The 111,307-nt window shown below is 71.8% G+C and carries 109 protein-coding genes (2 of these 109 cut by a window edge); 47 read left to right on the top strand and 62 right to left on the bottom strand.

The genetic code is table 11. From position 1 onward, the window contains the following. From AB0B39_RS23315 to AB0B39_RS23280, 8 genes are all read right to left on the bottom strand, one after another. On the bottom strand, nt 1–388 hold the 5' portion of the coding sequence (locus tag AB0B39_RS23315) for a DUF72 domain-containing protein (RefSeq protein WP_357575355.1). Its footprint begins 485 nt before the window's first position; only the first 388 of its 873 coding nucleotides appear in the window; the start codon lies at nt 386–388; its stop codon lies beyond the left edge, outside the window. Nucleotides 389–436: 48 nt separating this feature from the next. Further along, nucleotides 437–835, bottom strand: coding sequence for a TraR/DksA C4-type zinc finger protein (locus tag AB0B39_RS23310; protein ID WP_007459738.1), 399 nt, complete (start codon nt 833–835; stop codon nt 437–439). 155 nt (nt 836–990) lie between these two features. Further along, on the bottom strand, nt 991–1,635 hold the full coding sequence (locus AB0B39_RS23305; protein WP_234583601.1) for a uridine kinase: 645 nt from the start codon (nt 1,633–1,635) through the stop codon (nt 991–993). A 42-nt stretch (nt 1,636–1,677) separates the two neighbouring features. Then, nucleotides 1,678–2,283 carry a winged helix-turn-helix domain-containing protein gene (locus tag AB0B39_RS23300; RefSeq protein ID WP_234583602.1) on the bottom strand — a complete coding sequence of 202 codons (606 nt, stop codon included), beginning with the start codon at nt 2,281–2,283 and terminating at the stop codon, nt 1,678–1,680. A gap of 260 nt (nt 2,284–2,543) precedes the next feature. Further along, entirely contained in the window at nt 2,544–3,110 is a 567-nt protein-coding gene (locus AB0B39_RS23295) for a winged helix-turn-helix domain-containing protein (protein ID WP_357575354.1), read from the bottom strand. 51 nt (nt 3,111–3,161) lie between these two features. Then, nucleotides 3,162–3,650: a rhodanese-like domain-containing protein gene (locus tag AB0B39_RS23290; protein ID WP_234583604.1), complete on the bottom strand. Its 489-nt coding sequence runs from the start codon at nt 3,648–3,650 to the stop codon at nt 3,162–3,164. Between the two features lie 44 nt (nt 3,651–3,694). Beyond that, nucleotides 3,695–4,150 carry a cysteine dioxygenase family protein gene (locus tag AB0B39_RS23285; protein WP_234583605.1) on the bottom strand — a complete coding sequence of 152 codons (456 nt, stop codon included), beginning with the start codon at nt 4,148–4,150 and terminating at the stop codon, nt 3,695–3,697. A 116-nt stretch (nt 4,151–4,266) separates the two neighbouring features. Then, the gene (locus tag AB0B39_RS23280) at nt 4,267–4,644 is read right to left on the bottom strand and encodes a signal peptidase I (RefSeq protein WP_234583606.1); all 378 of its coding nucleotides are present in this window, start codon (nt 4,642–4,644) and stop codon (nt 4,267–4,269) included. A gap of 64 nt (nt 4,645–4,708) precedes the next feature. Between AB0B39_RS23280 and AB0B39_RS23275 the strand changes: the two genes are divergently transcribed. Beyond that, nucleotides 4,709–5,101 carry an ankyrin repeat domain-containing protein gene (locus AB0B39_RS23275; protein WP_357490164.1) on the top strand — a complete coding sequence of 131 codons (393 nt, stop codon included), beginning with the start codon at nt 4,709–4,711 and terminating at the stop codon, nt 5,099–5,101. A 32-nt stretch (nt 5,102–5,133) separates the two neighbouring features. Continuing rightward, nucleotides 5,134–6,084: a DUF3500 domain-containing protein gene (locus AB0B39_RS23270; RefSeq protein WP_357575353.1), complete on the top strand. Its 951-nt coding sequence runs from the start codon at nt 5,134–5,136 to the stop codon at nt 6,082–6,084. 41 nt (nt 6,085–6,125) lie between these two features. Here the strand turns inward: AB0B39_RS23270 and AB0B39_RS23265 are convergent, their stop codons facing one another. From AB0B39_RS23265 to AB0B39_RS23235, 7 genes are all read right to left on the bottom strand, one after another. Next, the gene (locus AB0B39_RS23265; RefSeq protein ID WP_357575352.1) at nt 6,126–6,896 is read right to left on the bottom strand and encodes a methyltransferase domain-containing protein; all 771 of its coding nucleotides are present in this window, start codon (nt 6,894–6,896) and stop codon (nt 6,126–6,128) included. A 66-nt stretch (nt 6,897–6,962) separates the two neighbouring features. Further along, nucleotides 6,963–7,454, bottom strand: a complete 492-nt coding sequence (locus tag AB0B39_RS23260; RefSeq protein ID WP_357490160.1) for a DUF2231 domain-containing protein — start codon at nt 7,452–7,454, stop codon at nt 6,963–6,965. Nucleotides 7,455–7,582: 128 nt separating this feature from the next. Beyond that, on the bottom strand, nt 7,583–8,323 hold the full coding sequence (locus tag AB0B39_RS23255; protein ID WP_357490159.1) for a GAF and ANTAR domain-containing protein: 741 nt from the start codon (nt 8,321–8,323) through the stop codon (nt 7,583–7,585). A gap of 179 nt (nt 8,324–8,502) precedes the next feature. Beyond that, nucleotides 8,503–10,794: an accessory Sec system translocase SecA2 gene (gene secA2 / locus AB0B39_RS23250; protein ID WP_234583616.1), complete on the bottom strand. Its 2,292-nt coding sequence runs from the start codon at nt 10,792–10,794 to the stop codon at nt 8,503–8,505. Nucleotides 10,795–10,882: 88 nt separating this feature from the next. Beyond that, nucleotides 10,883–12,664 carry an ABC transporter ATP-binding protein gene (locus AB0B39_RS23245; RefSeq protein WP_234583617.1) on the bottom strand — a complete coding sequence of 594 codons (1,782 nt, stop codon included), beginning with the start codon at nt 12,662–12,664 and terminating at the stop codon, nt 10,883–10,885. A gap of 41 nt (nt 12,665–12,705) precedes the next feature. Further along, nucleotides 12,706–13,794: a zinc-binding alcohol dehydrogenase gene (locus AB0B39_RS23240; protein ID WP_357575351.1), complete on the bottom strand. Its 1,089-nt coding sequence runs from the start codon at nt 13,792–13,794 to the stop codon at nt 12,706–12,708. Then, nucleotides 13,787–14,797, bottom strand: a complete 1,011-nt coding sequence (locus AB0B39_RS23235) for a Gfo/Idh/MocA family oxidoreductase (RefSeq protein ID WP_357575350.1) — start codon at nt 14,795–14,797, stop codon at nt 13,787–13,789. The genes AB0B39_RS23240 and AB0B39_RS23235 overlap by 8 nt, the downstream gene beginning before the upstream one ends. 223 nt (nt 14,798–15,020) lie before the next feature. Here AB0B39_RS23235 and AB0B39_RS23230 point away from each other — a divergent pair, with 223 nt between their 5' ends. The 5 genes from AB0B39_RS23230 (at nt 15,021) to ctaD (ending at nt 20,710) form a co-directional block, all read left to right on the top strand. Further along, complete coding sequence (locus AB0B39_RS23230; protein WP_357490607.1) at nt 15,021–16,004, top strand: glucosyl-3-phosphoglycerate synthase; 984 nt, start codon at nt 15,021–15,023, stop codon at nt 16,002–16,004. 46 nt (nt 16,005–16,050) lie between these two features. After that, on the top strand, nt 16,051–17,208 hold the full coding sequence (locus AB0B39_RS23225; RefSeq protein ID WP_357490153.1) for a glycosyltransferase: 1,158 nt from the start codon (nt 16,051–16,053) through the stop codon (nt 17,206–17,208). Nucleotides 17,209–17,306: 98 nt separating this feature from the next. After that, the gene (locus tag AB0B39_RS23220; protein ID WP_234583699.1) at nt 17,307–17,753 is read left to right on the top strand and encodes a DUF4383 domain-containing protein; all 447 of its coding nucleotides are present in this window, start codon (nt 17,307–17,309) and stop codon (nt 17,751–17,753) included. A 112-nt stretch (nt 17,754–17,865) separates the two neighbouring features. Continuing rightward, on the top strand, nt 17,866–18,594 hold the full coding sequence (locus AB0B39_RS23215; protein ID WP_357490151.1) for an STAS domain-containing protein: 729 nt from the start codon (nt 17,866–17,868) through the stop codon (nt 18,592–18,594). A gap of 124 nt (nt 18,595–18,718) precedes the next feature. Beyond that, the gene (gene ctaD, locus AB0B39_RS23210) at nt 18,719–20,710 is read left to right on the top strand and encodes a cytochrome c oxidase subunit I (protein ID WP_357575349.1); all 1,992 of its coding nucleotides are present in this window, start codon (nt 18,719–18,721) and stop codon (nt 20,708–20,710) included. A gap of 77 nt (nt 20,711–20,787) precedes the next feature. Here the strand turns inward: ctaD and AB0B39_RS23205 are convergent, their stop codons facing one another. Both AB0B39_RS23205 and AB0B39_RS23200 read right to left on the bottom strand, forming a co-directional pair. Continuing rightward, a complete protein-coding gene (locus tag AB0B39_RS23205; protein ID WP_234583626.1) occupies nt 20,788–21,930 on the bottom strand; it encodes a SigB/SigF/SigG family RNA polymerase sigma factor in 1,143 nt (380 codons plus the stop codon). 221 nt (nt 21,931–22,151) lie between these two features. Further along, nucleotides 22,152–23,543 carry a hypothetical protein gene (locus tag AB0B39_RS23200; RefSeq protein WP_357575360.1) on the bottom strand — a complete coding sequence of 464 codons (1,392 nt, stop codon included), beginning with the start codon at nt 23,541–23,543 and terminating at the stop codon, nt 22,152–22,154. A gap of 253 nt (nt 23,544–23,796) precedes the next feature. Here AB0B39_RS23200 and AB0B39_RS23195 point away from each other — a divergent pair, with 253 nt between their 5' ends. Continuing rightward, the gene (locus AB0B39_RS23195; RefSeq protein WP_234583627.1) at nt 23,797–24,024 is read left to right on the top strand and encodes a CDGSH iron-sulfur domain-containing protein; all 228 of its coding nucleotides are present in this window, start codon (nt 23,797–23,799) and stop codon (nt 24,022–24,024) included. A 180-nt stretch (nt 24,025–24,204) separates the two neighbouring features. Here AB0B39_RS23195 and AB0B39_RS23190 read toward each other — a convergent pair whose 3' ends face one another. From AB0B39_RS23190 to AB0B39_RS23180, 3 genes are read right to left on the bottom strand one after another with little or no spacing between them, the layout of a single operon-like run. Beyond that, nucleotides 24,205–25,311: an iron-containing redox enzyme family protein gene (locus AB0B39_RS23190; protein WP_357490148.1), complete on the bottom strand. Its 1,107-nt coding sequence runs from the start codon at nt 25,309–25,311 to the stop codon at nt 24,205–24,207. 49 nt (nt 25,312–25,360) lie between these two features. Continuing rightward, a complete protein-coding gene (locus AB0B39_RS23185; protein WP_357575348.1) occupies nt 25,361–27,115 on the bottom strand; it encodes a thiamine pyrophosphate-binding protein in 1,755 nt (584 codons plus the stop codon). Next, nucleotides 27,108–28,232: a Vms1/Ankzf1 family peptidyl-tRNA hydrolase gene (locus AB0B39_RS23180; protein WP_357575347.1), complete on the bottom strand. Its 1,125-nt coding sequence runs from the start codon at nt 28,230–28,232 to the stop codon at nt 27,108–27,110. Before AB0B39_RS23180 ends, AB0B39_RS23185 begins: the two co-directional genes overlap by 8 nt. A gap of 142 nt (nt 28,233–28,374) precedes the next feature. Between AB0B39_RS23180 and AB0B39_RS23175 the strand changes: the two genes are divergently transcribed. Together AB0B39_RS23175 and AB0B39_RS23170 are read left to right on the top strand one after the other, a co-directional pair. Continuing rightward, on the top strand, nt 28,375–28,923 hold the full coding sequence (locus tag AB0B39_RS23175) for a hypothetical protein (protein WP_357490603.1): 549 nt from the start codon (nt 28,375–28,377) through the stop codon (nt 28,921–28,923). A 67-nt stretch (nt 28,924–28,990) separates the two neighbouring features. Further along, nucleotides 28,991–29,851 carry an alpha/beta hydrolase gene (locus tag AB0B39_RS23170; protein WP_357490144.1) on the top strand — a complete coding sequence of 287 codons (861 nt, stop codon included), beginning with the start codon at nt 28,991–28,993 and terminating at the stop codon, nt 29,849–29,851. 55 nt (nt 29,852–29,906) lie between these two features. Here AB0B39_RS23170 and AB0B39_RS23165 read toward each other — a convergent pair whose 3' ends face one another. Then, nucleotides 29,907–30,245: a DUF3817 domain-containing protein gene (locus AB0B39_RS23165; RefSeq protein ID WP_357490143.1), complete on the bottom strand. Its 339-nt coding sequence runs from the start codon at nt 30,243–30,245 to the stop codon at nt 29,907–29,909. 163 nt (nt 30,246–30,408) lie between these two features. On the opposite strand from AB0B39_RS23165, the gene AB0B39_RS23160 reads away from it, so the two are divergent. After that, entirely contained in the window at nt 30,409–31,887 is a 1,479-nt protein-coding gene (locus AB0B39_RS23160; protein ID WP_234583634.1) for a glutamate--cysteine ligase, read from the top strand. Nucleotides 31,888–31,900: 13 nt separating this feature from the next. Here AB0B39_RS23160 and AB0B39_RS23155 read toward each other — a convergent pair whose 3' ends face one another. The 4 genes from AB0B39_RS23155 to AB0B39_RS23140 all read right to left on the bottom strand — a co-directional run bounded on the left by AB0B39_RS23155 (nt 31,901) and on the right by AB0B39_RS23140 (nt 35,220). After that, complete coding sequence (locus AB0B39_RS23155) at nt 31,901–32,287, bottom strand: DUF2267 domain-containing protein (protein WP_357490141.1); 387 nt, start codon at nt 32,285–32,287, stop codon at nt 31,901–31,903. A gap of 133 nt (nt 32,288–32,420) precedes the next feature. Continuing rightward, nucleotides 32,421–32,987 carry a GNAT family protein gene (locus AB0B39_RS23150; RefSeq protein WP_357490139.1) on the bottom strand — a complete coding sequence of 189 codons (567 nt, stop codon included), beginning with the start codon at nt 32,985–32,987 and terminating at the stop codon, nt 32,421–32,423. Nucleotides 32,988–33,066: 79 nt separating this feature from the next. After that, nucleotides 33,067–34,239, bottom strand: coding sequence for a zinc-dependent alcohol dehydrogenase (locus AB0B39_RS23145; RefSeq protein ID WP_357575346.1), 1,173 nt, complete (start codon nt 34,237–34,239; stop codon nt 33,067–33,069). A gap of 30 nt (nt 34,240–34,269) precedes the next feature. Further along, nucleotides 34,270–35,220 carry an SRPBCC family protein gene (locus AB0B39_RS23140; protein WP_357490136.1) on the bottom strand — a complete coding sequence of 317 codons (951 nt, stop codon included), beginning with the start codon at nt 35,218–35,220 and terminating at the stop codon, nt 34,270–34,272. 235 nt (nt 35,221–35,455) lie between these two features. Between AB0B39_RS23140 and AB0B39_RS23135 the strand changes: the two genes are divergently transcribed. Continuing rightward, the gene (locus tag AB0B39_RS23135; protein ID WP_357575345.1) at nt 35,456–36,469 is read left to right on the top strand and encodes a carboxypeptidase-like regulatory domain-containing protein; all 1,014 of its coding nucleotides are present in this window, start codon (nt 35,456–35,458) and stop codon (nt 36,467–36,469) included. 12 nt (nt 36,470–36,481) lie between these two features. Here the strand turns inward: AB0B39_RS23135 and AB0B39_RS23130 are convergent, their stop codons facing one another. Beyond that, nucleotides 36,482–36,988: a DUF6584 family protein gene (locus AB0B39_RS23130; protein ID WP_357575344.1), complete on the bottom strand. Its 507-nt coding sequence runs from the start codon at nt 36,986–36,988 to the stop codon at nt 36,482–36,484. A 127-nt stretch (nt 36,989–37,115) separates the two neighbouring features. Between AB0B39_RS23130 and AB0B39_RS23125 the strand changes: the two genes are divergently transcribed. The 4 genes from AB0B39_RS23125 (at nt 37,116) to AB0B39_RS23110 (ending at nt 41,387) form a co-directional block, all read left to right on the top strand. Continuing rightward, a complete protein-coding gene (locus AB0B39_RS23125) occupies nt 37,116–37,676 on the top strand; it encodes a sigma-70 family RNA polymerase sigma factor (protein ID WP_357575343.1) in 561 nt (186 codons plus the stop codon). Next, complete coding sequence (locus AB0B39_RS23120; protein WP_357575342.1) at nt 37,663–38,865, top strand: hypothetical protein; 1,203 nt, start codon at nt 37,663–37,665, stop codon at nt 38,863–38,865. The genes AB0B39_RS23125 and AB0B39_RS23120 overlap by 14 nt, the downstream gene beginning before the upstream one ends. A gap of 83 nt (nt 38,866–38,948) precedes the next feature. After that, the gene (locus AB0B39_RS23115; protein ID WP_357575341.1) at nt 38,949–39,311 is read left to right on the top strand and encodes an SCP2 sterol-binding domain-containing protein; all 363 of its coding nucleotides are present in this window, start codon (nt 38,949–38,951) and stop codon (nt 39,309–39,311) included. Nucleotides 39,312–39,323: 12 nt separating this feature from the next. Further along, nucleotides 39,324–41,387 (top strand): glycogen debranching N-terminal domain-containing protein, encoded by a 2,064-nt coding sequence (locus AB0B39_RS23110; RefSeq protein ID WP_357490601.1) that lies wholly within the window; start codon nt 39,324–39,326, stop codon nt 41,385–41,387. 3 nt (nt 41,388–41,390) lie between these two features. Here the strand turns inward: AB0B39_RS23110 and AB0B39_RS23105 are convergent, their stop codons facing one another. Beyond that, entirely contained in the window at nt 41,391–42,104 is a 714-nt protein-coding gene (locus AB0B39_RS23105) for a helix-turn-helix domain-containing protein (RefSeq protein ID WP_357575340.1), read from the bottom strand. Between the two features lie 244 nt (nt 42,105–42,348). Between AB0B39_RS23105 and AB0B39_RS23100 the strand changes: the two genes are divergently transcribed. From AB0B39_RS23100 to AB0B39_RS23075, 6 genes are all read left to right on the top strand, one after another. Then, nucleotides 42,349–43,014 carry a DUF4097 family beta strand repeat-containing protein gene (locus AB0B39_RS23100; protein ID WP_357575339.1) on the top strand — a complete coding sequence of 222 codons (666 nt, stop codon included), beginning with the start codon at nt 42,349–42,351 and terminating at the stop codon, nt 43,012–43,014. 29 nt (nt 43,015–43,043) lie between these two features. Then, nucleotides 43,044–43,862, top strand: coding sequence for an alpha/beta hydrolase (locus tag AB0B39_RS23095; protein WP_357575338.1), 819 nt, complete (start codon nt 43,044–43,046; stop codon nt 43,860–43,862). A 285-nt stretch (nt 43,863–44,147) separates the two neighbouring features. Next, on the top strand, nt 44,148–45,194 hold the full coding sequence (locus tag AB0B39_RS23090; RefSeq protein ID WP_357575337.1) for a radical SAM protein: 1,047 nt from the start codon (nt 44,148–44,150) through the stop codon (nt 45,192–45,194). Further along, nucleotides 45,191–46,303, top strand: coding sequence for a PEP-utilizing enzyme (locus AB0B39_RS23085; protein WP_357575336.1), 1,113 nt, complete (start codon nt 45,191–45,193; stop codon nt 46,301–46,303). Before AB0B39_RS23090 ends, AB0B39_RS23085 begins: the two co-directional genes overlap by 4 nt. Nucleotides 46,304–46,355: 52 nt before the next feature. Then, nucleotides 46,356–46,904 (top strand): hypothetical protein, encoded by a 549-nt coding sequence (locus tag AB0B39_RS23080; protein ID WP_357575335.1) that lies wholly within the window; start codon nt 46,356–46,358, stop codon nt 46,902–46,904. Continuing rightward, the gene (locus AB0B39_RS23075; RefSeq protein WP_357575334.1) at nt 46,901–47,986 is read left to right on the top strand and encodes a pentapeptide repeat-containing protein; all 1,086 of its coding nucleotides are present in this window, start codon (nt 46,901–46,903) and stop codon (nt 47,984–47,986) included. The genes AB0B39_RS23080 and AB0B39_RS23075 overlap by 4 nt, the downstream gene beginning before the upstream one ends. 16 nt (nt 47,987–48,002) lie before the next feature. On the opposite strand, the gene AB0B39_RS23070 is transcribed toward AB0B39_RS23075, so the two are convergent. Continuing rightward, nucleotides 48,003–48,743 (bottom strand): PEP/pyruvate-binding domain-containing protein, encoded by a 741-nt coding sequence (locus AB0B39_RS23070; RefSeq protein ID WP_357575333.1) that lies wholly within the window; start codon nt 48,741–48,743, stop codon nt 48,003–48,005. Between the two features lie 337 nt (nt 48,744–49,080). Here AB0B39_RS23070 and AB0B39_RS23065 point away from each other — a divergent pair, with 337 nt between their 5' ends. Then, nucleotides 49,081–50,148, top strand: a complete 1,068-nt coding sequence (locus AB0B39_RS23065; RefSeq protein WP_357575332.1) for a glycoside hydrolase family 43 protein — start codon at nt 49,081–49,083, stop codon at nt 50,146–50,148. A 37-nt stretch (nt 50,149–50,185) separates the two neighbouring features. Here AB0B39_RS23065 and AB0B39_RS23060 read toward each other — a convergent pair whose 3' ends face one another. The 3 genes from AB0B39_RS23060 to AB0B39_RS23050 all read right to left on the bottom strand — a co-directional run bounded on the left by AB0B39_RS23060 (nt 50,186) and on the right by AB0B39_RS23050 (nt 52,045). Then, nucleotides 50,186–50,770, bottom strand: a complete 585-nt coding sequence (locus AB0B39_RS23060) for a hypothetical protein (protein WP_357575331.1) — start codon at nt 50,768–50,770, stop codon at nt 50,186–50,188. A gap of 150 nt (nt 50,771–50,920) precedes the next feature. Continuing rightward, nucleotides 50,921–51,496, bottom strand: coding sequence for a dihydrofolate reductase family protein (locus tag AB0B39_RS23055; protein ID WP_357575330.1), 576 nt, complete (start codon nt 51,494–51,496; stop codon nt 50,921–50,923). Between the two features lie 30 nt (nt 51,497–51,526). Then, nucleotides 51,527–52,045 carry a pyridoxamine 5'-phosphate oxidase family protein gene (locus tag AB0B39_RS23050; RefSeq protein WP_357490112.1) on the bottom strand — a complete coding sequence of 173 codons (519 nt, stop codon included), beginning with the start codon at nt 52,043–52,045 and terminating at the stop codon, nt 51,527–51,529. Nucleotides 52,046–52,120: 75 nt separating this feature from the next. Here AB0B39_RS23050 and AB0B39_RS23045 point away from each other — a divergent pair, with 75 nt between their 5' ends. Then, nucleotides 52,121–52,798, top strand: a complete 678-nt coding sequence (locus AB0B39_RS23045; protein ID WP_357575329.1) for a winged helix-turn-helix transcriptional regulator — start codon at nt 52,121–52,123, stop codon at nt 52,796–52,798. Here AB0B39_RS23045 and AB0B39_RS23040 read toward each other — a convergent pair. From AB0B39_RS23040 to AB0B39_RS23030, 3 genes are all read right to left on the bottom strand, one after another. Then, nucleotides 52,795–54,318, bottom strand: a complete 1,524-nt coding sequence (locus tag AB0B39_RS23040; RefSeq protein WP_357575328.1) for a hypothetical protein — start codon at nt 54,316–54,318, stop codon at nt 52,795–52,797. The two genes, AB0B39_RS23045 and AB0B39_RS23040, sit on opposite strands and share 4 nt — an antisense overlap. 12 nt (nt 54,319–54,330) lie before the next feature. Further along, nucleotides 54,331–54,726 carry a hypothetical protein gene (locus tag AB0B39_RS23035; RefSeq protein ID WP_357490106.1) on the bottom strand — a complete coding sequence of 132 codons (396 nt, stop codon included), beginning with the start codon at nt 54,724–54,726 and terminating at the stop codon, nt 54,331–54,333. Nucleotides 54,727–55,080: 354 nt separating this feature from the next. Next, entirely contained in the window at nt 55,081–55,827 is a 747-nt protein-coding gene (locus tag AB0B39_RS23030; RefSeq protein ID WP_357490104.1) for a hypothetical protein, read from the bottom strand. Between the two features lie 219 nt (nt 55,828–56,046). Between AB0B39_RS23030 and AB0B39_RS23025 the strand changes: the two genes are divergently transcribed. Together AB0B39_RS23025 and AB0B39_RS23020 are read left to right on the top strand one after the other, a co-directional pair. Further along, entirely contained in the window at nt 56,047–57,138 is a 1,092-nt protein-coding gene (locus tag AB0B39_RS23025) for a winged helix DNA-binding domain-containing protein (protein ID WP_357575327.1), read from the top strand. Nucleotides 57,139–57,328: 190 nt separating this feature from the next. Beyond that, entirely contained in the window at nt 57,329–58,015 is a 687-nt protein-coding gene (locus AB0B39_RS23020) for a DUF4396 domain-containing protein (protein WP_357575326.1), read from the top strand. A gap of 59 nt (nt 58,016–58,074) precedes the next feature. Here AB0B39_RS23020 and AB0B39_RS23015 read toward each other — a convergent pair whose 3' ends face one another. Beyond that, nucleotides 58,075–58,989, bottom strand: a complete 915-nt coding sequence (locus AB0B39_RS23015; protein WP_357575325.1) for an SDR family NAD(P)-dependent oxidoreductase — start codon at nt 58,987–58,989, stop codon at nt 58,075–58,077. Nucleotides 58,990–59,089: 100 nt separating this feature from the next. On the opposite strand from AB0B39_RS23015, the gene AB0B39_RS23010 reads away from it, so the two are divergent. Beyond that, nucleotides 59,090–59,755: a TetR family transcriptional regulator gene (locus AB0B39_RS23010; RefSeq protein ID WP_357490097.1), complete on the top strand. Its 666-nt coding sequence runs from the start codon at nt 59,090–59,092 to the stop codon at nt 59,753–59,755. Between the two features lie 92 nt (nt 59,756–59,847). Further along, nucleotides 59,848–60,732, top strand: a complete 885-nt coding sequence (locus AB0B39_RS23005) for a S41 family peptidase (protein ID WP_357490095.1) — start codon at nt 59,848–59,850, stop codon at nt 60,730–60,732. Nucleotides 60,733–60,816: 84 nt separating this feature from the next. Here AB0B39_RS23005 and AB0B39_RS23000 read toward each other — a convergent pair whose 3' ends face one another. Beyond that, nucleotides 60,817–61,818: a hypothetical protein gene (locus AB0B39_RS23000; RefSeq protein ID WP_357490094.1), complete on the bottom strand. Its 1,002-nt coding sequence runs from the start codon at nt 61,816–61,818 to the stop codon at nt 60,817–60,819. A gap of 308 nt (nt 61,819–62,126) precedes the next feature. Between AB0B39_RS23000 and AB0B39_RS22995 the strand changes: the two genes are divergently transcribed. The 3 genes from AB0B39_RS22995 to AB0B39_RS22985 all read left to right on the top strand — a co-directional run bounded on the left by AB0B39_RS22995 (nt 62,127) and on the right by AB0B39_RS22985 (nt 63,196). Beyond that, a complete protein-coding gene (locus tag AB0B39_RS22995) occupies nt 62,127–62,504 on the top strand; it encodes a DUF2089 domain-containing protein (protein WP_357490092.1) in 378 nt (125 codons plus the stop codon). Between the two features lie 74 nt (nt 62,505–62,578). Continuing rightward, nucleotides 62,579–62,761: a hypothetical protein gene (locus AB0B39_RS22990; RefSeq protein WP_234583672.1), complete on the top strand. Its 183-nt coding sequence runs from the start codon at nt 62,579–62,581 to the stop codon at nt 62,759–62,761. Nucleotides 62,762–62,773: 12 nt separating this feature from the next. Further along, entirely contained in the window at nt 62,774–63,196 is a 423-nt protein-coding gene (locus AB0B39_RS22985) for a hypothetical protein (protein WP_357490091.1), read from the top strand. Nucleotides 63,197–63,560: 364 nt separating this feature from the next. Here AB0B39_RS22985 and AB0B39_RS22980 read toward each other — a convergent pair whose 3' ends face one another. The 4 genes from AB0B39_RS22980 to AB0B39_RS22965 all read right to left on the bottom strand — a co-directional run bounded on the left by AB0B39_RS22980 (nt 63,561) and on the right by AB0B39_RS22965 (nt 66,023). Beyond that, on the bottom strand, nt 63,561–63,908 hold the full coding sequence (locus AB0B39_RS22980) for a GlsB/YeaQ/YmgE family stress response membrane protein (RefSeq protein WP_357490089.1): 348 nt from the start codon (nt 63,906–63,908) through the stop codon (nt 63,561–63,563). Between the two features lie 124 nt (nt 63,909–64,032). Then, nucleotides 64,033–64,422, bottom strand: a complete 390-nt coding sequence (locus AB0B39_RS22975) for a hypothetical protein (protein WP_357575324.1) — start codon at nt 64,420–64,422, stop codon at nt 64,033–64,035. 300 nt (nt 64,423–64,722) lie between these two features. Then, nucleotides 64,723–65,625, bottom strand: coding sequence for a hypothetical protein (locus tag AB0B39_RS22970; protein WP_357490086.1), 903 nt, complete (start codon nt 65,623–65,625; stop codon nt 64,723–64,725). Then, nucleotides 65,622–66,023, bottom strand: a complete 402-nt coding sequence (locus AB0B39_RS22965; RefSeq protein WP_357490085.1) for a hypothetical protein — start codon at nt 66,021–66,023, stop codon at nt 65,622–65,624. The genes AB0B39_RS22970 and AB0B39_RS22965 overlap by 4 nt, the downstream gene beginning before the upstream one ends. Nucleotides 66,024–66,096: 73 nt before the next feature. Here AB0B39_RS22965 and AB0B39_RS22960 point away from each other — a divergent pair, with 73 nt between their 5' ends. Then, on the top strand, nt 66,097–68,895 hold the full coding sequence (locus AB0B39_RS22960; protein ID WP_357575323.1) for a CHAT domain-containing protein: 2,799 nt from the start codon (nt 66,097–66,099) through the stop codon (nt 68,893–68,895). Nucleotides 68,896–68,899: 4 nt separating this feature from the next. Here AB0B39_RS22960 and AB0B39_RS22955 read toward each other — a convergent pair whose 3' ends face one another. Continuing rightward, complete coding sequence (locus tag AB0B39_RS22955; RefSeq protein ID WP_357575322.1) at nt 68,900–70,015, bottom strand: tetratricopeptide repeat protein; 1,116 nt, start codon at nt 70,013–70,015, stop codon at nt 68,900–68,902. A 330-nt stretch (nt 70,016–70,345) separates the two neighbouring features. Here AB0B39_RS22955 and AB0B39_RS22950 point away from each other — a divergent pair, with 330 nt between their 5' ends. Both AB0B39_RS22950 and AB0B39_RS22945 read left to right on the top strand, forming a co-directional pair. Then, entirely contained in the window at nt 70,346–71,137 is a 792-nt protein-coding gene (locus tag AB0B39_RS22950; protein WP_357575321.1) for an SDR family oxidoreductase, read from the top strand. A 369-nt stretch (nt 71,138–71,506) separates the two neighbouring features. Further along, nucleotides 71,507–71,869: a nuclear transport factor 2 family protein gene (locus AB0B39_RS22945; RefSeq protein WP_357575320.1), complete on the top strand. Its 363-nt coding sequence runs from the start codon at nt 71,507–71,509 to the stop codon at nt 71,867–71,869. A gap of 75 nt (nt 71,870–71,944) precedes the next feature. Here AB0B39_RS22945 and AB0B39_RS22940 read toward each other — a convergent pair whose 3' ends face one another. Next, on the bottom strand, nt 71,945–73,171 hold the full coding sequence (locus AB0B39_RS22940; RefSeq protein WP_357575319.1) for a helix-turn-helix domain-containing protein: 1,227 nt from the start codon (nt 73,169–73,171) through the stop codon (nt 71,945–71,947). 274 nt (nt 73,172–73,445) lie between these two features. Then, nucleotides 73,446–74,636 (bottom strand): helix-turn-helix domain-containing protein, encoded by a 1,191-nt coding sequence (locus AB0B39_RS22935; RefSeq protein WP_357575318.1) that lies wholly within the window; start codon nt 74,634–74,636, stop codon nt 73,446–73,448. Nucleotides 74,637–74,932: 296 nt separating this feature from the next. Between AB0B39_RS22935 and AB0B39_RS22930 the strand changes: the two genes are divergently transcribed. Genes AB0B39_RS22930 through AB0B39_RS22920 form a run of 3 tightly spaced genes read left to right on the top strand, consistent with a single transcriptional unit; the run spans nt 74,933 to nt 78,139 of the window. Next, entirely contained in the window at nt 74,933–76,114 is a 1,182-nt protein-coding gene (locus tag AB0B39_RS22930) for a DUF262 domain-containing protein (protein WP_357575317.1), read from the top strand. Beyond that, nucleotides 76,111–77,232, top strand: a complete 1,122-nt coding sequence (locus AB0B39_RS22925) for a DUF3696 domain-containing protein (protein WP_357575316.1) — start codon at nt 76,111–76,113, stop codon at nt 77,230–77,232. The genes AB0B39_RS22930 and AB0B39_RS22925 overlap by 4 nt, the downstream gene beginning before the upstream one ends. Then, nucleotides 77,186–78,139 (top strand): hypothetical protein, encoded by a 954-nt coding sequence (locus tag AB0B39_RS22920; protein WP_357575315.1) that lies wholly within the window; start codon nt 77,186–77,188, stop codon nt 78,137–78,139. Before AB0B39_RS22925 ends, AB0B39_RS22920 begins: the two co-directional genes overlap by 47 nt. 145 nt (nt 78,140–78,284) lie before the next feature. Here the strand turns inward: AB0B39_RS22920 and treZ are convergent, their stop codons facing one another. Genes treZ through glgX form a run of 3 tightly spaced genes read right to left on the bottom strand, consistent with a single transcriptional unit; the run spans nt 78,285 to nt 84,437 of the window. Further along, a complete protein-coding gene (gene treZ, locus AB0B39_RS22915; protein WP_357575314.1) occupies nt 78,285–80,015 on the bottom strand; it encodes a malto-oligosyltrehalose trehalohydrolase in 1,731 nt (576 codons plus the stop codon). Further along, entirely contained in the window at nt 80,012–82,318 is a 2,307-nt protein-coding gene (gene treY / locus AB0B39_RS22910) for a malto-oligosyltrehalose synthase (protein WP_357575313.1), read from the bottom strand. The genes treZ and treY overlap by 4 nt, the downstream gene beginning before the upstream one ends. A gap of 1 nt (nt 82,319) precedes the next feature. Next, the gene (glgX, locus tag AB0B39_RS22905; RefSeq protein WP_357575312.1) at nt 82,320–84,437 is read right to left on the bottom strand and encodes a glycogen debranching protein GlgX; all 2,118 of its coding nucleotides are present in this window, start codon (nt 84,435–84,437) and stop codon (nt 82,320–82,322) included. Between the two features lie 333 nt (nt 84,438–84,770). Between glgX and AB0B39_RS22900 the strand changes: the two genes are divergently transcribed. Both AB0B39_RS22900 and AB0B39_RS22895 read left to right on the top strand, forming a co-directional pair. Then, complete coding sequence (locus AB0B39_RS22900; RefSeq protein ID WP_357575311.1) at nt 84,771–86,216, top strand: glycosyltransferase family 4 protein; 1,446 nt, start codon at nt 84,771–84,773, stop codon at nt 86,214–86,216. A 205-nt stretch (nt 86,217–86,421) separates the two neighbouring features. Continuing rightward, nucleotides 86,422–87,066 (top strand): maleylpyruvate isomerase N-terminal domain-containing protein, encoded by a 645-nt coding sequence (locus tag AB0B39_RS22895; protein WP_357575310.1) that lies wholly within the window; start codon nt 86,422–86,424, stop codon nt 87,064–87,066. Between the two features lie 929 nt (nt 87,067–87,995). Here the strand turns inward: AB0B39_RS22895 and AB0B39_RS22890 are convergent. The 4 genes from AB0B39_RS22890 to AB0B39_RS22875 form a co-directional block, all read right to left on the bottom strand. Further along, nucleotides 87,996–89,279: a citrate synthase gene (locus tag AB0B39_RS22890; protein WP_357575309.1), complete on the bottom strand. Its 1,284-nt coding sequence runs from the start codon at nt 89,277–89,279 to the stop codon at nt 87,996–87,998. Between the two features lie 189 nt (nt 89,280–89,468). Next, nucleotides 89,469–91,541 (bottom strand): sulfatase-like hydrolase/transferase, encoded by a 2,073-nt coding sequence (locus tag AB0B39_RS22885; protein WP_357575308.1) that lies wholly within the window; start codon nt 91,539–91,541, stop codon nt 89,469–89,471. After that, nucleotides 91,534–92,964, bottom strand: a complete 1,431-nt coding sequence (locus AB0B39_RS22880) for a class I SAM-dependent methyltransferase (RefSeq protein WP_357490061.1) — start codon at nt 92,962–92,964, stop codon at nt 91,534–91,536. Before AB0B39_RS22880 ends, AB0B39_RS22885 begins: the two co-directional genes overlap by 8 nt. A gap of 14 nt (nt 92,965–92,978) precedes the next feature. Further along, nucleotides 92,979–93,128: a hypothetical protein gene (locus AB0B39_RS22875; RefSeq protein ID WP_007459587.1), complete on the bottom strand. Its 150-nt coding sequence runs from the start codon at nt 93,126–93,128 to the stop codon at nt 92,979–92,981. A gap of 180 nt (nt 93,129–93,308) precedes the next feature. Here AB0B39_RS22875 and AB0B39_RS22870 point away from each other — a divergent pair, with 180 nt between their 5' ends. Continuing rightward, nucleotides 93,309–94,166, top strand: coding sequence for an arginase family protein (locus tag AB0B39_RS22870; RefSeq protein ID WP_357575307.1), 858 nt, complete (start codon nt 93,309–93,311; stop codon nt 94,164–94,166). 36 nt (nt 94,167–94,202) lie between these two features. On the opposite strand, the gene AB0B39_RS22865 is transcribed toward AB0B39_RS22870, so the two are convergent. From AB0B39_RS22865 to AB0B39_RS22845, 5 genes are all read right to left on the bottom strand, one after another. Then, a complete protein-coding gene (locus AB0B39_RS22865; protein ID WP_357575306.1) occupies nt 94,203–95,432 on the bottom strand; it encodes a glycosyltransferase in 1,230 nt (409 codons plus the stop codon). After that, nucleotides 95,429–97,654, bottom strand: coding sequence for a glycosyltransferase family 39 protein (locus AB0B39_RS22860; protein ID WP_357575305.1), 2,226 nt, complete (start codon nt 97,652–97,654; stop codon nt 95,429–95,431). Before AB0B39_RS22860 ends, AB0B39_RS22865 begins: the two co-directional genes overlap by 4 nt. 44 nt (nt 97,655–97,698) lie before the next feature. After that, complete coding sequence (locus AB0B39_RS22855; protein ID WP_357575304.1) at nt 97,699–99,234, bottom strand: HAMP domain-containing sensor histidine kinase; 1,536 nt, start codon at nt 99,232–99,234, stop codon at nt 97,699–97,701. Next, nucleotides 99,212–99,958: a response regulator transcription factor gene (locus AB0B39_RS22850; protein ID WP_357490053.1), complete on the bottom strand. Its 747-nt coding sequence runs from the start codon at nt 99,956–99,958 to the stop codon at nt 99,212–99,214. Before AB0B39_RS22850 ends, AB0B39_RS22855 begins: the two co-directional genes overlap by 23 nt. Before the next feature lie 101 nt (nt 99,959–100,059). After that, nucleotides 100,060–100,290, bottom strand: a complete 231-nt coding sequence (locus AB0B39_RS22845; protein WP_234588621.1) for a hypothetical protein — start codon at nt 100,288–100,290, stop codon at nt 100,060–100,062. Between the two features lie 199 nt (nt 100,291–100,489). On the opposite strand from AB0B39_RS22845, the gene AB0B39_RS22840 reads away from it, so the two are divergent. The 3 genes from AB0B39_RS22840 (at nt 100,490) to AB0B39_RS22830 (ending at nt 103,072) form a co-directional block, all read left to right on the top strand. Continuing rightward, nucleotides 100,490–101,419, top strand: coding sequence for a serine/threonine-protein kinase (locus tag AB0B39_RS22840; RefSeq protein ID WP_357490049.1), 930 nt, complete (start codon nt 100,490–100,492; stop codon nt 101,417–101,419). 70 nt (nt 101,420–101,489) lie between these two features. Further along, a complete protein-coding gene (locus AB0B39_RS22835; protein WP_266241740.1) occupies nt 101,490–101,915 on the top strand; it encodes an OsmC family protein in 426 nt (141 codons plus the stop codon). 305 nt (nt 101,916–102,220) lie between these two features. Beyond that, complete coding sequence (locus AB0B39_RS22830; protein ID WP_357575303.1) at nt 102,221–103,072, top strand: hypothetical protein; 852 nt, start codon at nt 102,221–102,223, stop codon at nt 103,070–103,072. A gap of 8 nt (nt 103,073–103,080) precedes the next feature. On the opposite strand, the gene AB0B39_RS22825 is transcribed toward AB0B39_RS22830, so the two are convergent. From AB0B39_RS22825 to AB0B39_RS22805, 5 genes are all read right to left on the bottom strand, one after another. Then, nucleotides 103,081–103,614, bottom strand: coding sequence for an ATPase (locus AB0B39_RS22825; RefSeq protein WP_234588612.1), 534 nt, complete (start codon nt 103,612–103,614; stop codon nt 103,081–103,083). Between the two features lie 178 nt (nt 103,615–103,792). Then, complete coding sequence (locus AB0B39_RS22820) at nt 103,793–104,236, bottom strand: response regulator (protein ID WP_007459564.1); 444 nt, start codon at nt 104,234–104,236, stop codon at nt 103,793–103,795. A 71-nt stretch (nt 104,237–104,307) separates the two neighbouring features. Next, entirely contained in the window at nt 104,308–104,655 is a 348-nt protein-coding gene (locus tag AB0B39_RS22815) for an STAS domain-containing protein (protein ID WP_357490044.1), read from the bottom strand. 106 nt (nt 104,656–104,761) lie between these two features. Then, nucleotides 104,762–105,808, bottom strand: a complete 1,047-nt coding sequence (locus AB0B39_RS22810; RefSeq protein ID WP_357490042.1) for a cobalamin-dependent protein — start codon at nt 105,806–105,808, stop codon at nt 104,762–104,764. Beyond that, nucleotides 105,805–107,571: a PP2C family protein-serine/threonine phosphatase gene (locus AB0B39_RS22805; RefSeq protein ID WP_357490040.1), complete on the bottom strand. Its 1,767-nt coding sequence runs from the start codon at nt 107,569–107,571 to the stop codon at nt 105,805–105,807. Before AB0B39_RS22805 ends, AB0B39_RS22810 begins: the two co-directional genes overlap by 4 nt. A 278-nt stretch (nt 107,572–107,849) precedes the next feature. On the opposite strand from AB0B39_RS22805, the gene AB0B39_RS22800 reads away from it, so the two are divergent. Together AB0B39_RS22800 and AB0B39_RS22795 are read left to right on the top strand one after the other, a co-directional pair. Next, a complete protein-coding gene (locus AB0B39_RS22800; protein ID WP_357490038.1) occupies nt 107,850–108,176 on the top strand; it encodes an STAS domain-containing protein in 327 nt (108 codons plus the stop codon). A 59-nt stretch (nt 108,177–108,235) separates the two neighbouring features. Then, a complete protein-coding gene (locus tag AB0B39_RS22795) occupies nt 108,236–108,583 on the top strand; it encodes an STAS domain-containing protein (RefSeq protein ID WP_357575302.1) in 348 nt (115 codons plus the stop codon). A 92-nt stretch (nt 108,584–108,675) separates the two neighbouring features. Here AB0B39_RS22795 and AB0B39_RS22790 read toward each other — a convergent pair whose 3' ends face one another. Beyond that, complete coding sequence (locus tag AB0B39_RS22790) at nt 108,676–108,990, bottom strand: hypothetical protein (protein ID WP_357490034.1); 315 nt, start codon at nt 108,988–108,990, stop codon at nt 108,676–108,678. A gap of 201 nt (nt 108,991–109,191) precedes the next feature. Here AB0B39_RS22790 and AB0B39_RS22785 point away from each other — a divergent pair, with 201 nt between their 5' ends. Together AB0B39_RS22785 and AB0B39_RS22780 are read left to right on the top strand one after the other, a co-directional pair. Next, on the top strand, nt 109,192–110,166 hold the full coding sequence (locus AB0B39_RS22785) for a DUF2267 domain-containing protein (protein ID WP_357575301.1): 975 nt from the start codon (nt 109,192–109,194) through the stop codon (nt 110,164–110,166). Between the two features lie 131 nt (nt 110,167–110,297). Next, entirely contained in the window at nt 110,298–111,074 is a 777-nt protein-coding gene (locus AB0B39_RS22780; RefSeq protein ID WP_357490030.1) for a fused MFS/spermidine synthase, read from the top strand. Between the two features lie 24 nt (nt 111,075–111,098). Here the strand turns inward: AB0B39_RS22780 and AB0B39_RS22775 are convergent, their stop codons facing one another. Continuing rightward, nucleotides 111,099–111,307, bottom strand: the final stretch of a protein-coding gene (locus tag AB0B39_RS22775) for an aldo/keto reductase (RefSeq protein ID WP_357575300.1). It continues 670 nt past the right edge of the window; only the last 209 of its 879 coding nucleotides appear in the window; its start codon lies off the right edge, out of view; it ends in the stop codon at nt 111,099–111,101.

Here is a 111,307-nt window from a genome sequence, read left to right as displayed (position 1 = left end):
CCGCCTCGACCAGCGGGTCCAGGGCGGACAGAAAACGCGTCCACACCTCCTCGTACGACTGCGCGGGCAGGTCGTCGGGGTAGACGTTCTTCTTGTCCGTCTCCGGTCGCAGGTCCTTGTAGAGCGCGCTGACCCGGGTGGGATGCCCGGTGAGCAGGCTGAACGCCTTGACGTTGAACGTGAAGCCGGCCGGGGTGCGATCGGCCCACAGCCGTGCGGTCGCCTCGGCGGGCGGTGAGTAGTAGGTCGCGTCGACCTCGACCAGGGGAAACTGCCGGGCGTAGTACGCCAGGCGCTTCTCCGGGTTGTCAGCGGTCTGGGGATACCAGCCCGAGTCGAGCAGTGTGCGGTCGGTCCAGGACGCGGTGCCCACCAGGATGTCACCCATGGCGCAAGTCCATCGTGCCGTGGACCGACCGGCAACCGCTGTCGTCGCTCAGGCCGCCCGCCGCTCGCGGGTCTGCTTGCAGGTCACGCAGGTGGTCGCGGCCGGGAAGATCTCCAGGCGTTCCACCGGGATCGCCGCCGAGCAGCCCTCGCACCAACCGTACGTGCCCTCGGCGAGGCGGCCCAGGGCGTGCTCGTACTGGGTGCGCCGGTCGAGGATGGTCCGCAGCAGGGACTGCGCGGTGTCACGCTCGGCCGTCTTGGTGCCGCTGTCGGCCTGGTCGTCGCCGGCGGTGTCGCCGACCTCCACCAGACGCAGCACCTGACTCTGCAGCACGGCCTGCTCGTACTCGGCGGTCAGCTCGTCGTAGCGCGCCTGCAGGGAGTGCCGGATCTGGTCGATCTCCGTCTGGGATCGGCCGGTACCGACCGTGTCGTGGACGAGCATCGCTGCCTGCCTTTCCTGGCCTGATGGCTCAAGGTGAACCGGGTGCCGGCGGCGTGGGCCCCGGTCAACGGTCGCATCCGGTACGCGGGCGGTCACCCGCGCTCTGTGAGCCGGGCGAGTACCCGCGGGGCGTGCCACGCAAACCGGCGAATTTCTCAGCTGTCGCCGGCCTGCACGAGCGCGGGGTGACGGGGATCGTCGGCGCGTACCACCACGTCGGCGAAGCTGGCGGGGACCACCTCGTCGGCGTAGCGGTCGAACGCCGGCAGGGTCCACTCGTCGGCCGGTTCGGTGCGGCGGCGCAGCGCCGCCGGGGACAGCTGAAGGTGGACTGTCACGTCGAAGGGCAGCGCCCCACCGAGCAGGAGCGCGCCGCTGACCAGGACCACGCCGCCGGGTGCCAGGTCGACGTACCGGGCGCGGCTGGCCCGGTCGGCGGTGGCGTCCCACAGCGACGGCAGCACCCGCCCGTCGCCGCCGGGGCCGGCCGGGTCGAGCACCTCGCGGCGCAGGCCGGCCTCGTCGTTCCAGCCCTCGTAGTAGGCGTCCGGGTTGGTGCGGCCAAGCTCGAAGCGCAGCGACGCGGGTCGGAGAAAGTCGGCGGCGCGGACGTGCAGGACCGGGCGGCCCCGGGCGCGCAGCGGGTCGACAAGCGCGGCGGCCAGCTCGTCCGGGCCGGCGGCGGGAGCGCCGTCGATCGCCACGCGCAGCCGGGCGGGCTCGACGGTGCGGGAGGCGTCGTCGAGCCGGTCGGTCAGTTCGGCGACGAGCCGGTCGGGCGAGATGGGACGGATACGCACCGAACCATCCTGCCCCGCGCCACAGGGGCGGTCGTCGGACGGTCAGCCGGTGCGGTCGACTGTGACGCGGGCGTCGTCGGCCAGCCGGTAGCCGACGCCGTAGACGGTGGTGACCAGGGGAACGTCCACGCCGACCTTGCCGCGCAGCCGGCGTACGTGCACGTCGACGGTGCGGACGCCGGCGTGCTCGTAGCCCCAGACGGCGTTGAGCAGTTGCAGCCGGGTGAACACCCGGCGGGGGTGGGCGACCAGATGCAGCAGGAGGTCGAACTCCAGCCGGGTCAGCGGCAGCGGCTCGTCGTCGCGCAGCACCGACCGGGACGACGCGAGGATGTGCAGGGCGGGGATCGTCGGGGTGAGGGCTCGGGCGGGTGCCCGGTTGGCCGGCACCCCGTCGGCGCGACGCTCGGCCGGAACGGAGCTGGTGATCACGCCCTCGCCCCGCTCCAGCATCTCGCGCGCGGCTTCGAGCAGCCGCCGGGCCGGCGGGGTCAGCGACTCCTCACAGGCCAGCGGGATGGACAGCGTCACGGTGAGCATCGGCGCGGCGGTGTTCGCCGGGCGGCGTTGACCGCCGGGAGGTCGACCGGGCACCGCGGGTTGGGACGTATGCCATCCGGCGCGCGACGAGGCGGGGCTGACCGACATGGTCCTCCTTGGGCTGGTCCGGGTATCTCCCCACGGCCCGGGACGCCGCTTCATCGATGCTTCCCGGCACCCGGGCGAGGGTCAAGAGGCGGCTGCGTTGCATGAATGTGACAATTGACGAACACATCGGAGCCAGATGCTCGCTCTGCGTACGAAGCCAGATGATTACAGCAGAGCCGCCAGGATGCCCCGATACGGGGGTCCCCGTCCTGTTCACCATGCCCTTCACGGTCGCCTGCGGACCGCCGCCCGAGTGCTGCTCAGCGGGTGTGGTCGACGCTGATCCGCGCCCCGTCGCCGAGCCGGTAACCCACCCCGTAGACGGTCGTGATCACCTCCGCCCCGGGCAGCTTGGCGCGCAGCCGCCGTACGTGCACGTCCACGGTGCGGGCCACGGCGTGTTCGTAGCCCCACACGTTCGACAGCAGCTGGAGGCGGGTGAAGACCCGGTGCGGGCGCTCGGCGAGAAAGAGCAGCAGGTCGTACTCGATGCGGGTCAGCGCGACCACCCGGTCGCCGCGGCGGACCACCCGCGAGCCGGCCAGGATGCGCACGTCGGTCCCGTCGGTGTCGTCGACGGGCAGCTCGGCGGCGGGACGCGGCAGCGGACGCGGCGTCGACGGCACGTCGTCGGCGGGCCGCAGCCGGCCCTCCCCGGCCTCGGCCAGCTCGCCGAGCAGCTGCACCAGCCGGGCCAACCGGGGGCTCACCGGCCCGGGGGCCAGGTCGAGGGTGATGGTCAGGGTCGGGCCGGTACGCGGGCGCACGGCGGCCCGGCCCGGGTGACCCGGCGAGTAGGGACGGGTGGGGATCGCGATGACGGACATCGTGCCTCCTGAGATGGCGGTACGCCCGCCACGCCGGGTGGGGCGTGGGGGTCAGCGGCGTGCCCGGCCGGCGGTGACCGGTGGCGCGAGGGGGGCTGCGCGGTGCAGCGGGGTGGGGCCGAGCGCCGGCAGGCCGGCGATGCGCCAGGCGGCGAACCCGCCGTCGACGTCGGTGGCCCGGTGCAGGCCGATGTCCTGCAACGCGGCGGCGGCCAGCGACGACGTGTAGCCCTCCTGGCAGATGATCACCACCGGCACGTCGTAGTCGACGGCCTCGGGCAGCCGGGCGGGACAACGCGGGTCGAAGCGCCACTCCAGCACGTTGCGCTCGACGGTGAGCGAGCCGGGCACGACGCCGTGCGCGGCGCGCTGGGCGGCGGGCCGGATGTCGACGAGCAACGCGCCGGCCCGGTGCGCGAGGTGCGCCCGCTCCGGGTCCAGTCGGTCGAGGCGGGCTCGCGCGGCGGCGAGGAGCTCGTCGATGCCCCGGGAACCCGGCGGTGGCACGGGTGCCGGACAGGGCGCTGCGGTGACCAGCATTGTCGATTCCTTCCGGTGACGAGAGGGCGGTGCGGACGGGAGGTTCACCAGGACCGGCCGGCCTCGGCGACCTCGGCGACCCGCAGGCGCCCGTCGAGCAGGTCGTAGCGGGTCATTCGGCGCAGCGCCGGCCGGTAGACGTGCACGCTTACCGCCGGCGCCGGGCCGCGGTTGGTGACCCGGTGGACGTGGCGGGGGCCGAAGCGGCGGGCGGCGCCGGCGGGCAGCAGCCGAGGGCGCAACGCCGCACGGCTGACCGTCTCCTCGGTGAGGGCGCCGGCGACCACCCGGAACGCGCCGGCGGAGCCGCCATGGTCGTGCAGGTCGGTGCCCTGGCCGGGCAGCCAGCTCAGGGCCCACACCTCGTGGTCGTCGGCGGTGGCGAGCCGGGCGTACCAGCGCTCGGTGGGATCGAAGCGCAGCGGGACCGGCCAGCCGGCTGGGTCGGCCCACCGGGCGGCGACGGCGAGCAGGTCGGGAGCCGGGCGAACGTGGGTCATCGGTGGTTCCTCAGCGGGTCGTTCGGCGGGGTGCTCCCGTACTCTAGCCGGCAAACCCTATAGGTTTAGTAGGTAATTCCACATGCCGGGAGACTGAACACGCCACCGCCTTTGGCTCAGCGCAGAACCGGCGGACCCACCCGGTAGCCGGGCAGCGACGGCCACCGCACGGTCAGCACCACCGAGGCGCGCTCCGCGTACCAGGAGTGATCCACTCCCCGGGCCCACACCACGTAGTCGCCGGGTTCGGCCAACCGGACCGTCCGGTCCGGCAGCTCCACCCGGAAGCACCCGTCGACCAGCACCAGCAGGGTGGTCCGACGCTCACCTGTCGCCCACCGCGCGCGGGCCTCCCCGGGTGGGTGCACGCCCCACTTCACCTCGACGTCGGTGCTGTGCCGGATCTCGTCCGGCGGCGCGAAGTGCCCGAGCAGCCAGCCACCGTTGCCGACGCCGTCGACGCCCGCGTTGCCCACGTAGACCGTCTCACCCATCGGACCCCTCCCCCATCGCGCCGGCCGAGCAACCTATCAGGACCTCGGCGACTACCCTGGACCGGTGACCGACGACCTTGACGCCGAGACCCTGGCGTTCGCGCACCGGATGTTCGACCTGGCCCGCGCGGGCTCCACCGAGGAGCTCGCCGCCCAGGTCGACGCCGGCCTGCCGGTCAACCTGACCAACGACAAGGGCGACACGCTGCTGATCCTGGCCGCCTACCACGCCCACCCCGACACGGTGGCCGCTCTGCTGGCCCGCGGCGCGGACCACACCCGCACCAACGACCGAGGTCAGACCGCGCTCGCCGCCGCCGTCTTTCGCAGCAGCACCGACGCCGTCCGCGCGCTGCTCGCCGCCGGGGCCGACCCGGCGCACGGCACCCCGTCGGCGGCCGAGACCGCGCAGTTCTTCGACCTGCCGGAGATGACCGCGCTGCTGCGGGCCGGCTGACGCGACCCCCGACGGGCCGGTATACAGGGTCGGTGGAAGATCCCCTGCCCGAACAGATGCGTGCCGCCGGCACCGCGCTGCTGGCCGCGCTCGACCCCGCGACCCGCATCGGCGCCGTGTACCCGTTCACCGACGACTCGGCGCGACGCTGGCTGGAATACCGGCCCCGCCCCCGCCCCGGCGTCTGCCTCGCCGAGCTGGACATCGCCGGGCGCAAGGCCGCCCACCGGCTGCTGGCCACCGCGCTCAGCCCCTCGGCGTACGCCCAGGCCATGGCGATCGTCGCGCTGGAGGAGGTCCTCGACCGGGCCGAGGGCTGGCGCCGCGGGCGGCACAGCGGCGACTACTGGGTCGCTGTGTTCGGTGACCCGGCCCGCGACGACCGCTGGGCGTGGCGGCTCGAAGGGCACCACCTGTCGGTGACCATGACCGTGGTCGACGACCAGGTCTCCCCCGCGCCGATCTTCTTCGGCGCCAACCCGGCGGCGGTGCGCCACGCCGGGCACGCCGTCTCCCGACCGCTCGGTGTCGAGGAGGACCTGGCCCACGCCCTGCTCGACGCGCTCGGGCCGGCCGGGCGGGCCGCCGCGATCATCGCCGACGAGGCGCCGACGGACATCATCAGCGCCACCCGCGCGCGGGTCGACGGGCCTCTCGAACCGCTCGGCGTGCCGGCCGACCGGCTCGGCCCGACCGGCCGCGCGCTGCTCGACCAGGTCGTCGCGCTCTACCTGGACCGGCTGCCTCCCGAACTCGCCGTTCAGGAGGCGACCCGCGTCCAGGGCGGCCAGCTGCACTTCGCCTGGGCCGGCCCGACGAGGCCGGGCCAGCGGCACTACTACCGGGTGCAGGGCGACGACCTGCTGATCGAGTACGACAACACCAGCGACGACGGCAACCACGCGCACACAGTGCTCCGCCGCCCCGCCAGCGACTTCGGCGCCGACATCCTGGCCACCCACCGCCAGGCCCACCCCCACTGACCCGTACCCCCGGGGCGCGACGCCCCGGGGATACGTCAGGGTCACCGCGTGGCGGCGGGACGGGTGGCCTCGATGAGGAAACGTCGGGCGTGGGCGACGAAGGCGCCCTCCGCGGTGATGCGCCGGTGCAGGGCGAGCAGTTCGGGGCGGTAGCGGTCCACCGTGAAACCCGGCACCGTCCAGACCACCTTGCGCAGGAACCAGACGACCGCCCCGATGTCGTGAAAGGCCGCGCGCAGCGTGGCCCGGCGCAGGTCGACCACCCGCAGCCCGGCGGCCTCGGCCGCGGCGACCGCTGCCTCCGGGTGCCGCCCGTCCGGCGGAGGCAGCGGGCCGAGGATCGCCTCGCTCAGCTCCCGCATGGTGCCCGGACCGATCTGCTGGGACAGGTACGTGCCGCCGGGGCGCAGCACCCGGGCCGTCTGGGCCCAGTCGGTGCGCACCGGGTGCCGGCTGACCACCAGGTCGAAGGACCCGTTCCGGAACGGCAGCGCCGAGTCGGGGGCGACCGCCACCACAGTCGCTCCGAGCGGGCGCAGGGTCCGCCGGGCGAGGTCGACGTTCGGCGGCCACGCCTCGGTCGCCACCAACACCTTCGGCGGGTACGGAATCCCGGCCAGCACCTCGCCGCCGCCGGTGTCCACGTCCAGCGCGGCGTCGGCGCGCGCCATCCGTTCGGCGACCAACCCGGCGTACCCCCAGGGTGGACGTTCCTCGGTGGCCCGACCGGCCAGCCAGTCGAAGCCCCAGCCGTCGACCGGCGCGGCGGCCGCCTCCGCGATCAACTCCTCGGCATCACGTTCGGCGCTCATGGCGGTCAGCCTCGCCGGCCGGCCGGACGGCGGGCAACCGATTTGCGGGCGCGTGCGCCCGGCCCGTCACGGGCGGGGACGGGCGACCTCGACGGTGCCACCCGCGAGGGTGTCCAGGCTGCCGGTGTCGGTCCGACCCGCGTCGAACTGGCGCATGAGCCGCGCGCCGAGGTGCACACCCATCGCACCGGCGGTCAGCGCGACCAGCTCGGTGGCCAGGATCGCGACCGTCGCGCCCCGGTCCGGCGAGTGGGCGCGCACAAGGCAGGTGACCAGGAACAGGCCCGCCATTGCCGCGTTCACCAGGTTGAAGGCGATGGCGGTGCGGCGGGTGCCGTCGACCGGCACGTCCCACAGGTCGACCATGCCCGCGACCGCCGTCATCGCGGCGGCGAACAGGGCGGCGACACCGGTCCAGTAGCCGACCTCACCGAGGAAGGCCGGCCCGCCGATGACGTCCGTGAGGTCGAAGACGGCGGCGCTGACGAAGAGCCCCAGCGGGAACGTCACCAGCATCGGTTGGATGGGATGCCCCTGCACCCGCAGCCGGCTCTGCATCGGTCCTCCCCAGGGTCGGCGCAGCTCACCAGTACCAGAGTGCTACCCGACCCCACGAGGCGCGAAACGACGCCGCCCGACTCGCCGCCGACCGGGAGAACGGGCACGGCGGCACCGCGCGGCGCGGGTCAGCTCTCGCGGGGGCGGGAGACCGTCCGGATGAGGCGTTCGGCCACCTCGCGCAGCGGGATGTCCAGGGACGAGGCGGCGGTCCGCAGCACGTCCAGGGCCTCGGCCGCCGGGCAGCCGCGCTGCGTCATGATCACACCGATGGCCTGCCCGACGACACCGTCGTGCAGGAGCGAGGCGTCCCGCTCACCGGCGAGCGCCTGCTGGCGGCTCCGGTCCCGGACGGCGGCCAGCAGCAGGCCGGCGTGTTCGGCGAGCAGCATCGCTGTCAACTGGTGCTGCGGGGTGAGGACGTCGGGCGCGGCAGCGTACAGGTTGATCGCCCCGATGACCTGGTCGTCGATGTCCAGCGGGGCGGAGATGACCCCTCGGACGCCGAGGTCGCGGGCGCGCGGTGTCCAGGCCGGCCAGCGTGACTCGCCGGTCAGGTCGACCGCGAGGATCATCTCGCGACGCTGGATCGCGCTCATCGCCGGCGAGTCGGGCCCGTAACGCAGGTCGTCGAGGCAGGCCAGCCGCTCGTCGGAGGCGGCCACACTGGCCGGCTCGCCGGCCCGCAGCGCGGTGAAACCGCACCACCGCACCCCGGCCACCGCGTCGCGGGTGACCCGCACCAGCGCCAGCAGCGCCTCGTCGAAATCGGTCAACGCGATCAGGCCGGCGGTCAGCTCCCGCAACAGCGCGGCGGTCTCCAGCACACCGAGTCGCTCGACCACCGGTTCCCGCGTGTCCAGGTTCACCGTTCCACTGCCCTCGAACGCCCTCGCGTGCATCCCGCCGACGTCGTCACGTGTGCCATCGTCTGCTCTCTTCCGAGTTGACCGACCCGCCCTACTACCCTCGCAAACCGGGATCGAAACGGCGTAAGCAGGGGCCTCTGCCACACCGGGAGATGTGGCAGAGGCCCCTGACGGTCAGGTCAGCGCGACGCGCCGCTGAGCCGCCGCCCGATCGAGGCGATCAGCCGGTCGAGCTCGGAGCCGAACGGGTTGTCGTGCACCAGGTACGTCCAGGTGGCGGTCGGCCGGATCAGGGTGCCGTCCTCGGGCTCCCAATCCTCATCGAATTCGGTCTCGGTGAACGTGGCGATGGTGCGGGCCTCGATCTCCGGGACGAGGTTGTTGAACGCCGGCACCGCCGCCCGGTGGAACTCGTCAAGCGGGTCGAGCCGGCCCAGCGCGCGCAGGTGCACGCCCTCGCGGACCTCCGACAGCTCGGCCAGGTGCTCGGCCCAGAGCCGGTCCAGGTGGAAGAGCGCGATCGACCGGGCCACCCGGGCGAGCAGGTCCTCGTCCATCTCACCGGCCTTCTCGGGCACCTTGTCCAGCAGCATCAGCGCGGCCACGTCGCTGGTCAGCAGCCGCTCCCGGCGGGCGGCCAGGGCGATGCGCTGCTGCTCGATCACCACGCTGTAGCGCCAGGTGTTGCGGTGGATCTCGTGGTTGACGCCCTCGGCGACCCGCTGGGCGTGCTCGACCGCGTAGTCGACCTGCTCGTCGGTGACGAGACCGTCCGCGTTCATCCGCGGCGACGGCGGCACCGCGTCGGCGGCGTGCCGCACGACCAGGTCGTCCTCCAGGCTGACGAAGAAGACCGAGCCGCCCGGGTCACCCTGCCGGCCGGCGCGGCCCCGCAGCTGGTCGTCGACGCGGCGGCTGTCGTGCCGCCCGCTGCCGATCACGTAGAGGCCGCCCAGCTCGGCCACCCGGTCCCGGTCGGCCTGGTCGCTGCCGCCGAGCCGGATGTCGACGCCCCGGCCGGCCATCTGGGTGGAGACGGTCACCGCGCCGTACGCGCCGGCCTCGGCGATGATCGCCGCCTCCTCGTCGTCGTTCTTGGCGTTGAGCACCACGCAGGACACGCCTGCCGCGTTGAGCCCGGCGGCCAGCCCCTCGGACTCCTTGACGTCGAGGGTGCCGACCAGCACCGGCCGCCCCTTGGCGTGCCAGCGCTGGATCTCGTCGATCAGCGCCTCGTCCTTCTCGGCGCGGGTCGCGTAGATCCGGTCGGGCTCGTCCTCGCGGACGCACGGGGTGTTCGGCGGGATCACCGCGACCTCCAGGCCGAAGAACTCCCGCAACTGGTCGCCGACCAGCACCGCGGTGGCGGTCATGCCGCACACCTTCGGGTAGAGCGCGATGAACGCCTGCACGGCGATGGTGCCCAGCACCTCGCCCTCGGCGGTCGCGTCCAGACCCTCCTTGGCCTCGACCGCCGCCTGCAGCCCGTCGGGCCAGCGGCGGCGCTGCGCCACCCGGCCGCGCATCTCGTCGATCAGCTCGACCGAGCCGTCCCGGACGATGTAGTCCACGTCACGGTGCAGCAGCGCCTGGGCGTGCAGCGCCACGTGAACGGCGGAGAGCTGCTCGACATGCTCCTCGTCGTACAGGTCGATGCCGAGCTTGGCCTCGACGGCGGCGAGGCCGGCGGAGGTGAAGGCCACGCTGCGCCCATCCTCGGCGACCGTGTAGTGCCGGCCCTTGCGCAGGCCGCGCACCAGCGCGGCGGCGGCGTGCACCGGATCCTGCTCGCCCGGCACCGCGCCGGCCAGGACCATCGGCACCCGGGCCTCGTCGATCATGATCGAGTCGGCCTCGTCGATGATCGCGGTGGCCAGGGCGGGCTGCACCCGGTCGGCCACGTCGGTCACCAACTGGTCGCGCAGGTAGTCGAAGCCCGCCTCGCTGACCGAGACGTAGGTGACGTCGCAGTTGTAGGCGTCGCGCCGCTCCTGCGGCGTGGACGCCTCGTTGACCCAGCCGACGGTCAGGCCGAGCAGCGTGTAGATGGGTTCCATCCACTGGGCGTCGCGGCGGGCCAGGTAGTCGTTGACGGTGAGCACGTGCACCGGCCCGTTGCCGAGCCGGACGTGCCCGTACGCGGCGACGGCGGCGGTGAGCGTCTTGCCCTCACCGGTGGCCATCTCGGCGACCTTGCCGGAGAGCAGCGACATCGCGCCGAGCAGCTGCACGTCGTACGGTCGCTGGTCGAGGCCCCGGCGGGCGGCCTCGCGGCCGACGGCGCAGATCTCCTCGTATCCAGCGGCGACGCCGGCGGCCTCGGTCAACTCGGCGTCGTCCAGCGCGGCGAGGTCATCCTCGCGCGCCTCGATCGCCGGCAGCAGCTTCTCCAGCGGAGCAAGATCCACGGTTGATCCCGGGCGCTGGAGGAACCGCCGGAACTTGCTCTTGAACCGTTGCGACACACCCATGAGCGGCAACGGTACGCGATTCCGGCCGCCTTGCGCGGCCCGGCCGGTCGGGTATCCGCCGGCATGTCGATTCCGCGTCGCCGCCGGCTCAGGCGACCAGCAGTTGGTGGGTGGCCAGCTCCCGGTAGAGCGGGTCGGTGGCGGTCAGCTCGGCGTGGGTGCCGACGGCCACCACCCGGCCCCCGTCGAGCACGACGATCTGGTCGGCGTCCACCACGGTGGCGAGTCGGTGCGCCACGATCAGCAGTGTCCGGCGGGCGGCCACCGCGTCGATGGCCCGGCGCAGCGCGGCCTCGTTGCGCGCGTCGAGGTTGCTCGTCGGCTCGTCGAGCAGCAGCACCGGAGGGCCGGCCAGCAGCGCCCGGCCGATGGCCAGCCGCTGCCGCTCACCACCGGAGAGCAGCACCCCGCCCTCGCCCACCTGCACGTCCAGCCCCTGCGGGGTGCGCTGGACCAGGTGGCTCAGGTTGACCTCGTCGAGGACCTCGCGCAGCCGGTCGTCGGTGGCGTCGGGTGTGGTGATCAGCAGGTTCTCGCGCAGCGTGCCGGCGAGCACGGGAGCCTCCTGCTCCACGTACCCGAGCCGGGCGCGCAGCGCGTCGCGGGGCAGCTCCCGCACATCGACCCCGTCGACGCGGACCGCGCCGGCGCTCACCTCGTAGAAGCGCTCGACCAGGGCCAGCAGCGTCGACTTGCCGGCGCCCGAGGGGCCGACCAGGGCGGTACGGGTGCCGGTCGGCACCGCGAAGCTGACGTCGTGCAGCACCGGCGTGCCGCCCGGGTAGCCGAACCCGACCCGGTCGAACTCGATCATCGGGGCGGGCCGGCGGGGGGTCGCGGTGGCGGTTCCGGCCGCCGGCGAGGGGTCCGCCGCGCCCTCCGCCGGCACGGCCAGGATCTCCTCGATCCGCTGCAACGCGCCCAGACCGGACTGCAACTGGGTGTACGCGCGCAGCACCTGGCCCAGCGGCAACGCCAGGAGGAACAGGTACATGACGAAGGCGACCAGGTCACCGACGGAGATCGCCCCGGCGGCGACGCGTGCCCCGCCGATCCCCAGCACCAGCAGGAACGCCCCCTGCACGGTGACCGAGCCGATCGGGCCGATCAGCGCCTGCACCCGGGCCACCCGCAGCCCCGCCGCGTACGCCTCGCGGGCACTGCCGGTGACGGTCTCCGTCTCCCGGCCCTCGGCGCGGCTGGCCCGGATGGTCCGGGCCGCCGAGATGGCCCGCTCCACCGCCGAGGTCATCTCGCCGATCCGCTCCTGGGCGAGGCGGGCCAGCGCCCGGACCCGGCGGGCGAAGGTGGCGGCGAAGCCCAGCCCCAGCCCCACCCCGAGCAGGGTGACGCCGAACAGCAGCGGGTCGAGCAGCACCATCGCGGTGCCGGCGCCGACCACCATCACCGCACCGGTGACCGTCTCGAACAGCCCGGAGGTGACGACCGCCCGCAGCAGGGTGGTGTCCGAGCCCACGCGGGAGAGCAGGTCGCCGGTGCGCCGCCTGTCGTACTCGGCGATGGGCAGCCGCAGCAGATGACCGGCCAGCCGTCGGCGGGTGCTCAGCACCAGCCCCTCGGCGGTGCGTTGCAGCAGGTAGTCGCGCAGCCCGCCGATCGCCGCGCCGAGCACCACGAGCGCCACCAGCACCGCCACCAGGGCCGACACCGGGTCCTCGGCGCCGATCCGGTCGAGCACCGACCGGGTGAGCAGCGGCTGGGCCAGCGACGCCGCCGAGCCGAGCAGCGACAGCGCGCCCACCGCGACGAGGGTGCCGCGGTGCTCCCGCAGGTACGGCAGCAGCGCGGCCAGGCCGACCGGTCGGCTCGCGCGAGCGTCGCCGACCGGCCGGTCCTTCGAGTTGCTCATGGGGCGAACGGTAGCCGGCCGGTTCACGCCGCGACGGCTCCTCAGACCGCCAGGACCACCTGCAACTCCTGGCGGCGGCGCTCGGCCAGGTCGGTGAGCAGGGTGGGCGCCTCGTCGAACGGCACCACCGCCGAGACCAGGTGCTTGCGGATCACGTCACCGTGGGCCCGCAGCAGGTCGATGGTCTCGGCGGAGAGCCGTTCCCGGTCCCAGGTGGGCGCGAGCCCGCGCGGCACCCGCCCGATCTGGGCGCAGCGCAACGCCAGCCCGTTGTGGTGGAACTCCTCACCGAGGCGGACCGCGTCCGCGCCGCCCTGGTAGAAGGCCAGGTCGATCACGGTGCCCTGCGGGCGCAACACCCGCAGCGCGAGCTGCAACGCCCACGCCTGCCCCCGGCACTGGAACACGACGTCGGCGCCCCGGTCGCCGGCGGTGTGCGCCCACCGGGTCTTGAGCACCACGGCCGGGTCGTCCGCGTCCGGGTCGAGGGTTTCCAGGCCGAGCGCCTCGGCGACCTCGCGGCGGCGCGGGGTGGGGTCGAGCACCACCACCGAGGCGGCGCCGTGTCGCCGGGCCAGCAGGGCGGTCAGGAGACCCACCACGCCCGCGCCGACCACGGCGACCCGCCGGCCGCGTACGCCCTCGCCGAGCGAGCGGACGTCCGCGCCGTGCAGGTCGGCGGCGGCGTGCAGCAGGCCGTTGGCGCAGATCGGACCCATGTGCGCGACGTAGACGCCGAGCAGCGGGTCGAGGTCGTCGGGCAGCGGCACGAACCGCTCGGCGACCGGGTCGGCCAGCCAGCCCGTGCGGTGCCCGTAGGTCATCGCGCCGACGGCGCCGACCGGGACCGCCGCCGTGGCGCTCTCCACCACCCGACCGACCTGCATGTACCCCAGCCGGGTGACCGGGTACGGGGTGCTGGCCTCGCCGGGCTGAAAGAGCCCCAGGTCGGCGTTCCAGGTGACGTTCACATAGGGGTTCGTGCCCTTGACGTAGCTCAGCTCGGTGCCGGCGGAGACGCCGCTGAACAGCGTCTCGACGCGGAAGGTGCCGGGGCGCAGCGCCGCGGCCTCCTGCTCGACGAGCTCCACCCGACCGGGGGCGGTGACCGTGACCACCCGATCACGCATCGACTGTCACCCCGCTGGACAACTCGACCGGCGCGGCGGGCGTGCCGAGCCGCACCGCCTGGCCGGTGCGGGCCGAGTCGGCCACCGCGAGGGCCAGGCGCTGGGTCCGCAGCGCTTCGGCGTACGGGACGCGGATGTCGTCGCCGACGCCGCGTACCGCATCGACGAAGGCGCGGTCCACCGCCACCCGGGCGGCCTCCGGATCGGCGGGGACGTGTCGCTCGCCATCGGCGTCGCGGATCAGCAGACCGTCCTCGGTCAGCGCCAGGGCCAGCCCGTCGGCGAGGATCTCCAGCCCCGCCCGGTGCTTCCAACCCAGGACGCAGGCCGCGCTGAGCGTGCCGACCGCGCCGCTGGCGAAGCGCAGCGTGGCGGTGGTCACCGAGTCGATGTCGGCGCCCTCGACCGGTGGCGGCGTGCCGTTGCCGTACGCGGTGACCTCGGTGACCTCGCCGGCCAGCACCCGGATCAGGTCCAGCACGTGAGCGGCCTGCTCGACCACCGGGCCCCCGGAGCGGTCGCGGCGCGACCACCAGGCGACCGGCGGCACCTTGTCCAGCCAGGCGCCGCTGACCATCCGCACCGGACGGTCGGCGAGCAGCTCGCGGGCCTGGTCGAGCACGCTCAGATAGCGCCAGTGGTGCCCGACGGCGGTGCGCAGCCCACGCCGGGTGACGAGGTCGGCGATGCGCTCGGCGGTGACCAGGTCGACGGCGACGGGCTTCTCCACGAACATCGACACCCCGGCGTCGATCACCGCCTCCTCGGCGGGACCGTGCGCGAAGGGCGGCACGCAGACGTACACCGCGTCCGGGGCGGCGGCCAGCAGTTCCGCGACGTCGCGGAAGGTCCGCCCGCCGTGCTGCTCGGCCAGCGCGGACGCCGCATCTGGCATGACGTCGGTCACGCCGACCAGCTCGACGTCGTCGAATCCGGACAGCACCCGCGCATGGCGTTGTGCCACCCCGCCGGCTCCCACGAGACCCACCCGGCATACACCCATGCGACAACCTCTTTCGAAAACGTTTCGACTTCGGTGGGAGCAGTCCCCTGGGGTGTGCGCAATCAAACGTTCATCCCCCGGGAACGCCACGATGTCACCGTCGTGATCAAGCTGTTGCCCTGGGAACGGTTAGCGCGTGGTGGCGAGTGGGAACTAAAGACTCCGCTTGTTCCACGCACGAAACGGAGGGGTGCCCGTGCGGGATACGACCGTGTCACCGGTGGTGGAGGCGTGGGCCACGTACCGGACCACCTCGGCGGCGGACTGGCCGGCACGCCGGCTGCTGCGCGCCAAGGGAGAGAGCCGGGTCAGCGTGGTGCTGCCGGCACGTAACGAGGAGGCGACGGTCGGCGCGATCGTGTCGACCATCCGGGAACACCTGATGGACCGGGTCGCTCTCGTCGACGAACTGATCGTGGTGGATTCACGGTCGACCGACCGCACCGCGCAGGTGGCGCGCGCCGCCGGCGCGGAGGTCGTCAGCCAGGACGCGATGACCCGGGGTCTGCCCCGGCTCACCGGCAAGGGCGACGCGCTCTGGGCGGGGCTGGCCGCGGCCGAGGGCGACGTGGTGGCGTTCATCGACGCCGACCTGCGGGAGTTCCGTCCGCACTTCGTCAGCGGGCTGCTGGGGCCGCTGCTCACCGACCCGTCGGTGGACTTCGTGAAGGGCTTCTATCACCGGCCCCTGGTCGGTGCCGCGAGCGTGGAGCAGGACGGCGGCGGCCGGGTGACCGAGCTGATGGCCCGACCGCTGCTCAACCTCTTCTGGCCCGAGCTGGCCGGTTTCGTGCAGCCGCTCGCCGGCGAGTACGCCGCTCGCCGCGACGTGCTGGCCCAGGTGCCGTTCGTCTCCGGGTACGGCGTGGAGACGGCGATGATGATCGACCTGCTGGACCTGGTCGGCCTGGACGCGTTGGCGCAGGTCGACCTGGGCGAGCGCAAACACCGCCACCAGGACACGGCCGCGCTCGGTCGGATGTCCGCGCAGATCATGCTGACCGCCTGGTCCCGGCTGCAACGACGCGGCTGGGCCAGCCCCGGCATGATGCCGGAGGCGCTGCTCACGCAGTTCCGCCGGGGCGGGTCGGACACGCTGCCGAACCTCGACCGGGAGATCGTGGTCAGCGACGTGTCCATCGAGGAGCGCCCGCCGCTGGCCGAGCTGCGCCACCGGGTGCCCCGTCGACGGGTGGCCGCGGCGTGAGCGCCGAGGTACGGCCGTACCCGGCCGGTATGCGGGAGCGCGGCCGATGAGCCTCACCGTGCTGATGAACGCGGGCCCGTGGCTGTCGGTGCCCCCGCCCGGCTACGGCGGCATCGAGAACGTGATCGCCACCCTGGTGCCGGAGCTGCGGCGACTCGGCGTGCGGGTGGTGCTCGCCTCGGTGGACAGCAGCAGCCTGCCGGTGGACGAGAAGGTGTCGGTCTTCGCCGACGGGCAGTTCGCGGCGTTGCAGCGGCCGTACAACCAGGTCTGTGGGATCGCCCAGGCGCACCTGGCCGGCGTGGTCCGTGAGCTGCACTCCCGCGACGACATCGACCTCGTCCACGACCACGTGGAGGCGGTCGGGCTGGCCACCCTCACCGCGATGGGGCCGTCCGGGCCGCCGACCCTGCACACCCTGCACTGGGACCTCGCCAAGCACCCCGCGCTGTACGGCAGCCTGGACGGCGGCGACCGGGTCCGGGTCAACGGCGTCTCGGCGTCGCAGCTGGCCCGGGCGCCGTTGGCGCTGCGCGAGCACTCGGTGGGTCACGTGCACCTGTCCACGCCGCTCGCCGTGGACGCCGACCGCCGGCCCCGCCCGGAGAAGGGCGAGCACCTGCTCATCCTCGGTCGGATCAACCCGGGCAAGGGGCAGGACGTGGGCGCGCGGCTGGCGCAGCGGATCGGTGTCCCGCTGGTGCTGGCCGGTCCCGTCGGCCCGTACCATCGCCCGGCCGACCTGGCGGCGGCGGGCGACGAGGCCCGGCAGAACCCGGACGTGCGGTTCTTCCTCGACGAGGTGGCCCCGCACGTCGACGGTGATCTGGTGCGCTGGATCGGCACCGTGGCCGGTCAGGAGCGTGACGACCTGCTGGCCAGCGCCCGCGCGTCGCTGTTCCCGCTGCGCTGGGAGGAGCCGGGCGGCACGGCGGTGGTCGAGTCGCTGGCCCTGGGCACGCCGGTGGTGGCCACCGCGCGGGGCTGCCTGCCGGAGTTGATCGAGCACGGTCGCACCGGCCTGCTCACCGCCGACGAGGACGAGCTGGGCGACCTCGTGCTGGCCGCCGACCTGCTCGACCCGGACGAGTGCCGGCGGGTGGCCGCGCAGCGGTTCACGCCAGCGGTGATGGCCGAGCGCTACGTCGAGCTGTACCAGCGGGTCCGCGAGCTGGCCACCGCGCCGCGCCTGCAGCCGGTCTGAGCGCGCCCGTTGCCGTCGGCGCGTTTGCCGCCGGCGGCAACGGGAAGGCGCACCACTCACGCCCGTCGCGCAGCGAGGAGCCGGTGATGGTCGGACCGATGGCGCACTCCCGGGCCCGGGCCAACCCGGCCGACGGCAAGCCGCCGGTACGCCGGGCGGCCAGCGCCGCGTCCGTGCTCTTCCTGCTGGTCGGCGTGCTCGGCTTCGTCCCGGGGATCACCAGCGGTACGGACAATCTGCGGTTCGCCGGGCACGGCTCGGGCGCGTTCCTGTTCGGCGCCTTCCAGGTGTCGGTGCTGCACAACCTCGTCCACCTGCTGTTCGGGGTGGCCGGCCTGGCGCTGGCGCGGACGACCAGCGGCGCCCGCACGTTCCTCATCGGCGGCGGCGCCGTCTACCTGGTGCTCTGGCTCTACGGCGTGGCGGTGGATCACGACACCGGTGCGAACGTCCTGCCGGTCAACGTCGCTGACGACTGGCTGCACCTCGGCCTCGGTCTGGGCCTGATCGCGCTGGGTCTGCTGACCGGCCGGGCACGCCGCTGACCTGCGCGTCGGGACGTGACGCGCGTCCTGAGACCGGCCGGTACGGTTTGGCGCCGCGGGGCCTCGGGTAGTGGGCAGATCCCGACCCGACCAGCGAATCGAGGGCCCGCCGATGCCCAGCCGGATCACCTGCGAGGTGCGCGAGACCGCACCGGTGGCGGTCGTCCAGCTCACCGGCGCCCTCGATCTGGGCACGATGCGGTCGGTGCACCAGGCACTGGACGGGGCCCTGGCCGCCCAGCCGGAGGCGCTGGTGGTCGACCTCGCGCGGGTGACCGTGCGGGACCGGCTGGCGCTGTCGGTGTTCGCGGCGACGGCCCGGCGGGCCGAGGAGTGGCCGGCCGTGCCGGTGGTGCTGTGCGCGCCGCCTCCGGCCGCCGCCCGCTGGCTGGCCGAGTCGACGACCTGCCGGGTGGTGCCGGTGTCGCCGGACTGCGCGGAGGCGACCCGGGTGGCCGGCGCGGCCGGGGCGCTGCGGATGCGGGCCCGGCTGGAGCCGGTCGCCGGGGCCTGCCGGCGGGCCCGGGAGCTGGTCGGCGACGCGTGCGCCCGGTGGAACCTGCCCGACGCGGCGGGCCCGGCAGCGCTGGTGCTCAGCGAGCTGGTCGGCAACGTGGTCCGGCACGCGGGCACCCCCATGCAGGTGACGGTGACCCTGCGCCGGCCGTACCTGCACCTGGCCGTGGTGGACGGCAGCCGGGTCGCCGCGCAGCCCGCCGGCCTGGACCTGCGGGCCGAGGGTGGCCGGGGGCTGCTGCTGGTCCGCGAGCTGGCTCAGCGGTGGGGCAGCGTGCCGGCGGGTCAGGGCAAGGCCGTCTGGGCGATGCTGCCGGCGACCTGAGCGCGCGGCCGGCTTCGACCGGTACCGGCGATCTGACCGAAATTACCGCTTAAGCCTGGTTACATGGTGCGAGGGTCGGGTAGGCACGCCCGTCCTTTCTGCCGTCACGACGGGGTGAGCAACCATGCCCAAGCGGGTAACCACGGAACCCGGTCGCGATCGGGGCCCGGCGATCCTGGCACCGGCCCGCTTCGGGGGCTTCCCCGGAGCCCTGCGGGCGCCGGTCCCCGGCAACTCGTTGATCAAGTTCCTCGCCACGACAGATCACAAGCAGATCGGTCTGCTGTATCTGCTGACCTCCTTCGCCTTCTTCGTGTTCGCCGGCCTGGAGGCGATGGTGATGCGGGCCGAACTGGCCCGCCCAGGTCTGCAGTTCCTGTCCTCGGAGCAGTACAACCAGCTCTTCACCTCGCATGGCGCGGTGATGCTGCTGCTGTTCGCCACGCCCGCGGCGTTCGGTTTCGGCAACTTCATCGTGCCGATCCAGATCGGCGCACCGGATGTGTCGTTCCCCCGCCTCAACGCGCTGGCCTACTGGCTGTACCTGTTCGGCGGGCTGATGGTGGTCGGCGGCTTCCTCACCCCGGGAGGCTCGGCGGACTTCGGCTGGACCGCGTACAGCCCGCTCAGCGACGTGGACAACAGCCCCGGGGTGGGCGCGAACATGTGGGTGCTCGGCCTGGTGGTCTCCGGGCTCGGCACCATCCTCGGCGCGGTCAACCTGATCACCACGGTCCTGACCCTGCGCGCGCCCGGCATGACCATGTTCCGGATGCCGATCTTCACGTGGAACATGCTGTTCACCAGCGTGCTGGTGATCCTGGTGTTCCCGCTGCTGGCCGCCGCGCTCCTCGCGCTCACGGCGGACCGATTACTCAACGCGCACGTGTACGACGCGGCCACCGGCGGGCCGATGCTCTGGCAGCATCTCTTCTGGTTCTTCGGACACCCCGAGGTCTACATCATCGCGCTGCCGTTCTTCGGCATCATCACCGAGATCATCCCGGTCTTCTCCCGCAAGCCGATCTTCGGCTACACCGGGCTGGTGCTGGCCACCATCGCGATCACCGTGCTGTCCATGACGGTCTGGGCGCACCACATGTTCGCCACCGGCCAGGTGCTGCTGCCGTTCTTCAGCATCCTGAGCTACCTGATCGCGGTGCCCACCGGCGTGAAGTTCTTCAACTGGATCGGCACCATGTGGAAGGGCCAGCTCACCTTCGAAACGCCCATGCTCTTCGCCATCGGCTTCCTGGTCACCTTCCTGCTTGGCGGCCTCACCGGGGTGCTGCTGGCCAGTCCCCCGGTCGACTGGCACACCACCGACAGCTACTTCGTGGTGGCGCACTTCCACTACGTGGTGTTCGGCACCGTGGTCTTCGCGCTCTTCGGCGGCTTCTACTTCTGGTGGCCGAAGATGACGGGCCGGCTGCTCGACGAGCGGCTCGGCAAGGCGCACTTCTGGACGATGTTCGTCGGCTTCCACGGCACCTTCCTGGTGCACCACTGGCTGGGCAACGAGGGCATGCCCCGCCGGTACGCCGACTACCTGCCCACCGACGGTTTCACCACCCTGAACACCGTCTCCACGATCTTCTCGTTCATCCTCGGCGTGTCGACCCTGTTCTTCATCTACAACGCGTGGAAGTCCTGGCGGTACGGGGCGATCGTGACGGTGGACGACCCGTGGGGCTTCGGCAACTCCCTCGAATGGGCCACCAGCTGCCCGCCGCCGCTGCGCAACTTCGACCAGATGCCACGGATCCGCTCCGAGCGTCCGGCGTTCGACCTGAAGTACGGCCCGCTCGTCGCCGACCTGGGCCGGGACCTCTCGCAGCGCACCACGAAGCCGCCGCAGCAGTTCGCCGACGAGCTGCACATGGAGCACCACAGGCCCGAGTCACCCGCCGCCGAAGGCGCGCACGGCGCGCGGGACGCGGCCGCGTACCAGCCCGCGCCGGAGTCCGGCGCCCGCCCGGTGGACGTGCCGGAGCCCGAAGGCGTGCGCCGGCCGAGCTTCGAGGAGAGTGACGCGCCCAAGGACGCCGAGGACGCGCCGAAGCCGCACGAACGCTGGCGGCACCCGCACAGCGACGGCGAGACCGAGGACCGCTGACCCGCGTACCCGGCCAGGGGCCCACACCACCGGCGGGTGGTGTGGGCCCCTTCCTCGTGTGCGTACGTGCCGGCCGGTCAGTCCCGGGCGGGCGCCAGGCCGGCGGCGGTGAGCGAGCGACGCACCGCGGGCTGCACCCGGGTCAGCCGCAGCGGCACGCCGGTGCGCTCGGCCGCCTCGTGTCCCGCCATCAGCGCGGCGATTCCGCCGGCGTCGAAGCCACCCGCGCCGACCAGGTCGACGACGACCTCGCTCGGTTGGCCGTTGACGGCCTCCAGCATCGCGCGGCGCAACTGGTCCGCGCCGTCCCGGTCCACCTCGCCGCCGACCTCGACGACGACCCCGTCGCCGTTCTGCCGCACCGAGATGCGGGTCTTGCCCGGGTCCGGTTCGGCGGCGCCGTTCTGCCAGGGCGGTGGCGCGTCGGCGAGCATGGCCTGCCGCAGCCAGGTCAGCGCCCGCGACAGCAGCCGGGAGACGTGCATCTGCGAGATGCCGAACCGGGCGGCGATCTCCGCCTGGGTCTGGTTGCCGTAGAAGCGCATGGCGAGGATGCGGCGTTCGCGCCAGGGCAGCCGGTGCAGCAGGCCGCTCACCGTCACCCGGTCGTCGACCGATTCCAGCGCGTTGTCCGACTCGCCGACCAGGTCACCGAACTCCGCGGAACTCTCCCCGCCGACCGGCGCGTTCAGTGACGCCGGGCTGTAGCCGGCCGCCGACTCCAGCGCCGCGAGGATCTCCTCCTGCGGCGTCTCCAGGCGGGCCGACAGCTCGGCCACCGACGGCGCCCGGGACAGCTCGCTGGTCAGCGCGGCGGTGGCCTGGCCCACCTCCAGGATCAGGTCGCGCAGCCGCCGGGGCACGTGCACGCCCCAGGTGCGGTCCCGGAAGTGCCGTTTGATCTCCCCGACGATGGTGATCGCCGCGTACGCGGTGAACGAACCCCGTTCCGGGTCGTACCGGTCGACGGCGTTGACCAGCCCGAGGCGGGCCACCTGCTCCAGGTCCTCCAGCGGCTCCCCCCGGCCCCGGTACCGGCGGGCCAGTCGCCCGGCGAACGGCAGCGCGAAGCGCACCAGGTCGTCGCGCGCCTCCCCCCGCCGCTCCGGCGGCAGCCCCTCGATCCGGGCCGCGTACGCCAGCGCCGCCGCGTCCAGGTCCTCCAGACCACGCTCGGTGGGTGGTGGTGTGGTCGTGGTCGTGCTCGTCTGTCCGAACATCCGCGCCTCCCTCAGGAAGGTCCCCCGCCCGGATCGGGAAACCGGTCGTGCGCGTGGTCGGGCCACGCACCGGGCCGGAAAGTGGGTCAGTGACTGGGATGCCAGCGGGCGACAACGCCTCTACGCGGCGCAATCAGGCCGTCGCAGCCAGCGATGTTCCCGCTCCGTAGGTACTCAATCACGGGACCCCGGGTTCGCGAGGAAGTTTCGGCGTGCTCCCCTCAGGAGACGAGCAACCCCTGGTGGCCGCCGCTCTCGCGGAGCACCGACAGGGCCTCAGCGGCCCCCAGCGGGGGCGGAGCGGGCAGGTCGTACGGCTGGGCGCGCAGGACCTCGGTGGCCCGGCGCGTCGGCACGGACGTCACCGGATAGCCCCGGGCGGAGGTCCGGTCCAGCGCCCGCCGCCGCCGGCCGAAGCCCGCGACGGCCAGCCACTGCGGCAGCCCGGCCAGGGCGGGCGAGCGCATCCCGGGAGGCTCGGGCAGGACGTCCACCGAGCTGAACGTCTCGCTGCCGGCCAGCCACCACTCGGCCTCGTCGACGCTGCGCCGGGTGGCGTTCTCACACCAGTACGGCACCAGCCCCGCCCGTACCACCTGCCACGGATCGAGCAGCCGCCCACACTCCACCACCAACCGGTCACCGGTCTTGCCGGCGGCCCGCAGCCACCGCCGGTACAGGTCGGCCACGCCCGCGCTCAACGCCGCCGGCCGGGGCGTCAGGACGCGGTGCAGCGGATGCTGCCGGGCCGCGGCCCAGTCCCGCGTGGTCCGCTCGAAGTCCGGGTCCACACCGTGCTCGGCGTCGCCCGACGGCGCCGACACCTCCGGCGGCGTCCACCGGGTCGCGTCCCCGCCCACGGCGCGCAGGACCTGCCGTAGGGCGTGGCTGTCGGGGTGGAAGTCCACCGGGTCCAGCCCGCTGGCCGGGCAGCCGACCTGGAAGCTGTGCCCGGCGCCGCGCTCCACCACCGGCCACGTGCGCGCGTCGCGGACCAGCAGCATCGGGGCGCCCGCGCTCAGCCGGTCGGTCAGGAACTGCGCGTACGCGGCCGGCAGCGCCTTCCAGCGGGCGGCCAGCGACACGGTGGCCCCGGTCAGCGGCCCTCGGCTGGCCGGGCAGTGCACCTGGCGCAGGTGCACGTCGGGGTTGCCGGCGAGCAGCCGTTCGGCGAGCGCGCCGCCGTGCTCCAGCGCCGCCTCCGGGCGGTCCACGGCGCCGTCGCTCCAGTGCGCGGTCATCTCGAAGCCGGCGGGCAGCCACGGCACCCCCAGGGCCACCGCGAGGTGGGCGGCCGCACCGTGCGGCGAGCCGATGAGCACGCCGGGGTAGCTCCGGCGCGGGTACTGGTCGACGAACCAGCGGGCGACCCGGGCCGCGTCCACCTCACCGACCTGCTCGGCGGTGAGGGCGACCCGCCCGGCGGCCCGGCTCACCGCGGCGCGGCGTACCGGCTCCGGGGCGCCCGGGAACCGCGACGTGGGCCCGGTGTGCCCGAGGTCGGCGCAGTCCGCGCCACGCAACGCCCGGGCGGTGGCGGCGACCAGCACCCGGGCGGCGCTGCCCTGGGCCACGACCCGGTCGCCGGCCAGACCGGCGCCGTCGGCCGTCAGCCCCTTGTGCACCTTGTGCACCTTGTGCACCGGGCCCACCTTGCCTCGTTCGCTCACCACGCGGCCCGGCTTCCCGTCCCGATGGGGTTCAAACGGGGCATCACCCACCCGGCGGCACCAATCCACAGGTCAACGCCGTTCGGCGACGATCGGCTCCGGGCGGCTTGAGCGGGCCGGCGGGGACGATCGGACCTGAGGGACCCCGGACGCCCGCACGGGTTTCGTCGCGGCCGGGGCGGGCACTTCCGGGCTCATGCGCACCGAGGACACCGGCGAGTCCGCCGCCACGATCACCCCGTACGAGGACGGCCCGCTGCTGGTCCGCGGCGACTTCGCCCTGCTCACTCCGGACGGTGAGCGGATCGACGCGCGCCGGGGCACCGTCGCCCTGTGCCGGTGCGGCAAGTCGGCGCTCAAGCCGTTCTGCGACGGCACCCACAAGGTGATCAACTTCCGCGCGGGCGTCGCCCGCGAGGGGTGAACCCACCCTCGCTCGGCCCCTTTGCTCTGCTTCCACCGACGCAACGGAAAGGGTCCGTCACTGTCGCCTGGGCGGAAGCAGAGCAAAGGACGGAACTGGACCGGGCGGACCCGCCCGCCCGGCCGGCGGTTCGGGTCGGGTCAGGTCGGGTCGGGTCGGGTCGGGTCGGGTCGGGTCGGGTCAGACCAGCACGCTCGGCGCCAGCGGGACGACAGGGGTCACCGGGGTCGGCCCGACGAGCGGGACGGTTGGTGGCGGGGACGGCGGCGCGGGTGACCGCAGTGAGCTGCGGCCGGCGGCCCAACTGTCCAGCAGGTGCGCCGCGAACAGCCGGTCCACCGCGAGCGCCGCCGCCGCGCCGAAGAGCACGTCCGAGGCGAGCGCCGGCTCGGTACGGACCAGGCCGCCGCACAGGTCGTGCGCGGCGATCTGCTCGTGCACCGCGTCGGCCTCCACGTGCTCGTCGTAGAAGCGGGTCGCCACCTCGTCCAGGCCGAGCCGGCGCAGGCCGTTGCCGTAGCGGCGGTTCGGCAGGGACGAGGTCATCTCGAAGGCCGCCAGGTGCCCGAGCAGCGCGCCGCGCAGCCGTCGGTGCAGCCCGAACAGCGACATCAGGTTGTTCGTCGCCAGCGTCACCGCGGGCACCGCGTCCAGGTGGGCGCCGTAGCCGGTGTCCATACCCAACCGGTCGAGGGTGCGCCGGAACAGCTCGGAGTGCATCCGGTCCAGCCGGCCGTTGCCGTACTCGTCGGTCTGGATCTCGACGAGGGCGGCCTTGGCGGGACCGCCGAGCCGGGGCAGCGCCCAACTGTGCGGGTCCGCCTCGCGCAGGTGGTAGACGGAGCGGTGGGCGACGAACTCGCGGAACTGGGCGAGGTCGGCGTGCCGCTGGAGCGTGGCGGCCAGCGGCGGCCCGTCGTCGGCCGCGACCAGCTCGCCCAGCCCGGCAGCGACACCGCCGGCCGGTACCGCCGGGGCGCCGGCCAGCCGACGCAGAGCCGCCTCGAAGGGCCGCTCGACGCGGGCCCGCAGGGCCAGCAGGGTGGGCTGCCACTCCCAGCTCTCGTCCACCCCGCTCCAGCCGCGGTAGTGCAGCTCGTAGCAGAGGAACAGGGTCAGTTGCAGGTCCTCGTCGCTGAACGCGTCCGCCGGGTCCAGGTCGGCGCCCAGGTCGGGAGGCAGGTCGTGCGGCGGCTGCCGCAGCGCGTCGGTCACCGCCACGGACAGTGGGCCGCGCGGCTGCGGCAGGGGCGCAGGACCGTAGCGGCGGTCGGCGGGCTCCAGCATGTGACCTCCAGCGTCGTCGGGCCGCTACTGATGCCCTGGTGAGGTACGCCTAAACGAGATCCTCGACGGCCACCGCCTGCTCGACCTGCTCGCGTACCCGCCGGGCCGGTTCCCCGTCGGCGTACAGTCCGCGCAGGTCGGCGAAGGCCGGCTCCGGCGGCGCCAACGACACCGCCGGGTCGACCACCGCTTCCAGGACGCACGGGCGGTCCGCGGCGAGCGCCTCGTCCCAGGCGGCGCCGACCAGTTCCGGGCGGTCCACCCGGACACCGTGCAGCCCGAGCAGGCGGGCCCAGCCGGCGTACGGCACGTCCGGGCGGCGGCGGGTGGGGTCGGACGACGGCGCCCGGCCGCCGCCCATGCCGTTCTGGTCGCGGTTGTTGAGCACGAGGACCACCAACCGTGGGTCGGCCCACCGCTGCCAGTGGTGCGACACGGTGATCAGCTCGGCGAGGCCGTTGAGCTGCATGGCCCCGTCGCCGAGCAGGGCGATCACCGGCCGGTCGGGTGCGGCGAGTTTGGCGGCCACGGAGTACGGCAGGGCGCAGCCCAACGAGCCGAGGGTGCCGCACAGTTGCGCGTTCACCCCGGGCGGCAGGACGAGGTGCCGGGCGTACCAGTAGAGGACCGAGCCGACGTCGACAGCTACCGACCCGGTCTGCGGCACCCGGGTGGAGAGCTCCTGGAGCACGAGCTGCGGGTTGATCGGGTCGGCGGGCGCGGCGGCCCGGTCGGCGGCGGTCGCCCGCCAGCGGTCGACGGCGCTCTCCACCGTGGCACGCCACTGCTGGTGGGGCCGCGACGGCACCCGGGCCAGCAGCGCGCGCAGCGTCTCGGCCGCGTCCCCGACCAGGGGCACGTCGGCCGGGTACCGGCTGCCGATGCGGGTGCCGTCGATGTCGATCTGCACGGTGCGGGCCTGGTCGGGCATCGGGAAGTAGTCGGTCCACGGGTCGTTGGTGCCGACCAGCAGAAGCGTGTCGCAGCCGCCCATCAGCTCGGCGGCGGCCGGCGTGCCGACCTCGCCCAGCACCCCGGCGTGAAACGGCAGCCGCTCGTCGAGGACCGGCTTGCCCAGCAGCGAGGTGGCCACCCCGGCGCCGAGCCGGTCGGCCAGTTCGACGATCTCGGCGGCGGCGCCCCGGCCCCCCTGCCCCACCAGGATGGCGGTGCGCCGGCCGTTGCCGAGGACCTGCGCGGCGGCGTCGAGGTCCACCTCGTGCGGCAGCACCCGGGCCAGCGGTTCGCCGGGAGTCGCCGTGATCACGCCGACCGCGTGGGTGCCCAGGTCGGGCACCACTGCCTCCTGCAGGTGCCGGGGCAGCACCACACAGGTCGGGCTGCGCGTCGCCGCCGCGGTACGGAACGCCTGGTCCAGCAGCGCCGGCACGCTCTCCGGGCTGCGGCCGTACTGCACGAACTGGTTGCACACGTCGCCGAAGAGCCGGCTCAACCCGATCTGCTGGTGCGCGCCGCCCAGGGGGCCGGTGACGTCCTCGCCGACGATCGCCACGACCGGTTTGCTGTCCAGCTTCGCGTCGTAGAGACCGTTGAGCAGTTGCACCGCGCTGGGCCCCTGGGTGGCCAGGCAGACCCCGATGCCGCCGGTGAACTTGGCGTGCCCGGTGGCCATGAACGAGGCGGTCTCCTCGTGGCGGGCCGGGATGAACGCCGGGTCGCCTCCGGAGCGGTCCAGCGCCTCGACCAGCGGGGCGATCGCCGCGCCGGGAAAGCCGAAGGCGCGCGGGACCCGCCAGGCGCGCAGCCGCTCCACCACCAGGTCCGCGACGCGGCGCTCAGCCATTGCCGCGCCCCGGGGTGCCCTCGTCGACGTAGCGCAGCACCGCGCCGACGCCGTCGGTGAGCTGGGGCGCCTCGTCCGCGCCGAGCACCGTCAACGCCGCGTCGGTGCCGACCAGCGCCCGGACCAGCGCCGCGTCGGCGCGTACCCGCTGCGGGTCGTCGACCGACATCGCGCTGAGCTGAGTCGGGTCGACAGCGATCTCGGTCGGCTCGGGGCCGATCCACAGCTCGCCGTTGGCCGACGGGTCGTCGACGATGATCATGGTGTCGACCTGGTTGCGTTGCAGGGCGGAGACGACCGCGTCGAGGCCGGCGCCGACGTCCTCCTGCACGCCGAACCGGTCCAGCGCGGCGGTGATCCGCTGGTCGGCGACCTCCGCGATGGTCTGCACGGTGAGGTCGTCCAGCATCGTCTGGTCGGCGCCGCCGGCCCGGGATCCGGCGTCCGTGCGGACGACCAGGTCCTGCCAGCGCTCCGGCATCTGGGCGGCGATCATCCCGGTGGCCCGGACGTCACCGGCCACCACCACGACGTCGGCGCCCACCTTGTCGGCCAGCTCCACCGTCGCGGCGGTCACGTCGCCGGCGTTCTGGTGCCACGCCTCCATGGCGGCCCGCTGGTAGCGCGACTGGGACCACCCGCCGGGCTGGACGCGCCGCAGCGGGAAGCTGTCCCGGCCGGCGACGTGCGCCCGTCGGGGCACCCCGCCCGCGCTGACCGCCATCGCGTCGCCGCCGGTGCGGTCGGCCACGACCCGGACCCAGGCCACCTGCTCGCCGCGCTGGGCGAGCAGCGGCATCACGTGCGGCAACGGCCCGAAACTGGCCAGGTCGCGCAGCGGTGGCGCGGACAGGTACTCGGAGAGCGCCACCCGCCCGTGGCTGGCGAAGACGGCGAGGCCGTAGTCCCCGACCATCGGGTCGTGACCCCGGATCACCCGGTCCAACGCGGCGATGCTCGCCTCGTCGGCCCCCTGTTCGGCAAGGCGCCGTTCCAGTGCGCGCCAGCGCAGGTCCAGTGCCGGGTGGGCGTCCTCCGTGTCCGCGGAGGCGTCCAGGTACACCGAGCACCACGGCCCGGGTCGGTCGTAGAGCGGGCGCAGGAAGGACAGCTGCATGCTCGACCCCTTTCCAGCTCGGCCCCCCGCTTACCCTGCTCGCCCGGGATGTCACCTCGTGGCCGTGAGCCCGTGACCAGGTTTCATTCACGTCGTTCAACCGGGGACATCGATACGATCAGTGAACACAAGCGGACTCTCGGTGGTGGGGATGGACAGCGGACTCGATACCCGACGGATCGTGCACCCGACGGAGCGGATCGTCACCGGGCGGCTGGTCCGCCTGCTCGACGGCTACACCCGCGAGATACGCGTCGGCCAACCGGTGCTGGTCGCGGTGCTCGCCGCGGCGGCGTTCGCCCGGCTGCCCGCCCTGCTGCTGCGCGCGCTCTTCTCGTTCGGCGGCGGCGGCACCCGGCGGCGCTGGAAGGAGCTGAAGCAGGGCCCGGAATACCTGGTCACCCCGGTGCGCCTGCGCAACACCGCAGGTCAGCTCTGCGAGGTGGAGCTGCACGGGCACCTGCCGCAGAGCGCGCTGCACCCGGCCGACCAGGTGCAGCTCACCCTGCGCCCGCAGCGGGATCCGGAGTTGCCGCCGCGCATCGAGCGGATCGTCAACCTCACCACCGGGCAGTTGCTCACGCCGCGTACCGCGACGCTCTGGTCGCACCTGGGGCCGCCGCTGCTGTTGCAGGCGATGATCGGCGCTCTACTGCTGGCCGGTGTGGTGGCCTGTTCCGCGCTGACCTGAGCGTCGGGGGACGGCCCCCCTCCCGCGGAGGGTTTCCGGGCCGCGACGGGCGGGCACCGGCACCGGCATGTTTCCCGGCTTCACCCTCGACGAGATCGACGTTGGTCCGGTACGCCTTCGGGTCCGCCACGGCGGCTCCGGCCCGCCCGTCGTGCTGCTGCACGGGCATCCCCGTACCCACGCCACCTGGCACCGGGTGGCGCCGTTGCTCGCCCGGCGGCACACCGTGATCTGCCCGGACCTGCGCGGCTACGGCCGTTCGACGAAGCTGGCCGACACCCCCGACCACTCCGCGTACGCCAAGCGGGCCATGGCCCGCGACGTGGTGGCGCTGCTCGACGCGCTGGGCCACGAGCGCGCCGCCGTGGTCGGCCACGACCGAGGCTCGTACGCGGCGATGCGCACCGCGCTGGACCACCCGGATCGGGTCAGTCGCCTGGGCGTGCTCGACGGGGTGCCGATCGGCGAGGCGCTGCGCACCTGCGATGCCCGGTTCGCCGCTCGCTGGTGGCACTGGTTCTTCCTGGGGCAGACCGACAAGCCGGCGGAACGGGTGATCAACGCCGATCCGGACGCCTGGTACGGGGGTGACCCCGCCGAGATGGGCGAGGAGGCGTACGAGGACTACCACCGAGCGATCCACGACCCGGCGACCGTGCACGCAATGTGCGAGGACTACCGCGCGGGGCTCGGGCCGGATCGCGCGGCCGACGACGCGGACCGGGCGGCCGGGCACAGGATCGGCTGCCCGGTCCTGTTCGTCTGGTCCGAGCGCGACGACATGGTGGAGTTGCACGGCGACCCGGCGGCCATCTGGCGGGAGTGGGCCGACGACGTACGGGCGGCGTCGGTCGACTCGGGTCACCACATGGCCGAGGAGGCGCCGGAGGCGCTCGCCGCTCTGCTCGCCGACTTCCTGACGGAGTGAGCGGGGGCCCGCACCCGGCGTGGCTCCCGCCCCAGCGCGCGGGTTCGGCGGCGGGTCAGCCGACGGGCGTGGGCTCGCGGGTCGGCTGGTCGACGCTGCCGAGCAGGCCCCGGCGGTGTGCCCAGCGCTCGAAGATCACGGTGGCGAACGGCGGCACGGCGCAGGCCAGCGCCACGACGCTCACCGGCAGGCTCCAGCGGCGCAGCCGGGCCACCGCGAGCACCAGCAGCCCGTACGCGACGAACAGGCCGCCGTGGATCGGGCCGAAGATCTTGACGCCCAGCTCATTGCCGGGCGGGCCGTACTTGACGGCCATCCCGACCAGCAGGGCCAGCCAGGAGCAGGCCTCGGCGATCGCCGCCGCGACGAACAGCCGGGTCACCTTCTCGCGCATCCGGCAATGCTAGCGGTGCCGGCCGTTCGCGCCCGCGCCGACCACGCAGCGTGCGACAGGGGTCACGGGGCCCGCTACTGGGTAGGAAAGAACCCTCGGGTCTTCCCCCGCCCGCCGACTCCGTGCGAGGTTTGGGGGGACCAGCGGTGACAGGGTGGTGACCATGGGCGAGGATGTCGGCGTACGGACCTTCAGTCGGGAGGACCGGGCGCGTTACCGCGAGAAGGTGCGCAACTGCCTGGACGTCTTCGCCGAGATGTTGCGCGAGTCGCGGTTCGACATCGACCGGCCGATGACCGGGCTGGAGATCGAGCTGAACCTCGTCGATGAGGCGTCGAACCCGGCGATGCGCAACGCCGACGTGTTGGCGGCCATCGAGGATCCGAGCTTCCAGACGGAGCTGGGCCAGTTCAACATCGAGATCAACGTGCCGCCGCGGCGGCTGACCGGCACCGGCACCGCCGACTTCGAGGAGCACGTGCGGGCCAGCCTCAACGCCGCGGAGGAGAAGGCGCGCGCGATCGGCGCGCACATGGTCATGATCGGCATCCTGCCGACGTTGCGCCCCGAGCACCTGACCGCCGAGACGCTCTCGGCGAACCCGCGCTACAAGCTGCTCAACGAGCAGATCTTCGCCGCCCGGGGTGAGGACCTGCCGATCGCCATCAGCGGGGTGGAACGCCTGGCGGTCACCGCCGACACGATCACCCCGGAGGCGGCCTGCACGAGCACCCAGTTCCACCTGCAGGTCAGCCCGGCGCAGTTCGCCGACTACTGGAACGCCGCCCAGGTGGTCGCGGGCATCCAGGTGGCGTTGGGCGCGAACGCGCCGCTGTTCTTCGGCAGGGAGTTGTGGCGCGAGACCCGCATCCCGCTGTTCCAGCAGGCCACCGACACCCGGCCGGAAGAGATCAAAGCCCAGGGCGTACGCCCCAGAGTGTGGTTCGGCGAGCGGTGGATCACCAGCGTGTTCGACCTGTTCGAGGAGAACGTCCGCTACTTCCCGGCGCTGCTGCCGGTGTGCGACCCGCAGGACCCGGCGCAGACCCTCGCGGCCGGCGAGGTGCCCAACCTGGCCGAGCTGCGGCTGCACAACGGCACGATCTACCGCTGGAACCGCCCGGTGTACGACGTGTCGCGCGGCCGGCCGCACCTGCGCGTCGAGAACCGGGTGCTGCCGGCCGGGCCGACCGTGCTGGACACCATCGCCAATGGCGCCTTCTACTTCGGACTGGTCCGCGCCCTGGCCGAGTCGGACCGCCCACTGTGGTCACAGATGTCGTTCAGCGCCGCCGAGGAGAACTTCACCAGTTGCGCCCGGCACGGCATCGACGCGCAGGTCTTCTGGCCCGGCCTGGGTTACCTGCCGGTCACCGAGCTGGTGCTGCGCCGGCTGCTGCCGATGGCGCACCACGGCCTGGACCGGTGGGGCCTCGACCCGGCCGAGCGTGACCGGCTGCTGGGCATCATCGAGCAGCGGTGCCTGACCAGCCGCAACGGCGCGACCTGGCAGGTGGAGACGCTGCACCGGTTGGAGTCCGCCGATCACCTGGACCGGCCGGAGGCGCTGCGCGAGGTGGTCCGGCACTACGTGACGCTGATGCACAGCAACCGGCCGGTGCACGAGTGGCCGATCCCCTGAAGCGGGGCGACGGTCAGCCGCGCGGTGTCGGCACGCCGAACAGGTCGGTGATGCCGCCCGGCAGTTGGGCGAGCAGGTCCTGTCGCTCGTCGTCGTTGAGGGCCTCGGCGACGGTCCGCAGCACCGCCTGAGCGTGTTGACGCACCTGGTCCGGGTTCGCGACCTGCTCCCGGTCACCGACGTGCTTGAGGAACTCACCGATGTCCCACCGGCGGCCCTGCGGGTTGCGGGTGACCGACGTGTCCAGCCGATCCGGTAGCTGTGCTGCCAGGTGGTCGGCCTCCTGTCCGGCGAGCCGTTCACCGAGCACCGACAGGACGGCCTGTACGGACCGTACGGCCTCGTTCTCCCCGAGGCCCGCGCGCTGGCGTACCGTGGCGATCATCTGGTCGTACTCCATGACCCGCTCCTTCCGTCGGCTCGGCCGGCCGTGCGGCCCGCCGGGCGAACGGGGCGGTTTCCCCGGCTGGCCGGGCACAAACGGGGTGGCGCGGTGTCCGGTGCCGAGACGCCTGGGTGGCGGTGGACCGGAATCAGCCGGCGAGCGCCGCGGGCGGCGGATCGTCGCGCAGCCGGCTGTAGAGATAGCCGTCGCGCCAGGCGCCGGCCCGGAACTCGCAGGCCCGCACGACACCCTCCAACTGGAAGCCGGCCTTCTGCAGCGCCCGCTGCTCGGCGACGTTCTCCGGGTGGGTGCCGGCCTGGATGCGGTGCGCCGGGGTGTGGGTGAACAGGTAGTCGCAGAGCAGCGCCTGGGCTCGCCAGCCGATGCCCCTCCCCCGCCACTCGGGGAGCAGCACGATCCCGATCTCCCAGTACGACGCCGACCCCGAGTACCGCCTGGACGTGTAGCTGACGATCCCGGCGGCCTGATCCTGCTCCACCTCGACGACGAGCCGCCCGTCGTCGGCGCCCAGCCAGCCGTCGACGGCGAAGCGCCGCGCAGGTGCGCCCGGGTCACGAAAGCCGGCCCAGTCGAGGCCGATCAGCCCGGGCTCGACGCAGAACCGCCGCAGCATCGCCAGGTCGGGCTCGCCCACGGGCCGCAGCCGAACGCCTGTGTCGTCCGTCGTCGGTGTCGACGTGTCCACACTCTCCATCGTCGACACGCTAGCCGCAGGCGCTCCGCTGGTGGGGGCGTCCGGCCGTCCGGCGAGCGCCCCGCCTGCCGGCCGACGCTCAGACCTTCAGCAGCACCTTCGTGCAGTCGTCCTGCTTCTTCTGGAAGATCTTGTAGCCCTTCGGTGCGTCGCGCAGCGGCAGGCGGTGGCTGACGATGAAGCTCGGGTCGATCTCGCCGCGCTGGATGCGCTCCAACAGTGGCCGGGTGTAGCGCTGCACGTGACACTGGCCGGTCCGCATGATCAGTGACCGGTTCATGAACGCGCCCATCGGGAACTTGTCGACGAGTCCCCCGTACGCGCCGATGACCGACACGACCCCGCCGGAGCGGCAGGCCAGGATCGCCTCGCGCAGCGCGAACGGGCGTTCCGTCTCGGTCCGCGTGGCCTGCTTGGCCCGGTCGTACGCGTACAGGGCCGCGTTGCCGTGGTGGCCCTCCAGGCCTACCGCGTCGATGCACGCGTCCGGCCCCCGACCGGCGGTCATCTCGTTGAGGGTGTCGAGCACGTCGGCCTGCTCGTAGTTGATCGTCTCGGCGCCGGCGTGCTCCTCGGCGAGCCGCAGCCGGTACGGGAGCCGGTCGATGACGATCACGCGCTCCGCGCCGAGCAGCCGGGCGCTGGCGGCGGCGAGCAGCCCGACCGGTCCCGCGCCCCAGACCGCGATGACCTGCCCCGGTTTGATGTCGCACATCTCGGCGCCCATGTAGCCGGTCGGGAAGACGTCGGCGAGCGTGACCGCCTGGTCGTCGGGGATGTCGTCGGGCACCTTGAGCGGGCCGACGTCGGCGAACGGCACCCGGGCGTACTCGGCCTGACCGCCCGCGTACCCGCCCAGGAGGTGGGAGTAGCCGAAGATGCCGGCCGGCGAGTGGCCCATGACCTTCTCGGCGATGCCGGCGTTGGGGTTGGAGTTCTCGCACACCGAGTACAGGCCCCGCTGGCACGACGAGCAGTGCCCACAGGCGATCGGGAAGGGCACCACCACCCGGTCACCGGGCTTGAGGTTGCGCACCTGCGGGCCCACCTCGACCACCTCGCCCATGAACTCGTGGCCGAGGATGTCTCCCTTGCGCATGGCCGGGATGTAGCCGTGGTAGAGGTGCAGGTCGGAGCCGCAGATCGCGGTGGTGCTGATCTTCACGATCGCGTCGCGGGCATTCATGATCGTCGGGTCGGGCACGTCGATCACCTTGACGCTGTCGGTGCCCATCCAGGCGGTGGCCTTCATCTCTGGGATCCCTTTCGAAGGCGTGGGTGGTCAACGACGGGACGTCGGCAGCGGCTGCGCGGGCCGCTGCATGGCCTGCTGGCGTACGGAGGTGCCGTTCGGGCTGCCCTCGGAGCGGACCACCTCGCCGGCCTCCAGCACCTGCTTGAACCGGCGCAGGTCGTCGCGGACCTGCTGCTCGGGCTCCTCACCGAAGAGCTTGGCCACCGCCCGGCCCAGTGCGCCGGCCGGGGGCGCGTAGCGCAGTTGCACCCGCACCTCGGTGCCCCGGTCACCCGGGGCGGGCACGAACCGGACCCGCCCGGCGTTGGCGACCCGGGCGCCCGGCAGCGAGCGCCAGGTGAGGGACCTGTTCGGCTGGTCGTCGATGATCTCGGCGTCCCACTCGATGTGGCGACCGGCCGGGCCGCGCGCGACCCAGTGGGAGCGGCGCAGGTCGTCGGCGCGTACCGACTCCAGGTGCGCCATGAACTTCGGCAGGTTCTCCACGTCGCGCCAGAACCGGTACGCCTCCGCGGGCGACCGGTTCACGGTCACCGCGATCTCCATCCGGATCACCCGGGCGCGGGCCCGTCGCGCGCGGCCGGCGCCGATGGCGACTGCCGTGTCCAGGGCGGTGATGCCGGCGATCGCGGCGGTCGTCAGCGCCAGGCGGCGTCGGCGCTCACCCCGCCGGTCGGCCATCGCCCGGCCCAGCAGGGTGAGGTCGAGCGCGTCACCGGCCACCCGCGTCCACGCCCAGCCGGCGGGGCGGCGGCCGCCGAGCAGACCGGCGGCGTGCACCAGCTCGCGTGCGCCGACGGCCGGGATGACCGCCTGCGCCGCCGGGGAGTCGTCCACCCCGGTCAGTCGCGCGAGGGACCGGGGTACGGCCAGCGCGCCCACGCCCAGGGCCAGGCTCAACAGGCCCAGCGCCCTCGGCAGGGTCGTCGGGACCGGCCCGTCCAGCTCCGGCAGGAGCACCGTCTCGACTCGGTCCATGTCGGGTTCCTTCCGCGGGGCCGTGCCCGCCGACGCGCGGCGCCTCGGCGGTGGGTCCGCCTCCGTGACGCTATGCGGTACGCCCACCCCGCGAGACCGATTCGGGACAGAACGCCCCGCACCGCGCCGCATCGACCGCGAAGTCCGGACCTGGCGGAGTTTTTCCACAGTCGCCGGGTCGGCATGGCGACATCGACTGACGCGAATCACTCGGACGCCCGTACCGTCAGGGCTCATGAGCCCTGCTCTCCTTCGTTCGCTGGCCACCACAGTCGTCGTCGGCCTGCTGGTCGTCGAGGCGGCCGCACCGGCTCTCGCGAGTCCCCCCGAGCCGTTCGCGCCCGCGCCCGGTGGCGTCCGCACCGTGGTCCGCGACGCCGCCACGGGCGCCGCGGCGCCTCGGGCCTGCGCCGCGCTCGTGCCGGCCGACGCAGCGGCGTTGGCGTCGGTGACCCTCGGCGAGGACCAGCTGGGCCGGTACGGGGGCTGCGCCGACGAGCAGGGCATCCTGGCGACCGGCGACGTTCCCCCCGGGGAGTACCGGCTGCTGGTGCGGCCCTACGACACGACGGTGCACGGTTGGCAGTGGGTCGGCCGGCACGGCGGGACCGGCCAGCGTGAGCGCGCCCGGGTGGTCCGGGTCCGGGCCGGCACCGTGACCACAGTGCCGGATGTTCGGCTCGACCCGCCGGGCGTCGTCGTCGGCGTGGTGACCGACGCGGCGACGGGCACGCCGGTCCCCCGGGCGCGGGTGATGGTGGTGCCGTACGTGCCGGACCCGAAGTACGACGACCACGGCCCGAGCACCGACGAGGACGGCCGCTACACGATCACCGGCCTCGGGCCGTACGACTGGCCGGTGCAGTTCGCCGCCGCCGGGCTGGCGACCGTGTGGTCCGGTGGGGCCGGCGCTCGGCAGCAGGCGCGGACGGTGCGCGTGCGCGCCGGGCGGACGGCGACCCTGGACCAGGCGCTTCCCGCCGGCACGCTGGTCAGCGGTGCGGTACGCGTCGACGAGTTGCTGACCTACGCCCAGGTGCTCGCGTTCGACGCCACCACAGGTGATCTGGCCGGTGTGGCCGACGTGGGCACCGGCTACGCCCTGCGCCTGCTGCCCGGCCAGCGGGTGCGGCTGCGCTGCGACTGCGCGTACGCCCCGCCGGTGTGGCACCGGCACGCGGCCGACTTCGACGCGGCGACTCCCGTGCGGGTCCGACGCGCGCCGGTCGTGGTGGACTTCGACCTTTGACCGGCCCGCCGGCTACAGGGCCCAGCGCAGCACGGTGATCAGGCCGACGACGGTGAGCGCCACCAGGACCAGGCCGATCACGGTCGTCACCAGGCAGCCCAGGGCGTCGTGCCACGAATCGGGCTCGCCCGAGCGGGGGCCGAGGTCGGTCCAGACGACCGGGGCAGGACCCTCCCGTTCGGCCTGAGCGACCAGGTGGGCGAGCCGCGCGCCCGCCACCGGACCGAGCCGGTCGGTGGGGTCGGCGACCACCCGCAGCGCGCGCAGACGTGACCAGGCGCCCGGGTAGGCCCTTTCGAACGCGACGATCTCCGGCGCGTCGGCGTCCTCGGTGAGGAAACCCCACCGACCGGCCTCGGCGACGTTGCCCACCTGCCGGTACAGCGCGGCACGCCGGGAGCGCAGCTCCAGGTCGTCGGGGTGCGCGGCGGTCAGGCTCGCCAGTCGCTGCATCGCGGGGTGGACGTGCCCACGCCGCAGGTCGGCCTCGACCCTCGCCAGTACGTGCTCTCTCGCCATGGCGGCCATTGTGAGCGGTACGCCCGCCGCGCCGACATCAGATTTCCGCCGGGCCACATATTCTGGCCGGCCACCGGAACCTTCCTCCCGCCCCGTTGGTGGGAGTGGTGGAGAAGGGGGGTGACGGGTGTCCGACGGCGATCTGATCTCCGAGGTCTACGCCGGCTGCTACCGGCGCCTGGTGGTCCAGCTGTACGCGGTGACCGGCGACCTCAACGAGGCGCAGGAGGCGGTCCAGGAGGCCTTCACGCGAGCGCTGGTGTCGCCGGGGCGCTTCGCGGGGCTGGAGAATCCAGAGGCCTGGTTGCGCCGGGTAGCCGTGAACTGGGCCCGCAGCCGGTACCGCCGTCGCCGCGTCCTCGACGGGCTGCTGCGCCGGATCGGCCCGCCGCCGGCCGTCGCCGACCACTCCCCGGAGCACCTCGCCCTGCTCGCCGCGCTGCGCGTGCTGCCGGAGGGGCAGCGGCACGCCCTGGCGTTGCACTACCTCGTCGACCTGCCGGTGGACGAGGTCGCGGCCACGCTGGGCGTGTCGGCCGGGACGGTGAAGTCCCGGCTGTCGCGCGGTCGACACGCCCTGGCCGCGCTGCTCGCCGACGCCGAGAGCGACGGCACCGCCACCACCACGAACGCCACCAATGCCGGTGCGGACGCTACACAAGTCGGGAGGATCGATGTCCGGTCGTGAGTTCTCTGGATTCGACGCGGACACCCTCACCCGGGCCATTTCCGCGCCGCCCCTCGACGAGCTGCGGTCGGCTGCCCGTTCCCGTCGGCGTCGGTCGGTCACGATGGTGGCGGCCGCTCTGGTCGCGCTGGTCGGTCTGGCGGTCGTGCCGTTGGTGGCGGGGGCGGACGGGGCCGACCGGGTGATTCCCACGCAACCGTCGACCGCGCACGGGGACGCTTTCACGCTGACCGGGCCCGACTCCGGGGTCGACGTGTGGAGGGACGGCTGTGTCGTTCGTTTCACGTACACCGGTGACCGCGGCCGAACCTGGTCGGACTGGGACGCGGCGGTGTTCGACGGCACCAGGTGTGCGACCACCACCACCGGAACAGTGGACACCCGCATCGAGGTCTCCGTGCTCAGCGACCGGACCTACCTGGTGAGCGACGTCGGGGTGCTCTTCCTCTCCACCGACTACGGTCGCACCTGGCGGGACGCGGCTTCCGCGATCCTCGACGTACCCGCGTTCCCGGCAACGGCCCGGCCGGTCTTCTGCTGGTTCGGCTGTGAGCCACTGTCCGAGCCGCTGGCGGTGGACCCGTCGAGCGGAACGGTGTACCGGCTCACCACGGCGCCTTCGTGGCGCCCACTGTTCAGCCTCTATCCGGCCGCCGACGGCAGCATCTGGGCGGCGTACCAGATGGGGAGCGTTTCGGGAGCGACGGTCGCCCGCAGCGTCGACCGGGGCGCGACCTGGACCACCTGGACCGTGCCCGGCGACGCGATGGTGACGGCGGTGGTGGGGCTCGACGAACGGGAGGGGTACGTGCTGACCGAGTCGTCGGCGGTGGGCGGCGGAGCGCGGCTCCTGCGCACCACGGACGGCGCGAAGACCTGGACCGACACCGGCACCGACCTGCCGGACGAGGCGATCTGGGACCTCACGGTCGGGTCGGACGGCTCCCTGCTGGCGATCAGCCCCGGCGGGGGCACCGGGGCCGACCGGCTCGCGCGGCTCCTGGTCAGCCGGGACGACGGGAAGACCTTCACTGTCGTGCGGGAGTACGGCCCGCTCGTCGGAACCGCCAGCGTGGCACCCGGGTACGCCTGGCTCTTCGGGAACGACGCCGATCCGACGAGCCAGCCGGACCACCTCCTCGTCACCTCCGACGCGACCACCTGGACCCGCTTCACGCTCTCGCCCTGAACGAGGCCCGCCCTGGGTGTTAACAGCGCCTCGCACCGGGTAGCCGGCATCCGCTTCTACGAACGCGGGCCCGGGGAGGTGGGATGACGGCGACCAGCGCCTTCTTCGAGCGGCTGGCCGCTGACTGCCAGGACCCGCGTTTCCGCAAGGTGTGTGGGAGCGTGCGCTTCGACATCGGGGACGCGGATGACCTGGAGCAGTGGTTCCTCGTCATCGACCACGGCGACATGCGGGTGTCCAGGAGCGGCGACCCCGCCACCACCGTGATCAGGGTGTCCGTGCAGGTCGCGGAGGCGATGGCGCGCGGTGAGGTGAACGGCTTGGCGGCGATCACCCGCGGCGAGATCATGGTCGACGGCGACCTCGGCCTGGCGTTGCGCCTCGGACGGCTGTTCCCGCGCGCAGCCGAACCGCGGCGCGCAGCCGAGCCGGCCAGTGGGACGTAGCCGATGAGGGACATCCCCGGCACCGTGTCGTGTATCGACGGGAACACGTTCCTCGTGTCGGACGCCAGTGGGGACGTGCATTCCTCCTCGGCCACCCCGGTCGGGCTGTTCGCCGCCGACACCCGTTACCTGTCCCGCTGGGTGCTCACCGTCAACGGTGAACGCATGGCCGCCCTGTCGGTGGACGACAGCCAGTACTACGAGGTGACGTTCTTCGTCGTGCCGGGCGGGGCCGTCGACTACGTCGAGGCGGACGTGTCCGCCATCCGGCGCCGACACATCGGCCCGGACCTGACCGAGTCGCTGACGATCTTCAACTACGGTCAGTCGGTTGTCGACCTGGACGTCCGCCTGGAGGTGGAGGCCGACTTCGCCGACATCTTCGAGATCAAGTTCGACCTGCACGACAAGGCCGGGACCCGCTACACCCAGGTCGACGCGAACGAGTTGCTGATGGGCTATCGGCGCGGCACGTACCGGCGGGAGGTGGTCGTGTCGACGAGCGAGCCGGCCACCATCGACCCGAGCGGCCTACGGTTCGCCGTGCACCTGGAGCCCGGGCAGCAGTGGACCACCCGGTTGCAGGCCGCCATGCGGGCACTGCGCCCGGACGGCGTCGACCTGCGGGACGCCCTGCGGGCGCAGCGACCGGACGAATCCACCCTGCCGGACAGCGTGCGGGAGTGGGTCGCGCAGGCCCCGACACTGGACACCGACAGCGCGGCGCTGCAGCAGGTCTACCACCGCAGCCTGGTGGACCTGGCGGCGCTGCGCTTCGCGCCGCTCTCGCTCGGCGGCGCGGCCGTACCCGCTGCCGGGTTGCCCTGGTTCATGACCCTGTTCGGCCGCGACAGCCTGCTGACCTGCCTGCAGACCCTGGCCGTCACACCGTCGTTGGCCCCGCCGACCCTGCGGATCCTCGCGTCGCTGCAGGGCGCCCGGACCGACGACGTCCTGGAGGAGGACCCCGGGCGGATCCTGCACGAGCTGCGCTACGGGGAGTCGGCCGCGTTCGAGGAACAGCCACACTCGCCCTACTACGGCACCGTCGACGCGTCGCCGCTGTTCGTGGTGCTGCTCGACGAGTACGAGCGGTGGAGCGGTGACATCGCGCTGGTGATGGAGTTGGAGCAGGAGGCGCGCGCGGCACTGACCTGGATCGACACGTACGCCGACCTGACGTCGAGCGGCTACGTGTCGTACCAGAAACGCAACCGCGCCACGGGCCTGGACAACCAGTGCTGGAAGGACTCCTGGGACAGCATCTCCTACGCCGACGGCCGGCTACCCGGGTTCCCGAGGGCCACGTGCGAGACCCAGGGGTACGCCTACGACGCCAAGATCCGCGGGGCGCGGATGGCGCGTGCGTTCTGGGGCGACCCCGACCTCGCCGAGCGGCTGGAGAGCGAGGCGGCAGCGCTGTTCGACCGCTTCAACCGCGACTTCTGGCTCGACGACCGCGGCTACTACGCCCTCGCCCTGGACCACGACGGGACCCCGGTCGACAGCCTCTCCTCGAACATCGGGCACCTGCTGTGGAGCGGCATCGTGCCACCCGAGCGGGCCGCACGTGTCGTCGAGCACCTGATGGGCCCGGCACTCTTCTCGGGTTGGGGGGTGCGGACCTTCGCGGAGGGGCAGAGCCGCTACAACCCGCTCGGCTACCACAACGGCACCGTCTGGCCGTTCGACAACTCGTTCATCGCCTGGGGCCTGCGCCGGTACGGGTTCGACAGCGAGGCGGGTCGCATCGCCGAGGGGATCCTGTCCGCCGCGACCTTCTTCCAGGGCCGGCTGCCCGAGGCGTTCGGCGGGTACGACCGCGGCACCACCCGGTACCCGGTCCGGTACCCGACCGCCGGCAGCCCGCAGGCGTGGTCCAGCGGGGCGCCCATGCTGCTGCTGCGCACCATGCTCGGCATCGATCCGCACGACGACCATCTCGCCGTGAATCCCGCGTTGCCCGCCGCCTTCTCCCGGATCGCGCTGCTGGACATTCCCGGCCGCTGGGGCCGGGTCGACGCGTTCGCCCGGCACCGGCCGGACCGGCCGCCGTCGACGCACGGAATCGCCTGACGGTCACTCGAGTCGGCTGTGCAGGACGTCGCGGGCCTGTTCGGCGGCGCGGGTGATGCTCTCGCTGATGAAGTCCAGGAAGCGGGCGATGTTCTCCAGGCGGGCGGCGGCGGGGGTCTGCGGACCGAGGACGGCGACGCCCTGGCGGGCCGTCTCGACGAGCTGGTCGTTGGCGCGGGCGCTGGCGATCGTCGCCTGGTAGAAGAGCTCGTTGTCGACGACGTAGCGGTCGCGGCGGCGCTCGTCGCGCTCTCGGCGCACGAGGCTCTGGCTCTCCAGAAAGGCGATCGCCTTGGAGATGGACGCCGGGCTGACCTGGAGGCGCTCGGCAAGCTCCGACGCGGTCAGGCTGCCCGAGTCGGTGGTGAACAGGCAGGTCAGCACCCGCGCCCCCATCTTGTTCAGGCCGGTGGCCATGAGGACGGTCGTGAACGTCTCCGTGTACTCGGCGACGGCCTCGGCGTCGCGACCGTGCGGCTGCGGGACCGACTCGGCCACTCGGGTGGAGGCGGGCACACGTCGGCGGGCACGGCGTTCGGTGGCGCGGTGGGCCAGGTCGGCGCGGTAGGCGTTGGGACCGCCGTTGCGCAGCACTTCACGGGTGACCGTCGAGGTCGGACGGTCGAGCCGCCGGGCTATCTCGGCGTACGGCAGGCTGTCGGCCAGCCCCAGCGCGATCTGCTGGCGTTCCTGCTGGGTGAGTCTGCCTCCCGGCATCGCGATCTCCTCGGTGGTGGTGTTTTCGGAGCGCCCCCGCGCGCCCCCACCATAGCGTTCACCGTCATTCGATTGCAATGACACATCGGTGCAGCGTTGCGTTACATTCTGATCCATTGCAACACTTGCAGCCCGTTTACCTGGGCATATGCACTTTGGAAGCAACGAGCGTGTTGCCCTCTTGTGGAAAGCAACGTAGCGTTTCTCATATCAGAAACGCCGTTGCGAGCACCAGGAGAACGACATGCCGAGCTTCCCGACCCCCGCACCCATCTCCGCCGTCCTGGACATCCCCGCCGGGCGCATCCAGTTCATCGCCGCCGACCGCGCGGACACCACAGTCGAGGTCCGGCCCACCGACGTCGGCCGCAACCGCGACACCCGGGCCGCCGAGCGGACCACCATCGCGTACGCCGACGGCGTCCTGCGAGTCACGACCGCGACCCCCGCCAACCGGTTCCTCGGCCCGTCCGGCTCGGTGGAGGTGACCGTCCAACTCCCCGCCGACTCCCGCGTCGAGGTCCGGGCCGCCAGCGCCGAGCTGCGCGGCGTCGGACGCCTCGGCGACGTCACCGTCGACGGCGCGTACCGCCACATCAAGATCGACGAAGCCGCGAGCGTGCGTCTCACCGCGATCGACGGCGACGTCGAGGTCGGCCGGCTCAACGGCCCGGCCGAGATCAGCACGACGCGGGGCGACATCCACGTCGCCGAGGCCCGACGCGGCGCGGTCGTGCTGCGTACCCAGTCCGGCGACATCTCGATCGCCGCCGCCAACGGCGTCTCGGCCGCCCTGGATGCCGACACCGACCACGGCCGGGTCAGCAACGCCCTCACCAACACCGGCAGCGCCGACCTCGACATCCACGCCACCACCTCGCACGGCGACATCACCGCCCGCAGCCTCTGAAACCCCCGAACCCCCCAAGGAGTACGACAATGACGACGAACAACCCCTCCTCGACCAGCTCGACGTGGACCGGCATGGTGCCGGTCGACGACACGGCCCTGGCCGTCACCGACACCGGCGGTACGGGCATCCCGGTGGTCTTCCTCAACGGCCAGTTCGCCACCCAGGGGTACTGGCGACGCGTGATCGCCGACCTGGGCACCGGTTGGCGGCACATCACCTACGACGAGCGAGCCCGCGGCAGAAAGTCGGGACGTTCGGCGGACTACTCCTTCGAGGCCGCCGTCCGGGACGTCGACGCCGTTCTCGCCGCCCGGGGCGTGGACCGTGCGGTGCTCGTGGGTTGGTCGTACGGCGCGGTGGTCGGCGCGCACTGGGCCAGCCGGAACCCGGACCGTACCGTCGGGGCGGTGCTGGTGGACGGCGCGTTCCCGCACGACTGGCTGGACGAGGCCATGGAGCAGCGCATCCGCAAGCTGTTCCGGCGGATGAACCTGTTCATGCCACTGCTGCGTCCGACGGGCCTGACCCCACGAATGAACGCCGCTCAGATGGCGGAGAGCAACATCGAGCTGGGCAGGCTCTCCCGCGAACGGGAGCTGGGCCCGGTGCTGGACGCCATCACCGTTCCGGTGCGGTACGTGGTCGCGTCGGGGACGTCCCTGGGCAGCAAGGGCGACGAGCAGGAGCGCATCCGCGCCAGCCTCGACGCGGTAACCGTCCGCAACCCGAACATCCGGGTCGGCGCGAAGGTCGCCAGCAACCACGGCGCGATCCTCAAGAAGGACTTCGCAGCGGTCGCCACCGCCGTACGCGAGGTCGCCGCCCTCGACCACGAGGCCCGCTGACGACACCGGGCCCACCGGCGCCCCGGTCGCCTCGCGCGACCGGGGTCGCCCGGTGGGCGCAGTAGCGGTCGTAGCCGTCGAGTTCGCCATGCAGGAATTCGGCAGCCTGCCGATCGTCGTCCTCGGGCACGAACGCTGCGGCGTCCGTCCGACGCGGGCGGCGGGGGCAGCCGTGGCTGGACGTGACCCGGCAGGGCATTGCGGTGGGCACGAACCATCGGCGTTCGTGAAACCACTCACCGCCCCCGGCCGGCAGCCTCCCCATCGGTTGCGAGGGCTGTCGTGATGGCGCGCAAGGGCAGAGAGTTCGTCGATCGTCTGTATCCTGACGTCGTGCATGTTCCGGCTGCAGACATCTACCTGACCTACCGCTGCAACATGCGATGTCGACATTGCTTTGTGGGGCCCGCCCTCGACCGGGGTACAGATCTTCCGAAAGCTGCTCTCATCAGCTTTCTCCAAACCGCCCGCCCGGAATGGGAAACTCGTGAGATCTCTTTCCTAGGGGGCGAACCAACACTCTATCCCCACATAGATTTTGCTATTCAGCTCGGCCGGGAGCTCGGCTATCACATGAGGGTCGTGTCGAACGGTGGGTCCTCGCTGCTCCGTCTCATGAAGCGTCACGGCGCGGAGGATTTCGATCTCGCGGTGAGCCTGGACGCTGCCTCGCCGGCTCGACACGACGCGCTGCGGCGGCGTGGCTCCTTCCGCACGGCGGTCGAGTCCATCACTGTTGGTCGACAACAGGGCCGCCGGGTTTCTGCGATCCTGTCGGTAGGGCGGCACAACCTTGATCAGGCACTCGACACCTTGCTCCTACTGGGCAGACTCGGCGTCGATCACGTCAATGTCCATTACGTCACCGACCGAGGCTTCGCCTCGGCGGACATGCTCGCCAGTCCGGAGGAGTGGCGTCACCTCCGAGACCAGATCATCGGTTCGTCGGGGCTTCCCGACGTGCGTTTCGAAGGAACCTTCCGGCCGGCCGGCCGTTCCCTGTCCTGCGCGGCGGAACAAGAGTCGATGCTGATGCTCTTCCCGGATCAACGGATCTACTCCTGCACGATGTTCGTGGGCCTTCCCGATGGCAATGCGCACCGGTGGCGTGATGGTTCTCTGATACGCAATGAAAGATTTCGTTCCCGATACCGCCCCACCGGCGAACCGTCGGGGCACTGCCCCGCCGCCTCATTCGTGAACGAGGGGCTCCCGAGGTCGGCCGAAGCCGCGGGCTGCACGATCGGTTGCATCTTCGACAAGGAATTCATCACCGCCAGGCAGGCGGGCCACGCGGCAGTAACCCAAAAAATCGACAGGAGAGCGCAGTGACCTCGAACCGGCCGGTGGAATACTTTCGCCAGCACTCGGCGCTGGCGGACTGGTTGAGAGCTGTCCGGGCCGAGGCGCGGAACACTATTCTCGCCGAAGACTCCACCCGCTCCAGCCGTCTCGAGTTGCTGTCTCAGCTCATGGGCCTGCCCATCATCGAGGCGATCACATTCGACGGCAGCGAGGTGGCGAGCAGGTCCGAGAGATTCACGAGCTTCGCCAGGTCCGCCCAGGGCCGCTACGCCGTGCGCGCCTTCCCGCGGCGGGAGGATGGCGGACAGGTGCACCGCAACCGCAACCTCCCTTTGCCCGCGCTCGTCGACTGGCTGACCCAGCAGGATCTCGACCTCGACTCCTACGAGATCGAGATCAGTCAGCACCTACCCAACCATTGGGCCACCATCTTCGTGGTCAACAGCGACGGGGTGATCGGCGAGATCGTCCGGGGCAGCCTGCGCCAGCTGACGCAGGGCGGGCCCGGCACGGCACCGTCGGTCAGCTACGTCCACGACTTCCAGAACTGGAAGACGGAGGCGCCGACCCCGGAGTGGCAGCAGACCGCAGCCGCCGCAGTGGCCTACACGGCGGTGCCCGACGCTGACGTTCGCGCGCGACTGCACGACGCCCTGAACTGCGATTTCGCGCGCGATCTCCACTTGTGCGGATACTTCGAGGCGATCGTCACCCCAGAGGGCGACATCCGGTTCATCGACTACAACATCTCCCTCGGCGACCAGGTCCCCGCAGCGTTCGTGCACCTGATGATGGACCAGCACGGCAGCGGCGGTGACGTTCGCGGCCGGACCGCCAGTCGCGGCAGCGTCACCGGCAGGGCACGGGTCGTGGTCTTCGAGGACGTCGCTTCGGCCCACCTCACCGACGGCGAGGTGCTCGTCTGCGTCGAACCCACTCCGGACATGGTGCCCCTACTCGCCAAAGCCGGCGGGTTGGTCGCCGACCGTGGCGGGGTCCTGAGTCACGCCTCGATCGTGTGCCGTGAGCTGGCCATTCCGTGCCTCGTCGGTACCACCAACGCCACGGAGATCATTCCCGACGGCGCGATGATCGAAGTCAATGCAGACGCTGGGCTGGTCCGGGTGCTGCCCTGATCCATATTATTCAATCGCAGACCCGGAGGAGCCCAGCGGCGAGGAGACACCCATGCACCTGTGCAGCCGGGAGGACTTCGCACGGCTGAGGCAATCCGGTGAGCTGAGCCTGTCGGCGCCCGACGGGGCCGAGCCGGTCTTCCTCGACGAACACCGACTCGCACTGCACATCGCGGATATTCACCGGCTCACCGACGACGTAGATCTACGTAACACGAATGCCGCGTCATCCGACCTGCTGGACCCCACCGATCTCTGCCTCGATCCAGGGTCCTTCTATCTCGGCATCACGAGGGAGAGATTCGCTCTCGGCGGCGGCCTCGCCGCGTCGTTGCACACCCGGTCACGCTACGCGCGGCTCGGCCTCGAGCTGCTCGGGTCGTCGAACTTCGTCGTCCCCGGTTTCGGCTCCACCGGCGCGGCACCGCTTGTCTTCGAGATCTCTGTCAAGAAACTGACAAGGGGCTTCTCCACCACCACGCCATACTGCTTCCTTCTCCTATATCGCCTCTCCTCGCCCCGCAAGGCGCCAAACCCAATGGATTATCGTCGGCGATTTCCGCTACACCACCCAGCACAGGTGGGGGACCTAACAGCGTGACAACACACCCCTATACCGGCGCCTGGTCACCGGACCAGTTCCGCGGCAAGACACTCGTCGGCGTGGATTTTTCCAACCGATGCCTGGTAGGCGTCGACTTCACGGGGGCAGTCCTCAAGGACTGCGACTTCTCGAACAGCGACCTCAGTCATGCGAAGTTCACCGGGGCCGACCTCTACCGATGCAACTTCTCGCGCTCCGTGCTGTACGCCGCGGAGCTGGACAACGCCAACCTGACCCGGGCGAACTTCACGCACAGCTTCATCTACGGATGGCTGCTGAACTCGACCGCCAACGTCACGTATGCGCAGCTCCTGAATTTCTCCATCGAGGAGCACCGGCGAGCGGTCCTCATCAGCGAAACCCACCCCGAGTACATCAGGGCCATTACCTTCGGTCAGCAGATCGGCCCGACAACCGAGCTATGCCGGCAGGACTACCAGGTGGGAAACTATCGGTACACGTTCACCGAGCTGGAACCGCAGGAAGCAGCGCTCCAAAAGTCGCAGGTCTACAATCGCCTCAAGCGGCTGTACCGGGAGAATCAGAACGGCGAAACCGCCCTGCACTGCCTCTACCAGGAGCGGTACTGGTTAACCCGCTCCTACTACCGGCTCAGTCCACTGACACTCGGCCGCTTCCGCGAGAGCATGGTGAAGACGGCCGTCCGCACCGCCGGTGCGTACCTCGCCGAGGTGATCAGCGGATACGGTGTACGGCCCGGCAGGATCGTGCGCAATCTTCTGTTGCTGTGGCTGATCTTCACCATCGCGACCACCATCATCGGTGCTACGTCAAGCTCGAACGGGGTGCTCTACACGACGCCCACCCGTCCACCAGTGACCGTGGCCGGCCGCGTTGAGGCCCCGCAGACGGCGCCGCCCGTCGTGGACATCGGTAAACCTGACCTCCAGTACGGACGTACGCTGCACTACACCCTGCTGTCCACCGTCACTCCCGACCCGCAGCGCTACACCGCGTACGGAATCATGGATCTGGTCTCGCTGGTCTATTTCTTCCTCGCCGCGATGCTGCTCGCGCTGCTCTTCTCGTCGGTGTTCATCCGCCTTTTGAGCGAGTGAGCGCGTCAGGTCGGCGTTAGGTGAGGGATGAGATGGGTCTGCTCTGCAGGATCCACAGGTCGCCGTCGCGCGCGGCCCACTCGATGTCCTGCCCCTCACCGAGAACCTCGTCGCAGGTTCGTGCCACGCGGGCGAGTTCGGGGAGCAGCGAGGCGAGGGCGGGCGCCACGTCCTCGACATCGGGGGTGACAAGGGCCCCGCCCGGCTCCAGAACGACGTAGTCGGCCGCACCGGAGCCGGCACCGGGCACGATCGCTTCGATGACGAGTTGCCGGGCACCGGTTACCGGGTCGCGGGTGAACATGACGCCGGCACAGTCACCTTCGATCATCGGCTGGACGATCGCGGACATGCTCGATGGTGCGAGGCCCATCGCCTGGCGGTAGGAGTTGGCCGGCGCCTCGTGCAGCGACCGCTGCACCGCGTACAGCGCCTGACGGACGCCGTCCGGCTCCGGTGCCACGTCGAGAACGGTGCGGAATATCCCTGCGTACGACTCGTGCTTGCCGTCCTCGGCGACGGCGGACGAGCGCACGGCGACCTTGCCCTCGCCGAGCACGGTGAGAGCCTCGGCAAGGCCGGCCGCGACCTGGGCGGACTCCAGCCGTTCCATACCCCGCACGGTGACGCAGAAGCCCGGCGGTACCCGAACATCGTGCTGCATCAACCTGGCGAGGGCGAAAGCCTTGCCGCCTACCGTCTCGACGCCAACCGCCGTCGCGGCCTCCAACGAAACGATCTCCACGTCAGCCCTCATCGCACTCATCTCGCACCGTACCCAGCCGGCAGTTCGGTCCAGACTCGGGCGACCGGCGGCCAATCGGCCCGCAGTCTCTCAGTGGAAGCATCAGCGACAGTCTAGAGAGACACCCGTCGTTCACCGTGCACGGGCGATCAGCGTCCATCGACGAAAGGGCCGAAATTCGGTGGGTGACCGCGGTGGCCCCAGCGTCACGGCGACGCGAGCAGAGGCAGCGCGGGCCGCAGACAGCCGGGAACACCAATCGGCGCCCGCGCCCGGGCAAACCCGCACGCCATTCATGTTCTCCAATAGACTGCGGGTCGAAAACACCCGGGCGACGGAAGGACCCCCGATGGACGATCGAATCCTCACCCGGCTCCTCTCCGTCCTGCTGGCCGCCGTCGTCGGCACCGGGCTGTCCGTGCCCGCCGCCGGGCCGGCGGAGGCTGCGCGGACAGGTCTGCGGGCCGCCGACCCGAGCGTGATCCGCGTCGGCGGCACGTACATCTCCGCGCAGTCGGCCAACGGTGGGATCGCCGTCCGGCAGGCGTCCTCGACCGACGCGCTCGCCGGGGCCACCGCCCGTCAGGTCTGGTCGGACACCCGCGACCTGGGCGAGGTCTGGGCACCGGAGATCGTTACCGACGGTGGCCGCTACCACATCTACTTCTCGGCGGGGCGCGGCGCGGCGCACCGCATGTACGTGATCAGTTCGGCGTCACCGGCCAGCGGCTACACGGCCGAGCGGCAGCTCGCGCTGCCCGGCGGCAAGTGGGCCATCGACGGCAGCCTGTTCACCTTCAACGGGCAGCGGTGGTTCGTCTGGTCGGGGTGGGCCGGCGACACCAACGTCGAACAGAACATCTACCTCAGCCGGATGAGCGACCCGCTCACCCCGACCGGCAACCGGTTCATCATCTCCCAGCCCCGGGAGAGCTGGGAGCGCGTCGTCGGCAACCCGTACATCAACGAGGCCCCCGAGGCGATCCGGGACCCGAACGGGCAGCTCCACATCGTCTACTCCGCCAACGGCAGTTGGAGTGACCAGTACTGCCTGGCCGACCTGCGCCTGCGGGCCGGCGGTGACCCGACGTACGTGTGGGACTGGTACAAGTCCAACGGCTGCCTGTTCGGCTCGAACCCGGCCACCATGATGGCCGGCTGGGACCCGACCCTGCATGTCAACGGCCCCGGCCACCACAGCTTCGTCCTGCTCAACGGCGACATCGCCACGAGCCCACCGGCCGGGCCGCGATTCCCGCTGATGTTCCACGCCGTCCCCAAGGGCACCCCGTACTCCTGGGCCAACCGCTACTGGTACACCGGGACGTTCTGCTGGTGGGGCAACACCACCTACCGCCGCGCCAACGTGCCCGGCCCCACGGCCGACACCGGGTTCGGCATCAAGTTCTTCGAGTGATCCGCGCGCGGCCGCACCGCGTCCGCGCGCGGACCGGTCAGCGCGACACACGGGTACGGCGGTAGTAGGACCAGCCGGCCAGCGGCAACGCGATCGCCCAGGCCAGCAGCAGTGGAAGGCCGATCAGGACGCCCGTCGGTGTGAAGATGTCCTGCGCGTCGGACTCGGACAGGTCGGCGGCGAACTGCCAGGGCAGGGTCGCCGAATATCCGATCATCACGGCGGATCCGAGGACCGTCGGGGTCAGCGGCACCCACGGCGGCACCCGGCGTCCGTGCAGCCCCGGCACCCACCGGGGAAAGGTCAGTCCCCAGTCGCGGATCAGGCCGAGCGCCAGGACGCCGCCGAGCCCGGCGAGGACGCACAGCAGGCCCAGATAGAACGCGCCGGCCGGCAGGCCCAGGAAGCCGTCGACCGGGTGATCCCCGACGCCGGGCCCGCGACCGTGGTACCACTGCGCGAACGGGTCGGGATTGGCGAACAGCGGGATGCCGAGGATCCAGGGCACGTGCAGCGGGATGAACCCCAGCACGGGCGCGATCCACGCCACGTGACCGGCACGGCGGGCCCATCGCGGTGGCGGTGGTGTCGTCGGGGCGTCGACGGTCCGGGTCTGCGTCACGGTCGTAACCCCCATCGGTGGGAAGCGTCGGTTCCTTCCGCGATGACGCTGCCCGAACGGCACGACCAGCGAATCCCCGCTCCGAGGGAGCCACGTCCCCGCCCCCGGGGAGCGGGACCGTCGGGGGCGGGACGCGCGGCCCGCGTCGCGTCACCCGCCGTTGAGCGGGCGGTACTTCATGAGGACGACGCCGGACTCGAAGGGTTCGGCGGACACCAGCGCCAGTCGTGCGGGCGGTCGCCCGCCGTCGAACAACGCCTTGCCCTGGCGCAGGAACAGGGGGTGCACCAGGAGGTGGAGTTCGTCGATGAGCCGGAGATCGGCAAGGGACCGGATAACCGCCAGACTGCCGTAGACCACGATGTCGCCGCCGGACGCGCGCTTGGTCTCGGCGATCTCGTCTGGGTCGACGCGCGTGATCCTGCGGGTGCCCTTCCAGTCCGCGATGTTTCCCGAGGCGGAGACGACGATCTTCTCCAGGGCGTCGAGTCGCTGGGCGTAGCCACGGACGGCGGCCGGTTCGTCGGGGTTGCGGGCGGCGACCGGCCAGTAGCCGGCGAAGTCGGCGTGGGTGATCCGGCCCAGCAGCAGGCTGCCGGCGCTCTCCACCAGATCCCGCTCGTACGTCTGCAGCTGGTCGTCGGCCAGCAGCCAGTCCATCTCGTCGTCCGGGCCGGCGACGAATCCGTCCAGGGTGATCCACATCGACACGACGATCTTCGACATGCGCTCCTCCATCAGGTGTGTTGATGCGGGTCAGCGACCGCCGGCGAGCGCGGCTCGGACGGGTTCCGGGGTCCGGTCGGGAAAGCGCTCCTGGAAGTCGACGACGCCGACCCACGTCGGGCGCAGGCCGATCCGGACCATCCGCAGGCCCGGCTTGTCGATCGCCGCGAGGTAGGTGTCGCCCGCCTCGTCGCCCATCCCCGCGCGCTGGATGACGGCGTACTCCGGCAGGACGCCCTCGACCTCCGTCAGGGTGACCTTGCCGCGCAGCATGAGCACCTCGGGTAGCCCGTTGGCGGTGTCGATGCAGATCGCCACGTCCGGCCGGGCCCGCAGGTCGCGGATCTTGTACGTGCCGGCGAACGCGCCGACGACCAGCTCGTCGCCGGTCCACAGGAAGTTCACCGGGATCAGTCGCGGCGTCCCGTCCCTGCTGGTCCAGGCGAGCCGCGCCACGGGGGCCGCGAGCAGGCGCCGCGCCACGGGGGTGTCGAGCAGCTTCACATCACCCTGCGGCAGGCTCGCCGTCTCGGTCTTGGGCAGGCTCATGAGAGTCAAGCTAGAGGCACAACTCCTACAAAACAAGCGTCACTCCTGAATTAGGAGCCGTGTAGTGTGGAGATCGTGAGCGGCGGGCGTAACTACGGGGATCCGTGCGGTGTCGCACGTGGACTGGACATCATCGGCGAGCGGTGGGCGCTGCTGGTGGTCCGCAACCTGCTGCTCGGCCCCCGGCGCTTCAACGACCTGCTCGGCGGGCTCCCCGGGGTGAGCCCCAACGTGCTGAGCCAGCGACTGCGCGAGCTGACCGAGCACGGCGTGGTGCGACGGCGGGACCTGGGGCCGCCGGCGCGGGTCCACCTCTACGAGCTGACCGCATGGGGGCGCGCGCTGGAGCCCATCCTGCTGGAGTTCGGCCGCTGGGGAAGCCAGTCCCCGCAGCTACCCGAGGGCGCTCTCGGCATCGACTCCCTGCTGCTCACCATCAAGGTGGGGTTCGATCCGGCGCGGGCGGGCGATCTCCGCGGCGTCTACGCCTTCCACATCGACGCCGACACCTACCTCGCCGAGGTCGCCGACGACTCGGTGCAGCTGCGCCGCGGCACGACAGCCGAACCCGACGCGACACTCACCACCGACATCGACACCCTCCGAGCCGTCTGCGGGCAGCAGATGACCATGGCGGCGGCAGCGGACGCGGGCGTGCTCGCGCTGTCCGGTGACACGGACGCCACACGGCGCCTCACCGATCTCCTCCTGACCCCGTTCACACCCCGCGACCTCGCCGACGACGAGACCTAGCGGCGCGGGTGACGCCGGCGCTGCCCCGCCAGCCGGGCCAGCAGGTCCTGGTACGCCCGGGCCCGGTCGGCCGCTCGCGGTGACAACACGTCGGCGCTCATTCCCGCGTACGCCTCCCGCTCGGCCGCGACGGCCGCCTCGTCGACGAGTGCCCGGGACGCTCGTTCCCGCTCCCGGTGCTGCTCGTACCAGGGTCGGACGGCTCTCGCGGCGAGGTACAGGCCGGCCGCGACGCAGCCGACCGCGATGAGCAGCAGGAACAGGAACGCCACCACCTCGTCGAAGGAGGGCAGAGCCCCGGCCCGGCCGAAGGACCGCTCCAGCTGCCGGTCGTCGCGGGCGTCGAGGTAGTCGGCCGCGCCAGCGCCACCCAGGACGACGAACACCACAAAGGCGAGCACCTGCACCAGCAGGCCGTACCGGGATCGGTCGATCCAGGCCACCGCCGAGGCCGGCCTGGGCGCGTACGCCGCGCCGAGTCGGAACGCCGACGGTACGAGCACGATCGCCGCGGCCAGCCCGCCCGCCACGAGCTGGGCGCTCAGGACGCCCGCGACCCGCGGATCGGGCCAGCCCCGGGCCAACCAGGTGAGCAGCACGAGGAGCCCCGTCCACCCGGCGACGAACGTCAGCGCCCGGCGTACGGCTGCCGCCCGCGCCGCCGGCCTGGCCCGTTCCACCTCGGCGGCCCGCCACTTGTCGATCTGCCGCTGCACGGCTCGGCGCTCATCGGCGGCCTGGTGTCGCTCCGCCTCCCGCCGGACCCGCTCGTCGGCATTGCGGGCGTACCGCGCCTCCCGTCGGGCCTGCTCGTCGGGGCCGACGAACGGCGCCAGCAGGTGGGGCCGGTTCGACTCCCGCAGCGGGTGCCGTGGTGGCAGGTCGGCCGGGACCCGCCACCCAAAGTCGGTGCCGAGGACCACCCGCATTCCACCGACCAGCCGGTCGGGCAGGAGCGTCGCGACACCGGCGGCGTCCCGCCGGTCGTCGAGGCCGTCGACGACGAGCACCAGCCGCTCGCCCCGCCGTTCGCACGCCTGGGCCGCGTCGAGGTACCCGCCCAGCAGGTGCGCCTCCCGGGTGGACCCGGTGAGATGACCCGGCATGGACCCGTCGGTCAGCTCGACCAACTGCTCCAACACGACGTCGACGAACGCGTCGCGGGTCTGCCGCTCGGTGCGGCCGGCGACGACGAAGTACGACACGACCCGTACGCCCGGCGGCGGGTGCAGCACGAACCAGGACAGCAGCGCGGTCATCCCGGCGCCCCGGCCAGCCTCCCACCGCAGGTACGCGCCCGACCCGTCACCCGTGCAGAAGGCCGTGAGCCGCGCCAGCTCGTCCTCCCGGTCGAGCAGGTCGGCCGGGGCGATCCGGTGCACCTCCGCCAGGTACGCCGACCGTACGACCGGGCCGAAGATGTTGTACTGGCGGCTGTGGGGGCCGAACTGCACGCCCCGGGCGTGGCGGGCGTCGACGCCGCGAGACGGGTCGTCCTCCGGCTGCCGACTGTCGCCCATCTGCCGGTTGCCTCAGTTGAAGGTGATGTGCTGGGTGCTGTAACTGCCGAACTGGACGCCCTTCGCCCCGCGCAGGTCGACCTGGCCAATCTCGGTGCGCACGTCGGCCGTCTCGGCCTGCGCCAGCAGCTCCCGCGCGAGGCTGAGGATCTGCTCGTCCCGGTCGACGCCCGCGCGGGTGAGGTCGTCGGCGAGGCGTACCTGCCAGACGCCCGAGTCGGCGCCCTCGGCCTCGAACGCCCGCAGCGCCTCCTGGCCCTCGCCGGTCAGCCGGCGACGCACCAGGCCCCGGAAACTGTCGGCGGCATCGCGGACCACGGCGCTTGTCGCGTCGGTGACGCCCGTCGACGCACCGAGCGCCAGCGCGGCGAGAAGCAGTTCCACACCGTCCACACGCACCTCCGTCATCAATGCCAGCATCGTGCCCCCATTGCACCATCCGGGCACCGCTCGCGGACACCCCGTCGGGATCAGCGGGTGCGACGCCGACTGTCCACGCAGGTCGCGCCGGGCGCGTCCGGCGATTGTCCGGATCACGACAGCCCGGCCACCGCACCATTCAGGACGGCGGAACGCCGCCGCCCCAGCGCGACGGTGACGACGCATGGCGGCGCGTTCGGGCCAGAGGCGGGGGGTGACCGTGCGCTTTGTCGACGCCGCCCACTCCGGGCGGACACTGGACGGGTGGTTCGAACGACGCGGACATCTCCATCTGCGTACGCCGGAGCTCACCTGCGGAGCCGCAGACCGCCGCGACGGCCGCTAGCGCGACATGAGGCGGCGCAACGCGTCCGGCACCTCGATGATCTCGGCGTCGCTCGGCTTGCCGATGGTGACCGGCTTGGCGAAGTCGGAGAACGTGGCCGTGGTGGCGAAGGTCGGCAACGAGACGGTCAGCGACGTGAGGTAGCCGTGAGCGTCCACCGACGCCTCGTACGGCACGGACTGCGACACACCGCCGTGGCGTTCCAAACTCTCTGCCTTCGCGGGGAGGAGGCCCCGAGACACCCCTGCCGGCGCCACGCCGAAGTCGAGCTTGCCGGAGTAGGTGCCCTCCCCCGTACGCGTGGCGGCCGTCATGGCTGCGGCGAAGCCCTTGATCCCGGCCGGATCGAACGCGTCCCCCAGGTGCACCACTGACGCCGAGGCGAACTCCGCCGTCGGGAACCAGATGAACTTCGTCGGGTCGAGGTTCGGCATGTAGGTGCTGCCCAGCGTCATCCACGCGTCGTCGCCGACCACCCGCACCCGGGACTCGACAGCCTCGCCGCCGGTGCCCGTGGTGACGGTCAGGGTCAGCGCCCGGCCCGCCGGGTCGGTGTCGCCCGCCACCTCGACGTTCGGCGCGCTCAACGTGACGTGCGCGGGCACCCCGGCGGTCTTGGCGGCCGCGGCACGCACCTGCGCGAGCGGGTCGGTGGGGGCAGGTTCGGGCGTTCCCTTTCCGCCCGACTCGCAGCCTGCCACCAGCACCAACAGCCCGACGAGCAGCCAGCTACGAATTGCCATTTCCGAACCCCCGTTGATCGACAGCCGGGGCAGACTACCGCGCACCAGGGATCGACGTGGCCCTCGGCGTTCCGCCTCGGCGCGCACCGCTTCGCCGCTCTCGCCAGGGTGGCCGAGAAGGGCGCGTCACGGCGCTTCGCGGGTCGTGGGCGCTGGAGAACTGGCGAGTCTCGCTGGTGGCCCGACGACGGAAGCGCCGCCCGTGGCTAGGGTGCAGGCATGGTTGATCGGCGCCAGGTGATGAACTTCCGCGTCCGGGCCCAGCAGCTCGACCGGGATCAGGGCACGCTCGCCGACACCGCCCTGCTGGACATCGGGGTGCAGAACACCGGCCCGGACGGCGCCCGGTGGGCCCTCGCTGCCCGTGGGGTCGACGTGACCGCGCTGTCCGACGCCGACGTGGTCCTGCTCTGGACGGTGCGGGGCGCACCGCACCTCTACCGCCGGGCGGACGTCGGGCACGTGGTGGCCGCGGTCGAGCCCTTCTCCGACGCCGACGCGGGCAAGCGCATCTACGACGCCGCCAAGCCGTTGAAGGCCGCCGGCATCGGCAACCTCGCCGCCCTCGACGAGGTGGCCGGCCGGATGCGGGAGATCGTCGCCAGGCCGACGGTCAAGGGAGACGTCTCCGGCCGTCTGGCCACGGTGCTGCCCGAGCCGTACCTGCGGTTCTGCCGGGTCTGCGACGCCACACACCTGTACGAGATGCCGTTCCGGCTCGCCGCCGCGCGGGCGGGGTTGGAGTTGCAGCTCGACACGTCACCTCCGGTCCTGCGGCGCATCACCGGGTTCGGCAAGGCGTCCGCCCCGGCTGACCGGTTCGACGTCATCCGCGCGTACCTGCGTCTGCTCGGCCCGGCCACCCCCAAACAGGTGGCCGGCTATCTCGACGCCCCGGTCAAGGACGTGAAGGCGCGCTGGCCCGACGACGTGGTCGAGGTGACTGTCGACGGCGAGTCCCGTTCGCTGCTGGCCGCCGACGAGGAGGCGTTGACGTCGGCCGGCGGCGGCGTGACCCGCCTGCTCGGCCCGTTCGACCTGTTCCTTCAGGCGAAGGACCGGGCGACCCTGGCACCCGACGCCGCCCGCGCGAAGGAGTTGTGGCCGGTGCTGGGCCGCCCCGGTGCGGTCCTGGTCGACGGCGACCTGGTCGGCACCTGGCGTCCCCGCAAGTCCGGCCGGACGCTCACGGTCGCGGTCCAGCCCTGGCAGAGGCTGTCAACCGGCACGCGCGAGGCCATCACCGCACAGGCCGAACGCCTCGCCGCGCACCGCGAGGTGTCACTCGCCGGCGTCGACTTCGACAGTTAGCGGGTGCGGGGGCCAGACCGACGAGCGGCGGCCGTGCGCGACCGCGGCCAGCAGGACGCCCGATCCGCCGGTACGGGCGGGTACGGCGTGACAGACTGTGGGGCGTCCTCGGCCGTCGACACCGGTCAGCGAGCCCCCTCCACGTTCGGCCGCGGCCGGCACCGGCGCCCGGCGCGTGGAAGGGGCGGGGATGCAGCCAACCTGGCTCCTGGCGCTCTCCTGGGCCTCGCTCGCGGTCGGCGTCGTCAGCTTCGCGATCGTCCTCGCCGACACCTACCTGCGCGGGCATCGTCAGCCGGTCAAGGTCATGGAGATCGTCTGGCTGGTGACCGTCCTCTACGTCGGCCCGGCGGCCGTCCGCCTCTACTGGAACTGGGGCCGGCCGCAGGCGCTGGCGCAACGACGGGGGGACGAGGAGCCTCGACGGCCCCACCGGGGCGTCGTCCTGACGCAGGTGTCCCGTTGTGGCGCGCACTGCGCTCTCGGCTTCATCGTCGCCGAGGTCGCCCTGTACGCGCTCAGGTTCGACCCGGCTCGCAACGGGCTGTGGATCACCTACGTCGGCGACTATCTGGCGGCGGTGACGATCGCTGTGCTCTTTCGGTTCTTCGAGGGGCCGGCTCACCGCGTCGCGCAGATCTGGCGCGCGCTGACGGCAGTCGTGAGGGCGGAACTGCTGACCATCACGGTGTTCGAGTCGGCGCTGTTCGCGTGGCTGACGCTGGCGCACCACATGGTCTTTCCCGAGCCGCCCCTACGGCCCGACAGCCCCACCTTCTGGTTCGCCGGTCAGATCGGGCTGATCGCCGGCTTCGTCGCGGCCTGGCCCGCCGCCTCCTGGCAGGTCGGCCGAGGGCTGCGCGTCGGGCCACGCTGACGGTCGCGGCGGGACCCGTCCGGGTCCCGCCGCGACCGATCACCTGCCTCGTGGCACGGTCACGCCGCGAAGGCCGCCTGGCCGACCGGGAACCGGACGCCGGTGAGGTCTTCCGAGACGGCCCAGAGGCGTTGTTGCACCGTCAGGTCGTAGGACTCGGGGCTGGACGTGACGAGCTTCGGGTAGCCGCGCGTCTCGCCCAGGCCGTCGGGGCCGTAGTACTGCCCGCCGAGGACGGCCGGGTCGGTGGCGGCGCGCAGGGTGGGCAGCGCGCCCGCCGCCGCGGGCTGGGTGATCACCGGGGCGAACCAGGTGATCGGTGCGCGCACGGCCGCCGGGGCGTTGCGGACCAGTTCGGTGTTGGAGACGCCGGGGTGCGCGGCCACCGCGACGGTGGTGCTGTGCGGGGCGAGCCGGCGCTGCAACTCGTAGGTGAACATCAGGTTGGCGAGCTTCGACTGGCCGTAGGCGGCGACCCGACTGTACGAACGCTCCCACTGCAGGTCGTCGAATCCGATGGCGGCGCGGATGCGGTGCCCGACGCTGCTGACGGTTACCACGCGGGAGCCGGGCACGGGCAGCAGCACGTCGAGCAGCAGGCCGGTGAGCGCGAAGTGGCCCAGGTGGTTGGTGCCGAACTGCATCTCGAAGCCGTCGCGGGTGGTCTGCTTCGGGGTGTACATCACGCCGGCGTTGTTGATCAGCAGGTCGATCCGCGGGTGGGCGGTACGCAGGTCGGCCGCGGCGGCGCGCACGGATTCCAGCGAGGTCAGATCCAGTTCCTGGACGGAGACGTCGCCGTTGATCCGGGCGGCGGCCCGCCTGCCCTTCTCGGTGTCGCGTACGGCCAGCACGACCGACGCCCCGCGCTCGGCGAGCAGCCGGGCGGTCTCGAAGCCCAGCCCGGTGTTGGCGCCGGTGACCACTGCCACCCGGCCGTCCTGGCGCGGAATCTGCTGCTCGGTCCAGTTCATCTCAGGCTCCTAATGTACCGCCGGTAAGTTATGCCCGAACGGTAATGTACCGCCGGTACACTGTCAAGAGACCGGCGGTACCTAAGTTAGGGTTGGCGTCATGACGTTCCAGCGGGCACGCAGCGAGGAGCAGCGTGCGGTCCGGCGCCAGGCGATCCTGGAGACGACCTCGGCGATGCTCGACGAGATGTCGGTGGCCGAGGTGACCCTGAACGAGCTGAGCCGGCGGGTGGGCCTGGCCAAGACGGCGGTGCTGCGCTATTTCGAGTCCCGCGAAGCGGTGCTGCTCGACCTGCTGGACGACCGGACGGCGACCTGGCTGACCGAGCTGGAGCAGGAACTGGGCCAGGGCGTCGACCCGAGCCGGTCCGCGCGGGAACGGGCCGAGCAGGCGGCGGACGTGCTCAGCCGGTCGCTCGCCGCCCAGACGGTGCTCTGCGATCTCTTCGGCGCACAGGGCGGAGTGCTCGAGCACAACGTCTCGGTCGAGGCGGTCCGCCGCCACAAGCGCGCCTCACTCGCCAACCTCGCACGGATGGCCGACCTCATCCGGCGGCACCTGCCCGAGGTCGGCGAACGCGCCGAACTGTTCTGCCTGCAAGCCCTGCTCGTGGCGGGCGCGGTGTCCGCCTACACGTCGCCGCCGCCGAGCCTGCTCGCCGTCTACGAGTCCGAGCCGGCGCTCGCGGTCTACCACATCGACCTGCGGACAGCCCTGCGGCTCGCGATCAGCACGTCGCTCGTGGGCTTCCTGCCGCGCCCCTGAGCCCGCTGCGCCGCAAGGCTTGGAGGCTCAGCACCTGGCGCCGCGCGGAATTCGATGGCCATGAGGCTGCGCGCGGTCTACCCTGGCCCGCCGTGCCCTCCAACGAACAGATAATCCGACAGGCCCTGGACCGGATCGAGGCGGGATACGTCTTTCCCGCGAAGGTCGCCGACATCGACGCCGCGATCCGGCGTCGTCTCGCTGCCGGCGAGTACGACGACCTGGACGGGCCGGCGCTCTGCACGACGGTGACCGCCCACCTTCAGCAGGCGTGCCCGGACAGGCATCTGCGGCTGCTCTGGACGGACCAGCCGCAGTCGCTCGATCCGGCGGACGAGGACGGCGGGCGGGCCGCGTTCCGCGCGCTGCTCAGGGCGGAGAACCAGGGGATCCGCCGGGTCGAGCACCTGGAGGGGAACGTCGGGCTCATCGACGTGCGGCGCATCGCGTACGCCGACGAGGGCGCCGCCGCGATCGGCGCGGCCATGCAACTGGTCGCCCTCAGCTCCGCGCTCATCCTCGACCTGCGCGCGTGCACCGGCGGAACACCGGAGGGCGCCGCGATGTGGTGCAGCTACTTCTTCCGCGACGACCAGGTGCATCTCAACGACTTCTACGAGCGGTCCACCGGCGCCACCCGCCAGTTCTGGACGACAGCGCACCTTCCCGCGCCGCGCTACGCGGACCGTCCGGTCCATGTGCTCACCAGCGCGACGACGTTCTCCGGGGGCGAGGACGTGGCGTACACCCTTCAGGCGCACGGCCGGGCGGTCGTCGTCGGGGAGACGACCCGCGGCGGTGCGCACCCGACGGCCCGCCACCCGGTCACCGAACACATCCTCGTGACCGTGCCGACCGCCCGGACCATCAACAGCGTCACCGGCACCAACTGGGAGGGCGTCGGCGTGGTCCCCGACGTACCCGTCCCGGCCGACCAGGCGCTCGACACGGCGCTCAAGGCCATCTCGGGTGCATAGACGCGCACGCGGCGGGACCGCACCGGGTCCCGCCTCGGCCCGTGTTCCCGGCCGGTCGGTTGCCGACCGGCCGGGAACATCGCGTCAGGCGGTCGTCATCCCGCGGGTCGCCAGCTCGCTGAGCGACACAGCGCCGCTCGCGCCGAACGCCGCCCGAGCCACCGCCGGTTTGCGCAGCTCGAACACCTCGACGAGGATCGTTGGCGCTTCGGACCGGCGGCGGATCCCGTCGATCTCCTGCCGGTCCGGATTGAACGGCAACGTCTGCCACTGGTTCGCGGCCTGGTGCCAGTCGGACGAGATGGCCGCGGCCAGGCCGTCGAGCAGGCTCTCGTAGTTCTCCTTGCTGATCGCCCGACCCAACCCGTACCGCTCGCGCAGGGCGAGAATCTCGCGCGAAGCCTCTCCGGAGTAGCTGTCGTTGATGCCGAGCCACCAGTGCGCGAAGTAGGTGCCCTGGTAGCCCTGGGCCAGGTAACGCGCCCCGTCGTGGTGCACCTCGATGACGAAGTTGTGCACCTGCGGGAACTGGCAGTCCAGCAGCAGGACGGTCTGGGCGGTGGCGGGCTGGACGCGCAGCGCCTGCTTGAGCGCGGCGCCCTTGCCCTTGCCGTAGGTCTGGCTGGACAGGCGGACAGGCTCGCCGCCCCTGTGGCGCAACTGCTCGCGAATCTGGAACGCGGCTATTCCGCAGTTCGCCCACCTGCGGCTCTCGTCGCGTCGGGTGATCTGCGGGTCGCCGGTGCGTCCCGTGCTCCCCACCGCCGCGTTGAGCTTCGCCAGGTCGCCGTCGCCGACAGCCTCGTCACGCTGGCGTTGGCCCTCGTCGGTGGCACGGGCCATGTCGTTGCGCGCGTAGCTGGTCGCGGCGGTGATGGCTTCGGCCCAGGTCCCGAAGGTGCGGTGCTCCAGCAACGTGCTCGCCGACCAGTCCACCAACGCCCCGACCACCTCGCCCCTGAGGTCGCTGGGCAGGAGCGGTGTGATCCGGACCAGGATGTCGCCGCACGCCTTCTCGTCGGTCTCCAGGTTGGGGATCTGACCCTTCGGCGGGTAGGTGTCCCGCTCCTCCGCGATGATCAGCATCCGAACCTCCACTGTCCGCTGTGTACGGCCGCCCCACGGCGAGCCGGGTTCCAGATTGGACTTTCCGTGAGCAGGCGAACACGGAACGTCGGACTTCCGTCCCGAACCGCGACGTCACCTCCCGGCCCGCGACGACCCACGCGCGCACCGTCGGGAGAGATGCCTGACGGTGATCCGCCACTGTTCGGGCCCAGGCCGTCGCGCTGCGGCCTGGGCCCAGACGGTCATCGGGGCAGCCGAGCACCGATATTAAGAAAGTTAAGGTCCGACTCTTGGAAGTTGAGGATTCTTAAGGTACAAATTTAGGTATGACAGATCAGGCGATGGACTGGCAGGAACTCACCAGCCTGACGCGGGGGCAGCCGTTCGTCGTCGAGCGGGTGCGCCTGGCGGGCAACGGCGTCGCGATCGAGGGCGAGTTCGAGCTGCCGCAGCTGGCTCAGCTCAACGTCGAGGATCAGGTTTTCGTCACTGCGTTCGTGCGCTGCCACGGCTCGATCAAGGAGATGGAACGCATCTTCGGGGTGAGCTACCCGACGATCAAGTCACGGCTCAACCGGATCACGCAGATGCTCGACTTCGTCGAGACCGACCCGGCGCCGTCGCGGGCCGACGTCATCGACCGGTTGCGCCGCGGTGAGATCAACGCCCAGCAGGCGTTGGCCGAGCTGGAAGGCCGGTCGTGATGCCGCAGTTGGTGACCGTGAAGGTCGATCGCCCGGGCCACCGACCCATCCGCTTGTGGGTTCCGGTGCTCCCGGTGGTGCTCCTGCTCTTCCCGGTCGTGGTCCTGGTCGCGCTCGCGGCGATCGTGGCCTGCCTGGTGTTCCGCATCGGCGCGGTGCGGGCACTCGGCGCCGGTTGGCGCGTCATCTCCGCGCTGCCCGGCGCCCGTTTCGACATCGAGCAGGGCCGCACGGCCGTGCTCGTGGCCATCCGATAGGAGAGGTTCGACATGACCGAACAACGCAAGGACATCCTCGACATGCTGGCCGCCGGCAAGATCACCGCAGAGGAGGCGGAGCAGCTCATCGCCGCACTCGAACGGGACCAGGCACCGGCGGCGGCAGGTCTCGACGCCCGACCGAAGGGCAAGCTGAAGTACCTGCGGGTGGTGGTGGACGCCACCGACAACGGCGAGCCGTCGCGGGTCAACGTGCGGGTGCCGCTGCAACTGCTGCGGGCCGGCGTACGGCTGGCGGCGCTGGTCCCGCCGCAGGCGCTGGTCAAGGCCAACGCCTCACTCAGCGACTCGGGCGTGCCGATCGACCTGACGCAGCTCAAGCCCGAGCAGCTGGAGGCGCTCGTGGAGCACCTCGACGACATGACGGTGGAGGTGGACTCCCCCGATGCCACCGTGCGGGTCTTCTGCGAGTAGGCGCCGTCCGACCGGACGGCCCCTCGAGAGGGTGCTGCAACACCCTCCCGAGGTCTGCGTCCGCCGCAGCAGAGCACAGGTGAACTGCCAACCTGAAGTCTAGCCACGCGACCCAGCGGAGGGACCACTCGTGCGAGTGGTCCCTCCGCTGCGGTTCTCGGCGCTGCGCGCCCGCCCGCCCGCCCGCTCGCTCGCTCGCCAAGATCCGCGCAACTTCCCTGATACTGCTGCCTCCGCCATGCGGGAGACAGCAACATCCCTGATGTTGTGCGGATCTTGAGAGCGAATCAGTGTGACGGGGGCACGCTGATCGGGGAGCGGGGATCCGCCGACCTCGTCAGCCCACCCGGCGGAAAGATCGCGATCACGATTCGCGCTTGGCCTTGGTGCGACGGACGCGCCGGCGAGGGGTCTCATCGCCGCCGGCAAGCCGGGTGAAGGTCAGCATGTTCGCCAGTGCCACGGCGATGATCGCGAGGCCGACCTGGATCGCGAGCACGATCCAGTCCCAGCGCAGCACCCACACCTTCACGCCGGCGTCATCGTCGACGTGCAGCGCCCTGGCGACCACGGTGCCCAACACCGCCGAGCCGACGCCGAGAACGAACGTGGCGAAGATGCCGATCCGCTGCCTCCCCGGCAGGATGAGCCGGCCGAGCAGGCCGACGAGAGCGCCGATGAGCACCGCGCCGAGATAACCAGTCACCAGCATTGCCGTCTCCCCTCCAGCAGTGCCGGGGTACATGCCCGCTTTTCACGTTCCCGGAAACCCCGGTCGGGTTCGCCCGTGACATCAGCGGCGGAGGGACGTTCGTGGGTGGATCCCCACCACGCGACTAGCAGGAACCGTGCCAGTTCACCTTGGTCACGATCACCTGAAGGTAGAAGATGTTGCCGCGCGGGGTGGCACAGTGCGTGATGACCGTCGAGGCGTCCTGCCACGTGTGGTGGTATTCCAATTCGACGTTCGCGGTCGTGTAGTTGTAGAAGGTCTTCGTCGGGGCGCTGCCGGTCCACGGGCCGGTGGTCACCAGGGACGGGGTCTCCGTGGGGCCGGTGTTCACCGGAGCCCAGTTGGGCCAGGCGCAGAAGGTGCCCTGCTGGCAGTTGCCGGGCGGCCACGGCTCCTCGTCCGGCCACGGGCCGGCGGCGGACGCCGACGCGGCGGGGACGGTGGCCAGCAGGCCGGCGGTGGACAGGGCAAGGGCGAGGGACTTCAGTAGCACAGATCTCTCTCTTCCCAGAGGCGTCGATCGATCGATGAAAGTTACCACCGGGAAAATTGAGAGGTCAAGCATTCAATTCACCGACGTCTACGTCCAGAATCGCGGAAATTGCTGGTCAGCGTGGATTTGTCGCGGCCCGTCAACGGGTGAGGCCGACCAGCGTGGCCAGTCGCGCCACGCCGGCCGGCGCCGGCTGCGCGCGGGCGACATCGGCGATGGCCGTACGCGCCGACGGCAGTGCCCGGGATACCTGCCCGGATCTCACGTTCCCGGAAACGCCGCCGGCGTCGAACCCCGGGATCACCGGTCCTTGCGGAGCAGGACGGTCAGCGCCTGTCCGTCGGTCGTGCCGAAGGTGCCGTCGGTGGGATGTCCCAGCGCGGCGGCGAGGGTGCGGACGTGCAGATCCACCACCGCCTCCACCAGGTCGGCCAGCACGGAGACGGTGCCACGCCCCCGCCGCCAGCCCGCCACGCACAGGCCGAGGCCGACGACGGCCGCGGGCCACCACAGCAGGCCGAGCGCCAGGTACAGCAGCCCCCAGCCCACCCGTCGGGCGGCGGCGGCGAAGTCGGCCTGCGCGAGGGCGAGCGGGCCCCGGGTCTCCTCGGGCAGCAGCAGCCACAGTCGGGGCCAGGCGGCGGCCAGGTCCAGGCCGTAGCAGGCCCGCACGCGTACGGCCGTGGCGAGCATGCGGTCACCGATCCACGTCGGCCGGTCCGGCTCGGTCACCGCGATCCGGTCGCAGGCGCGGGCGAGCGCCTGGGTGTCCGGCAGCGGTCCGGTGGTGTGGTCGGCGGACCGCAGCCGGCGTGCCTTGTCCCGCAGGGCGTTCTCGTACCGGTCCATCGCGGCGTTCCACAGGCGTCGCCGCCGGCGGGTCAGTGCCTCGCCGGCCCGCCCCCAGTCCTGGGTCCACAGGGCCAGGACCAGGCGTTCCAGGCTCTGGGCGGCCAGCGCGGCGACGACGCTGCCCAGCACGACACCGAGCACGATCAGCAGCGCGGACCCGGTGCTGCGGGCCGGTGGCCCGAGGGCGAGCCGGTCCACCTCCTGACCCAGCAGCGGCAGGTCCCACCAGTGTGCGTGGCCGAGGCGCACCGCCGCGGCGGCGATCGCCACGAACACCAGACCGGGCAGCGCCAGGGCGGCGAGCCACCGCTCGGCCAGCTTGCCGCCGAGCGAGGCGATGACCGCGTTCACCGGTCCATCCGGAACGTCGGCAGCGGGCAGTCCCACACGGCGCAGCGCGGCGGCGAGCCGGCGTCCGGCCGGGGGATCTCGACCCGGTCGCACAGGTCGCCGGGGCACACCTGCACGATTTCCGGGCGGCGGCCGTGGATGCCGGCCAGCGGCAGGTATCGGTCTCCCCGGACCGTCGTGTCGCCGCCGACCAGCCCGCCGACGCGCATCAACTCGGTCACCTCGGCGAGCACCGCGTCCACGGCCTGGTCGGACAGCGACAGGTCCCGCAGCCGCGCGAGGGCCCGCGCCGGTTCGGGGCCGAGCAGGTCGCCCACCTGCGCGATGTCCGCGCAGACCCGGGCCAGCCGGGTGGCCCGGTCGTCGTCGAGCTGCCGGTCCGGCGCCGATTGACTCATCGGCTGATTATCTCCTGTCGATGTGGCGTGCGGCTGGCAGGCTGGGGAGCAACCGCGACGGGGAGGTGCGCTGGTGAGTCGCTCCGCAAGGGACGTTGTCGACCACTGGCGTCGTGCCGCGGCCGGGCAGCCGCGCGGCGACCGGCGGTGGGCCGAGGCCCAGGTGGAGCTGGGGGCCGCGCTGCTCGACAGGTACGACACGGACCGGGCGCGGGAGGACCTGATCGAGGCGACCGTCGTGCTGGAGGCCGCGATCCGCACGATGGCCGACTCCTTTCTGGCCCAGGAGTTGGGTACGCCGCACGGCGTCCGCGCGCTGGCCACGTACACCGACGTGCTGCTGGCCCGGGCCCGGATCGAGAGCGAGCCGCAGCTCCTGGACATCGCCGAGCAGTATCTGCGGTTCGCCGAGGACACCTCGGCCGACCTCGCCAACAGCGCGGTGCTGATGCTCAAGACCTGCCAGGTCTATCGGGTCCGGCACGACTTCGACGGCTCGGTCGACACGCTCTACCGGCTCACCGCGATCGCGAAGATGGCCGAGACGTGGATCAGCGCGGAGCACCGGCCCGCGTTGCGGGGCATCCACGCGGAGGCGCTGCTGCGCGCCTACCAGCTCACCGGTGTGGAGGACTACGTCGACGAGGCGTTGGAGCTGGTGTCCTCGGTGGACGCCACCGGGCCCAACCAGGACCAGATCGTCATGCTGCGAGCGCGGTGCCTGCTGGCCAGGGCTGCCGGGACCACCCACGTCGCCGATGTCGAACGGGCCATCGCGGTGCTGCGGGACCACACGCCGCAGGGCGTCGATCCGCGTTTCCTGCTCGGGCAGACGTTGCTCACCCTTGTCGACCGCACCGGCCGCGCCGAGTTGCTCGGCCAGGCCTGGGAGGAGTTCGCCGCCGCGCTGAACACCGTTCCCGAGCGGCATCCGCACCATCGGACGGCGCTGGCCAGCCTCTCCACGATCGGCATGAAGACGCACCAACTGACCGGCGACATCTCGGCCCTGGAGATGGCGATCGGCCTGCTGCGCCGGGCGCTCGCGCTCTCCGTACGCGGCGAGGCCAACCACGCGTTGTACCTGGACCAGTTGGGCTACAGCCTCCGGTTGCTCTACGACGCGACCGGGGAGCCCGCCTACCTCCAGGAGTCGCTCGTCCTGCTGCGCGAGGCGCTGGACGCCCTGCCCGCACGCGATCCGCAGCGTGTCGAAACCGGGTTGTCCATCGCCCAGGGGTTGCGGGCGACCTATCTGCGTACCGGTGAGAAGGCCCTGCTCACCGAGGCCGCCGAACGGGCGCGCGTCGCCGGCCGCATCGACTCCGGGGCCGTGCCGGTCCGGATCCAGGCCTTCGACAAGGCGGCGTACACGCTCACCGCGCTGGGCCGGTGGGAGGAGGCGACGGATGCCTTCGACGAGGCCGTCACGTTGCTGCCCCGGCTGGCCTCGCGGGGGCGTACCCGGCACGACCAGTACGCCGATCTCGGCTCAACGGCCGGGGTGGCGGCGACCGCCGCCTCCTGCGTGATCGGCGCCGGGCAGCCGGAGCGGGCCCTGGAGCTGCTGGAGCGCGGGCGGGGCCTGCTGCTGCACCAGCGGTTGACGGCGGACGGCGAGTGGGCGGCGCTGCAACGCGCCGACGGCCGTCTGGCGGCCGACTTCCAGCGGATGCGCCGGGACTTCGAAGCGCCCGTCCCCGAGTCGCCCCGACCCACCACCTTCGGCCGGGACCGGGAGACCGAGTGGAACGTGCTGCTGGACACGATCCGCAAGCTGCCCGGCCTGGGCGACTTCCTGCGCCCGCCCAGCGCCCGGCAGCTGCTCGACCGGGTCGACGGGCCCGTGATCGTGCCGATCGCCAGCGAGTTGCGCTGCGACGCGCTCATCCTGCGCCAGCACCGCGTCACGGTGCTGCCGCTGCCGGATCTGTCGCTGAACGACGCGATGACGCAGCTCCGGCTGCTCCAGGAGGCCACCACCACGGCGTACGAGCCGGCGGCGGACGCGCGGAGCCGGCTGCGCGCCCAGTCGGTGCTCACCGGCGTGCTCGACTGGTTGTGGCACGCCCTGGTCGGGCCGGTGCTGGACCGGATCGACGCGCCCGGCGGCGCCGGGAAGCTGCCGCGCGTCTGGTGGTGCCCGGTCGGCCCGCTGGCGTTCTTTCCCCTGCACGCCGCGCAGGCCGGCGCCGGCCGGTCCGCCCTCGACCGGGTGGTCTCCTCCTACACCCCGACCGTGACCGCGCTCGCCCGCAAACGCACCGCGCCGCGGCAGTCCCGGCCCGACGCCCGGTCCTGCGTGGTGGCGATGCGCGCCACCCCCGGCGGCCCGGGGGCGCTGCCCAGCGCCGAACGCGAGGCCGCGTCGGCGGCGCGGGCGCTGCCCGGAGCGTGGCTCGGGCTGGACGCGCAGGCTACCCGGGAGCAGGTCCTGGACCGGTTGGCCGACTCGGCGTACGCGCACTTCGCGTGCCACGCGGTGGCCGATCCGAACGACCCGGCGCAGGGCCGGCTGCTCGTACACGATCACCAGGACAGCCCGCTCACCGTGGCCGACGTGTCCCGGCTGGACCTGGACGCGGAGTTCGCCTTCCTGTCGGCCTGCGCGACAGCCCAGGCCCCGCCGACGCTCGTCGACGAGTCGCTGCACATCACCGGCGCCTTTCAACTGGCCGGGTTCCGGCATGTCATCGGCACCCTGTGGGAGGTCGACGACGCGGTCTCCCTCGCCCTGACCACCGCCTTCTACGCGCACCGCGACGCGACCGGGTCGGCGGCGTACGCGCTGCACTCGGCCGTGCGCGGGCTGCGGGACCGCTACCCGTTGGCGCCGACGCTGTGGGCGGCGCACATCCACACCGGGGGCTGACCTGTCAACGCCCGTCGATGCGCCGGACCAGCGCCCGGGCCTTCTCCGTGTCGGGATGACCGGGGCCGTGCACGCGTTCGCATCCGGCCAGCGCGGCGCGCGCCTCCGGGCCGGCCCGCCGGTCACCGTCCTCGACAAGCAGTTGGGCGAAGAGCGTCCGCATCTCCAGGGTCGCGGGATGGTCGACGCCGCGGCCCTGTTCGCTGTCCGGCAGCGTGTCGGCAAGCAACCGGATCGCCTCGGCCCGCCGGTCCACCCCGGCGAGGGCTCTGGCCAGGGAGTGCCGGGCGTGCAGACGTACCCCGTCGGTGTTGCTGAGAGCGCGCCCGGCGTCGTCGGCGAGCGCCTGGGCGGCCTTGACCGCCTCGGCCGCCCGGCCGTTGTCGAGCAGGACGACAAGCAGGTTGCTGCGGGCTTGGAGGGACACCGGGCTGGTGGGGCCGACCGTCCGGGTCAGCCGCTGGACCACGTCCCGTAGCGCCCGCTCGGCCTGCTGGCTGCTGCCCTGCAGGTGCTGGAGCCCGGCCAGCTTCATCTGGCAGGCCAGAGTCTCGGCGTCGTCGCGGCCCAGCGTCCGCGCCATGCCGTCAGCGACCGTCCGCAGCAGCGGCTCGGCCTCGCCCAGCCGGCGCAGCTCGATCAGCAGCCAGCCCAGGTTGTTGCCGCTGCGCAACGTCTCGGCGTCAGCGTCGCCCAGCACCCGACGCCGCGCCTCGTAGACGTCCCGTTGCACCCGTTCCGCCTCGGCGTGCGAGCCACGCTGCCAGAGTGCGAAGGCCAGGCTGTGCCTGCTGCGCAGGGTGTCCGGATGCTCCGGCCCGAGCGCCGAGCTGCGCAACGCGACGACCTCCTGATAGACGGCCACGGCCTCGGCTACGTCGTTGGTGCGCATCAACTCCCGCGCGTACTGGGTCCCCGCCGCCAAGGTCCGCGGATCGGTCGCGCCGTACTGCTCCTGAAAGGCGCGGTACTGCAACCCGTAGGCGGTCGGACCACCGACCGTCTTGGTGGTCGAGCGGCCGCCCTGGGTGACGGTGATCTCGATGACCGGCTCCGACGTCGTCGACTCGCGCGGTGGCTCGTCGGCGCGTTTCCGGTCGCGGTTGAACCATCTGGCCACTGCGCGCACCCCCTGCGGTGTCGACGACCTCACGGCCCGTCACGAGGAGCAGACTATCGACCCTGGCTGATTCCGTCGCCGCAGCGGCCGCCGTGCGGAGCGCCCGGTTGGGACGGGTCAAACCGGTACGGCAGACCCAGGAACCCCGGGGCGGGACTTTCCTCGCAGTCAGACCAATCGGCCGCAGGCACCGACGGTCCGACCGCATCAGCGTCAGCCACTGACGCAATGCTCATCAGATGCTCATCGGTCTGCGGCAAGGTCGAGAGGAACGCCTGCCGACGTCCGGCAGGTGCACCGGTCGGCGACCACCTACGAGGAGAACAGCACGTGGACCTGCAGCTCAGCGGCAAGACCGCATTCATCAGCGGATCCAGTCAAGGCATCGGTTACGCAATCGCGAAGGCCCTGGCCGGCGAGGGTGTGAACGTGGTCCTCAACGGCCGCGACCCGGCAAAGCTGGCCGAGGCTGTCGACGTGTTGCGTCGGGAGGCGCCCGGCGTGTCCGTCACTGATATCCCGGCAGACTTCTCGGTTGTCGATGACGTCGACAGGCTGTGCGACGAACTGCCCAGCGTCGACATTCTCATCAACAACGTCGGGCTCTTCGAACTCAAGCCTTTCGACCTCATTTCCGACGAGGAGTGGCGGCGCTACTTCGAGGTGAACGTGCTCAGCGGGGTCCGGCTCGCGCGGCACCTCATGCCGGCGATGCTCGAACGGGGGTGGGGCCGGATCGTGTTCGTGAGCAGCGAGTCGGGCGTCAACATTCCCGCCGACATGATTCACTACGGCACGTCCAAGACGGCGATGCTCGCAGTGGGCAACGGCCTGGCGAAGCTGACGAAGGGCACTGCGGTGACCGTCAACTCGGTGCTGGGTGGCCCCACGTATTCCACTGGCGTCGCCGAAACGGTCAAATCGCTGGCCGATGCCCAGTCCCTCCTCGAGGACGACCTGAAAGTGGCGATCATCGGCGCCAACCAGACCTCCCTGCTGGGACGCTTCATCGAACCGAGTGAGATCGCGAACACCGTGACCTTCCTCGCCAGTCCTGCCGCGTCCGCAATCAACGGATCGGCGGTACGCGTCGACGGAGGTGTGCTGACAACGATTCTGTGAGTCCGCGGCGGCGACGCTGCTTCCGTCGCCGGTCGAGCAGGATCTGGGTTGCGGTCCTGACCGCGATGCCGGGCATCGGGGTCAGGACCGGGCATCATGACGCCCCGGCGTAGCCACGCGCCGTCGTCCTGGGCGGGAGTAGCACGCTGTCCACGCCGCGTCCGGCGCGAGCCGCGAAGACCTCCACGCCTCGGTCGACATCGCCCTGCGAGCCCTCGCGCTGCGTCCCTGAGCCGCGCCGCGTCGGCGGCGCTCGCCGCACCCGGGGGCGGCAGGCCGGCCTGGAGCAGCAGCTCCCACCCACCGCCCACATTCTGCTGACCGCGAAGTGACTTCCACGAGGTCTGGTCCACCAACCATGCTGGCTCGATGGATTCGCCGGAACTCGCCACGTCGGAGAGGCTGCTCACGCACCTCTACGCGGCATTCAACGAGCGTGACATCCCCGCACTGCTAGCCGCCATGACGCCTGATGTGTCGTGGCCGAATGGCTGGGAGGGCGGCCTCGTTCACGGCCGCGACGAGGTGAGTGCCTACTGGCGCAGGCAATGGGACCAGCTCGAACCGACCGTCATACCGACCGCGTTCGCCGCGGAGGCCGACGGACGAATCGTCGTCACCGTCCACCAGGTCGTCCGCGACAAAACCGGAGCGACAATCGCGGATCACACCGTCACGCATGTCTACCGATTCAACGACGGGTTGGTGGCAGAAATGGAAATCCGAGCGTAAAGATCGCAGTGATCTTTTTGGCGTCCGCAGTCGGCTGGCACTGCGCCCCTGAGCCCGTCGCAGTGCCAGCGGTGGTCAGCGGGTGAGGCCGACCAGCGTCGCCAGTCGCGCCACGCCGGCCGGCGCCGGGGTCGCGCGGGCGATCTCGGCGATCACCGTACGCGCCAACGGCCGGCACCGAACCTCAGCCGGCGCGACACTGTCCGCGTCCACCAGCGCGCGAGCAGCCCCGCGCAGGTCACCCACCTGGAGGTACGCCCGCGCGACATCAACCAGGTACGCGCCCCGATACTCGGCCGGCAACCGCCGGAACGCCTCCCGCCGAACCACCGCCAGGTGCCGTTGCAGCGCCTCGTCGGCGTCACCCCGTTGCGCCGCTGACAGCACCCGCGCCAGGTCGACGGCGATCGGCCCGAAGCTGGTGCGGTGCGTGTCGTCGTACCCCCGAAGGTCTGCGGCGACGCCCGCGGCCCGGTCGGTCAGCTCGTCGGCGCGGCAGGCGTCGCCGCAGCCGGCGGCAGCCAGCGCAGCCTGAAGAAGCAGCGTCCCACCCACCGCCCGCCCCCGGTGATCGCCCTGGCCCCCGTGATCAAGAGGTTTGCGGCAAGTTCGATCTCCAAAAGGCCCGCAGACCTCTTGATCACCGGCGTCGGCTGAGGGTGGGAGGATGCGGTTCGCGGCGGTGAGGGTCGCGGCCAGGGCCAGGCGGTCGCGGTTTGACGCGCGCAGCGCCTGGGCGACCGAGATGGCCGCCGTTGCGGCCAGGATCGGGTCGTCGCCGGCGGCGCCCATCGCCCGGTCGGCGGCCAGCCAGGCGAGGTCGGCCTCGCCGAGCTTGACCAGCAGCGACGAGGTGATCCGGTACGACTGCACCAGCAGCTCCGCCGACCGCGCGCCCTGGGCGGCGTCGAGCAGACCCGGCAACAGGCGCACCAACTGCCCGTAGTGCGCGTGCTGGTAGGTCAGCCAGGCGTGCCCGACCTGCCGTCGCAGCTCGTCCGTCTGCGGTGGAGCGTGCGGGATGTCGTAGCGGGCGAGAGCGGCGCGGATGCCGTCCACCCCGTCCGGGGTGCCCGCCGGGGCGGTGCGCGGCTGGCCGAGCAGCGCCTCCGGCTCGACGCGCAGGACGTGGGCCAGTTCCTGGATCACCGAGTACCGGTCCAGGGGGCGCACACCCCGCTCGATCTTGTCGACCCAGCTCTTCGACCTGCGCAGCCGGTCGGCGAGCATCTGCTGGGTCATCTGCCGCCGTACCCGCCAGCTCGCCACCCGGCGGCCGATAGGGATGTCATCCCCTGTCACGCCGCCACCGCCCGTCCGGGACCGCGCGGGTCGTGTCCTCCACGGGTACGCGCTCCGCCTCCGCCTGGGCCAGGATGCGCTGCTTGGCAGCCTCCCGCTCGGCGGCTTCACCCGTGTTCTTTGCAGCGTTGTCGACCTGGCCGCTCATCCCCGCCTCATCCGGTAAGGGCGCGGCCGTGCTCGGGAGCGACCACCGCCGCGCCAGGTCATCGGGACGCGATCACGTCCCAAACCGGACACTAGGGCGAATTGGTGATGCAGTGATTACTGGCAGTTATGCGGCCAGGTTGATGCCGATGCGGCCGGCGAGCAGGCGCAGGTCGTCGGGGATGGCTCGGCGCTGGGCGCGCTGGGCCAGGGTCACCACGGCGTCACGGGCGAGGGGGTTGATGGCGAACGGGATCGGCGCTGCTCGCTCGGCCTGCACGAACGCGGCGAGCGCTTCGGGATCTCGCCGACCGCCGTCCGCCAAGGCGCGACCGAGGTCGAGCCAGTAGGACTGCTGGCGGATCGACGCTGCGAGCACCTGCGGTCTGACCGTCCGGGACAACTCGATGACTCGGCCGGACTCGCCTTGCTCGGCGGCGATGGACATCTCCCAGAGCCCGACGTTGGTCGGTCCGAACCCACAGCCGTTGAAGCCAGCCCCGTCGATCGGGTCCCCGAGCGTTGCCGCCTCGCGGGCCGCCTCGGCAAGGTGATCGCGTGCCACGTCCAGACGACCGCTTACCGTCGACGTCAACGCGGCCGAGAGATGAAGTTGTCCGAGCATTTGTCGCACCCGCTCGTCGGCGGCGTCGGCTTGCAGCTCAGTCAGTGACCGGTCGGCGGCACGGGCCGCAACCGATGCGGATTCGATCGGCAGGCTCTGCGCGTACGCGAAGCGGGAGGCTGCGATCCATGCCGGGTCTTCGGTGTCCTCCGCGACCGTCCCAGCGAGCCGGGCGGCGTTGAGTGCCAGGTGGCGGTATCCGAGGTTCCGCAGGCAGGTGGCGGCCTGGTAGGCGACCTGAACGAGGACGGTGCCACCTGCTGCCGCGGCTTCGAGCAGAAGGTTGGGCAGCATACGAGCCATTGCGGGGTAGTTGCACGAATTGCGAAGCTGCTCGGCGCGGGCAATCTCGGCCGCCAGGCGATCCGTTGTGTAGGTGGACGGCCGGCGCTCGCCGTCCTCGACTTCGATCAGAGCCGACCAGATGGCCGGCACGCACTCGGCGGCGCTCTCGCGGGCCGGGTCCCCGGACTCGGTGCCCTGACCGAGCAGGTCAGCCACGGTTACCTGGAGCGCGGCGGCGAGAGCGACGAGAGTGGAGCGACGGTCGATGGTCTTCCGGCCCGACTCGACCTGCGACACGTACGACTGGGTGACACCAGCAAGCCCGGCGAGGACGGCCTGAGTCATGCCGCCCCGCCGCATCCGCCAGTAGCGAATCCTGGCTCCGATGGTGTCCGGCTTCTTCACCACGCCTTCACCCCCTGGGTACAGAACAGGCCAGAGCCGACCCTCCGTCCCGCACTTACCGTGCGAAGCTACACCGTTACTGCGACGCCTGGCAGTCACTCCTCGTGGCCGTCGACAGCCTGATGGTTACTGGAAGGGAGCTCCGAACTGCTGCACTAGAAGTCAGCGCGCTGACCCTTCATCCGCTCGGCAACACTTGAGCTGACCAAACAAATCTTGATGGCTCCAGCGTTGGCGTGGAGGCTGGGCAGCAACCGGTCCGTATGATCTGATCGAACTGATCGACGGAGGCGAGCCAGGTGAGCCAGCACGAAGAGCCGAGCGAGTTGAGCGGGGTCGCCCGGGAGCCGCGCGAGGAGTACTTCGACAACCAGCCGCTAGGGATCGAGCTAGAGGAAGACGATCCGGACGACGAGGAGCCAATCGCGAGACCATGGGACCCGAATGCAATCAGGGTTTCCACGAAGACTTTCTCCATCCGCCAGGTTCTCGATCAAATCGATGACGGCGACCTCGAACTCGCTCCAGATTTTCAACGAAATCTCGTTTGGAAATCGCCCCAGAAATCTCGCCTCATTGAGTCCATAATCCTGCAGATTCCGCTGCCAGCCTTCTATTTTGCAGAAGACGAAGACGGCATGTATAGGGCCGTAGACGGTTTGCAGCGACTGTCGACGATACATTCTTTCGTCCGCGGTGAACAATTCGCGCTCCATGGCCTGGAGTACCTTCAACCGACTGTCGGGCAAAAATTCAGTGATCTGCCGCAGGCATGGAAGAGGCGCATTTTCAGCAGTCAATTGGTTGTACATGTAATAGATCCGTCAACCCCGACCGATGTCAAATACAACATCTTCAAGCGACTCAACACCGGCGGCTCGCCTCTAAATTCGCAAGAAATTCGCCATTGCATGAGTCGCAATCGCAGTCGAGCCTTCTTGTCGGACTGCGCGGCTATGCCCGAATTCGAGATCGTAGTTGGCGGGGCCCTCAGGTCCAGAGTACGGATGACAGACCGAGAGATGGTACTGAGATTCTGTGCATTCCGGCTACTCGGGGTCGAAGTCTACGAAGAACAACGATACCGGGCTATGGAGCCGTTCTTGGACGAGGCCACCAGGAGGCTGGACGACCCAAAAGCCGTCTCGGATGCGACACTGGAGCAGCTTCGGGAAGACTTCAAGCAAGCAATGGCGAACAGCTATGAAGTCTTCGGTGAGCACGCGTTTCGGAAGTGGCCGCTTAAAAGGGATAGTCTCAGCCCATTCAATCGAGCACTGTTCGAATCTTGGTCTGTTGCGCTGGCCGACCTTAACACTCGGACCGCTTCCAAGGCTCGTGAGCAGATTATCAAACGAGCGCGCAGTTCAATGTCGGCCGACGCGGAGTACATTACCGCCATAACCACCTCGACTGGCGACGCAAGGAAGGTTCGGTATCGCTTCCAAAAAGCTGCCGACATTATCAAGGAAAGCCAATGATTGAAGGCGTTCGAATAACTAATTTCAAACGTTTTCGGGAGATTGACTTACCGCTCCGTCAACTGACGGTATTGACCGGAACTAATGGTGCCGGCAAAAGCTCTCTTATCCAGGCACTGCTCTTGGTCCGGCAAGCCAGCGAGGACGAAAGAGCGTCGGTCGTACAGCTCAACGGACCGTACGGTCTTGAAATCGGCGAGGCCGACGATGCGCTGTGCGTAGCGGCCGAGGATCATGTCATTCGGGTATCGCTCAACATCGGCAGCATACGCCACGAATATGAATTCTCGGCGATAATCGAGGAGAGGTCTTTGCATCTCCCGATTATTCGCAGACCACAGCCGCTGCCAACGCTGCTCAGTTCTCCCGGCATGTCGTTCACGTATTTGAATGCGGAGCGGTTGGGGCCTCGCGATCAACTGTCGGTGACCTCTGCCGAAGTGTCGAACATCGGCGTGGGAGTCCGTGGTGAATATGTGGCGCAGGCCATTACTATCAGAGAACGAGATGTTGTTGCGGGGCATTTGCGTCACCCCGATGCCTCCACCGTCCAGACTTTCCGAGCGCAGGTAGAGGCGTGGATGTCGGACATCGTGCGACCGATACGCATTGAGGCTCAGTGGCCCCTGGGAATGACAACGAGCACGATACGCTTCCAAACACCGGATATTGAATCGCAACCACTCAGACCTGGGAATGTCGGATTTGGTGTATCCTATGCACTTCCGATCGTGGTCGCAGGTCTAGCAGTGGAACAAGGCATATTGATAGTCGAAAATCCCGAAGCTCACCTCCATCCCGCCGGTCAGTCCAAGCTTGGCAGATTCCTCGGGCGGGTGGCAGGGGCGGGAGCCCAAGTCATCGTTGAAACGCACAGCGACCACGTGCTGAACGGAATTCGACGCGCGGCGGTCGATGACCGAACCGTAGGCGCATCGGATATCGTTGTTCATTACTTTGACGACAGCCAGTCGTCGCCGGCTGTGATTGACATTGGTGCCGGAGGCAGCATGTCTAACTGGCCTCCCGGCTTCTTTGATCAACTTGACCAAGACCTGGGGAGACTTGCACATGCAAAGCGAGAAGCTAGGCGAGCCACGAAGATTGGTGATAGATGAATCAAGCTTCTCTTTCCACGACATCGGCGATACCGAAGCCGAATACGCACTCGATGACTTCAATGATCTGTTATCCGAGATTCTTCATTCCGGGGTTATCGTAGCTAAGTTCTCTTGCTGCCTCGACATCGAATGTCGAGCGGGCCTACCCTTGTACAAACTTTTATATGAACAGGCAGCGGCCATTGACGCAGAAACCCTACGCCGCTGCTCCGCCTTACTGGACCGATGTGCAGATTGGGACGACGATGTCGACGATGTCCCCACCACCTGCGAGGTGGCAGACAAGCAAGTAGAGAGCTGGTCGTTGGGCTATGCAATGATGCGATCGAGCACACATTTTATGGCATGTCTAGTCTGTTCAACTGCCGGAAGGCAGGGCGTATTGACGGTTTCGGCAGGCGACTCAAGCGCTGAAATATACTTCCTGGTGGAGACTTCCGGCTTAGTTGAATACTGGCAGCTCACACTTAGCCGAGAGAATGTCGAAGTTGAGAACTTCTTCTCGATCGCCACTCACGCTTTTCCGCGCCTCGCCTTCCATTCCGAGCTTGACTTTCGTAAGTTCCGAGGCGGATATGAAGAGGTTTACGATTGGGTAGTACAAACTTTAGCGGTACTTAACAACCACCTTGGCCAGTCCTTCGAGACTCGCAAAGGCGTGCGACACCTAATTCAACGGGATATGGCCTCTCACGGGCTGGAAATCTCACCGGAAAGCAGCCAAACGCATAAGAACAAGAAAGCTACCAGCCAAAGGGTTGTCGAGTACAACCATGAACTGCACTCGTGTGAGTGGCATGCGAAGCGACTATGGGATACCGACAGGATTCACTTTACGACGCCTGGATCACTCTCTGACGGCCGGACACTAATCGGCATCTTCGTTGATCACCTCGATACCTGATTTTGGTCGTCAGGTCGCAGTTCCCTTCCTGGCTGAGGTCCCGACCAGCAGTTGGGCAATCCTGGATTGGAGTAGCCATGAGAAGCATCCTAGGTGGGCCTCTTCCGTTCCGGTCGGACGCCCGAAGGACTGTCCGCGCGCTCCCTCAGAGCGCCACGATTGCCGCAGTCTCCGCTGGTAGCTCGATCCGGTCCCGCATCACCGTGACGCCCTCGCCAGTGGCCAGCAGAACCCGCCGAGCCACCCCAGGCAGCGACACCCCCTGCCCCCGCCCAGCAAAGTTCGCGACAACCAACGTCTCCCCCCGCCGCATCAGCAGGAACTGGTCCCCATGCTGCACGGAAACAGAGTGCATCCGAGGATCCGACAGGTCAGCCACCGACCGCCGCAACGAGATCAACCGCTGGTAGAACGCCAGCATCGACGCATGCTCGGGCTTGTCCAGCTCGGCCCAGTCCAACCGGGACCGTACGAACGTCTGCGGGTCCTGCGGGTCCGGCACGTCCGCCTCGGCCCACCCGTGCGAAGCGAACTCCCGGCGCCGCCCAAGAGCCACGGCAGTAGCCAGCTCAGGCTCCGGGTGCGAGGTGAAGAACTGCCACGGCGTAGAAGCAGCCCACTCCTCCCCCATGAACAGCATGGGAGTGAAGGGCGCCGTCAACAGCAGCATCGCCCCGACCCGCAGCAGCGCGGGCGACAACGAGGCCGAGATCCGATCCCCGGTAGCCCGATTCCCGATCTGGTCGTGGTTCTGGAGGTAGGCCACCAAACGATGACCGGGGATGCGCGAATCCAGCGCCCGCCCGTGGTGCCGGTTACGGAAGCTCGACCAGGTCCCCGCGTGGAAGAACCCGCCGGTCAGCACGTCCGACAGCGTCTCCAGGGAGCCGAAGTCGCCGTAGTAACCCTGCCGCTCCCCCGTCAGCAACGTGTGCAGCGCGTGGTGGGCGTCGTCGTTCCACTGGGCGTGCAGCCCGAACCCGCCCGCCTCCCGAGGGGTGATCAGCCGTGGATCGTTGAGGTCAGACTCCGCGATCAGTGACAACGGCCGGCCCAGATGAGTCGACAAGGATTCAACGGAAACCGCCAGCTCCTCCAAAATGGGGACGGCTCGTGAGTCCGGCAGGGCGTGCACGGCGTCCAGGCGTAGGCCGTCGACGTGGTAGTCGCGCAGCCACATGAGGACGCTGTCGATGATGTAGCGGCGTACCTCGTCGGACTGCGGGCCGTCCAGATTGACCGAGCGGCCCCACGTGTTGCTCTGCTCGGCGAGGTAGGGCCCGAACCGCGGCGCGTAGGCCCCGGAGGGCCCGAAATGGTTGTAGACGACGTCGAGGATCACCCCCAACCCGCGAGCGTGGGCGGCGTCGACGAACCGTTTCAGGCCGTCGGGGCCGCCGTAGGGCTGGTGCGGGGCAAACCAGCAGACGCCGTCGTACCCCCAGTTGTGTTCGCCGTTGAAGGCGTTGACCGGGAGAAGTTCGATCAGGTCGACGCCCAGCGAGACGAGGTGGTCGAGGCGGTCGATTGCCGCGTCGAAGGTGCCGTCGGGGGTGAAGGTGCCGATGTGCAGCTCGTAGAGGATGCTGCCCGGCAACTGCCGGCCGGTCCACAGGCTGTCGGACCACTCGAAGGCGGAGTGGTCGTAGCTGCGGCTCGGCCCGTGCACCCCCGCAGGCTGCCACGGCGAGCGGGGGTCGGGCAGCGGGGTCTCGTCGTCGTTCAGCAGAAAGAAGTAGTCGGTGCCGGGGCCTGCGTCGGGCACCTCGACCTGCCACCAGCCGTCGGCGGCGGCGCGCATCTCGTGGTCGGTGTCGCCGGCCAGGCGCAGCCGCACCCGGGCGGCGTCCGGTGCCCAGACGGAAAACTCGGTCATGAAACGGCCTCCTCGGCAGCGGTGAGAGGAGCCAGCAGAGCGACGGGATAGTCGGCCAGAAGAGTGTCCAGCGACGTCTCCCCGCCACTGTAGACCCGGCCGGTGAACAGGTCCTTCACCTCGTTAACACCAAGCGACAGGGCTGTGTCGCACCAGCCTCCGGCGCGCGCCAGACCCAGCGGCAGGCGGGTCGCCACGGCGATCGCGCCACCCCTGTCGAACGCCACCACGTGCCGGCCGACCGGCCCGTGCGCCGGCACCGGCCGATAGCCGGTGAACAGCTCCGGGTGCGCCCGCCGCAGGCGCAGCGTCCGCGACACGACGAGCAGCTTCGCCGCGCCGTCGGTGTCGACCGGGGGACGCCAGCCGCCGTCGAGCCGCGCCAGCATCTCCCGGCGTACGTCGAAGTCGACGGGCCGGCGATTGTCCGGATCGACGAGGGAGTTGTCCCACAGCTCGGTGCCCTGGTAGGTGTCCGGCACACCGGGCATGGTGAGCTGGATCAGCTTCTGCCCGAGCGAGTTGCACCAGCCGGCCGGGGTGATGGCGGCGGCGAGTTCGGTCAGCTCGTCGTGCAGGCTCGGGTCGTCGTACATCCGGTCGATGACCGCGTGCATGGCCTGCTCGAAGACCGGGTCCGGGTCCGCCCAACCGGTCGAGGCCGCGGCCTCCCGGGCGGCCTTCTCGGCGTACGCGTGCAGCCGCTCCCGCTCGATCGGCCACGCACCGACGGCGGTCTGCCAGAGCAGGTGGGCGAACGACGCATCGGGCAGCGGCGCGTACTCCATCCAGCTCTTGACCTGCTCCGCCCAACGGCCCGGCAGCTCGCTGAGCACGGCGAGGCGGGCGCGCACGTCCTCGCCGCGCTTGGTGTCGTGGGTGGAGAGGGTTGTCATGCTGGCGGGCCAGCGGACCTGCTGGGCGGCGGCGAAGCGGTGGAACTCCGCAGGTGGCACGCCGAAGTGGGCGGGGCTGCCGCCGACCTCGTTGAGCGCCACGAACCGGGTCCAGCGGTAGAACGCGGTGTCCTCCACGCCCTTGGCCATCACCGCGCCGGTGAGCTGCGGGAAGCGCAGCGCCAGCTCGTCGTCGCTGTCGCGCAGCCGGCGGGTGATCGCGTCCAGGGCGCCGGTCAGGTCGGGGCGGCGGCGGCCGGCCTCGGAGCGGGCGGCAGCGAGGTGGCGGGCGCCGTGCGGCGGGTAGCCGCGGTACACCGGGAAGGCTGCGGCCAGCTCGGCGAGCGCCGCGCGGGCCTGCTCGGTCGGCACCTCGGGGGCGAGCGCGGCCAGGCGGGTCAGCTCGGCCGCGAGCAGCGTCGTCGCGGCGGCCAGCTTCGTGGTGTGGGTCAGGTCCTGCCACGAGGTGTGGTGCCCGGTGAGCTGGGTGTCCAGCACGGTGAAGTCGCCCTCGGCATCGGTGTCGACGAAGAGGCCGTTGACCGCGGCGAGGGCGTCGTAGCCGGTGGTGCCGTCCACCGGCCAGTCCGGCAGCTCCTCGCCGTACTCCAGGATCTTCTCCACCACGAGCCAGGCCTCCGGCGCGGCCTCGCGCAGCCGCGCGAGATAGCCGGCCGGGTCGCGCAGGCCGTCCGGGTGGTCGACGCGGATGCCGTCGACCTCGCCCGCGGCGGCCCAGGCCAGGATCAGCTCGTGGGTGGCGGCGAACACCGCCGGGTCCTCCACGCGCAGGCCCGCCAGGCCCGCGATGGCGAAGAACCGGCGGTACGTCAGCTCGGCGTCACCGCGCCGCCAGGAGACCAGCTCGTAGTGCTGCCGGTCGTGCACCTCGCGGGCGCTGCCGTCGCCGGTGCCGTCGGCGATCGGGAAGCGGTGCTCGTGGTAGCGCAGCTCCCCGTCGACGACCTTGAGGTCGTCCAGGGCGGCCGGGTCGTCGGCAAGCACCGGCAGCAGCAGCCGGCCCCGGTCCCAGTCGATGTCGAACCAGTCGGCGTACGACGAGTCGCGCCCCCGGCGCAGCACGTCCCACCAGGGCGGGTTGGCCGGCGGTACGGCGACCCCGGCGTGGTTGGGCACGATGTCGACGACCAGGCCGAGCCGCTTCTCGCGCAGCGCCCGCAGCAGCCGCTGCCGGGCGGCCTCACCGCCCAGCTCCGGGTTGACCGTGCGGTGGTCGACCACGTCGTAGCCGTGCTGAGAGCCGGGCGTCGCGGCCAGCAGCGGGGCGGTGTAGAGGTGACTGACGCCCAGGTCGACGAGGTAGTCGAGGATGCCTGCGGTGGCGTCCAGGTCGAAGCCCGGACGGACCTGGACGCGGTAGGTGGCCTGCGGAGGGGTGGCGGCCATGTCAGATCGTCCTTTCCAGCACCACCAGGGAGCGGTCCGGCACCCGGATGGTGCCGCCCGCGCTGATCACCGTGGCGTCGTCCGGCTCAGGCTCGGCCGTGCTGATCACCCGTTCCCACTTCTGGCCGTACTCGCTGCCGGGCATCGTGAAGTCCAACGGCGCGTCGTGGGCGTTGAAGCAGAGCAGGAACGAGGCGTCGTGGTGTTTCTGGCCGTACTGGCCGCGCTCGCGGATGCCCTCACCGTTGACGAACAGCGCCACCGAGCGGCCGAAGTCGTTGCCCCAGTCCTCGCCGGTCATCTCCCGCCCGTCGGGGGTGTGCCAGGCCAGGTCGGGCAACGGCTCGTCGATGCCGCGCCCACCCACCGGCAGGCCGGTGAAGAAGCGGCGACGGCGGAACACCTGGTGCCGCTTGCGGAAATCGGTGAGCGTACGGACGAAGTCCAGCAGCTGCTCGTCGACGTTGTCCCAGTCGATCCAGGCCAGCTCGCTGTCCTGGCAGTAGGCGTTGTTGTTGCCGTGCTGGGTGCGGCCCAGCTCGTCGCCGTGGCCGATCATCGGTACGCCCTGCGAGAGCATCAGGGTGGCCAGGAAGTTGCGCCGCTGCTTGGCCCGCAGGGCGAGCACCGCGTCGTCGTCGGTGTCGCCCTCCACGCCGCAGTTCCACGACCGGTTGTGGCTCTCGCCGTCCCGGTTGTCCTCGCCGTTGGCCTCGTTGTGCTTGTCGTTGTACGACACCAGGTCGTTGAGCGTGAACCCGTCGTGGACGGTGACGAAGTTGATGCTGTGGAACGGGCGGCGGCCGTCGTCCTGGTACAGGTCGGCGGAGCCGGAGATCCGCGACGCGAACTCGGCGAGGGTGGCCGGCTCACCGCGCCAGAAGTCCCGCACGGTGTCGCGGTACTTGCCGTTCCACTCGGTCCACAACGGCGGGAAGTTGCCCACCTGGTAGCCGCCGGGGCCGACGTCCCACGGCTCGGCGATCAGCTTGACCTGGCTGACCACCGGGTCCTGCTGGACCACCTCGAAGAACGTCGACAGCCGGTCCACCTCGTAGAACTCGCGGGCCAGGGTGGCCGCCAGGTCGAACCGGAAGCCGTCGACGTGCATCTCGGTCACCCAGTACCGCAGCGAATCCATGATCAGTTGCAGCGAGTGCGGGCTCCGGACGTTGAGGCTGTTGCCGGTGCCCGTGTAGTCGACGAAGTAGCGCCGGTCCTCCTCGCTGAGCCGGTAGTAGCTGGGCGCGTCCACGCCCTTGAAGCTCAACGTCGGCCCGAGGTGGTTGCCCTCGGCGGTGTGGTTGTAGACCACGTCGAGGATGACCTCGATGCCCGCCGCGTGCAGCGCCTTGACCATGCCCCGGAACTCCTGCACCTGCTGCCCGAGGTGGCCCAACGCCGAGTAGCCGTGGTGCGGCGCGAAGAAGCCGATCGTGTTGTAACCCCAGTAGTTGCGCAGGCCCAGGTCGACGAGGCGGTGGTCGTGTACGAACTCGTGCACGGGCATCAGCTCGATCGCCGTCACCCCGAGCCGGGTCAGGTGCTCGATCATCGGCGGGGAGGCGATGCCCGCGTACGTGCCGCGCAGCTCCTCCGGGATGTCCGGGTGGCGCATGGTCAGCCCCCGCACGTGCGCCTCGTAGATCACCGAGTGGTGGTACGGCGTACGCGGCGGCTTGTCGTTGCCCCAGTCGAAGTACGGATTGACCACCACGGACTTCGGCATGAACGGCGCCGAGTCGCTCTCGTTCATCCGCTCCGGGTCGCCCATGTCGTAGTCGTACACCGCCGGGTCCCACGTCACGTCACCGTCGACGGCCTTGGCGTACGGGTCGAGCAGCAGCTTGTGCGGGTTGCAGCGCAGCCCGTTCGCCGGGTCGTACGGCCCGTGCACCCGGTAGCCGTAACGCTGCCCCGGCTCGATGCCCGGCAGGTACGCGTGCCAGACGTAGGCGTCCACCTCGCGCAGCTCGACGCGGCGCTCGGCGCCGGTGTCCCACTCGTCGAAGAGGCAGAGTTCGATCCGCTCGGCCACCTCGGAGAAGATGGCGAAGTTGGTGCCCATCCCGTCGTAGGTGGCGCCCAGGGGATACCGCTCGCCCGGCCAGACCTGCATGTCGCTCCTTCAGACCATGGTCATGTGCGCACCGCGCCACGAGCGCGCCGACGACAGGTCGCCCGCGCGCACGCCGGTATTGCCCTGCGCCTCGGTGCGCCAATCCATCCTTTCAGGCGATGACCGGAATCCACCTGTCTGATGCGTGCTACACCCTCAGGTGTCCTCCGTCACCATGGACGGTTTCAAGGTGCGTTCCGGGGCTCGATGCCTTTTGCTTGTCGGGGGACACGCGTCCGCGCGCGACCCACTCGGCCCTCGGCCACCCTTTCCACCTCTCGCTCCGCCGCCACTGACGCCGGCGCGCACCACCATGCATGGACGGAGATTGATGTGACGACCCTGCGGGTCGATGAGCAGCTCGCTGCCACCAAGGACCGGAGCCACCGGCCCACCCTGACCTCCCGGCCGCAGCTTCCCGCGCAGCCCGGTCCGTCCGCGCAGACCGGAGCGATCGTGCCCGCGCACTCCGGTCCCGGGGTGCCGCCGCAGACCCGTCGCATCCTCATGTTGTCCTGGGAGTACCCGCCGGTGCTCGTCGGTGGCCTCGGCCGCCATGTCCACGCCCTCTCCGTCGCCCTCGCCGCCGCCGGCCACGACGTCACAGTCGTCACCCGCCACGCCGACGGCGCACCCCTGGAGGAATACGCCGACGGCGTCCGCATCCTGCGCGCCCCCGAAGACCCCGTCACCTTCCCCCTCGCCACCAGCTCCCTCCTGGCCTGGACCATGGCCTTCAACCACACCCTCACCCGCACCGCCCTACGCGCCACCCAGGCCGGCAGCTACGACGTCATCCACGCCCACGACTGGCTCGTCGCCCACACCGCGACCACCCTCGCCGAACACCTCGACCTCCCGCTGGTCACCACCATCCACGCCACCGAGGCGGGCCGGCACCAGGGCTGGCTGCCCGAGGAGATGAACCGCACCATCCACGGTGTCGAGCAGTGGCTCAGCAGCGAGTCCGGTCGGGTGATCGTCTGCTCCGGCTACATGCGCGACGAGGTGGGCGCGCTGTTCGGCGTACCGGCCGGCCGCGTCGACGTGGTCGCCAACGGCGTGGAGTCGCACCGCTGGAAGGTGCCGGCGCGGGACGTGGCTGCGGCGCGGGCCCGGTTCGCCGGGGACGGCCCGCTGGTCACCTTCGCCGGCCGGCTCGTCTACGAGAAGGGCGTGCAGCACCTGATCGCCGCCCTCCCCCGGCTGCGCGAGCGGCACCCGGGGCTGCGCGCGGTGATCGCCGGCGACGGCCCGTACCGCGCCGAGTTGGAGGCCGAGGTGCACCGCCGTGGCCTGGGCGGCATGGTCACCATGCCGGGCTTCCTGGGCGGCAACGACCTGCCGGCGCTGATGGCCGCGTCCGACTGCTTCGCGGTGCCGAGCATCTACGAGCCGTTCGGCATGGTCGCCCTGGAGGGCGCCGCCGCCGGAGCGCCCCTGGCCGTCGCGGCCACCGGCGGTCTCGCCGAGATCGTGGAGCCGGGAGCGACCGGGATGACGTTCCGCCCGCACGACCCGGACGGGCTCGGCGACGCCGTCGACGCGCTGCTGTCCGACCGTGAGCGGGCCCGCGCCATGGCCCGTCGCGCCCGCCGGATGGTTAACGACCAGTACGGCTGGTCGGCCATCGCCCAGCGCACCGCCGCCAGCTACGCCGCGGCCATCGCCAACGACGCCACGTTCACGGCCGAGCGGGCCGAGCAGCGGATGTCCCAGGGCCGGGCCCTCCCGGCGCTGCCCGAGGGCAACCTGCTCGCCGCCGCCGGCCTGCGCTGACGCTGACGTGATCGACCCGGTCTTCGGGACGTCGGGGTGCCCCTGCGCCGGGGACACCCCGACGTCCCGCAAGCCGAGCCGATCACGCCGCGCCGGCCATGCCTCGCTCCGCAGCGCGGGACGGTCTCGCTGCTCGGCGCTTGCTGCGACGTCGGCCCTGTCTCGGTGCTCGGCGCCGGTCGGTCGGGCCTGCCAGAATGTGCGGATGTCTCGTCCTGTTGACGCCCTCGATTCCGCCTTTCCGGTCGCCGCCGCCATCGCGCTGGACCTGATCCGGCGCCCGGAGGTGTCCGCGCAGTGGTCGAACCCGAGCGCCCTGCCGCACCTGTCCGTGGGTGCCCTGGCGTGCCACCTCGGGCATCAGGCCATACGGGCCGCCGAGCTGCTGCCGACACCCGCCGACCTGCCCACGCTGGAGTCGGCCGACAGCCACTACGAGCGGGCCGCCTGGGTCACCGAGGGCACTCCGTCCGCCGACGCGGTCGCCGCTGGCTCGGACGAGGCCGACGCGCTCCACGGCCCGGAAGACCTGCACGCCCGCTCCGGGGAGGCGCTGGCGAAGGTCAGCGACCTGCTGTCGCGGGGTGCCGCCCTCGACGTCGTGCCGATCCCGTGGCAGGGCTGGTCCCTGCGCCGCGCCGACTTCCTGCTCACGCGCCAACTGGAGATCGTCGTGCACTCCGACGACCTCGCGGTCAGCGTCGGCGTACCCACGCCGGAGTTCCCGGCGGAGGTCTTCGACCCCGTACGCGACCTGCTGGTCCGCCTGGCCGTCCGCCGGCACGGCCAGGCGGCGCTGGTCGGGGCGTTGAGCCGCAGCGAGCGAGCCCGGGACATCTCCGCCTTCTGACCCTCAACGTGCGGCGCGGCCCGCACCCGGCGCCGCGCCGCCGGGCCCGGTGTCCCCGGCCCTCCGGGTGCCTTGTTCGCGTCCTGTCGACCTGCCCCATAAGTGGGGCGGACGCTGAAAGCCAAAAGCGCGGATCCGCGCCACCGAAGGGGCGGATGAGCGTCACCGAAGCGCGGATGAGCGCCACCGATAAGCCGAAGGTCGGAGACCGCTCCCTGACCTACCCCCCCACTTCACCGAGGTTGGCCGGGACCGCGCCTTGATCGACTCCACCTCGCCGAGGTTGTGGTGTCCCGACGCCGTGGATACCGCGATATCGGCGAACTGGAGTCGATCATCGGTGGGTCCAGTCCGATCAACCCGCCAAGCCGTCCGTCAGCGTGGCCAGCCGGAATCGGGCGCTTGAAGCCTCCCCCGCCCTGCCCTGCCCCGCCCCTCGCCTCGCCTCGCACCGCGTCGCCTCGCACCGCCCGCACCGCACCGCCCTGCCAGCCTCGCACGGCCCCGCCTCGCACCGCCCTGCCCGCCTCGCCTCGCCTCGCACCGACCCGCGTCGCACCACCCCGCCTCCCGCACCGCCCCGCACCGCCTCGCCCCATAAATGGGGCAGCTCGACAGGGGCCGAACCAGGCGCTCGGGGTATCGGTAGGAGGGTAGGAGGGCCACCGGCCGGTGCGGGCCCGGTCGGCCCGCCAAGCCCGAAGCGCCCAGTCCGCCAAGCCAATGCGCCGCAAGGCCGCCACGCCGCAAGGCCCGGCGGAAGCCGCACGGGCCGCCACGCAAGACAACGCAACCAAAGCCCCACGTACAGCCACGCCGCAAGGCCCGGCGGAAGCCCCACGGGCCGCCGCGGGCGGGCGGCCGGGTACGGCGCAGGCCGCCGGCCCGGATCGGGTCGGCGGCCTGCGGGTGGTGCGGAAGAACGGAGGTCAGCGCTCGGCGAAGGGGAGGTAGTCCCGCTCGGCGGCGCCGACGTAGACCTGCCGCGGACGGCCGATCTTCGTCTCCGGATCGTTGATCATCTCGCGCCACTGGGCGATCCAGCCGGGCAGCCGGCCGAGCGCGAACAGCACCGTGAACATCTTCGTGGGGAAGCCCATGGCCTTGTAGATCAGGCCGGTGTAGAAGTCCACGTTCGGGTAGAGCCGGCGGGAGACGAAGAAGTCGTCGGCGAGCGCGATCTCCTCCAGCTCCATGGCGATGTCCAGCAGCGGGTCCGGCTTGGCCATCCGGCCCAGCACGTCCTGCGCGGCCTTCTTGACGATCGCCGCCCGCGGGTCGTAGTTCTTGTAGACCCGGTGGCCGAAGCCCATGAGCTTGACGCCGTCCTGCTTGTCCTTGACCTTGCGGACGAAGGACCGGACGTCGCCGTCGCCGGCGTGGATCTGCTGGAGCATCTCCAGCACCGCCTGGTTGGCGCCGCCGTGCAACGGGCCGAACAGGGCGTTCACGCCCGCCGAGACGGAGGCGAACAGGTTGGCGTTGCTGGAGCCGACCAGCCGGACGGTCGACGTGGAGCAGTTCTGCTCGTGGTCGGCGTGCAGGACGAAGAGCATGTCCAGCACCTTCGACATCACCGGGTCGACCTCGTACGGCTCCGCCGGCACACCGAAGGTCATGCGCAGCAGGTTGTCCACGTACCCGAGGGAGTTGTCCGGGTAGAGCAGCGGCTGCCCGATGGACTTCTTGTACGCGTACGAGGCGATGGTGGGGACCTTCGCCATGAGCCGGACCGTGGAGATCTCCACGTGCTCGGAGTCGAACGGGTCCAAGCTGTCCTGGTAGAAGGTCGACAAGGCGCTGACCGCCGACGACAGCACCGCCATCGGGTGCGCGTCGCGGGGGAAGCCGTCGAAGAAGCGGCGCATCTCCTCGTGCAGCAGCGAGTGCCGCCGGATCCACTCGGTGAACTCGGTCAGCTGCTGCTCGGTGGGCAGCTCACCGTAGATGAGCAGGTAAGAGACCTCCAGGAAGGAGGACTTCTCGGCCAGCTGCTCGATCGGGTATCCCCGGTAACGCAGGATCCCCGCGTCGCCGTCGATGTAGGTGATCGCGGATGAGGCAGCTGCGGTGTTGACGAAACCGGGGTCGTACGTCGTCATCCCGGTTTCCTTCAGCAGCTTGCTCACCCCGATGCCAGCGGGGCCCTCGACCGCGGCGTGTACCGGCATCGACAGCTGCCCACCGGGGTGATCGAGCTTGACTTCCGTCATGTGGTTCCTCGCTTCGCCGGCAGATCTACGTTGAATTGCCTTCGCTTCTACCGTAATTGCGGCTCGGGGGACACTGCCCGCCGTGGTTCGGCGGTGAGGTATGCGTCACCCGATTCCCGACTGGGCCGCCGGGAAACCCACCGTCCCGCCAGGCGGGAGCCGAAGAAACCCCGCCGGGAGGCCGGCAGATCAGGACAACGCGAGGCGTCGTAGCGTACCGTCCGCCGCGACCTGGTAGACGTCGAGCTGATTCGTGCCGGCGCGGAACAGCCGGTCGTCGGTGAGCAGCGCGGCGAAGCGCCGGCCGCCGGGGTCGGTCGGCACCACCGGGACCACCGCGCCGATCCGGCCGTTGACGGCGACGGCCAGGAGCGTGCCGTCTGGTATCGCGTCCGGCACGTCACCCCAGACCAGCGCCGGGAGGGTGCCGGTGTCCGGGTCGGTGGCCCGGAAGGCGGCCAGGTCGGCGACCTGGGCGCTGCCGCCGGTCGGGCCGGCGCGGACCTCGGTGCCCACCAGGGGGTGCGGTGTCGGCAGCGGCGGCGGGGTGGGCACGCCGCCTCCGAAGGTGACCACCTGCCCGGGGGTGTCGTAGAAGTGTTTCGTGGCGTCGGCGCGGGGGGCCTGCCGGGCGGAGCGGCCGTCGACGTGCCAGGGCAGGCGGATGCCGGCTTCGTCGGCGACGGTGGGCAGCAGGTCGACGTGTTCCCAGTTGCGGTCGTCCACCCGGCCGGTCTGCTGCCCGGGTTCCTTGACGAACATGGGCACCCACGCGACCTCGCCGGCGGCGGCCTTGATGGCGTCCATGCCCCGGCCCTGCGCCCCCGGATGGAAGCTCACCCCGTGGTCGGCGGTGACGACGACGAGGGCCTGGTCGTAGAGGCCGCTGGCACGCAGCGTCCGCAGGGTCTCCCCGATCAGCCGGTCGGTGTAGCCGAGCTGGGCGAGGTGCCGCTGGCGGGCCAGCTCGACCCAGCCCGCGCCGTCGTTCGGCAGGTCCTCCGGGGCGTCGTAGCGGGCGCCGGACGGCAGGTACGCCCACGGGGAGTGCGGCATCAGCAGGTGCAGGAAGTGCAGGGCGGGTCGGGGTTGCGGCTTCAGGCCGGCCAGGAAGGTGGTGAACCGGGCCGGCTGGTTGTCGTCGAGGCTGTCCCAGCGGAACTTCGGATCGGCGGGGACCGGCTCGGCGGCGTCCAGGCCGGCCTCGACGCGGGTCTGCTCCCGGTAGGAGTCCTCCGGGTCGACGCGGGTGTTCGTCGGCCCGGCGACCTGGCCGAGCAGCTTGCCGGTCTCGCGGACCAGCACACCGAGTCCCTGTTCGGGTGCGACGGGCTGCTCGCACCGGCTGGGTGGGCAGAGCCGGGTGATGCTCTCCTGGGCCTGGATGTCGTACAGGCCGCCGAAGGCGGTGAACAGGTTGTCCGGGTACTGCGAGTAGTGCGGCGCGACCGCCCGCGCCGGGTAGCGGCCGGTGAGCATCGCCGGCAACGCGTTCGGCGTCCAGCCGCTGACTCCGGTGGCGTTGCGGTACCAGGTCGAGCCTGCGGCCAGCTCGGCGAAGTGCGGGAACCGCGCCGCGTCGATCCGGCCGTCGCCGCCGAGGAGGCTGACCAGCGGTAGCTCGTCGAGGATCAGCATGACCACCGGCGGGTGCACGGCCGCGCCCTGCGCGGTGCCGACCGCGCCGCCGTCGCCGCGCGGCAGCACGACCGCCGAGGTGGGCGAGACGAACAGGAACAGCGCCACGAAGGCCACCGGTCCGGCGGCGGCCAGTCGCAGCGCGCGGCCGGGCGAGCGCCACCGATGGTGCGCGGCCGCGCCGCCCAGACCGGCCAGACCGGCAAGCACCAGCAGGGGTACGCCCCGAAGCGGCGTCGTGTGCCGGCCCACCTGCACGGCGAGGGCGGCGAGCAGCAGCCCGACAAGCGTCGTGTGGGTGAGTGCGCGGGCGGTGCGGCCGGCCAGTCGGCTCAGTGCGCCGAGCAGCGCCACGGGCACGGTGGGCGCGAGGGCCACCAGGGCGACCAGCAGGAGGATCTGGCCGACGTCGGCGCGGTGAAAGAGGAAGAAGTCGGGGCTGCGGCCGAGTACGTCCAGCAGCGGCTGGGTGATGACCAGCCCGACCAGCGCCACGATCTCCAGCAGCCGGCCCAGCTCGCCGCGCCAGCCCCGGTCCCAGCGCCCGGGTGCCGGCGGGCCGGCGACGGGTCCCGACGGGTCGGCGACGGGTCCCGACGGGTCGGCGACTGCCGGTTCAGCCACCCATCACCGCCCGGTAGAGCGTGCGGGTGCCCGAGGGCAGTTCCAGTCGGTCGGTGATCCGGCCCCGGGTCGCGAGGAGCCGTTCGAAGGTGTCGCGCCGGTAGTCCGGGAAGAGGCCGTCGGGCTTGTTGGCCAGCAGGCGGGTGGCCATCGGGTCGTCCGGGTGGACGAACTCCACCACCACGGCGCCGCCGGGTGCGCTCAGCCCGGCCAGCCAGTCGACGACCTCCGGCAGTGGCACGTTGCGGCCGATCGCCAGGTGGTGCACCAGGGCCAGGGCGAGCACTACGTCCGCCGACGCCCGCTGCGCGAAGCCGGCACGTTCGACGCCGCGCCAACCCCCGCCGGGCGACGGGTCGGCCAGGTCGACGACCAGCGGCAGGATCCGTTGCTGCCCCTCGGAGCGCAGCGCCCGGTACAGCTCGTCGACCACGGCCGGGTCCTGCTCGACGGCGACCACGTAGTCCGCGTGTCCGGCGGCCAGTCGGGCGTACCGGCCGTCGTTGGCGCCCAGGTCGAGCACCAGGCGCGGACGGGCGGCGGCGGCCACCGCGGTGACCACGAACTGCTCCTTGGCGACCCGGTCGCGCGCCGAGTAGCCGCAGGTGCGCTGGTAGTCCGACCAGTGGCTGCCCGTCGGACGGTGCTCCAGCCGGCGGACGAGCTTCTCGATGCCGCGTACGGTGGCCACCTGCAGGTCCCGGGAGTAGCCGGCGGCGCGCAGTTGGGCCTTCACGTCGCTGGTGCTGGCGGCGGCGTTGCGTTGCTGCATGGCGCCGTGCAGGTGCAGGTGGGTCAGGACGCCGGGGCGCAGCCGGCGGGTGCCGCCGAAGAGGGGGCGCAGCTGGTCGGCTTCGATGCCGTCGACCTGGGCGCGCAGCCAGGGCTGGAAGTCCACGCCCAGGTGGGCGGTGAGCAGCAGCGGGTAGAGCACGGTCTGGCAGAACTGCCGGTAGCCGGCCCACGGCTCCCCGTCGCGGACCGGCTCGAACGAGCCGATGTCGATGAAGACCGGTTTCGCGCCGCGCCACTGCAGGTTGTAGGCGGAGCCGTCCTTGGTGGTGAAGCCGTTCGCGAGGGCGGTGCGCAGGATCTCCAGGTGCAGCAGCGCGGCGTCGCGCAGCATGCCGAAGGACCACTCGTACGGGTGGGAGACGAACGGGATGCGCTCGTGGCGCAGCACCGCAGCCCACGGGGTGCCGGCCGCGGCGGGCACCAGCGTGGGCGGCGCGTCCTCGGTGGCGCAGACCTTGCCCGCCGAGACGAGCGTGGGAAAGAACGGGCTGGCCGCGAGGGTCCGCCAGTGCTCGGCGGCCTGGGCGTCGAGCCCACGCAGCACCTCGTCGCCGACGTGGAACACCCGGTTGGCGGGGTCGCGGAAGGAGGCGGGCTCGGGGCGTACCCCGGTGGGTGAGGTAGTCATCGTCGCGGCGACCGCTACCGCTGGTCGGTGGGTTGCCGGCGGAACCGGTCGACCAGCCGTCGCCAGTAGAGCTTGGCGGCGACCGCGGCGCCGGCCACCCCGCCGACGACGGCCTGCACGATCAGGCTGCCGGATCCCGCGTCCAGGTAGGCCAGATGGATCACCGACCGCTCCTTCCCCTCGCCCGTCTCGACACCGGCGTCCCGGGAATGCAGCGGTGAGGCTTTTAACCCAGAAAGCCGGACTTGTCCATCACCGTACGCTGCTCGTTCCCGCCGTCGCGGCCACATCGGAGGACTCCCAGCCTGGCCACAGAAAGCGCCAGCCGTCGGTACGCTGCGAAGGTGCGCTGGACAGTCGTGGACGCGCCACTGGACTCCTCCGGCGCGCGACGCGGCGAGGAGCGGGCCCCAGCCGCCCTGCGCCGGGCCGGCCTGCTGGACGCGCTCACCGCTGACGACGACGGGCAGGTGGACGAGGCATGGCTCCGCGACCCGGCCCGTGACCCGGCGAGCGGGGTGATCGGGGCCGCCGGCCTGGTCCGGGCCGGCGCGGCGCTGAGCAGCCGGGTCGCCGCACTGATCTCCGACGGTCGTCGGCCGCTCGTGCTCGGCGGGGACTGCGCGATCCTGCCCGGCATCTGCCGGGGCCTGCCGCGCACGACCGAGCTGTGGTTCGTCGACGCCCATCCCGACTTCCTCGACGGCGCGACCTCGCCGACCGGCGAGGCCGCCGACATGGACCTTTCGGTGGTAACCGGGCACGGCCCGGCCGCCGCGATCGGCGTCGACGAGGCCCTGGTCGACCCCGCACGGGTCCACCTGCTCGGGCACCGCCCGCCGTCCGACGACGACGGCCGGGTCGAGGCGTCCCGGATCGATCCGGCGATCCACCAGGTGCCCGCCGCCGACCTGCTGCGCCGGGGCGCGGCTGTGGTCGGGGCGGCCCTGGCGGCCGGCGGCGACGAGCCGGCCTGGCTGCACCTCGACCTGGACGTGGTGGACCCGCGGGACCTGCCGGCGGTGACCTACCCCGAGCCGGACGGGCTGCGCTGGCCCGACCTGGCGGCGCTGGTGACCCCGCTGGCCCGCGCCGATCGGCTGCTCGGGATGAGCGTGACCGACCTAAACGCCGACGAGGACCCCGACGGGCGCCACGCGCGACGCGTCGTCGAGGTCCTCGGGGCCGTGCTGGGCGGCTGACCGGCGGGGCGGTTGAGCGACCGGGCGGCGGTTGTCTCAGCCCCGCCGGTGGTGCATGCCGAGGCGCAGCAGCACGAAGCGCAGCACCGTCGCGGCCAGGTTCGCGGCCACCAGGACGGCCAGCTCCACCGGTCTGGCAGGCACGGCGACGAAGGCGTGCAGCACCGCCAGCGCCCCGCTGGTCAGCGCCAGGCCGAGCGCGAACGCCAGCAGCCCCTGCGCGTGGTGGCGACCGACGTGCCGGCTGCCGGTGATGCCGAACGTCAGCCGCCGGTTCGCCGCCGTGTTCGCCACGGCCGTCACCAGCAGGGCCAGCAGGTTCGCCGGCTGCGCCCCGAGCGCGCCCCGGGTGGCCACGAACAGCAGCAGGTACGCCAGCGTGCTGGCCACCCCGACGGCGGCGAACCGGGTCAGCTGCCGGGGCAGCCCGACCGGCACCTGCGGCGACGGCGCGGTCAGCGACGCCCGCCCGAGTTGGGCGCGCAGCTCGGCCAGCGGCAACGCGCCGGTCATCAGCGCCCGACCGAGGCGGCCCATCCCCCGCAGGTCGGCCAGGGCGGTGGCGACGATGTCGACCCGGCTGTCCGGGTCGTCGACCCAGTCCACCGGCACCTCGTGGATGCGCAGCCCGGCCCGTTGGGCGAGCACCAGCAGCTCGGTGTCGAAGAACCAGCCGGTGTCGCGGACGTGCGGGAGCAGCCCGGCGGCCACGTCCGCGCGGATCGCCTTGAACCCGCACTGCGCGTCGGAGAACCGCGCCGCCAGCGCGCCCCGCAGCAACAGGTTGTAGGCCCGGGAGATCACCTCCCGCTTGGTGCCGCGCACCACCCGGGACGTGCGCGCCAGCCGGGTGCCGATCGCCAGGTCGGAGTGGCCGGAGATGAGCGGCGCGACGAGCGGCAGCAGTGCGGCCAGATCGGTGGACAGGTCCACGTCCATGTACGCAAGCACCGGCGCGGACGACGCGGACCAGGCAGCGGACAGCGCCCGCCCCCGCCCCTTGGCGCTCAGGTGGCGTACGCCGACGCCGGGCAGCTCGGCGGCGAGCGCCTCGGCCACGGCGAGGGTCCCGTCCACGCTGGCGTTGTCGGCGACGGTGATCTGGAACGGGTACGGGAAGTGCTCGGTCAGGTGCGCGTGCAACCGGCGTACGCACGGCCCGAGGTCGGCCTCCTCGTTGTAGACGGGGATCACCACGTCCAGCACCGCGCCGTCGCTGGTGGATCGGGTCCGGACGGCGGCACGGGGGCCGCCGAGCGCGGTCACGACGCCTCCGCGCCGGCGCTCAGGTCGTAGACGGTGATCCCGTCCACTGTCTGCGCCGTGAAGGTCTGCGTGACCCAGGCGGAGATCTCCTGCGAGGCGGAGCTGCCGCCGTTGGCCCGGAAGCCGCCGCCCCCCACGAAGTAGTGGATTTTGTGTTCGGCGACGTGGCGCTGAAACTGCGCGAGCGTCGGTGACGGGTCGCTGCCGTTGAATCCGCCGATCGGCATCACCGGCTCGCCGGTGGCCAACTGGTAGCCGGAGGCGTTGTTGGAACCGATGGTGGCCGCCACCCAGGTGTAGTCCTCGCTGTCGCGCTCCAGCAGCTCGCGCAGCGCGGCGCTGGGCTCGCGGGCGTCGAGCAGACCGCCCATGCCGCCCCCGGTTTCCCGGCCACCACCGCCGCCGGGCAGCCGACCGCCGCCGGGGAAACCGCCCGGGAAGCCCGGCGCCTGCGCACCGCCCGGGGCACCGGGCGCCTGCGCACCGCCGGGTGCGCCCGGCGCCTGCCCGCCGCCCGGGAAGCCGGGGAACTGCCCGCCGTTCCGGTCGCCGGTGCGGCCGTCGCCGGGGAACTGCCCACCGCCGGGGAACGCCGTGCCGCCGGGCGGTCGCCCGCCGGGGAAGCCACCGCGACCGAAACCGCCCGCCACCGCCGGGCCGGCGCTCGGGATCGAGCCGGTGTGCGGGGTCGCGGCGGTCTGCGCCGCGTACGCCGCCGGCCCCGCCAGGGCCGCCGCCGCGCCGACGCCCAGCACCACTGACACCAGCCGGCGCGGCAGTCGGGCGGCCAGCAGGATCAGGGCCGCGGCGAGCAGGCCGGCGACCAGCACGGCGGTACGCAGCCACGGGTACCAGTCGGGGCTGCGCCCGAGCAGCACCCACGCCCACCACACGGTGACCGCGAGGGTGGCCGCGAGCGTCGCCGTGGCGGCCAGTGGACGCCACCGCCGCCAGCGGGACGCGGCAACCGGATCGTCAACCGGGTCGGCCTGCGGGCGGCGTTCGCGCCAGAGCAGGGTGACGCCGATGCCGACGAGCGCGCCGACGGCCGGGGCGAGCGCCACCGTGTAGTAGGCGTGGAAGATCCCGGACATGAAGCTGAAGATCAGACCGGTGACCAGCAGCCAGCCGCCCCACAGCAGCAGGCCAGCCCGGGTGCGGTCGGTCCGCGCGGTCCGCCCGGCCACCACCAGACCCGCGACCAGCAGGATCAGCGCGGCCGGCAGCAGCCAGGAGATCTGACCGCCGACCTCGCCGTCGAACATCCGCAGCAGGCCGGTCTGCCCGGAGAACGGGCCGCCGCCACCGCCCATCCGCCCGGCGCCGCCGCCGACGCTGCCCACCTCGTCGCCGGTGATCCGGCCGAGGCCGTTGTAGCCGAGGGTCAACTCCAGGATGCTGTTGCCCTGCGACCCGCCGATGTACGGGCGGGAGCTGGCCGGGACGAGTTCGACGACGGCCACCCACCAGCCGGCGGACACCACCACCGCGAGACCGGCCAGCAGCAGTTGCCGCACCCGCCGCCACAGCCCGGTCGGCGCGGCCAGCAGGTAGACACCCGCGAACACCGGCACCAGCAGGAACGCCTGGAGCATCTTGGTCAGAAAGCCGAAGCCGACAAGCGCGCCGGCCAGCACGATCCACCGGGTGCTGGCCGTCTCCAGCGCGCGCACGACGGCGTACGCGCCGCCGACCAGCAAGAGCACGAGCAACGCGTCCGGGTTGTTGAAGCGGAACATCAGCGTCGCCACCGGGGTGACGGCGAGGACGGCGCCGGCGATCAGGCCGGCGACCGGCCCGTACCAGCGCCTGACGCCCGCGTAGAGCACGCCGACGGAGGCGACCCCGCACAGTGCCTGCGGGACGAGCATCGCCCAGCTGTTGAGCCCGAAGACGCGCACCGACAGGGCCATCAGCCACAGCGAGGCGGGCGTCTTGTCCACGGTGATCGAGTTGGCCGCGTCCGACGAGCCGTAGAAGAACGCCTTCGCGCTCACCGAGCCGGCCTGCACGGCTGCCGCGTAGAACGAGTTGGCCCAGCCGGAGGCGCCCAGGCCCCAGAGATAGAGCAGGCCGGTGCCCAGGAGCAGGACCACCAGGGCGGGCCGGGTCCAGGTCGCCGCACGGCCCGCCGGCGGCGAGTGTTCCCCGGGGCGCGTGGTCGTGCGGGGCGGTCCCACCGGTTCGGCGGGCGTCGTCGGCAGGGTGTCCGTTCTGTCCATGCGGCAAGCCTCGGCGGCCGGACTGGCGGGACCCCGTGCGCCGACTATGCGTCAGCTGTGGGATTGGGCAGGCGGACGACGAACACGGTCCGCCCCGGCCGACTGTCGACGGCGACGGTGCCGTGGTGGGCCTCCACCACGGCCGCCACGATCGCCAGGCCGAGGCCGGTGCTGCCGTGCGCCCGCGACCGGGAGCTGTCGCCCCGGGCGAACCGCTCGAACATCTCCGGCCGTAGCTCCGCCGGCACCCCCGGCCCGTCGTCGGCGACGGTGAGCACGGCGGCGTCCGCCTCGACGGCCAGCGTGGTGGTGACAGTCGTGCCGGGCGGGGTGTGCACGCGGGCGTTGGCCAGCAGGTTCGCCACCACCTGGTGCAGGCGGGCGGCGTCGCCGGGCACCCGGATGACCACCTCGGGCAGGTCGAGCTGCCAGCGGTGCTCGGGGCCGGCCACGTGCGCGTCGCTCACCGCGTCCACCACCAGGGCGGACAGGTCGACCGGGTCCACGGCGAGCGGCCGGCCGGTGTCGAGCCGCGCCAGCAGCAGCAGGTCGTCGACGAGACGTGTCATCCGGGTGCTCTCCGACTCGACGCGGCGCAGCGCGTGCGCCACGTCGGCGGGGACCTCGTCGCGGCCGCGCCGGGCCACCTCGGCGTACCCCCGGATCGCCGCGAGGGGCGTGCGCAGTTCGTGGCTGGCGTCGGCGACGAACTGGCGTACCCGGGTCTCGCTGGCCTGCCGCGCGGACAGCGCGTCGGCGACGTGGCCGAGCATCCGGTTGAGCGCCGCGCCGACCTGACCGACCTCGGTCCGCGGGTCGGTGTCCCCGGCCGGCACCCGGACGGCGAGCGCGACCTCGCCCCGGTCCAGCGGCAGCTCGGTGACCCGGGTGGCGGTGGCGGCGACCCGGTTCAGCGGGCGCAGCGTGGCGCGCACGATCAGCGCGCCGGCCGCGCCCGCGAGCAGCAGCCCGACGGCGGCCACACCGGCCTGCGCGGCGACCAGCGCCCAGACGGTGTCCCGCACGCCCGACAGCGGGATCGCCACGGCCAGCACGTCTCCGTTGGGGAGCTGCCGCGCCACCGCCCGGACATCACCGCCCCCGTCAAGGCCGACGGTGCGCGGCCGACCGTCGGTGGGCAGCGCGACCAGCCGCGCGGCGTCCGCGGCTGGCACGTCGGCGAGGCTGCCGTTCTCAGTGCTCCTCGTCGCCGTGGTGACGCCGTCGGCGAGGCGCACGGCCAGCGAGCCCGGCGGAAAACCGCGCGGAGGCTCCGGCGGGGGCGGGTCGACGCCGCCCGGACGTGAGGCGGGCCGCCCGGGGTCGCTGCCCTGGCGGAACCACGGCGGCACGTCGGCGCGCGGCCGGTCGCCCATCGTCAACTGGGCGTCGACCTGGCCGACCAGGAAGTGCCGCAGGGCGACAGTGGTGAGCCCGCCGATCGCCACGCTGACCAGGGCGAGCAGTGCCACCAGGGCGAGTACCAGGCGGGTCCGCAGCGACCGGCCCGCAAGCCAGCGCCGGGCGACGCGCAGCGGCCGGCGGCGCGGCCCCCGGTCAGTCGGCGGGCTTGAGGACATAGCCCGCGCCGCGCAGCGTGTGGATCATCGGCGGTCGGCCGGCGTCGATCTTCTTACGCAAGTACGAGATGTACAGCTCCACCACGTTGGCCTGGCCACCGAAGTCGTAGTTCCACACCCGGTCGAGGATCTGCGCCTTGCTCAGCACCCGGCGCGGGTTGCGCATCAGGTAGCGCAACAGCTCGAACTCGGTGGCGGTCAGCGTGATGAGCTGGCCGGCGCGGCGGACCTCGTGGCTGTCCTCGTCGAGGCTGAGGTCGCCGACGGTCAGCAGCGCCTCCCCCTGGGCGGCGACCGCGAAGCCGGAGCGGCGCAGCAGCGCGCGCAGCCGGGCGATCACCTCCTCCAGGCTGAACGGCTTGGTCACGTAGTCGTCGCCGCCCACGGTCAGCCCGGCGATGCGCTCCTCGACAGCGTCGCGGGCGGTCAGGAACAACACCGGCACGGTGGGGGCGTGCTCGCGCAGCCGGCGCAGCACCTGGAAGCCGTCCAGGTCGGGCAGCATCACGTCGAGCACGACGGCATCCGGCTGGAACTGCCGCGCGGCGCTCAGCGCCGCCATCCCGTTGCCGGCGCTGCGCACCTGCCAACCCTCGTAGCGCAGCGCCATCGCCAGCAGGTCGGTGAGCGTCGCCTCGTCGTCGACCACCAGCACCCGGACCGGTTCGCCGTCGGGGCGGCGAAGCTCGATCCGGCCCGGCACGGTCTGCCCCTGGATGACCATGGCCCCCATCGTGGGCGGGTCCGCTGTGTCGCGGCTCTGCCCCACCTGTGCGCCAGCTGTGCGGCCGGGCCGCCGGACCACCGCTCAGCCCTCGCCCGTGCTCACTCGGACACCCCGTACGCGTCGGTCCGCACGAACCGCATGCTCCACCCGCCCAGGCCGTCCGGCTGGTCGCGCTCGTAGAGGTGGTCGGGGCCGGGCTGCGTCGGGCCGGTGCCGTCCGGGTGCCGCATGATCCAACGCCGTGGCGGGGCCCCGTCCGCATCGGCCGGAACCTCGCGGACCAGGCCGTCCGCGGGACCGCCCACGAAGCGTACGGTGACCTCGCTCATCGCGGTGTCCCCCTGGTGACCGTGCCGGCACGCTCGGTGCGCCCAGCCCTGGATCGCAAGCTACCGCACCCGCCACCGGGCCGCGCCGGTGTACGCCCGGATCGGCCGCGCCCGATCACCGCACGGTTTGCCCAGCTCGGACCCCGGGTACCGCGTTCGAAGGCACCCGCCGTCGGCGGGCGAGAGCGAGGAGTGGTCGATGCGCACGCTGGACGGGCGGTACCAGCTCGAACAGCGTATCGGCGTGGGCGGGATGTCCGAGGTGTGGCGAGCGCACGACCGGGTGCTGGACCGGCCGGTCGCGGTGAAGCTCATCTCGCCCGGCCCGGGGGATGTGCACGACCTGGTGGACCGCATCCGCACGGAGGCCCGCTCCGCCGCGCGGCTGGTGCACCCGAACGTCGCGAGCGTGCACGACTTCGGCACGTCCTCGACGCTCCCCGGCCGCCGGACGCCCTACATCGTGATGGAGCTGGCCGAGGGCGAGACGCTCGCCGCGCACCTGCGGGCCGGCCCGCTGGACTGGCGCATCTCGGTACGCGTCTGCGCGGAGGTCGCCGCCGCGCTGTCCGCCGCCCACGCGAGCGGCATCGTGCACCGCGACGTGAAGCCGGCCAACGTCATGCTCACCCCGGTCGGGGTGAAGGTCCTCGACTTCGGCATCGCCACCCCGGCCGGCGTCGCGGACCCGATGCCGGACGGCATGGTGCTCGGCACCCCGGCGTACCTGGCGCCCGAGCAGCTCGACGGCACGCCCCCGACCCCGGCGGCCGACATGTACGCCCTCGGTGTGCTGCTCTACTACTGCCTGACCAGTCGGCTGCCCTACCAGGCGAGCAATGCGGCGGAGCTGCTGACGCAGCGTCGGACCCGGCCTCCGGAGCCGCTGCCCGAGATCGATGGGCTGCCGCCGGAGGTGTCCGAGCTGTGCCGCTCCTGCCTGGCCGACGACCCGGCGGAGCGTCCGACCAGCCTGGTCGCCGCGCTGCTGCTGGCCGAGGCCGTGGACGCCCGGGTGTACGTGCCGATGATGATCCCCACGCCGCGCCGATCCGCGTCGACGTCGCCGTGGACCGAACGGGCCGCCGCGGAGGCCACCGAGGCGCTGTCGATGGTCGACGGGCCCTGAACCCGAGCGGCCCGGCGTTTCGCCAGCCCCCGGCCGGGTAGCCGGGCTGGTGAGTGACGGGAGGAACGCGATGCCGAGTCCCAGTTCCTGGCTGCATGAGGCCACCGCGACGGCCGAGGGCGGCCACGTACGCACCGACGACGGGGGGCTCAGCACGCCGCTGGCGTCGCCGCTGGCGGCGCACTGCACCGGCCTGAGACCGGAGCAGTTGTTGGCCGCGGCCTTCGCGTCCTGCCTGCACCACGCGGCGGTGGAGGCGGCCGGGGAGATCACGAACGAGGCGCACACGGTCCAGGTACGCGCCGAGGCGAAGCTGGGCCGCGACGACGACGGCCGTTACCGCGCCGATGTGCACGCCTCGATCTCGTCGGCCGGCCTGAGCCGCGCGCAGTTGGCCGATCTGGTCGAGTACGCCGATCGGCTCTGGCCGTTCTCCAGCGGAGACAACACGCGGCACCGACTGACCGTGACGCCGGCGGAGAACGGCCGACACTGATCAGTGCCGGTCTGCGGGCTGTCACAGGCCCATCCGCCGGACGACCACCGTGGGCCTCCACCGTCCGGTGGCGCGGACACCCTCCGAAGAGTGGATGCTCGGGGAGCGGCCGGAGTCGGTGCGGGATCCGGCAGCGGTGACCGGGTTAGCCAGGCTAATCGGGAATAACCGGCTCGCCTGATCAGCGAGGTTTCACCATTTCCACCGATCTTCGCCCGATATGACAGCCACGATCCGGGCAAATTGTGGCGCATGCCACCGTACGGGCCGATGGCAGCGGGCCGTCGACTATCTAGCCTCGGCGGGTGCATCCCGTCGACCCCGCCGCCCAGAAGCTGACCGACGCGCTCCCGACCACCCGTTCGGGCGACGCCGCATCAACCGAACGGACGATCGGCCGTCACCGGGCCCCTGACCCGCCGCGCCGCCCCCGACTGGGCTCCACCCCCGTCCGGGTCGCCCTGGCCACCGGCGTCACCTGCTGTCTCGGCCTGGGCGCGTTCGCCGCCGCCCGGGGCGCCGAGGACACCCCGCGGCCCGTACGACCGATGGCCGACGCGCTGGCCGACCGCGCCGCCATCGCCGACGAGCGCGCCTCCCGGTCGCTGGACCGCGACGCCGCCCCCGCCCGGGTCATTCCCACCGCCCCCGCAGCGTCGCCGACGCCCACCCCCACCGCCACCCGCAAGGCGCCCAAGAAGCCGGTCAAGCCCCGCCGGCCGCGCCCGGTGGCCGGGCTCGACCAGACCCAGATGGACAACGCCAAGATCATCGTGGATGTCGGCCTGGAGCTGAAGATGCCGCGCCGCGCCCTGGTGGTGGCGCTGGCCACCGCGATGCAGGAGAGCAACCTCTACAACCTGGCCAGCGACGTGCTGCCGGAGTCGACGCAGTATCCGCACCAGGGCAGCGGCGCCGACCACGACTCGGTCGGGCTGTTCCAGCAGCGGCCCAGCAGCGGCTGGGGCACGGTGGCCGAACTGATGCGCCCCTCGTACGCCGCCCGGGCCTTCTACACCGCGCTGGCCGAGATCCCCGGCTGGGAGGACATGAGCGTCACCGCCGCCGCCCAGGCAGTGCAGATCTCCGCCTTCCCCGACGCGTACGCCCAGCACGAGGAGCGCGCCAGCACCGTGGCGGCGGCGCTCGCCGTCTGAGCCTGCGCTCAGCGGGCCGGACGCCCGCTGGGCGGTTCGGCGCCCGCGTCCCGGCCGCCGGCCGCCACCCGGGTCGCCGGTACGCCCGTTCCGGCCGCCGCCGTGGGCGTGTCGGCCGGCACCGGCTCGACGCTCACGCCGGTGAGGATCTCGTCGACCAGCGCCGCCCGGCGACGCCGCGCCTGCAACGCCTCCTCGAAGTCCCGCCGGGCCTGCACGGCGTCCGCGTACGCCTGCTCGCGCACGCGCCGGGCCTCCTCGCGGGCCTCGTCCAGCTCGCAGCGGGCCTGCGCCAGGATCTCGGCCGCCTCCCGCCGCACGGCGTCGCCGGCCTGCCGGGTCGTCCCCGCGTCGCCCAGGTCGAGCCGCTGGAGCAGCCCACTGAGCCAGGTCGCCTCCTGGCGGATCTCGTCCCACTCGCGGGTCGCCCCGGCGGCGCCCTCCGCCCGCGCCGCGAGTCGGGACAACCGGATCCCCAGCTCATCCAGGCAGGAATCCACCTGCCGCTGGTCGTAGCCGGTCTTCACGACGGAGAACCTCATACTGTCGCCCCCAGGCAGCCGCTGTTACATCCCCACCTGGATCCTCGGACGCGGCGACGACGACCGCGGCGGTTCGGGAAAATTGTTCAGCATGCGTGCGCGTCAGGCGGGCGCGGCGCGGCGACGGGCCACGTCGGGCCGGCGGCGGGGACAATGCCGACCGGCCGCGCCGGGCGGATCACTGGCGCTTGGGCAGCACGACCACGCGGCCGAAGAACTCGTCGATGCGGCGCACCACGTCGTTGAAGTCGTCGAGGTCGATCGGCTTGGTGACGTACGCGTTTGCCTGCAACGTGTAGCTGCCCACGATGTCGGTGTCGGCGTTCGAGGTGGTCAGCACCACGATCGGAATCGTCCGCAGATCCTCGTCCTGCTTGACCGCGCCGAGCACCTGGCGCCCGTCCATCCGCGGCATGTTCAGGTCCAGCAGGATGACGTCCGGTCGGCGTGCCTGCACGTGCCGGCCCTCGGCGCGCAGGAACTCCATCGCCTCCTCGCCGTCGCTGACCACGTCAATGATCTTCTCGACGTCGGAGTCGGCCAACGCCTCCTCGATCATCAGCACGTCACCCGGATCGTCGTCGACCACCAGGATGCGTACCGGCTGCGGGCTGTCGCCCATCACTACCTGCCTCGGGTCGGCGGAGAAAGGAGACCGGAACGGTCACCGTGCTGGCGGGGAAATCTAGCTGATCAGGAGGCGCTCTTGAACGCCGGGTCGACCGTGTCCGGAAGGTATCGCAGCACGTCCGCCAGACCGGTGACCCGCAACACACGCTCGACCCGCCCGGTGGCGCCCGTGATCCGCAACCAACCCCCGTCGGCGGCGACCTGGTTGTCGCCGCGGACGAACACGGCCATCCCGGTGGAGTCGCAGAAGGTCAGGTCGGTGAGGTCGAGCAGCACCCGCCGCTCGCCCGCCGCGGTGAGCTTGTCGATGGCGGCAGCCAGCTCCCCGGCGGTGCTCAGGTCCAGCTCACCGGCGAGCCGCAGGCAGGCCGCACCGCCGTCGCGCTCGGCGTGGCTGACGCTGAACGTCACCGTTCTCCCCCTCGCTCCACCCGTCGGGTGGGACGTTTGCAGTCCGGCAAGTATACGCAGGGGGGTACGACGGTCCGCAGCGCGTGGTGATCGTCCGGGCGATCCGTCAGAGCGCGGGACGGGACGCCGCGGGCAGCCCGGCACTGCTGCGCGCGAGCGTGTGTGACGCGCGGGGAAAGTCGCGCAGCACGGCGGCGTAGTGCTCCAGGGTCAGGGCAACCGCACCGGCCGGCACCCCCCGACTCGTCAGGATCTCCACCAGCCACTGGACGAACTCGGTGAACAGCGAGGCGTCGTCGACGTAGAGCGAGGCGGCCAGCGAGTCCAGGATGTGCCCCAGGTCGCTCGCGGTCGAGTCGAGCTGGGCGGCCGTGTAGTCGCGGGTCGCCGGCACCCGTTCGCGCAGGTCGGTCAGCGCGCTGTCGATCAGCTCACCCCTGCGGCGCACGAGACTCGCGTACTCGTCGTCGGCCAGGTGACCGAGCTGCGCCGGGGGCACCCGCCGCAGCGCCCGCTCGTCGGCGATCAACTCGGCCGCCGCCGGCGCGTTCGGCGCCCAGGCCGCGCCGAGCCGGGCCGCCCACCGGCCGTCCGCGCCGAAGCCCCGCCCGCCGACCACGACCGGCACGTCCGAACGCCGGCACGCCTCGATCATCCGGTGGGCGTGCGGCAGCCGCATCGGCAGCGCGCAGGCCAACGCGACCGCCTGCGCGTCATGCCGGTGCAGGTACGACACCAGGTGCGCCGCCGGCACGCTGGCGCCCAGGAAGGTCACCTGCCAGCCGCGCAGACGCAGCACCTCGGCCACCAGCCGGGGCGGCAGCGCGTGCCACTCGCCGTCCATGCAGGCCACCACGATCCGCCCGCCGGTCGGGCGCGGGTTGGCGTGCGTTGCCACCGCGGCCACCACCCGCTCGCTGATGTGGGTCGCCGCGTGCTCCTGGGCCACGCTCCACTCGTTGCGGGCCCACCGCTCCCCCACCTCGGCCTGGGCCGGCGCGACCAGGTCGAGCAGCACCCGCTCCGGCGGCACGCCCGCGTCGAGCAGGCCGAGCGCCACGTCGATCGCGGCGTACTCGTCGGCGTCGGCGAGGCAGGCCAGGTAGCCGGGGTAGGCGCCGGTCAGGTCCGTGGTCGTGGCGGGGGCGGTCACGCGGGGCTCTCCCTCTGCTCGTCGGCGCTCGTCGAGGGGGGCACCGAGTGCAGGTGCCGCGCACCCCGCCCGCCCGGGCTGACCGCCCGCAACGCCAGCACCGCGATGTCGTCGTGGTCGCCGTGCCCCAGCCAGTCACAGGTGACCTGCTCGACACGTTCGGCCAGGGCCGGCGCCGGCATCCGCTGGCAGCCGGTCAGGGCCGTGACCAACCGCTCGGCGCCGAACAGCTCGTCGCCGCGGCGGCCCCCACGGGCCTCGGTCACACCGTCGCTGTAGAGCAGGCACGTCTCACCCGGCGCCAACCGCACGGTCACCTCACCGACGCGCGGGTCGGGCACCACGCCGATCAGCATGCCGCGCAGCGGCACCGACTCGACCTCGCCCGAGTTGCGCAGCACCAGCGGCGGCAGGTGCCCACCCCCGGCCATCGTGAGGGTGACGCCGCCGTCGCGCTGCGGACGGGCCACACCGAGCACGATGGTGGCGAAGCGGCCCTGGCCGTGCGCCTGGGTCGTCTCCAGCAGCGCGTCGTTGAGCAGTCGCAGCAGGCGCCCCGGGTTCGACTCCACCCGGTGCAGCGCCTGGAGACACTGGCGGAGCTGGCCGGTGAAGACCGCCGCCTCGACGCCCTTGCCGGAGACATCGCCGAGGAAGAACACGGAACCGCCGTCGGCGAGCCGGTGTGAGCCGTAGAAGTCGCCACCGATCCGCAGCCCCGCCTGGGCCGGACGGTACGCGGTGCCCCACTGCACACCGGCGGTCTCGACCGGCTCGACCGGCAGCAGGCTGGCCTGCAGGGTGTCGGCGACCTCGGCCTGGTCGCGGTAGAGCAGGGCGGTGGTCAGCGCCGCGCCGGCCCGGGCGGCGAAGGCACGAATCAACCCGACGTCGTCCTCGTCGTACCACCGGCTGGACCGTCGGGCGACCAGCAGCACCCCGACCGGAGCGTCCCGGCCGGGCAGCGGAACGACCCGGGCGACGCTGTCGGCGCCCGTCAGGCCGGGCAGCCAGCCGGCGTCGACAGCCTGCTCCACCAGCCAGTCGAGGGCGTGCGGCTCGACGCCGGTCAGCGCTTCGGCGATCGCGGCCGGCAGGGCGGGGCCGGCCAGCACACCGCTGTCGACAATCGGCGACTCGTCGTCCGCCCGGGAGGCCCGCCACCACCGGGCTCGCCCCGCACGCGGCGCCAGCACCAGCACGGCCACCTCGGCGAGGGTCGGCACGGCGAGGCGGACGACCGCCGCGGCGGCCCGGTCCGGGTGCAGCGGGTTGCCCAGCTTGTCGCCCACCACGGCCAGGAACGCCGAGCGGGCCCGTTCGGCGAGCAGCGCGTCGGCGCGGCTGACGCTCTCGGTGACGTCCTCCACGTACCAGCAGCAGCGACCGGCGGACAGGGGCACCTGGCGGGCGGTGAGCCGACGACCGTGGTGGGTGAAGCCGCCGGGGCGCCCCTCGCCCAGACCGGCGACGCCGGACGCGGCCAGCGCGACACCGGGGACCACCTCGGGCAGCAACCGCTCGGCCACCGGGCTGACGTGTTCGACGACACCGTCGGCGTCGCAGACCACCAGGCCCTCGCGGAAGTGCTCGACCACCTCGGACCAGTCGGGCGCGGCCCGATCACGGTCGGGGGCCAGCGGCGGCAGCGTGGGAGTCGGCCAGGACGACGCGTCGGCGGACCACGCCGGGGGCCGTGTGGTGCTCGGCGTGGAGATCCGTCCGTCGCCCGGGTCGGTGTCCCTGACGTCGGAAGCAGTCACCAGCTGAGCCTCACTCCTTGTCGTCCACCCGAACCCGCACCGGAACCGGCGTCTGTGGTCAAATCTCTCCGACCACCCTACGCCGGTCCACCGCGACCGGCATCCCACGGCAGGTCGCGGGGCCTCGGTCGCGTACCGGGCGGACCCGCCCGACGGTTGTTACGATCCCCTCGCACCGGCTGGAACGTCGCGTGCGGAAAGGCGTGATCGTGGCATCGGAAGGGCGCGGCCCCGAAGCGACCCAGCTGTGCATGTCCGTCGATCGATCCGATCCCGACATGCCCCTGATCCGCGTGGGCGGCGAACTGGCGTACCTGACCGTGGCGCCGCTGCGCGCCGAGGTCGACCGGGTCCTCGCCGACGCGCCACGGGCCATCGTGCTGGATTTCGCCGACCTGCACTTCATCGACAGCAGCGGCCTGGGCGTGATCGTGCACGCGTGGCGGGAGGGCCAGGAGGTCGGCACGACCCTGCGGCTGCGGGCGGTCCCCCGCTTTCTGGCGACGATCCTGGACATCACCGGGGTGGCGGCGCTGCTCGACCGGCCGCTGCCGACGACACGTGCGATCGGCCCCGGCTCGCCGCGGTCCGCCGCCAGCGCGTGATCCGGCGGGTCGCGGCCCCGGGGTTTGCGTTCCGCCGCCTGACTGGGAACGATGGTGGAATGTCTCACCAGCTGTTGACCATCGAGGTGACCCGGCTCGACGCCGGTCACGTCCGGCTACGGCTGACCGGTGAGCTGGACTACGACACCGCCCCGGAGCTGATCGCCGCCGCAGCTGAGCTGCACGGCGAGCAGCACGTGACGATCGACCTGGCCGGTGTCGGCCTCTGCGACTCGTCGGGCCTCAGCGCCCTGCTGATGGTGCACCGGGGCGCCGGGGCGATCCGGCTGACCGGGGTCAGCGCCCGCCTCCAGCAGCTGCTGGACCGCACCGGGCTCACCGACCTGCTGGCCGTGGAGCACACCGTCGCCGACGACGACGCCACCCACCTGCGCGCCCTGGGCTGACGACCGCACCCACCCACCGCCTGGTCGCCACCCCTAACCAAAGGGGGGTGGCCCCCGACCCTGGGACCTGGGGTCGGGGGCCGGAGGAATGTCTAGGGCGCGGTCATCGGCTGGAGCCGGGGGCCGCCGTCGCGCAGTTCGACGGCCGACGGAGGTTCGATGTCGTCGGGTTCCCCCGAGTCGGGCGTCTGGTACAGGTAGCGGACAAACTCCCCACCCGCCTCGTTGTCGTCCGCACCCGGCCACTGGCCGATGCAGTCCATTCCGACCACTTCCCGGCCGGTTCCGTCGGCCTCCTCCAGCAACGCCCACAGGCTCACCGGATAGCACCGGGTGGCGTCGGGCGCGAGTTGCCAGCGGGCGTACCAGCCGGGTCGAGCGGGAACGATCTCGACGATCCGTTTCATGACGACCTTCCTTCCGCGTACCTCGGAAGAACTGCGGTCCTGCCCCGATCCTGCGGGCCGCACGGGTGAGCACCCCTCACCCCGGGCGGATGAAGCCTCATCGACGCTCCGCCCTACCGGGCCGGCGGCGTCCGTTTCGGCTCCCGGGGCGGCGGGAACGCGACGGGCGCAGGATCGATCCCCAGCGGAAGGGGCGTCACCATGCGCAAGCAGATGGAGGGCGACAACCAGCGGCGCCGGGCGCTGGCCCGGCAGGCCCGCGAACAGGGCGGTCAGCCCAGTGAGTACGGCGCGAGCCTGAGCGCCTCCAAGCAGCTCACCAGCCTGGACCAGGGCAAGCGGGCCGGCCCACCACCGGCCGGACGGCACAAGTCGGACACCACGCGCGGTGGACCGGCCCCGCCGTCGAAGGGCACCGCGGACAATCCGCGCCCGCAGCCGCCACCCGGTGGCGCGGCCGGAGTGAACAGTGTCGGCTACCAGGATCTGGTCGACGACGTCCGACGCCGCTCGGGCGTCGACTTCTCGACGGCCAAGGTGGGCGCCGAGGCGACGGTGCTGGTGCTGGCCTTCGCACTGGACGCCGCGGAGCGGCAACGCCTGCTCGCCGCCGTGCCGAACTCGCTGCACGACGTCGTGCCCGTCGACGGCATCGAGCGGCACCGCGACCTGCCCGGCTTCCTGGCCGAGGTGGGCCGGATCAGCGGACGTACCCCGGAGCAGGCCCGCTACCAGGTCGAGGCGACACTCGCCGCGCTCGCCGACCAGGACGGCGACCTGGTCGAGTCCCTGCACGTCCCCGACGGCCTGCGGGAGCTGCTGAACCCGCCGGCGGCCGGCGGCGGCATCGTGGGCGCCTCCACCACCACACCCACCCTGGACGAGGCCCAGCTCCGGGCGGCGCTGGACGACCTGCCGTACTGGGCCGGCGACAGTGGCGGCCTGTACCGCGTGATCGCCCTGCCGCCGGACAACCTGGACCGGGTGCTCGCCCGGCTGGACCGGCTGCGCGAGGAGACCGGGCGCGGCCCGAGCATCGGACGTCCGGGCGGCACGGCCGCCGTGCTGACCGTGCGCACCAACCAGGCCGACGGGGTGACCGCGCTCGACGTGGACCTCGCCCACACGATCGACGACGCCATCGACGAGGTGGGCGCGGGGATGGCCGGCGGCTGACCGTCGCCGACGGCGCACGCGGGCCGGCGGACGCGGGTACCCCCCGCGCCGCCGGCCCGTCCGCTGTGCCGCGCGCGGCCCGTCGACCACCGCCCCGTCGGGTCCGCGAGCCGCTCGGTTAGCGTGCCGTCATGAACCGTGCCGCCGACCGGTTGGAGCTGGTAGCCGATCCGGTCCGCCGAACCGGACGAACGCTGCTCTCCGCCGGCGTCGAGCAGTCGTACGTCGATGTCGAGGATCCCCGGCACCTGCACTTCGAGTACGTCCGGCGGATCGCCTCGGCCGTGGAGCTGGCCGCCCCGGCGGGCGTACCGCTGAGCGTGCTGCACCTCGGCGGCGGCGCGTTGACGCTGCCGCGCTGGTTGGCCGCGACCCGGCCGGGCTCCGCGCAGCGGGTGGTCGAGCGGGACCGGGCGGTGGTCGAGCTGGTCGCCCGGGAGCTGCCGCCGCTGCCGCCCGAGGTGCGGGTGGAGGTCGCCGACGCCCGGGACGCCGTCACCGCCACCACGCCCGGCGCGTACGACCTGGTGATCGCCGACATCTACCGGGCGGCCCGGATGCCCCGCCACGTACGCACCGTGGAGTTCGCGGCCGAGGTGGCCCGTGCCCTGCGCCCGGGCGGGCTCTACCTGGTCAACGTCACGGACCTGCCGCCACTGGTCGGCACCCGGGTGCAGGTGGCGACGCTACGCGCGGTCTTCGGCGACGTCTGCGTGTTCGGGGACCGCCGGATGCTGCGCGGCCGGCGCTACGGCAACCTGGTGCTCGCCGCGACGCACCGCCCGGGCGGTCTACCGGTCGGCCGGCTCGCGGCGGCAGCCCTGCGCGACCCGATCCCCGGCGGGCTGCTGCACGCCGCGGCGCTGGACACGTTCGTCGCCGGCGCCCACCCGTTCACCGACGACTAGGCCGTGCCTTCCCCCGGGGCCCTTTCAGCGGTGGCCATGAGCGGGGGGCGTGGGCTGGCCGAGGACCGCTTTCGACTCGTCGACGAGTCCGGTCAGGCGCGCGACCTCGGTGTCGGTCAACTGTTCGGCAACGTCGGAAGCTGCGATGTTGGACCGCAGGTGGTCGGTACTGCTCGTGCCGGGGATGACGACCATGGAGGGCGAACGGCGCAGCAGCCAGGCCAGTGCGATCT

This window comes from Micromonospora sp. NPDC049114 (assembly GCF_040648635.1).
GTDB lineage: Bacteria > Actinomycetota > Actinomycetes > Mycobacteriales > Micromonosporaceae > Micromonospora.
This window is presented reverse-complemented; position numbering and strand designations above follow the sequence as displayed.

What these genes read in the sequence shown, in the direction of transcription:
- AB0B39_RS23310 (WP_007459738.1), bottom strand. Translation starts at nt 835, where the DNA reads ATGCTCGTCCACGACACGGTCGGTACCGGCCGATCCCAGACGGAGATC.
- AB0B39_RS23300 (WP_234583602.1), bottom strand. Translation starts at nt 2,283, where the DNA reads ATGTCGGTCAGCCCCGCCTCGTCGCGCGCCGGATGGCATACGTCCCAA.
- AB0B39_RS23295 (WP_357575354.1), bottom strand. Translation starts at nt 3,110, where the DNA reads ATGTCCGTCATCGCGATCCCCACCCGTCCCTACTCGCCGGGTCACCCG.
- AB0B39_RS23290 (WP_234583604.1), bottom strand. Translation starts at nt 3,650, where the DNA reads ATGCTGGTCACCGCAGCGCCCTGTCCGGCACCCGTGCCACCGCCGGGT.
- AB0B39_RS23285 (WP_234583605.1), bottom strand. Translation starts at nt 4,150, where the DNA reads ATGACCCACGTTCGCCCGGCTCCCGACCTGCTCGCCGTCGCCGCCCGG.
- AB0B39_RS23280 (WP_234583606.1), bottom strand. Translation starts at nt 4,644, where the DNA reads ATGGGTGAGACGGTCTACGTGGGCAACGCGGGCGTCGACGGCGTCGGC.
- AB0B39_RS23265 (WP_357575352.1), bottom strand. Translation starts at nt 6,896, where the DNA reads ATGAGCGCCGAACGTGATGCCGAGGAGTTGATCGCGGAGGCGGCCGCC.
- AB0B39_RS23260 (WP_357490160.1), bottom strand. Translation starts at nt 7,454, where the DNA reads ATGCAGAGCCGGCTGCGGGTGCAGGGGCATCCCATCCAACCGATGCTG.
- secA2 (WP_234583616.1), bottom strand. Translation starts at nt 10,794, where the DNA reads ATGGGTGTGTCGCAACGGTTCAAGAGCAAGTTCCGGCGGTTCCTCCAG.
- AB0B39_RS23245 (WP_234583617.1), bottom strand. Translation starts at nt 12,664, where the DNA reads ATGAGCAACTCGAAGGACCGGCCGGTCGGCGACGCTCGCGCGAGCCGA.
- AB0B39_RS23240 (WP_357575351.1), bottom strand. Translation starts at nt 13,794, where the DNA reads ATGCGTGATCGGGTGGTCACGGTCACCGCCCCCGGTCGGGTGGAGCTC.
- AB0B39_RS23235 (WP_357575350.1), bottom strand. Translation starts at nt 14,797, where the DNA reads ATGGGTGTATGCCGGGTGGGTCTCGTGGGAGCCGGCGGGGTGGCACAA.
- AB0B39_RS23225 (WP_357490153.1), top strand. Translation starts at nt 16,051, where the DNA reads ATGAGCCTCACCGTGCTGATGAACGCGGGCCCGTGGCTGTCGGTGCCC.
- AB0B39_RS23220 (WP_234583699.1), top strand. Translation starts at nt 17,307, where the DNA reads ATGGCGCACTCCCGGGCCCGGGCCAACCCGGCCGACGGCAAGCCGCCG.
- AB0B39_RS23215 (WP_357490151.1), top strand. Translation starts at nt 17,866, where the DNA reads ATGCCCAGCCGGATCACCTGCGAGGTGCGCGAGACCGCACCGGTGGCG.
- ctaD (WP_357575349.1), top strand. Translation starts at nt 18,719, where the DNA reads ATGCCCAAGCGGGTAACCACGGAACCCGGTCGCGATCGGGGCCCGGCG.
- AB0B39_RS23205 (WP_234583626.1), bottom strand. Translation starts at nt 21,930, where the DNA reads ATGTTCGGACAGACGAGCACGACCACGACCACACCACCACCCACCGAG.
- AB0B39_RS23195 (WP_234583627.1), top strand. Translation starts at nt 23,797, where the DNA reads ATGCGCACCGAGGACACCGGCGAGTCCGCCGCCACGATCACCCCGTAC.
- AB0B39_RS23190 (WP_357490148.1), bottom strand. Translation starts at nt 25,311, where the DNA reads ATGCTGGAGCCCGCCGACCGCCGCTACGGTCCTGCGCCCCTGCCGCAG.
- AB0B39_RS23185 (WP_357575348.1), bottom strand. Translation starts at nt 27,115, where the DNA reads ATGGCTGAGCGCCGCGTCGCGGACCTGGTGGTGGAGCGGCTGCGCGCC.
- AB0B39_RS23180 (WP_357575347.1), bottom strand. Translation starts at nt 28,232, where the DNA reads ATGCAGCTGTCCTTCCTGCGCCCGCTCTACGACCGACCCGGGCCGTGG.
- AB0B39_RS23170 (WP_357490144.1), top strand. Translation starts at nt 28,991, where the DNA reads ATGTTTCCCGGCTTCACCCTCGACGAGATCGACGTTGGTCCGGTACGC.
- AB0B39_RS23165 (WP_357490143.1), bottom strand. Translation starts at nt 30,245, where the DNA reads ATGCGCGAGAAGGTGACCCGGCTGTTCGTCGCGGCGGCGATCGCCGAG.
- AB0B39_RS23160 (WP_234583634.1), top strand. Translation starts at nt 30,409, where the DNA reads ATGGGCGAGGATGTCGGCGTACGGACCTTCAGTCGGGAGGACCGGGCG.
- AB0B39_RS23155 (WP_357490141.1), bottom strand. Translation starts at nt 32,287, where the DNA reads ATGGAGTACGACCAGATGATCGCCACGGTACGCCAGCGCGCGGGCCTC.
- AB0B39_RS23150 (WP_357490139.1), bottom strand. Translation starts at nt 32,987, where the DNA reads ATGGAGAGTGTGGACACGTCGACACCGACGACGGACGACACAGGCGTT.
- AB0B39_RS23145 (WP_357575346.1), bottom strand. Translation starts at nt 34,239, where the DNA reads ATGAAGGCCACCGCCTGGATGGGCACCGACAGCGTCAAGGTGATCGAC.
- AB0B39_RS23140 (WP_357490136.1), bottom strand. Translation starts at nt 35,220, where the DNA reads ATGGACCGAGTCGAGACGGTGCTCCTGCCGGAGCTGGACGGGCCGGTC.
- AB0B39_RS23135 (WP_357575345.1), top strand. Translation starts at nt 35,456, where the DNA reads ATGAGCCCTGCTCTCCTTCGTTCGCTGGCCACCACAGTCGTCGTCGGC.
- AB0B39_RS23130 (WP_357575344.1), bottom strand. Translation starts at nt 36,988, where the DNA reads ATGGCGAGAGAGCACGTACTGGCGAGGGTCGAGGCCGACCTGCGGCGT.
- AB0B39_RS23120 (WP_357575342.1), top strand. Translation starts at nt 37,663, where the DNA reads ATGTCCGGTCGTGAGTTCTCTGGATTCGACGCGGACACCCTCACCCGG.
- AB0B39_RS23115 (WP_357575341.1), top strand. Translation starts at nt 38,949, where the DNA reads ATGACGGCGACCAGCGCCTTCTTCGAGCGGCTGGCCGCTGACTGCCAG.
- AB0B39_RS23105 (WP_357575340.1), bottom strand. Translation starts at nt 42,104, where the DNA reads ATGCCGGGAGGCAGACTCACCCAGCAGGAACGCCAGCAGATCGCGCTG.
- AB0B39_RS23100 (WP_357575339.1), top strand. Translation starts at nt 42,349, where the DNA reads ATGCCGAGCTTCCCGACCCCCGCACCCATCTCCGCCGTCCTGGACATC.
- AB0B39_RS23095 (WP_357575338.1), top strand. Translation starts at nt 43,044, where the DNA reads ATGACGACGAACAACCCCTCCTCGACCAGCTCGACGTGGACCGGCATG.
- AB0B39_RS23090 (WP_357575337.1), top strand. Translation starts at nt 44,148, where the DNA reads ATGGCGCGCAAGGGCAGAGAGTTCGTCGATCGTCTGTATCCTGACGTC.
- AB0B39_RS23080 (WP_357575335.1), top strand. Translation starts at nt 46,356, where the DNA reads ATGCACCTGTGCAGCCGGGAGGACTTCGCACGGCTGAGGCAATCCGGT.
- AB0B39_RS23070 (WP_357575333.1), bottom strand. Translation starts at nt 48,743, where the DNA reads ATGAGGGCTGACGTGGAGATCGTTTCGTTGGAGGCCGCGACGGCGGTT.
- AB0B39_RS23065 (WP_357575332.1), top strand. Translation starts at nt 49,081, where the DNA reads ATGGACGATCGAATCCTCACCCGGCTCCTCTCCGTCCTGCTGGCCGCC.
- AB0B39_RS23055 (WP_357575330.1), bottom strand. Translation starts at nt 51,496, where the DNA reads ATGTCGAAGATCGTCGTGTCGATGTGGATCACCCTGGACGGATTCGTC.
- AB0B39_RS23050 (WP_357490112.1), bottom strand. Translation starts at nt 52,045, where the DNA reads ATGAGCCTGCCCAAGACCGAGACGGCGAGCCTGCCGCAGGGTGATGTG.
- AB0B39_RS23040 (WP_357575328.1), bottom strand. Translation starts at nt 54,318, where the DNA reads ATGGGCGACAGTCGGCAGCCGGAGGACGACCCGTCTCGCGGCGTCGAC.
- AB0B39_RS23035 (WP_357490106.1), bottom strand. Translation starts at nt 54,726, where the DNA reads ATGACGGAGGTGCGTGTGGACGGTGTGGAACTGCTTCTCGCCGCGCTG.
- AB0B39_RS23030 (WP_357490104.1), bottom strand. Translation starts at nt 55,827, where the DNA reads ATGGCAATTCGTAGCTGGCTGCTCGTCGGGCTGTTGGTGCTGGTGGCA.
- AB0B39_RS23025 (WP_357575327.1), top strand. Translation starts at nt 56,047, where the DNA reads ATGGTTGATCGGCGCCAGGTGATGAACTTCCGCGTCCGGGCCCAGCAG.
- AB0B39_RS23020 (WP_357575326.1), top strand. Translation starts at nt 57,329, where the DNA reads ATGCAGCCAACCTGGCTCCTGGCGCTCTCCTGGGCCTCGCTCGCGGTC.
- AB0B39_RS23015 (WP_357575325.1), bottom strand. Translation starts at nt 58,989, where the DNA reads ATGAACTGGACCGAGCAGCAGATTCCGCGCCAGGACGGCCGGGTGGCA.
- AB0B39_RS23010 (WP_357490097.1), top strand. Translation starts at nt 59,090, where the DNA reads ATGACGTTCCAGCGGGCACGCAGCGAGGAGCAGCGTGCGGTCCGGCGC.
- AB0B39_RS23000 (WP_357490094.1), bottom strand. Translation starts at nt 61,818, where the DNA reads ATGCTGATCATCGCGGAGGAGCGGGACACCTACCCGCCGAAGGGTCAG.
- AB0B39_RS22995 (WP_357490092.1), top strand. Translation starts at nt 62,127, where the DNA reads ATGACAGATCAGGCGATGGACTGGCAGGAACTCACCAGCCTGACGCGG.
- AB0B39_RS22985 (WP_357490091.1), top strand. Translation starts at nt 62,774, where the DNA reads ATGACCGAACAACGCAAGGACATCCTCGACATGCTGGCCGCCGGCAAG.
- AB0B39_RS22980 (WP_357490089.1), bottom strand. Translation starts at nt 63,908, where the DNA reads ATGCTGGTGACTGGTTATCTCGGCGCGGTGCTCATCGGCGCTCTCGTC.
- AB0B39_RS22965 (WP_357490085.1), bottom strand. Translation starts at nt 66,023, where the DNA reads ATGAGTCAATCGGCGCCGGACCGGCAGCTCGACGACGACCGGGCCACC.
- AB0B39_RS22945 (WP_357575320.1), top strand. Translation starts at nt 71,507, where the DNA reads ATGGATTCGCCGGAACTCGCCACGTCGGAGAGGCTGCTCACGCACCTC.
- AB0B39_RS22925 (WP_357575316.1), top strand. Translation starts at nt 76,111, where the DNA reads ATGATTGAAGGCGTTCGAATAACTAATTTCAAACGTTTTCGGGAGATT.
- AB0B39_RS22920 (WP_357575315.1), top strand. Translation starts at nt 77,186, where the DNA reads ATGCAAAGCGAGAAGCTAGGCGAGCCACGAAGATTGGTGATAGATGAA.
- treZ (WP_357575314.1), bottom strand. Translation starts at nt 80,015, where the DNA reads ATGACCGAGTTTTCCGTCTGGGCACCGGACGCCGCCCGGGTGCGGCTG.
- treY (WP_357575313.1), bottom strand. Translation starts at nt 82,318, where the DNA reads ATGGCCGCCACCCCTCCGCAGGCCACCTACCGCGTCCAGGTCCGTCCG.
- glgX (WP_357575312.1), bottom strand. Translation starts at nt 84,437, where the DNA reads ATGCAGGTCTGGCCGGGCGAGCGGTATCCCCTGGGCGCCACCTACGAC.
- AB0B39_RS22895 (WP_357575310.1), top strand. Translation starts at nt 86,422, where the DNA reads ATGTCTCGTCCTGTTGACGCCCTCGATTCCGCCTTTCCGGTCGCCGCC.
- AB0B39_RS22890 (WP_357575309.1), bottom strand. Translation starts at nt 89,279, where the DNA reads ATGACGGAAGTCAAGCTCGATCACCCCGGTGGGCAGCTGTCGATGCCG.
- AB0B39_RS22880 (WP_357490061.1), bottom strand. Translation starts at nt 92,964, where the DNA reads ATGACTACCTCACCCACCGGGGTACGCCCCGAGCCCGCCTCCTTCCGC.
- AB0B39_RS22860 (WP_357575305.1), bottom strand. Translation starts at nt 97,654, where the DNA reads ATGGACAGAACGGACACCCTGCCGACGACGCCCGCCGAACCGGTGGGA.
- AB0B39_RS22855 (WP_357575304.1), bottom strand. Translation starts at nt 99,234, where the DNA reads ATGTCCTCAAGCCCGCCGACTGACCGGGGGCCGCGCCGCCGGCCGCTG.
- AB0B39_RS22850 (WP_357490053.1), bottom strand. Translation starts at nt 99,958, where the DNA reads ATGGTCATCCAGGGGCAGACCGTGCCGGGCCGGATCGAGCTTCGCCGC.
- AB0B39_RS22845 (WP_234588621.1), bottom strand. Translation starts at nt 100,290, where the DNA reads ATGAGCGAGGTCACCGTACGCTTCGTGGGCGGTCCCGCGGACGGCCTG.
- AB0B39_RS22840 (WP_357490049.1), top strand. Translation starts at nt 100,490, where the DNA reads ATGCGCACGCTGGACGGGCGGTACCAGCTCGAACAGCGTATCGGCGTG.
- AB0B39_RS22835 (WP_266241740.1), top strand. Translation starts at nt 101,490, where the DNA reads ATGCCGAGTCCCAGTTCCTGGCTGCATGAGGCCACCGCGACGGCCGAG.
- AB0B39_RS22825 (WP_234588612.1), bottom strand. Translation starts at nt 103,614, where the DNA reads ATGAGGTTCTCCGTCGTGAAGACCGGCTACGACCAGCGGCAGGTGGAT.
- AB0B39_RS22820 (WP_007459564.1), bottom strand. Translation starts at nt 104,236, where the DNA reads ATGGGCGACAGCCCGCAGCCGGTACGCATCCTGGTGGTCGACGACGAT.
- AB0B39_RS22800 (WP_357490038.1), top strand. Translation starts at nt 107,850, where the DNA reads ATGCCCCTGATCCGCGTGGGCGGCGAACTGGCGTACCTGACCGTGGCG.
- AB0B39_RS22795 (WP_357575302.1), top strand. Translation starts at nt 108,236, where the DNA reads ATGTCTCACCAGCTGTTGACCATCGAGGTGACCCGGCTCGACGCCGGT.
- AB0B39_RS22790 (WP_357490034.1), bottom strand. Translation starts at nt 108,990, where the DNA reads ATGAAACGGATCGTCGAGATCGTTCCCGCTCGACCCGGCTGGTACGCC.
- AB0B39_RS22785 (WP_357575301.1), top strand. Translation starts at nt 109,192, where the DNA reads ATGCGCAAGCAGATGGAGGGCGACAACCAGCGGCGCCGGGCGCTGGCC.
- AB0B39_RS22780 (WP_357490030.1), top strand. Translation starts at nt 110,298, where the DNA reads ATGAACCGTGCCGCCGACCGGTTGGAGCTGGTAGCCGATCCGGTCCGC.